The organism is Streptomyces uncialis, from assembly GCF_036250755.1.
In the GTDB taxonomy this organism is placed as follows: Bacteria; Actinomycetota; Actinomycetes; order Streptomycetales; family Streptomycetaceae; genus Streptomyces; species Streptomyces uncialis.
Genome location: NZ_CP109583.1, coordinates 4,598,963 through 4,714,305 on the forward strand (window position 1 = coordinate 4,598,963; position 115,343 = coordinate 4,714,305).

The 115,343-nt window shown below is 72.4% G+C and carries 96 protein-coding genes and 5 pseudogenes (2 of these 101 running past the window's edge); 50 read left to right on the forward strand and 51 right to left on the reverse strand.

The window, feature by feature from the left end:
- Positions 1-3,417, forward strand: the 3' portion of a protein-coding gene (cobN, locus tag OG711_RS19040; protein WP_329559856.1) for a cobaltochelatase subunit CobN. The gene continues 426 nt to the left of window position 1, outside the view; only the last 3,417 of its 3,843 coding nucleotides appear in the window; the start codon falls outside the window, past its left edge; it ends in the stop codon at positions 3,415-3,417.
- A gap of 147 nt (positions 3,418-3,564) precedes the next feature.
- On the opposite strand, the gene OG711_RS19045 is transcribed toward cobN, so the two are convergent.
- The 4 genes from OG711_RS19045 to OG711_RS19060 all read right to left on the reverse strand — a co-directional run bounded on the left by OG711_RS19045 (position 3,565) and on the right by OG711_RS19060 (position 7,539).
- A complete protein-coding gene (locus OG711_RS19045; RefSeq protein ID WP_329559857.1) occupies positions 3,565-5,034 on the reverse strand; it encodes an erythromycin esterase family protein in 1,470 nt (489 codons plus the stop codon).
- Positions 5,035-5,494: 460 nt separating this feature from the next.
- On the reverse strand, positions 5,495-5,899 hold the full coding sequence (locus tag OG711_RS19050) for a hypothetical protein (RefSeq protein WP_073782977.1): 405 nt from the start codon (positions 5,897-5,899) through the stop codon (positions 5,495-5,497).
- 117 nt (positions 5,900-6,016) lie between these two features.
- A complete protein-coding gene (locus OG711_RS19055) occupies positions 6,017-6,973 on the reverse strand; it encodes an RNA polymerase subunit sigma-70 (protein WP_329559858.1) in 957 nt (318 codons plus the stop codon).
- Between the two features lie 149 nt (positions 6,974-7,122).
- Complete coding sequence (locus OG711_RS19060; protein WP_245876577.1) at positions 7,123-7,539, reverse strand: hypothetical protein; 417 nt, start codon at positions 7,537-7,539, stop codon at positions 7,123-7,125.
- Between the two features lie 89 nt (positions 7,540-7,628).
- On the opposite strand from OG711_RS19060, the gene OG711_RS19065 reads away from it, so the two are divergent.
- Complete coding sequence (locus OG711_RS19065; protein WP_329559859.1) at positions 7,629-8,159, forward strand: DinB family protein; 531 nt, start codon at positions 7,629-7,631, stop codon at positions 8,157-8,159.
- A 67-nt stretch (positions 8,160-8,226) separates the two neighbouring features.
- Here OG711_RS19065 and OG711_RS19070 read toward each other — a convergent pair whose 3' ends face one another.
- The 3 genes from OG711_RS19070 to OG711_RS19080 all read right to left on the reverse strand — a co-directional run bounded on the left by OG711_RS19070 (position 8,227) and on the right by OG711_RS19080 (position 12,239).
- Positions 8,227-8,610 (reverse strand): hypothetical protein, encoded by a 384-nt coding sequence (locus tag OG711_RS19070; protein WP_329559860.1) that lies wholly within the window; start codon positions 8,608-8,610, stop codon positions 8,227-8,229.
- Between the two features lie 48 nt (positions 8,611-8,658).
- Positions 8,659-11,010 (reverse strand): MMPL family transporter, encoded by a 2,352-nt coding sequence (locus OG711_RS19075; protein WP_329559861.1) that lies wholly within the window; start codon positions 11,008-11,010, stop codon positions 8,659-8,661.
- Between the two features lie 482 nt (positions 11,011-11,492).
- Positions 11,493-12,239: a CAP domain-containing protein gene (locus OG711_RS19080; RefSeq protein ID WP_329559862.1), complete on the reverse strand. Its 747-nt coding sequence runs from the start codon at positions 12,237-12,239 to the stop codon at positions 11,493-11,495.
- Between the two features lie 484 nt (positions 12,240-12,723).
- On the opposite strand from OG711_RS19080, the gene OG711_RS19085 reads away from it, so the two are divergent.
- The 3 genes from OG711_RS19085 (at position 12,724) to OG711_RS19095 (ending at position 16,963) form a co-directional block, all read left to right on the forward strand.
- The gene (locus OG711_RS19085; protein ID WP_329559863.1) at positions 12,724-14,382 is read left to right on the forward strand and encodes a sigma-70 family RNA polymerase sigma factor; all 1,659 of its coding nucleotides are present in this window, start codon (positions 12,724-12,726) and stop codon (positions 14,380-14,382) included.
- A 279-nt stretch (positions 14,383-14,661) separates the two neighbouring features.
- Positions 14,662-16,335, forward strand: a complete 1,674-nt coding sequence (locus OG711_RS19090) for a DUF11 domain-containing protein (protein ID WP_329559864.1) — start codon at positions 14,662-14,664, stop codon at positions 16,333-16,335.
- A 262-nt stretch (positions 16,336-16,597) separates the two neighbouring features.
- Entirely contained in the window at positions 16,598-16,963 is a 366-nt protein-coding gene (locus OG711_RS19095; RefSeq protein WP_073782969.1) for a PH domain-containing protein, read from the forward strand.
- Positions 16,964-17,123: 160 nt separating this feature from the next.
- Here OG711_RS19095 and OG711_RS19100 read toward each other — a convergent pair whose 3' ends face one another.
- Positions 17,124-17,837, reverse strand: coding sequence for a response regulator (locus OG711_RS19100; RefSeq protein WP_266509690.1), 714 nt, complete (start codon positions 17,835-17,837; stop codon positions 17,124-17,126).
- Entirely contained in the window at positions 17,834-19,063 is a 1,230-nt protein-coding gene (locus OG711_RS19105; RefSeq protein ID WP_405674916.1) for a sensor histidine kinase, read from the reverse strand. The genes OG711_RS19100 and OG711_RS19105 overlap by 4 nt, the downstream gene beginning before the upstream one ends.
- A gap of 855 nt (positions 19,064-19,918) precedes the next feature.
- Here OG711_RS19105 and OG711_RS19110 point away from each other — a divergent pair.
- Positions 19,919-21,145: a glycosyltransferase family 4 protein gene (locus tag OG711_RS19110; RefSeq protein ID WP_329559866.1), complete on the forward strand. Its 1,227-nt coding sequence runs from the start codon at positions 19,919-19,921 to the stop codon at positions 21,143-21,145.
- Between the two features lie 165 nt (positions 21,146-21,310).
- Positions 21,311-22,267: a pirin family protein gene (locus OG711_RS19115; RefSeq protein ID WP_073782967.1), complete on the forward strand. Its 957-nt coding sequence runs from the start codon at positions 21,311-21,313 to the stop codon at positions 22,265-22,267.
- Positions 22,268-22,721: 454 nt separating this feature from the next.
- On the opposite strand, the gene OG711_RS19120 is transcribed toward OG711_RS19115, so the two are convergent.
- Positions 22,722-23,024 carry a hypothetical protein gene (locus OG711_RS19120; RefSeq protein ID WP_329559867.1) on the reverse strand — a complete coding sequence of 101 codons (303 nt, stop codon included), beginning with the start codon at positions 23,022-23,024 and terminating at the stop codon, positions 22,722-22,724.
- A 294-nt stretch (positions 23,025-23,318) separates the two neighbouring features.
- Complete coding sequence (locus OG711_RS19125) at positions 23,319-24,542, reverse strand: helix-turn-helix domain-containing protein (RefSeq protein WP_329559868.1); 1,224 nt, start codon at positions 24,540-24,542, stop codon at positions 23,319-23,321.
- 487 nt (positions 24,543-25,029) lie between these two features.
- Here OG711_RS19125 and OG711_RS19130 point away from each other — a divergent pair, with 487 nt between their 5' ends.
- From OG711_RS19130 to OG711_RS19150, 5 genes and pseudogenes are all read left to right on the forward strand, one after another.
- Positions 25,030-26,577, forward strand: a complete 1,548-nt coding sequence (locus OG711_RS19130; RefSeq protein ID WP_329559869.1) for an alpha/beta hydrolase — start codon at positions 25,030-25,032, stop codon at positions 26,575-26,577.
- 944 nt (positions 26,578-27,521) lie between these two features.
- Positions 27,522-27,611, forward strand: a pseudogene (locus tag OG711_RS19135) (ParB/RepB/Spo0J family partition protein); the annotation flags it as partial.
- A 465-nt stretch (positions 27,612-28,076) separates the two neighbouring features.
- A complete protein-coding gene (locus tag OG711_RS19140) occupies positions 28,077-28,886 on the forward strand; it encodes a toll/interleukin-1 receptor domain-containing protein (RefSeq protein ID WP_329559870.1) in 810 nt (269 codons plus the stop codon).
- Positions 28,883-30,880: a hypothetical protein gene (locus OG711_RS19145; protein WP_329559871.1), complete on the forward strand. Its 1,998-nt coding sequence runs from the start codon at positions 28,883-28,885 to the stop codon at positions 30,878-30,880. The genes OG711_RS19140 and OG711_RS19145 overlap by 4 nt, the downstream gene beginning before the upstream one ends.
- Entirely contained in the window at positions 30,877-32,172 is a 1,296-nt protein-coding gene (locus OG711_RS19150) for a hypothetical protein (protein WP_329559872.1), read from the forward strand. The genes OG711_RS19145 and OG711_RS19150 overlap by 4 nt, the downstream gene beginning before the upstream one ends.
- A 596-nt stretch (positions 32,173-32,768) precedes the next feature.
- On the opposite strand, the gene OG711_RS19155 is transcribed toward OG711_RS19150, so the two are convergent.
- The 4 genes from OG711_RS19155 to cbiE form a co-directional block, all read right to left on the reverse strand.
- Entirely contained in the window at positions 32,769-33,011 is a 243-nt protein-coding gene (locus tag OG711_RS19155) for a hypothetical protein (RefSeq protein ID WP_329559873.1), read from the reverse strand.
- 275 nt (positions 33,012-33,286) lie between these two features.
- On the reverse strand, positions 33,287-33,430 hold the full coding sequence (locus OG711_RS19160) for a hypothetical protein (protein ID WP_178390924.1): 144 nt from the start codon (positions 33,428-33,430) through the stop codon (positions 33,287-33,289).
- A 736-nt stretch (positions 33,431-34,166) separates the two neighbouring features.
- Complete coding sequence (gene cobM, locus OG711_RS19165) at positions 34,167-34,931, reverse strand: precorrin-4 C(11)-methyltransferase (RefSeq protein WP_266509696.1); 765 nt, start codon at positions 34,929-34,931, stop codon at positions 34,167-34,169.
- The gene (cbiE, locus tag OG711_RS19170; RefSeq protein ID WP_329559874.1) at positions 34,928-36,289 is read right to left on the reverse strand and encodes a precorrin-6y C5,15-methyltransferase (decarboxylating) subunit CbiE; all 1,362 of its coding nucleotides are present in this window, start codon (positions 36,287-36,289) and stop codon (positions 34,928-34,930) included. The genes cobM and cbiE overlap by 4 nt, the downstream gene beginning before the upstream one ends.
- 761 nt (positions 36,290-37,050) lie before the next feature.
- Between cbiE and OG711_RS19175 the strand changes: the two genes are divergently transcribed.
- From OG711_RS19175 to OG711_RS19185, 3 genes are all read left to right on the forward strand, one after another.
- On the forward strand, positions 37,051-37,254 hold the full coding sequence (locus OG711_RS19175) for a cold-shock protein (RefSeq protein WP_073782956.1): 204 nt from the start codon (positions 37,051-37,053) through the stop codon (positions 37,252-37,254).
- Between the two features lie 349 nt (positions 37,255-37,603).
- On the forward strand, positions 37,604-39,151 hold the full coding sequence (locus OG711_RS19180; protein ID WP_329559875.1) for a DEAD/DEAH box helicase: 1,548 nt from the start codon (positions 37,604-37,606) through the stop codon (positions 39,149-39,151).
- Positions 39,152-39,229: 78 nt separating this feature from the next.
- A complete protein-coding gene (locus OG711_RS19185; protein ID WP_073782952.1) occupies positions 39,230-39,529 on the forward strand; it encodes an SCO5918 family protein in 300 nt (99 codons plus the stop codon).
- Between the two features lie 94 nt (positions 39,530-39,623).
- Here the strand turns inward: OG711_RS19185 and OG711_RS19190 are convergent, their stop codons facing one another.
- From OG711_RS19190 to OG711_RS19210, 5 genes and pseudogenes are all read right to left on the reverse strand, one after another.
- Positions 39,624-40,460, reverse strand: coding sequence for a hypothetical protein (locus OG711_RS19190; protein WP_266509703.1), 837 nt, complete (start codon positions 40,458-40,460; stop codon positions 39,624-39,626).
- Positions 40,457-42,319: a GMC family oxidoreductase gene (locus OG711_RS19195; RefSeq protein ID WP_329559876.1), complete on the reverse strand. Its 1,863-nt coding sequence runs from the start codon at positions 42,317-42,319 to the stop codon at positions 40,457-40,459. The genes OG711_RS19190 and OG711_RS19195 overlap by 4 nt, the downstream gene beginning before the upstream one ends.
- Complete coding sequence (locus OG711_RS19200) at positions 42,316-42,747, reverse strand: hypothetical protein (protein WP_329559877.1); 432 nt, start codon at positions 42,745-42,747, stop codon at positions 42,316-42,318. The genes OG711_RS19195 and OG711_RS19200 overlap by 4 nt, the downstream gene beginning before the upstream one ends.
- Before the next feature lie 719 nt (positions 42,748-43,466).
- A complete protein-coding gene (locus tag OG711_RS19205) occupies positions 43,467-44,360 on the reverse strand; it encodes a Vgb family protein (RefSeq protein ID WP_329559878.1) in 894 nt (297 codons plus the stop codon).
- A 28-nt stretch (positions 44,361-44,388) separates the two neighbouring features.
- Positions 44,389-45,072: pseudogene (locus tag OG711_RS19210) on the reverse strand (alpha/beta fold hydrolase); the annotation flags it as partial.
- Between OG711_RS19210 and OG711_RS19215 the strand changes: the two are divergent.
- The 3 genes from OG711_RS19215 to OG711_RS19225 all read left to right on the forward strand — a co-directional run bounded on the left by OG711_RS19215 (position 44,965) and on the right by OG711_RS19225 (position 46,081).
- A complete protein-coding gene (locus OG711_RS19215) occupies positions 44,965-45,354 on the forward strand; it encodes a site-specific integrase (RefSeq protein ID WP_405673772.1) in 390 nt (129 codons plus the stop codon). The pseudogene OG711_RS19210 and the gene OG711_RS19215 overlap by 108 nt on opposite strands.
- 179 nt (positions 45,355-45,533) lie before the next feature.
- The gene (locus OG711_RS19220; RefSeq protein WP_329559880.1) at positions 45,534-45,785 is read left to right on the forward strand and encodes a hypothetical protein; all 252 of its coding nucleotides are present in this window, start codon (positions 45,534-45,536) and stop codon (positions 45,783-45,785) included.
- Complete coding sequence (locus OG711_RS19225; RefSeq protein ID WP_399545323.1) at positions 45,782-46,081, forward strand: hypothetical protein; 300 nt, start codon at positions 45,782-45,784, stop codon at positions 46,079-46,081. The genes OG711_RS19220 and OG711_RS19225 overlap by 4 nt, the downstream gene beginning before the upstream one ends.
- Before the next feature lie 140 nt (positions 46,082-46,221).
- On the opposite strand, the gene OG711_RS19230 is transcribed toward OG711_RS19225, so the two are convergent.
- The 4 genes from OG711_RS19230 to OG711_RS19245 form a co-directional block, all read right to left on the reverse strand.
- A complete protein-coding gene (locus tag OG711_RS19230) occupies positions 46,222-47,583 on the reverse strand; it encodes a DUF4407 domain-containing protein (RefSeq protein ID WP_329559882.1) in 1,362 nt (453 codons plus the stop codon).
- Positions 47,573-49,183, reverse strand: coding sequence for a hypothetical protein (locus tag OG711_RS19235; RefSeq protein ID WP_266509714.1), 1,611 nt, complete (start codon positions 49,181-49,183; stop codon positions 47,573-47,575). Before OG711_RS19235 ends, OG711_RS19230 begins: the two co-directional genes overlap by 11 nt.
- Positions 49,184-49,330: 147 nt before the next feature.
- Complete coding sequence (locus OG711_RS19240; RefSeq protein ID WP_329559883.1) at positions 49,331-51,319, reverse strand: hypothetical protein; 1,989 nt, start codon at positions 51,317-51,319, stop codon at positions 49,331-49,333.
- Between the two features lie 768 nt (positions 51,320-52,087).
- Entirely contained in the window at positions 52,088-52,939 is an 852-nt protein-coding gene (locus OG711_RS19245; protein WP_329559884.1) for a hypothetical protein, read from the reverse strand.
- A gap of 310 nt (positions 52,940-53,249) precedes the next feature.
- On the opposite strand from OG711_RS19245, the gene OG711_RS19250 reads away from it, so the two are divergent.
- Positions 53,250-54,038, forward strand: a complete 789-nt coding sequence (locus OG711_RS19250) for a hypothetical protein (protein WP_329559885.1) — start codon at positions 53,250-53,252, stop codon at positions 54,036-54,038.
- Between the two features lie 216 nt (positions 54,039-54,254).
- On the opposite strand, the gene OG711_RS19255 is transcribed toward OG711_RS19250, so the two are convergent.
- A complete protein-coding gene (locus OG711_RS19255) occupies positions 54,255-54,968 on the reverse strand; it encodes a Crp/Fnr family transcriptional regulator (protein WP_073785253.1) in 714 nt (237 codons plus the stop codon).
- Between the two features lie 420 nt (positions 54,969-55,388).
- Here OG711_RS19255 and OG711_RS19260 point away from each other — a divergent pair, with 420 nt between their 5' ends.
- Positions 55,389-55,598 carry a cold-shock protein gene (locus OG711_RS19260; protein WP_266509724.1) on the forward strand — a complete coding sequence of 70 codons (210 nt, stop codon included), beginning with the start codon at positions 55,389-55,391 and terminating at the stop codon, positions 55,596-55,598.
- Between the two features lie 201 nt (positions 55,599-55,799).
- Here OG711_RS19260 and OG711_RS19265 read toward each other — a convergent pair whose 3' ends face one another.
- Positions 55,800-56,516: a TetR/AcrR family transcriptional regulator gene (locus OG711_RS19265; RefSeq protein ID WP_266509726.1), complete on the reverse strand. Its 717-nt coding sequence runs from the start codon at positions 56,514-56,516 to the stop codon at positions 55,800-55,802.
- A 161-nt stretch (positions 56,517-56,677) separates the two neighbouring features.
- Between OG711_RS19265 and OG711_RS19270 the strand changes: the two genes are divergently transcribed.
- From OG711_RS19270 to OG711_RS19280, 3 genes are all read left to right on the forward strand, one after another.
- Positions 56,678-58,375, forward strand: a complete 1,698-nt coding sequence (locus OG711_RS19270; RefSeq protein WP_405673776.1) for a CocE/NonD family hydrolase — start codon at positions 56,678-56,680, stop codon at positions 58,373-58,375.
- A gap of 439 nt (positions 58,376-58,814) precedes the next feature.
- Positions 58,815-59,642, forward strand: coding sequence for a helix-turn-helix domain-containing protein (locus tag OG711_RS19275; RefSeq protein WP_329559886.1), 828 nt, complete (start codon positions 58,815-58,817; stop codon positions 59,640-59,642).
- A 176-nt stretch (positions 59,643-59,818) separates the two neighbouring features.
- A complete protein-coding gene (locus OG711_RS19280; RefSeq protein WP_329563912.1) occupies positions 59,819-60,976 on the forward strand; it encodes a methyltransferase in 1,158 nt (385 codons plus the stop codon).
- Between the two features lie 71 nt (positions 60,977-61,047).
- Here the strand turns inward: OG711_RS19280 and OG711_RS19285 are convergent, their stop codons facing one another.
- A complete protein-coding gene (locus OG711_RS19285; protein WP_329559887.1) occupies positions 61,048-62,298 on the reverse strand; it encodes an acyl-CoA thioesterase/bile acid-CoA:amino acid N-acyltransferase family protein in 1,251 nt (416 codons plus the stop codon).
- 432 nt (positions 62,299-62,730) lie between these two features.
- On the opposite strand from OG711_RS19285, the gene OG711_RS19290 reads away from it, so the two are divergent.
- From OG711_RS19290 to OG711_RS19300, 3 genes are all read left to right on the forward strand, one after another.
- On the forward strand, positions 62,731-63,480 hold the full coding sequence (locus OG711_RS19290; RefSeq protein WP_266509738.1) for an ATP-binding cassette domain-containing protein: 750 nt from the start codon (positions 62,731-62,733) through the stop codon (positions 63,478-63,480).
- Positions 63,477-64,712 (forward strand): DUF7224 domain-containing protein, encoded by a 1,236-nt coding sequence (locus OG711_RS19295; protein WP_329559888.1) that lies wholly within the window; start codon positions 63,477-63,479, stop codon positions 64,710-64,712. The genes OG711_RS19290 and OG711_RS19295 overlap by 4 nt, the downstream gene beginning before the upstream one ends.
- Before the next feature lie 161 nt (positions 64,713-64,873).
- Complete coding sequence (locus OG711_RS19300) at positions 64,874-65,302, forward strand: hypothetical protein (protein ID WP_329559889.1); 429 nt, start codon at positions 64,874-64,876, stop codon at positions 65,300-65,302.
- 79 nt (positions 65,303-65,381) lie between these two features.
- Here OG711_RS19300 and OG711_RS19305 read toward each other — a convergent pair whose 3' ends face one another.
- Genes OG711_RS19305 through OG711_RS19315 form a run of 3 tightly spaced genes read right to left on the reverse strand, consistent with a single transcriptional unit; the run spans position 65,382 to position 67,020 of the window.
- Positions 65,382-66,230, reverse strand: a complete 849-nt coding sequence (locus tag OG711_RS19305; RefSeq protein WP_329559890.1) for a helix-turn-helix domain-containing protein — start codon at positions 66,228-66,230, stop codon at positions 65,382-65,384.
- A 27-nt stretch (positions 66,231-66,257) separates the two neighbouring features.
- Entirely contained in the window at positions 66,258-66,788 is a 531-nt protein-coding gene (locus OG711_RS19310; RefSeq protein WP_329559891.1) for a DUF6879 family protein, read from the reverse strand.
- Positions 66,763-67,020: a hypothetical protein gene (locus OG711_RS19315; RefSeq protein ID WP_266509747.1), complete on the reverse strand. Its 258-nt coding sequence runs from the start codon at positions 67,018-67,020 to the stop codon at positions 66,763-66,765. Before OG711_RS19315 ends, OG711_RS19310 begins: the two co-directional genes overlap by 26 nt.
- A gap of 363 nt (positions 67,021-67,383) precedes the next feature.
- Between OG711_RS19315 and OG711_RS19320 the strand changes: the two genes are divergently transcribed.
- Both OG711_RS19320 and OG711_RS19325 read left to right on the forward strand, forming a co-directional pair.
- On the forward strand, positions 67,384-67,608 hold the full coding sequence (locus OG711_RS19320) for a DUF397 domain-containing protein (RefSeq protein ID WP_329559892.1): 225 nt from the start codon (positions 67,384-67,386) through the stop codon (positions 67,606-67,608).
- Between the two features lie 69 nt (positions 67,609-67,677).
- Positions 67,678-68,145 (forward strand): hypothetical protein, encoded by a 468-nt coding sequence (locus tag OG711_RS19325; RefSeq protein WP_329559893.1) that lies wholly within the window; start codon positions 67,678-67,680, stop codon positions 68,143-68,145.
- Between the two features lie 309 nt (positions 68,146-68,454).
- Here OG711_RS19325 and OG711_RS19330 read toward each other — a convergent pair whose 3' ends face one another.
- The 3 genes from OG711_RS19330 to OG711_RS19340 all read right to left on the reverse strand — a co-directional run bounded on the left by OG711_RS19330 (position 68,455) and on the right by OG711_RS19340 (position 70,244).
- Positions 68,455-69,111 carry a hypothetical protein gene (locus OG711_RS19330; RefSeq protein ID WP_329559894.1) on the reverse strand — a complete coding sequence of 219 codons (657 nt, stop codon included), beginning with the start codon at positions 69,109-69,111 and terminating at the stop codon, positions 68,455-68,457.
- Positions 69,112-69,753: 642 nt separating this feature from the next.
- Complete coding sequence (locus tag OG711_RS19335) at positions 69,754-69,882, reverse strand: hypothetical protein (protein ID WP_329559895.1); 129 nt, start codon at positions 69,880-69,882, stop codon at positions 69,754-69,756.
- A complete protein-coding gene (locus OG711_RS19340) occupies positions 69,879-70,244 on the reverse strand; it encodes a hypothetical protein (protein ID WP_329559896.1) in 366 nt (121 codons plus the stop codon). The genes OG711_RS19335 and OG711_RS19340 overlap by 4 nt, the downstream gene beginning before the upstream one ends.
- Before the next feature lie 290 nt (positions 70,245-70,534).
- On the opposite strand from OG711_RS19340, the gene OG711_RS19345 reads away from it, so the two are divergent.
- On the forward strand, positions 70,535-71,554 hold the full coding sequence (locus OG711_RS19345) for an alpha/beta hydrolase (RefSeq protein WP_329559897.1): 1,020 nt from the start codon (positions 70,535-70,537) through the stop codon (positions 71,552-71,554).
- 119 nt (positions 71,555-71,673) lie between these two features.
- Here OG711_RS19345 and OG711_RS19350 read toward each other — a convergent pair whose 3' ends face one another.
- Positions 71,674-72,141 carry an ArsI/CadI family heavy metal resistance metalloenzyme gene (locus tag OG711_RS19350; RefSeq protein ID WP_329559898.1) on the reverse strand — a complete coding sequence of 156 codons (468 nt, stop codon included), beginning with the start codon at positions 72,139-72,141 and terminating at the stop codon, positions 71,674-71,676.
- 91 nt (positions 72,142-72,232) lie between these two features.
- On the opposite strand from OG711_RS19350, the gene OG711_RS19355 reads away from it, so the two are divergent.
- The 3 genes from OG711_RS19355 to OG711_RS19365 are packed head-to-tail and all read left to right on the forward strand — an operon-like array spanning position 72,233 to position 74,155.
- On the forward strand, positions 72,233-72,631 hold the full coding sequence (locus tag OG711_RS19355; protein WP_329559899.1) for an ArsR/SmtB family transcription factor: 399 nt from the start codon (positions 72,233-72,235) through the stop codon (positions 72,629-72,631).
- Positions 72,628-73,743, forward strand: a complete 1,116-nt coding sequence (gene arsB / locus OG711_RS19360; RefSeq protein ID WP_329559900.1) for an ACR3 family arsenite efflux transporter — start codon at positions 72,628-72,630, stop codon at positions 73,741-73,743. The genes OG711_RS19355 and arsB overlap by 4 nt, the downstream gene beginning before the upstream one ends.
- On the forward strand, positions 73,736-74,155 hold the full coding sequence (locus OG711_RS19365; protein WP_329559901.1) for an arsenate reductase ArsC: 420 nt from the start codon (positions 73,736-73,738) through the stop codon (positions 74,153-74,155). The genes arsB and OG711_RS19365 overlap by 8 nt, the downstream gene beginning before the upstream one ends.
- Before the next feature lie 58 nt (positions 74,156-74,213).
- On the opposite strand, the gene OG711_RS19370 is transcribed toward OG711_RS19365, so the two are convergent.
- The gene (locus OG711_RS19370; protein ID WP_329559902.1) at positions 74,214-74,423 is read right to left on the reverse strand and encodes a DUF397 domain-containing protein; all 210 of its coding nucleotides are present in this window, start codon (positions 74,421-74,423) and stop codon (positions 74,214-74,216) included.
- A gap of 366 nt (positions 74,424-74,789) precedes the next feature.
- Here OG711_RS19370 and OG711_RS19375 point away from each other — a divergent pair, with 366 nt between their 5' ends.
- A complete protein-coding gene (locus tag OG711_RS19375; protein WP_329559903.1) occupies positions 74,790-75,629 on the forward strand; it encodes a helix-turn-helix domain-containing protein in 840 nt (279 codons plus the stop codon).
- 36 nt (positions 75,630-75,665) lie between these two features.
- On the opposite strand, the gene OG711_RS19380 is transcribed toward OG711_RS19375, so the two are convergent.
- Positions 75,666-75,872 (reverse strand): DUF397 domain-containing protein, encoded by a 207-nt coding sequence (locus tag OG711_RS19380; protein ID WP_329559904.1) that lies wholly within the window; start codon positions 75,870-75,872, stop codon positions 75,666-75,668.
- A gap of 31 nt (positions 75,873-75,903) precedes the next feature.
- Positions 75,904-76,794: pseudogene (locus OG711_RS19385) on the reverse strand (helix-turn-helix domain-containing protein); the annotation flags it as partial.
- Positions 76,795-76,835: 41 nt separating this feature from the next.
- On the opposite strand from OG711_RS19385, the gene OG711_RS19390 reads away from it, so the two are divergent.
- The 5 genes from OG711_RS19390 (at position 76,836) to OG711_RS19410 (ending at position 82,291) form a co-directional block, all read left to right on the forward strand.
- Positions 76,836-77,042 (forward strand): hypothetical protein, encoded by a 207-nt coding sequence (locus OG711_RS19390; RefSeq protein WP_329559905.1) that lies wholly within the window; start codon positions 76,836-76,838, stop codon positions 77,040-77,042.
- A gap of 49 nt (positions 77,043-77,091) precedes the next feature.
- Positions 77,092-77,886: a phosphotransferase gene (locus tag OG711_RS19395; protein WP_329559906.1), complete on the forward strand. Its 795-nt coding sequence runs from the start codon at positions 77,092-77,094 to the stop codon at positions 77,884-77,886.
- A 116-nt stretch (positions 77,887-78,002) separates the two neighbouring features.
- The gene (locus tag OG711_RS19400) at positions 78,003-78,323 is read left to right on the forward strand and encodes a hypothetical protein (protein ID WP_266509773.1); all 321 of its coding nucleotides are present in this window, start codon (positions 78,003-78,005) and stop codon (positions 78,321-78,323) included.
- 660 nt (positions 78,324-78,983) lie between these two features.
- Positions 78,984-80,639, forward strand: a complete 1,656-nt coding sequence (locus OG711_RS19405) for an IPT/TIG domain-containing protein (RefSeq protein WP_329559907.1) — start codon at positions 78,984-78,986, stop codon at positions 80,637-80,639.
- Positions 80,640-80,851: 212 nt separating this feature from the next.
- Positions 80,852-82,291 (forward strand): NF041680 family putative transposase, encoded by a 1,440-nt coding sequence (locus OG711_RS19410; protein ID WP_329559908.1) that lies wholly within the window; start codon positions 80,852-80,854, stop codon positions 82,289-82,291.
- A gap of 227 nt (positions 82,292-82,518) precedes the next feature.
- On the opposite strand, the gene OG711_RS19415 is transcribed toward OG711_RS19410, so the two are convergent.
- Both OG711_RS19415 and OG711_RS19420 read right to left on the reverse strand, forming a co-directional pair.
- Positions 82,519-82,983, reverse strand: a complete 465-nt coding sequence (locus OG711_RS19415) for a GNAT family N-acetyltransferase (RefSeq protein WP_266509775.1) — start codon at positions 82,981-82,983, stop codon at positions 82,519-82,521.
- Positions 82,984-83,028: 45 nt separating this feature from the next.
- A pseudogene (locus OG711_RS19420) lies at positions 83,029-83,519 on the reverse strand (MarR family winged helix-turn-helix transcriptional regulator).
- A 326-nt stretch (positions 83,520-83,845) separates the two neighbouring features.
- On the opposite strand from OG711_RS19420, the gene OG711_RS19425 reads away from it, so the two are divergent.
- Positions 83,846-84,817 (forward strand): tyrosine-type recombinase/integrase, encoded by a 972-nt coding sequence (locus OG711_RS19425; protein WP_329559909.1) that lies wholly within the window; start codon positions 83,846-83,848, stop codon positions 84,815-84,817.
- Between the two features lie 415 nt (positions 84,818-85,232).
- Here the strand turns inward: OG711_RS19425 and OG711_RS19430 are convergent, their stop codons facing one another.
- The 4 genes and pseudogenes from OG711_RS19430 to OG711_RS19450 all read right to left on the reverse strand — a co-directional run bounded on the left by OG711_RS19430 (position 85,233) and on the right by OG711_RS19450 (position 89,061).
- Positions 85,233-85,811 (reverse strand): PASTA domain-containing protein, encoded by a 579-nt coding sequence (locus tag OG711_RS19430; RefSeq protein WP_073782886.1) that lies wholly within the window; start codon positions 85,809-85,811, stop codon positions 85,233-85,235.
- Positions 85,808-86,329: a SigE family RNA polymerase sigma factor gene (locus OG711_RS19435; RefSeq protein WP_073785247.1), complete on the reverse strand. Its 522-nt coding sequence runs from the start codon at positions 86,327-86,329 to the stop codon at positions 85,808-85,810. Before OG711_RS19435 ends, OG711_RS19430 begins: the two co-directional genes overlap by 4 nt.
- A 376-nt stretch (positions 86,330-86,705) precedes the next feature.
- Positions 86,706-88,017, reverse strand: a pseudogene (locus tag OG711_RS39155) (DUF4158 domain-containing protein); the annotation flags it as partial.
- A gap of 450 nt (positions 88,018-88,467) precedes the next feature.
- The gene (locus OG711_RS19450) at positions 88,468-89,061 is read right to left on the reverse strand and encodes a TetR/AcrR family transcriptional regulator (RefSeq protein ID WP_266509785.1); all 594 of its coding nucleotides are present in this window, start codon (positions 89,059-89,061) and stop codon (positions 88,468-88,470) included.
- 182 nt (positions 89,062-89,243) lie between these two features.
- Between OG711_RS19450 and OG711_RS19455 the strand changes: the two genes are divergently transcribed.
- Positions 89,244-89,744 (forward strand): hypothetical protein, encoded by a 501-nt coding sequence (locus OG711_RS19455; protein WP_329559912.1) that lies wholly within the window; start codon positions 89,244-89,246, stop codon positions 89,742-89,744.
- Positions 89,745-89,847: 103 nt separating this feature from the next.
- On the opposite strand, the gene OG711_RS19460 is transcribed toward OG711_RS19455, so the two are convergent.
- Together OG711_RS19460 and OG711_RS19465 are read right to left on the reverse strand one after the other, a co-directional pair.
- Positions 89,848-92,682, reverse strand: a complete 2,835-nt coding sequence (locus tag OG711_RS19460) for a hypothetical protein (RefSeq protein WP_329559913.1) — start codon at positions 92,680-92,682, stop codon at positions 89,848-89,850.
- Between the two features lie 151 nt (positions 92,683-92,833).
- Positions 92,834-93,733, reverse strand: coding sequence for a tellurium resistance protein TerA (locus OG711_RS19465; protein ID WP_329559914.1), 900 nt, complete (start codon positions 93,731-93,733; stop codon positions 92,834-92,836).
- 195 nt (positions 93,734-93,928) lie between these two features.
- Here OG711_RS19465 and OG711_RS19470 point away from each other — a divergent pair, with 195 nt between their 5' ends.
- The 7 genes from OG711_RS19470 (at position 93,929) to OG711_RS19500 (ending at position 100,882) form a co-directional block, all read left to right on the forward strand.
- Positions 93,929-95,353, forward strand: coding sequence for a methyl-accepting chemotaxis protein (locus OG711_RS19470; RefSeq protein WP_329559915.1), 1,425 nt, complete (start codon positions 93,929-93,931; stop codon positions 95,351-95,353).
- Entirely contained in the window at positions 95,350-95,835 is a 486-nt protein-coding gene (locus OG711_RS19475) for a hypothetical protein (RefSeq protein ID WP_099281709.1), read from the forward strand. The genes OG711_RS19470 and OG711_RS19475 overlap by 4 nt, the downstream gene beginning before the upstream one ends.
- A 99-nt stretch (positions 95,836-95,934) precedes the next feature.
- On the forward strand, positions 95,935-96,600 hold the full coding sequence (locus OG711_RS19480) for a vWA domain-containing protein (RefSeq protein WP_073782874.1): 666 nt from the start codon (positions 95,935-95,937) through the stop codon (positions 96,598-96,600).
- 11 nt (positions 96,601-96,611) lie between these two features.
- Positions 96,612-98,276: a protein phosphatase 2C domain-containing protein gene (locus OG711_RS19485; RefSeq protein WP_329559916.1), complete on the forward strand. Its 1,665-nt coding sequence runs from the start codon at positions 96,612-96,614 to the stop codon at positions 98,274-98,276.
- Complete coding sequence (locus OG711_RS19490; RefSeq protein WP_073782870.1) at positions 98,273-99,220, forward strand: hypothetical protein; 948 nt, start codon at positions 98,273-98,275, stop codon at positions 99,218-99,220. Before OG711_RS19485 ends, OG711_RS19490 begins: the two co-directional genes overlap by 4 nt.
- Positions 99,221-99,359: 139 nt before the next feature.
- Positions 99,360-99,707 carry an SCO4225 family membrane protein gene (locus tag OG711_RS19495; protein WP_329559917.1) on the forward strand — a complete coding sequence of 116 codons (348 nt, stop codon included), beginning with the start codon at positions 99,360-99,362 and terminating at the stop codon, positions 99,705-99,707.
- 86 nt (positions 99,708-99,793) lie between these two features.
- A complete protein-coding gene (locus OG711_RS19500) occupies positions 99,794-100,882 on the forward strand; it encodes an AI-2E family transporter (protein ID WP_329559918.1) in 1,089 nt (362 codons plus the stop codon).
- Here OG711_RS19500 and OG711_RS19505 read toward each other — a convergent pair.
- Complete coding sequence (locus OG711_RS19505; protein WP_329559919.1) at positions 100,810-103,047, reverse strand: ATP-binding SpoIIE family protein phosphatase; 2,238 nt, start codon at positions 103,045-103,047, stop codon at positions 100,810-100,812. The two genes, OG711_RS19500 and OG711_RS19505, sit on opposite strands and share 73 nt — an antisense overlap.
- Before the next feature lie 167 nt (positions 103,048-103,214).
- Here OG711_RS19505 and aspS point away from each other — a divergent pair, with 167 nt between their 5' ends.
- Positions 103,215-104,978 (forward strand): aspartate--tRNA ligase, encoded by a 1,764-nt coding sequence (aspS, locus tag OG711_RS19510; protein WP_073782862.1) that lies wholly within the window; start codon positions 103,215-103,217, stop codon positions 104,976-104,978.
- Between the two features lie 389 nt (positions 104,979-105,367).
- Positions 105,368-105,955 (forward strand): Uma2 family endonuclease, encoded by a 588-nt coding sequence (locus OG711_RS19515; RefSeq protein ID WP_329563916.1) that lies wholly within the window; start codon positions 105,368-105,370, stop codon positions 105,953-105,955.
- A 38-nt stretch (positions 105,956-105,993) separates the two neighbouring features.
- Here the strand turns inward: OG711_RS19515 and OG711_RS19520 are convergent, their stop codons facing one another.
- The 5 genes from OG711_RS19520 to OG711_RS19540 form a co-directional block, all read right to left on the reverse strand.
- Entirely contained in the window at positions 105,994-106,632 is a 639-nt protein-coding gene (locus OG711_RS19520; protein ID WP_073782858.1) for an ABC transporter ATP-binding protein, read from the reverse strand.
- On the reverse strand, positions 106,629-108,803 hold the full coding sequence (locus OG711_RS19525) for a hypothetical protein (protein ID WP_266509808.1): 2,175 nt from the start codon (positions 108,801-108,803) through the stop codon (positions 106,629-106,631). The genes OG711_RS19520 and OG711_RS19525 overlap by 4 nt, the downstream gene beginning before the upstream one ends.
- Positions 108,804-108,923: 120 nt before the next feature.
- Positions 108,924-109,211, reverse strand: a complete 288-nt coding sequence (locus tag OG711_RS19530) for a lactococcin 972 family bacteriocin (protein WP_073782854.1) — start codon at positions 109,209-109,211, stop codon at positions 108,924-108,926.
- Between the two features lie 629 nt (positions 109,212-109,840).
- The gene (metG, locus tag OG711_RS19535) at positions 109,841-111,553 is read right to left on the reverse strand and encodes a methionine--tRNA ligase (protein ID WP_329559920.1); all 1,713 of its coding nucleotides are present in this window, start codon (positions 111,551-111,553) and stop codon (positions 109,841-109,843) included.
- 175 nt (positions 111,554-111,728) lie between these two features.
- Positions 111,729-113,690: a VWA domain-containing protein gene (locus OG711_RS19540; RefSeq protein WP_329559921.1), complete on the reverse strand. Its 1,962-nt coding sequence runs from the start codon at positions 113,688-113,690 to the stop codon at positions 111,729-111,731.
- A gap of 288 nt (positions 113,691-113,978) precedes the next feature.
- On the opposite strand from OG711_RS19540, the gene OG711_RS19545 reads away from it, so the two are divergent.
- A protein-coding gene (locus OG711_RS19545; protein WP_329559922.1) for a PhoX family protein crosses the window boundary here: on the forward strand, positions 113,979-115,343 show its 5' portion. 732 nt of this gene lie beyond the right edge of the window; only the first 1,365 of its 2,097 coding nucleotides appear in the window; it begins with the start codon at positions 113,979-113,981; its stop codon lies off the right edge, out of view.

The window sequence follows — 115,343 nt, forward strand, 5'->3', positions numbered from 1 at the left end:
GCCCCCGACGCCCAGCTGATGGCGGCCTCCACCGTCCCGGTCGGCCTCGCCGCCGAGGCGCACGCGTATCTCGCGCACGGCGGCCCCGCCAACCTCGCGCAGCTCGCCCGCTTCCTGTCCGACACAGTCCTGCTGACGGGCCACGGCTTCGACGCCCCGGCGCCCGCCCCCACCTGGGGGCCCCTGGAGCGCACCCCCGGCCGGACGGCCCCGGCGGCGGACGGCATCGTCCCGACCGTCGCCGTGCTCTACTACCGCGCCCACCACATGAGCGGCAACACGTCCTTCGTCGCCGCGCTCTGCGACGCCGTCGAGAACGCGGGCGGGCGGCCCCTGCCGCTGTACGTCGCGTCGCTGCGCGCCCCCGAGCCGGAGCTGATCGACGAGCTGCGCGCGGCCGACGTGATCGTCACGACGGTGCTCGCGGCCGGTGGCACCCGCCCGGCCGAGGCATCGGCGGGCGGCGACGACGAGTCGTGGGACGCGGGCGCGCTGACCGGCCTGGACGTCCCCGTGCTCCAGGCCCTGTGCCTGACCTCCTCGCGCGCCGACTGGGCCGCGAACGACGAGGGCGTCTCCCCGCTGGACGCGGCGAGCCAGATCGCCGTACCGGAGTTCGACGGGCGCCTCATCACCGTCCCGTTCTCGTTCAAGGAGATCGACAAGGACGGGCTCCCCGCGTACGTCGCGGACCCCGAGCGCGCGGCGCGGGTCGCCGGGACCGCCGTACGGCACGCGCGGCTGCGGTACATCCCGGCCGCGGACAAGCGCCTCGCGCTGGTGCTCTCCGCGTACCCGACCAAGCACTCCCGGATCGGCAACGCCGTCGGCCTCGACACCCCCGCGAGCGCGGTCGCGCTGCTGCGCAGGCTGCGCGCCGAGGGCTACGACTTCGGGCCCCTGGACGAGCTCCCCGGCCTGGTCTCCGGCGACGGCGACGAGCTGATCCGCGCGCTGATCGACGCGGGCGGCCACGACCAGGACTGGCTCACCGAGCAGCAGCTCGCGGCGAACCCGGTGCGCATCCCGGCGGCCGACTACCGCCGCTGGTTCGCGACACTGCCCGGGGAGCTGCGGGAGGCGGTCGAGCGGCACTGGGGGCCGCCGCCCGGCGAGATGTTCGTGGACCGTACCCACAACCCGGACGGGGACATCGTCCTCGCGGCGCTGCGCCGCGAGAACCTGCTGATCCTCATCCAGCCGCCGCGCGGCTTCGGCGAGAACCCCATCGCGATCTACCACGACCCCGATCTGCCGCCCTCGCACCACTATCTGGCCGCGTACCGCTGGATCTCCGCGTCCCGCGCGGACGGCGGTTTCGGCGCCGACGCGATGGTCCACCTCGGCAAGCACGGCAACCTGGAGTGGCTGCCCGGCAAGAACGCGGGACTGTCCGCCGCGTGCGCCCCGGACGCCGCGCTGGGTGATCTGCCCCTGGTGTACCCGTTCCTGGTGAACGACCCGGGCGAGGGCACCCAGGCCAAGCGCCGGGTGCACGCCACCCTGATCGACCACCTCGTGCCGCCGATGGCCCGCGCCGACTCGTACGGCGACATCGCCCGGCTGGAACAGCTGCTGGACGAGTACGCGCAGATCTCCTCCATGGACCCGGCGAAGCTGCCCGCGATCCGCGCGCAGATCTGGACGCTGATCCAGGCGGCCCGCCTCGACCACGACCTGGGGCTGGAGAACCGGCCCGACGACGACGGCTTCGACGACTTCCTGCTGCATGTCGACGGCTGGCTCTGCGAGGTCAAGGACGCGCAGATCCGTGACGGACTGCATGTCCTCGGCGCGCCCCCGGCGGGCGACGACCGGGTGAACCTGGTCCTCGCGATCCTGCGCGCCCGGCAGATCTGGGGCGGCACCACGGCCCTGCCCGGACTGCGGGAGGCCCTCGGCCTCGACGAGTCCGCGGCGACCCGGACCACCGCCGACGAGGCGGAGGCCACGGCCCGCGCCCTGGTCACCGCGATGGAGGCGGCCGACTGGGACCCGGCGGCGGTCGCGGGCGTGGCGGCCGGGCACGGCGACGACGTGGCCCGGGTGCTGGACTTCGCGGCGGCCGAGGTGGTGCCCCGGCTCGCGGGCACCGTCAACGAACTCGACCACGCCGTGCACGCCCTGAACGGCGGCTTCGTCCCGGCGGGCCCGTCGGGCTCGCCGCTGCGCGGACTGGTCAACGTCCTGCCGACCGGCCGCAACTTCTACTCCGTCGACCCCAAGGCCGTCCCGTCCCGCCTCGCGTGGGAGACCGGCCAGGCCCTCGCGGACTCCCTGCTCACCCGCTACCGCGAGGACAACGGCGACTGGCCCACGTCCGTCGGGCTGTCCCTGTGGGGCACCAGCGCGATGCGCACCGCGGGCGACGACGTGGCCGAGGCGATGGCCCTGCTCGGGGTGCGCCCGGTGTGGGACGACGCGTCGCGCCGGGTCACCGGTCTGGAGGCGGTCCCCGCCGACGAACTGGGCCGTCCCCGTATCGATGTGACGCTGCGTATCTCCGGCTTCTTCCGTGACGCGTTCCCGCATGTCATCGGGCTGCTGGACGACGCGGTCCGGCTGGTCGCGGGACTCGACGAGCCCGCCGGGGTCAACCACGTCCGCGCGCACGCCCAGGCCGACCTCGCGGTCCACGGCGACGAACGCCGCGCCACCACCCGTATCTTCGGCTCCCGCCCGGGCACGTACGGCGCCGGTCTGCTCCAGCTCATCGACTCCCGTGACTGGCGCACCGACGCCGATCTCGCGGAGGTCTACACGGTGTGGGGCGGCTACGCGTACGGGCGTGAGCTGGACGGCCGTCCGGCCCGGGAGGAGATGGAGACCGCGTACAAGCGGATCGCCGTCGCCGCGAAGAACACGGACACCCGTGAGCACGACATCGCGGACTCCGACGACTACTTCCAGTACCACGGAGGCATGGTCGCCACCGTCCGCGCGCTGCGGGGCACGGCCCCCGAGGCGTACATCGGGGACTCCACCCGCCCCGAGACGGTCCGCACCCGCACCCTGGTCGAGGAGACCTCCCGGGTCTTCCGGGCCCGGGTGGTCAACCCCAAGTGGATCGAGGCGATGCGCCGCCACGGTTACAAGGGCGCCTTCGAGCTGGCCGCGACGGTGGACTACCTCTTCGGCTACGACGCCACCACCGGCGTCATCGCCGACTGGATGTACGACAAGCTCACCCAGACGTACGTCCTCGACCCGGTGAACCGCGCGTTCCTCCAGGAGGCCAACCCCTGGGCCCTGCACGGCATCACGGAACGCCTCCTCGAAGCCGAGTCCCGGGGCCTGTGGGCGAAGCCGGACGCGGCGACCCTGGAGGCCCTGCGCGAGGTCTTCCTGGAGACGGAGGGCGATCTCGAAGGCGGTACGGACGGGGCGGGTGGCGGGACGGCGCCGACCGGTGGCTGACCCCGCGGTGCGTCCGTGAGCGGCGGGCCCCCGGCTGTCCGGCAGCCGGGGGCCCGCTGTCCGTTCCGGGGGCCGGTTCCGGTTCCGGGGGCCGGTTCCGGGGGCCGGTTCCGGTCCAAGGGCCCGGTCCCGGTGTCCGGTGTCCGGTCAGTCGAACGGGGTCGCCGCCTCCGCGCGGTGCAGGTGGACGATCACGTCGTACCCCTCCGCCAGGCTCTGCGGCTCGCGCATGACCGACGGGACGTAGGTCGCCGGGACGAGGAACGTGGGCCGGGGGGCGGCGAGCCAGGCGGCGGTCGCCCGGTCGCCGGTCGTCCCGCGCAGGTCGATGACGAAGTCACGGTGCCGGACCCGGTCGAGCGTGTGCTCATTGCTCCCGGGGTGCGCCGCGCCCGTGTCGAAGACCTCGCGCCGGTCGCCGCCCGTCTCGGGCCGGGCGAGGAATCCGGCGCTGTGGACGGAGGTGCCGATGGCGACGTAGTCGTCACCGACGAGGTCGCGCAGGGCCGCGCCCTGGGTCACCGGGTACTGCTGGGGCCACGCCGACCGGTAGGCGAGATGGCCGTTGTGCGCGGCGGCCAGCACCCGCTCCCCGGTGCCGCGCTGCCACCACACGGTGTTCCGCGCCATCGAGTCGTCGCGGAAGCGGTGCAGTTCGGCGCCGTCCAGGGAGTACATGGTCGCCATCTGCGAGATGACGAGGGCCTCCTGGACCACCCGGGCGGGCACCCTCCCCGGCTTCGACCCCGTTCCGGTCCCGGTCCCGGTCCCGGTGCCGCTGAGGAGCCGGTGCGCGGCCTGGGCGTCGGCCGCCAAGGACCGGCGCTGCGCGGGCGGGAGTCCGGTGAGGGCCTTCATACGGGCGTCCCGGCCCGCCGGGAGGGCGAGCAACTGCGCGTACCGCTCGCGCAGTACGGGCAGCAGGGCGGGGCGATGGCGCTCGGCCCAGCCGAGGACGCGCGCGTACTGCTCGCGGCCGATGTCCCCGATGTCGTTGCCCATCACCCGCAACTGCCGGTCATGGGTGCGGTTGTACTCCCGCATCCAGCTGAACAGACGATGGAACTCCTCGGTCCGCCAGGACGTGTAATCGCTCTGGAACTCCTCGCGCATGATCGTCCGCAGATCGCCCTCACCGGTGCGCACCCAGGTGTCCAGGCGGACACCCGTCGACCAGGGCTGCTCCAGCGCGAAGGTCGTGACGGCCGCGTCACCGGGCCGGGTGGCGAGGTACCGGAACAGCCGCTCCCGGACGTCGAACACCTCCTTCGAGCCATGGGTGACCTCGCCGAACCCGATGATCTCCGCGTCCCGGGTCATCCGGGCGAGCGCGGCCAGGTCCCCGGCCGGACGCTGGTCACCGGGGGCGGTGGCGCGCAGCGGGTGGGCGTGGCGGTCCAGCCCGGCGAGCACCGCGCGGTCCGAGCCGTACGGGTGGCTTGTGCCGCCGGTGCCCTCTGTCGCGCCTGTGCCCACTGCTGCGCCTATGCCGTCGGCGTGACCCGTGCCCGTGCCGTACGCGTGGCCGGTGTGGCCGGTGTGGGGCGGCCGGGCCTGGGCCGTGACCGTCCCCGCGCCCGCCCCCCGTTCGGCGGACACGGCCGGGGCGGCCGACACCGTCCCCAGCACCGCCGCCGCGGCCAGGGCCAGGACCAGACCGCTGCGGACCGGCCGCCGCGCGGGGGCGGCACCCGGCGCGACAGCCCCGGGCCGGACGCCGGCAGACCCGTACTCACCGGACCGGCCAGCACCGGACCCGTACTCACCGAACCGAACGGCACCGGCCCCGTCCTCACCGGACCGGTCGCCGTCGGGCCGACCGGCACCGGACCGACCTGCACCGGGCCGGCCTGCACCCGACCGGCCTGCGTTCGGCCGGTCCGGACTGCTCGTGGGGATCACTCGGGCCTCCTGGGACTGCGGCCGGGCGCCGGGAGGTCCGGTGCTGTCGCCGTGCTCCCCACTCTCCCGGCCCCGGGCCGCCCGTCCCACCCGGCCCGCTCCCCTCTCCGGGGTGTATCCCGCTACACCTCCGCCGCCGCGCACGACCGCGAACAGCACTGCTCAGGCTGGCCGTTCAGCCGTCCGCGCGCGTCATCGTGGACGCGTAGCCGCCACCCCCGGGGTACACCCACGCGCCGTCGAGGACGTTCCCCTCGGCGTCGAACGTGCCCCGGAAGTAGGCGGGGGAGCCCTTCTCGCCGCCCCAGATGGTGAGCGTGTCGCCCGCCAACTCGTAGACGTAGTCGAAGGTGTTGCCCTGGCTGTCGTAGTACCGCGAGTGGACGTCCTCGCCGGGCTCCTCGGCGCCGAACGGCTTGAGCCGGCCGATCATCTCGACACCGGTGACCGGCTGCCCGTACTGGGTCAGGGAGATGTCCTGGGCGAGGAAGTGGCGGCCCTCCAGCCAGCGGTAGGTGACGGTGCCCTCCGCGCCGCCGGTGACGTTCCAGGTGCCGATGAGACGCTCGTAGTCCTTCATGGGTGCCGCTCCTCCGTAGGGGCGGGACACCCGCTTCCCGGGGCCCGCCGATGTACCGACGCCCCTGTGACGGGGGCCGGCGCACGGAAGGAATCGGTCCGGACGGCGTGACGCCGGTCACATGGTCAGCGGCAGTTCCAGCGCGGGCAGGATCTCCGGGCCGAACGTCGTGATCTCCGCGACGAGCCCGTCCTCGATCCGCAGCACATCGATGTTCACGGCGCGGAACACGTCGTCCCGCGGGGCCCGTACGTAGTTCACGGCGCCGGGCTGGCGGTTCACCGTGATCTCCACGGAACGCCACTCGCCCCAGCGCGCGGACCCCTCCAGGACGGGCCCCCACAGGTCGAGGATCGCCGCACGGCCCTCGTAGACCAGCGACGCGGGCGGCATCGTCTGCCGCGCGTCCGCGCGCAGCAGCGCGGTCAGCGCCGACAGATCGGCGCGCTGCGAGGCACGGACGTAGGCGCGGAGCGTCTCGCGTTCCGCCGCGCTCGGTCCGGTCGCCGGTCCCCAGTCGGCGCGGCGTTCCGGCAGCCGGGTCCGCAGGGTCGCGCGGGCCCGCTGGAGACCGCTCTTCACCGCCGCGACCGACATCTCCAGGGCCGTCGCCGTCTCCTCGGCGGGGAACCCGAGCACGTCCCGCAGGATCAGCACGGCCCGCTGGCGCGGCGGCAGATGCTGGATCGCCGCGAGGTACGCCAGCTCGATCGTCTCGCGTGCGATCGCCCCGTCGAGCAGGCTGTCCGGGTACGGCTCCAGCCACCGCACCTCGGCGATCACCGAGTCGGCCGTCACGACCTCCCGGGACCGCGCGGGACCGCCGAGGAAGTCCAGACAGACCCGGGTGGCGATCCGGTACAGCCAGGCGCGCAGCCGCTCCGGGTCGGTGAGCTGCTCCCGTTTGCGCCACGCGCGGATCAGCGTCTCCTGCACGAGGTCCTCGGCGTCGCTGTACGAGCCCACCATCCGGTAGCAGTGCACCCGCAGCTCGCCCCGGTGGCGCTCCGCCCGCGCGGCGAGGTCCGGCTGCGGGGCCGCGGCGGCCTGCGGTACGTCGGTCTCTGGCGTCATCGCCGTCGAGGGTACCCAGCCGCACCGACATCCGCCCGGCCCTCACCGGACTCCGGGACGGCACACGCCCGGTGTCCCACGCACCCGCCGGGCAGGCCCCGGAACCCGGGAACGGCCCGCGCGAGTGGCCCGTCCCCGTCCCGCCCCGGTCAGGGCCAGTCGACCAGCCCGGCGAACGCGAGGACCGGGCCCGCCACCGTGAACGGCGCGAGGACCGCGAGGACGATGCGGGTGGCGGCATGACGCCGTCGCCACGGCAGGAACCAGGACGCCAGCAGCAGCGCCGCCGGTACGAGAAGCCCGTACCGGAAGACGTCGAACGCCGTCCCGAAGCTCGGGTCGAAACGGTCGAGTTCGGCCTCCGTGCACGCGCCGCAGGCCATCTGGGAGAGTCCGGCGAAGAACAGCGAGACCAGTATCAAGGGGACCGTGACCAGCGAGGAAAGCAGTGGCGCGACCCAGGCGCGCGGGTCCGGCCCGGTGGGTGCGGGGGCTGCGTCCGGGAGCGGCGCGAGCCGGGCGCGCGGGTCCCGTTCGACGGGTTCGGCGGCGGTGTTCGGCGGCATGGGTCCAGTCAAGCCCCGGGGACGGCGCCGTCGCCTGAGCCGTCGTACTCATCTTGTCGGGGTACGGCCTCCGTGCCAGTGTGACGGCCATGGCGATCACCTTGAACGGACGGACCGTACCCCCTCCGCAGGCCGGTGAACGGGAACTGATGGAGGCGTGGCTGGACTTCCACCGTGAGACCGTCGCGATCAAGTGCGCGGGGCTGGACGACGCGCAGTTGCGGGAGCCCTCGGCCCCGCCGTCGTCGATGACGCTGCTCGGTCTGGTCCAGCATCTCGCGGAGGTCGAACGCAACTGGTTCCAGCGGGTGTGGCCCGGCCAGGACGCGCCGCCGGTGTTCGAGGACGCCGGCCCGGACGGTTTCGCGCTGACCCCGGAACGCGGCATCGAGGAGGCCCTGAACGCGTGGCGGGCCGAGATCGCCCGGGGCCGCGAGGCGATCGCGGGGGCGTCACTCGACGACTGCGGGACGATGCCCGAGGCGGCGGCCCCGCTGCTGGGGGGCACCCGTCAGGTGTCGCTGCGCTGGATCCTCCTCCACATCATCGAGGAGTACGCGCGCCACAACGGCCACGCGGACCTGCTGCGCGAACGGATCGACGGAGCCACCGGCCCGTGACCGGCCGGGCCGCCGACGGGCCCGCCCAGGCGGGCCGAACACCCGCCGGGGCGCCGCCGAGCCCCCGCTAGGGCCACGCCAACACCGCGTCGAACAGCGGATATCCCCCCGCCGCGACCAGCGGCGCGGCAACCACCAGAAGAACCCGCCGGGCCCGCAGCCGCCGCAGGGGCGGCATCACCCACGCCGTCAGCACCAGCACCCACGCCACCGCCCCGACCGCCATCGCCACGATCACCGCGGCCTCAAGGCTGTCCGCGAACCGCACGGCCTCCCGCGCGTCGCACGACTCGCACGCCGTCGGCGACATCGTCACGAGCGCGAGCAGGAACAGCGTCATCGGGAACATCGCGAGGGTCCCGATCAGCGGGGCGACCCAAGCGCGGCGGTCCGGCTCGTCGGCGCGGTGGCCGGGGCCGCCCCGGACCCCGGTGGAACCGTGTGTCGGCATGCCCCCAGTGAACCGCACGGCCCCCGCCCCGCACCTGAGCCCGCGTACTCACCCACCGGAACCGGACGACGCCCCGGGCCCCGGACCGCCGGAGCCGGAACCATTACCCGTGCCGCCACTCCTACCGCCACCCGGACCGTCGCCGGAGCCGCTACCCGGGTCACTGGACGGCGGGTCCATACCCGAGTCCGCCCCCTCCGCGTGCAGCCGGGGCAGCGCGCGGTCCAGCCAGCCCGGGGTCCACCACGCCGCCCGCCCCAGCAGCGTCATCACCGCGGGAACGAGCAGCAGCCGCACCACGGTCGCGTCGATGAGCACACTCACCGCGAGGCCGAGTCCCAGCATCTTCACCACGATGTTGTCGCTGATGACGAACGCCGCGAAGACGCTCACCATGATGAGCGCGGCGCAGGTGATGACCCGCGCGGTGATCTCCAGCGCGTGCGCGACGCTCTTCCCCGGGTCGCCGGTCCGCAGCCACGCCTCATGGATACGGGACAGCAGGAAGATCTCGTAGTCCATGCTCAGCCCGAAGACGATGGCGAACATCATCATCGGCACATAGCTCTCGACGGGGACCTTCCCCGAGACCCCGAGCGCCGGACCGCCCCACCCCCACTGGAACACCGCGACGACGACCCCGTACGACGCGGCGATGGACAGCACGTTCAGCACGGCCGCCTTCACCGCGACGAGCACACCCCGGAACACCACCAGGATCACGAGGAACGCGAGCCCCACGACGGCGGCGATGATCCACGGCAGCCGCTGGGAGACGATGTCGAGGAAGTCGACCTGGGCGGCGGTCGTCCCGGTGACGTAGCCCTGGGCGTCGGTCCCGGCGACGGCCTGCGGCAGCACGTCGTCCCGGAAGCGGTTGACCAGTCCGGTGGTCCGCTCGTCCTGCGGCGCGGCGACCGGGTACGCGGTGCCGAGCAGCACGTCCCCGTCGGACGTGGGCTTCAGCGGGGTGATGTACGCGGCGTCGGGCACCCCGGTCAGTGCCTTCTGCGCCTGCGAGGCGAGCGCCGCGCGGTCCGCCTGCGGTACGGACGACTGGTCGACGACGACGGTCAGCGGACCGTTCGACCCCGGCCCGAACGCGGACGACATCAGGTCGAACGCCCGCCGGTCGGTGAACGACCTGGGATCGGCGCCGTCCCCGATGTGCCCGAGCTGGATGAAGAACAGCGGGACGGACAGCGCCGCGAGGACCACGACCCCCGCCGCCGCGTACCACCACGGCCGCCGCTGCACCCGCAGCGCGTAGCGGTGCCACGGCCCCGTCACCTCCTCGCCGGGCTCCGCGTCCGTCTCCGCGACCGGCGCGCGCACCCGCAGCCGGTCGACCTGGCGGCCGATCAGCCCGAGCAGCGCCGGTACGAGGGTGAGCGCGCCCAGCACCGCCGTGACGACGGTGACCGCGGCGGCCAGCCCGAGCTTCCCGATGAACGCGATGCCGGACACCCACAGACCCGACAGGGCGATGATCACCGTGCAGCCGGAGAGCAGCACCGCGTGACCGCTGGTCGCGGCGGCGCTTCCGGCGGCGGCGACCGGGTCCCGGCCGTCCATCAGGCCCTGCCGGTGACGGGTCACCAGGAACAGCGCGTAGTCGATCCCGACACCGAGCCCGATCATCGTCGCGAGGGTGGGGGACACGGTCGCGAACGTGGACGCGGCGGCCAGCAGTCCCAGCAGGGCGAGCCCGCAGACCACGCTGATCAGCGCGGTCACCAGGGGCAGTACGGCGGCGACGACGCTGCCGAAGCCGATGAGCAGCACGACGATCGCCACGGCGAAGCCGATGACCTCGCTGAGCCGGTCGTTGGCCTCGGGCCGCGCCAGTTCACCGAGGGTCCCGCCGTACTCGACGTCCACGCCCGCGGAACGCAACGGCTTCACCGCCGTGTCGACACCGTGCAGATAGTCCTCCCCGAGGGTGGACGGCTGCACGGCGAAACGGACCGTGATGTACGCGGTGCGCTGATCGGTGGACAGGGGGCCCACGTCCGGCTGGCCCGACGGGGTCGGGGGCGCGGTGAGGGGGTTCTGCGCGGCGAGTACGTCCGGGAGCTTCTGGAGCGCGGTCACGGTCTGGCCGACCTCGCCGCTCACGGAGGTGAGGGGGTGCTGGGGGTCGTGCAGGACGATCTGCGAGCTGTAGCCGCCGGCGGCGGGGTCATGCGCCTTCAGCACGTCGACGCCGTGCTGGGACCGGGTGTCGGGCAGGGAGAAGTCGTCCGAGTAGGTACCGCCGTAGGTGTGGTGCAGGACCTGGAGCGCGGCGAGGGCCACGAGCCAGATCGCGATCACGGGGATCGCGTGGCGTGCGCAGAACCGGCCTGCCCGGTGCAGGGTGCCGGGGCGGGTGCGGGGTGGGGTGCCGGGGGCTGCCATGTCCCGAGTCAAGCCGCGGTCGCCCCCTACGGCACCCCGGCCCACCGTGAACGGGTGACCGGGTCGCCTTCGCTCGCGCTTCCCAGGTCTGTCCGGGTGGGCGCACTTGTTCCTGGGCCGTCGCTCGTCGATTTCGCGCAGTTCCCCGCGCCCCTGGGTACTCGGTGCTGAGCGCACTTCGTTGCTGTGCCGTCGTTCGTGGGTTTTGCGCAGTTCCCCGCGCCCCTTTGGGGCGCATCCGGCGGGTTCTTCGCGTCGGGGCCGGTCGGGATTCTCCGTCCTCGCTCCAACGCGCTCGGTCGGACGTCCCCCGTGTCCTGCTGAAGAGCATCGGAGTCTGCGGGCAGAGATTCCCGCCCACCCCCTCCCGTAGCAGCGCGACTGCGAGAGGAGAGGGGTGCCCCTTCAGGGGCGCGGGGAACTGCGCACCCACGGACGACCTGTGCGGGAACAAGTACGCCCGGCTCCGACGAGGACGCGGCCTACTGGGGTGCCGCGAAGACCTGGGTCCACCGCGGCCCCCCGTCGGACGTGTCCACCCCCAACCCCATCTGCGTGTACTCGCAGTTGAGGATGTTCGCCCGGTGCCCGGGGGAGTCCAGCCACGCCTCGACCACCGCCACGGCCGTCGGCTGCCCCATCGCTATGTTCTCGCCGACCGCCGACCACTCGTACCCCGCCGCCGTGACCCGGTCCCCCACGCCCCGCCCGTCGGGCGACGTGTGGTCGAAGTAGTCCCGCTCCGCCATGTCCCGCGAGTGCCCCTCCGCCGCCCGGTTCAGCCGGGCGTCCGTGGTGATGTCCTTGCACCCGTTCGCGTTGCGCTCCGTGTTGACCAGCGCCGCCACCTCCGTGACCGCCCCGGCGGTCCGCGACGGAGTGGCACGCGGCGCGGACTCCCGCGGCGAAGCCTCCGGCGCGGGGTCCCGGGGCGCGGGCTCCGGGTCCGCGCCCCCCGTACCGCCCCCCGTCCCCGTACCGCCGGAGCCACCGGCAGCGCTGCCACCACCGGCACCACCGGCACCACCGGTACCCGTGCCGCCCGCGCCCTCCGTACCGTTCCCGTTCCCGTTCCCGCCGGACCCCGTACCGCCGGTCGGCTTCCCGGCGGTGGCGGCCGGGGGCGGCGGCTCGGGCGACGGCGCGGTGGCCGACGGCTCGCCGGGGGACGGTTTCGTGCCGGGCCGGGACGGGGTGGACGGGGCCTTCGGCGCCTTCAGGGGCTCCACCGTCGTGCCCCCGGGCACCACGCTCGCCGCGGGCCGCCCCGCCGACGCCTCGGTCGGACCGCCGAACAGCAGCGACGTCCCCAGCCCCCGGCGCCCAGCACCGCGACGGCCGCGACCACGCCCCAGACCCGGGCCCGCGCGGGCCCGCGCACCCGCCCGCGCCTGCCGTGCCCGCGCCGGTGCCCCGTACCCCGGCGGCGCGCGCCGCGCACCGCGTCGCGTCCCGTACCGCTGTGCGCGGTGCCCCGCTGTCCGTCCGGCGCGGTCGGCGTATCAGACTCGTCGTTCACTCGATGGTCCTCGTGGTGAGTGGCCCGGGTGTTCCGGTCCCGTGCTCCGGAGACCCGAACTCCCCATCCGTATAACAGAAACCGGGAGTGTGACGTGCCTCATAGCGGAGGCTTCCCGCGTTCGTGTTGTCCTGTGGGCCGCCGGGGGGTCTCCGAGCGGGGGCACGTACGTCCGACGGCCGGAGGAATCGATCATGCAGGCTCAGCACACGGACGACCGTGAGTGCGCCGGGTGGGTCGTCGCGGCCCAGCGGGGTGACCGCGCGGCCCGTGACCGGCTCGCCGCCGCGTATCTGCCCCTCGTGTACAACGTCGTCGGCCGCGCGCTCGACGGGCACGCCGATGTCGACGACGTGGTGCAGGAGACCATGCTCCGCGCCCTCGGAGGACTGTCCGGGCTGCGGGAGCCGGAGCGGTTCCGGTCCTGGCTGGTGGCCATCGCGATGAACCAGGTGCGCCGCCGCTGGACGGCCGCCGACCGCCGCCGCACGGCGTCCCTCCAGGAACTCGGCGAGCGCGGCCACCCGGTCTCCGCGGTCGCCGACTTCACCGAGCTGACGATCCTGCGGCTGCGGCTCTCGGGCCAGCGCCGCGAGGTCGCGGAGGCCACCCGCTGGCTCGACCCCGACGACCGGGACGTGCTGTCGCTGTGGTGGCTCGAAGCGGCCGGGGAGCTCACCCGCGGCGATCTGTCCGCGGCCCTCGGGCTGCCCCGGCGGCATGTCTCGGTGCGGGTGCAGCGGGTCAAGGCGCAGCTCGACATCGGCCGGGCGGTCGTCCGCGCCCTGGCCGCCGCCCGTCCGTGCCCCGGGCTGACCGGCCTCACGGCCACCTGGGACGGCCGTCCGGGCCCGCTGTGGCGCAAGCGGATCGCCCGGCACACCCGTGACTGCCCGGACTGCGCCGACCGCTCGGCCGACCTCCTGCCGGTGGAGGGGCTGCTGAGCGGGGTGGGTCTGGTGGTGCCGCTGTCCCCGGCCCTGCCCGTACTCCCGGACCCGGGGTTCCCCTCCGGCCCCACGGACCCCGCCACCGACACCACTCTCCCGGGTGACCCCGCGAACACCGTCCTCCCCGGTGACCCCGGCACGAACACCTTGCTCCCCGCCGACCCCGCCACGACCGCCGCCGTCCCCCTCGACCCGGGTGCCGTCCTCGGGGCCGCCGCTCCCGCGACGGGCTGGTCGAAGGGCGCCGCGCTGACGGTCACGGCCGCCGCGGCGGCGGCCGTGACCGTCACGCTGCTGGTGTTCCCGTGGCCCGTGCCCGAGCCCGCGCCACGGCCGGCCCCGCCGGTGGCCCCGGCGCCGCCCTCCGGACCGGTGGCCGCCCCGCCCCCGGCCTCCGTGACGGTCACCCCGGACCGGAGCCCGTCCCCGACCCCGTCACCCACCCCCGCCCGTACCCCGCCGCGCACGACGGCCCCCGCACCGGCACCCGCACCGTCCCGGACCACCGCCCGGCCCGCCGGCCTCACCCCCGAGCGGCAGCTCGTGAACGGGGCCGACGCGCTGCGCGGACGCGCCGACTGCCCGGCCCTGCGGGTCAGCGCGCGGCTGACCGCCGTGGCACGGGCGGACGCGGCGCGGATGGCCGAGCGGCGGGACATCAGCATCGTCGACGCCGAGGGCCGGGGCATTGGGGACCGGGTGACGGCGGCGGGCTACCGGTGGTCGGCGGTGGCGGAGCTGAGCACCTACGGACCGCGCAGCGCCACCGCCGCGCTGGACGACTGGGCGCGCGGCCGGGTCCGTGACGACCTCCTCAACTGCCGTTACACGGAGGTGGGCGTGGGCCTGGTGGAGGCGCACGGCGAACGCTGGTGGACCCAGGTACTGGCCGCACCCCGCTGACCCGGGCCGCCCTCCCCACCAGGCCGGACCGGGTACTGCCGGGCCGGACCGAAACCCGGTCGGGCAGAGCCGGGGTACGGCCGGGCGGGTGAATGCGGGGCGGGCAGCGGAGGGACAGTCACGGTGCGGCGCCGCCCACGCGCGGTCGTCTTGTCGTACGGATGGTCGTACAGATGAGGGAGAACCGGGACCGGGCATCCGTCCCGTGCGCGGCGGGCGGCGGTACAGGTCCGCCCTGCCTGCCGTCGCTCCCGCTCATGGCAGGAAAGGCGTACCCGCATGCGAAGTCTCCTGGCACGCGCGTGTTCCGCGCTGGCCGTCCTCACGGTGGTGACCGGCGCGACGGCTCCGGCCACCGCGTCCGCCACCCCGTCCGCCCCGGCCCCCGCGCCGGGCGCGGCACCACGTGCCCCGTTCAGCTGCGCCGGTGACATCCTGCTGTCCGCCGGGCTGGAGACGACCCAGCTCCACCGGGGCGTCGCCGTCACCGGCGGGCTCTCCTTCACCCCGATCGGTCCGCCGAGCGCCCGCTACGACGCGATCGGGCTGAACCCGGCCGACCGCTACACCTACGCGATCAGGAGCCAGGGTCCGGGCTGGAACCTGCTGCGGATCGACGACGCCGGCGCGGTCACCGACCTCGGCACCGTGGGACTCCCCACCCCGATCCTCGGCCTCGGCGCCTACACCGCCGGCGCGTTCGACACCGCGGGCAACTTCTATGTCGCCGGGGGCTCGGACAACCTCCTCCAGCGGATCGACGTCAACACCCGGACGTTCACGACCGTCACGCTGAGCCAGAACCTCGGCGGGGTGGACGACTTCACGTACCGCGGCGGATATCTGTGGGGCGTGTCGGCCACCGGCGCACTCACCCGGATCGACCCGGCGACCGGGACCGTCACCGTGTACGCGGCTGTCGTCCCCCCGTCCGTCACCGGCTACGGCGGCGCCTTCACCTACGGCAACGGCGACCTCGGGTTCCTCGACAACGCCGGGCTGCTGCGCCGGGTCTCCGTCACCGACCCGCTCACACCGGTGTTCCGGCTGCTCTCCACGCAGACCACGGTCGCGGTGTCCGGCAATGTGGACGCCACCTCGTGCTTCGTCGCGGCGACCGACCTCGGGGTGGTGAAGACCGGCCCCGCGACCGTCCGTCCCGGCGGGACCGTCACCTACCGGCTGCGGGTGACCAACCACGGCCCGGGACCCTCCTCCGGCTGGACCCTGACGGACCAGATCCCGGCCGGGCTGACCGACGCCGCGACCACGACCCCCGGCTGCTCGGTCACCGGCGGGAACCTCTCCTGCGCCGGGGGCGCCCTGGCCGTGGGCGCGCACACCGACGTCACCGTCACCGGCACCGCCGGACCGGGCACCCCCACCTTCGTCAACACCGCGAATGTGCGCGGCAACGACCCCGACCCCAACCCGGCCAACGACTCCAGCACCGCCACGACCCGGGTCGCGGACCTGACGATCACCAAGAGGCAGGAGGGTCCCGCCACCGTCGACCCCGGCGCCAAGGTCACGTACACGATCACGGTGACCAACGACGGGCCCCTCGCGTACACAGCCGGGGACCCTGCCTCGATCACCGACGACCTCAGCCGTCTGCTGGACGACGCCCGTTACAACGGTGACGCCCGGGCCACCAGCGGCACCGTCCGGTACGACAACCCCGAGCTGTTCTGGTCCGGCGCGCTGGCACCGGGCGCGAGCGCCACGGTCACCTTCAGTGTCACCGTCAACGCCCGTACCTTCGGGAACCTCAAGCTCGACAACACCGTCGTCTCGGACATCCCCGGCAGCAACTGCCCCGAGGGCAGCCGTGACGCGCGCTGCACGACCCACGGCAAGGTGAAGGCCAAGGACAAGGACAAGGCCGAGAAGCCCGTCGGGGACACCCTCAAGGACACGGCCGCGCACACGGCCAAGGGCCCGCGGGACTGACCACCGGAACCGACCGCCGGGCCGGTCATCGACCGGCCCGGCCAATCGAGTTCACAGATGTTTCGCAGAAATCAGCGGACAACTGTGTTCACAGGCTTGGTGCCGTGCTTCACTGACGAGGCGCGCATCGGCCAGAGGTGCCGCAGGGACGTCCGATGCGGTGCGGTGGCGGCGACGGGGGCAGCCGTTCTTTTCCCCACTGACCGCATGGTATCGGTGTACAGTCCATAAATCGCATGAAACGACCCAGTGGGGGGCCACCATGGCATTGTTCGGAAACGCGCACACGATCGACCCGGGCCAGGCCGCGCAGGACTACGGCAAGCTGCTGGGCCACGGCGAGCAGGTCCACGCGGCCTACCAGATCATGCGTGACGCGATCCTCTTCACCGACCGCCGGCTGATCCTCGTCGACAAGCAGGGCATCACCGGCAAGAAGGTCGAGTACCACTCGATCCCGTACCGCAGCATCACGCACTTCGCGGTCGAGACCGCGGGCACCTTCGACCTCGACGCCGAGCTGAAGCTCTGGGTCTCGGGCAACCCCGTGCCGATCCAGAAGACCTTCACCAAGGGCGTCGACATCTACGAGGTCCAGGGCATACTCACCCAGTTCGTGACGCGCTAGTCGGTCCCGTCACGCAGGGATCGAACGGCCGGCCGGGTCCCGTACCCGCCCGGCCGTCGTGCGTCCCGCCCCGGACGCGCCGTCCCGGACACACCGTCCTACGTTCCGGACCGGCCGTCGTACGTACCGGACCGGTCGCCGTACGCAGTCGCACGTGCCCTCACGCACCGGGGCCGCCCGGCCGCACCAGCCCCAACTCGTACGCGGTGATGACCGCTTGGGCCCGGTCCCGCAGACCCAGCTTCGCGAAGAGGCGGTTGATATGGGTCTTGACGGTGTGATCGGTGATCGTCAGCCGGACCGCGATCTCCGCGTTGGACAGCCCCTTGGCGATCAGGACCAGCACCTCCTCCTCCCGGGCCGTCAGCTCGTCGGTGCCCCGCGCGGGCGGCCGGGACGCCCGGCTGCTGACGAACTCCCCGATCAGCCGCTTGGTGATCTCCGGTGACAGCAGCGCCTCGCCGCGCGCCACCACCCGTACCGCGTGCAGCAGTTCCGCGAAGGTCGCGTCCTTCAGCAGGAACCCGCCCGCCCCGGCGGCCAGCGCGTCGTACACGTACTCGTCCAGCCCGAACGTCGTCAGCATCAGCACCTTGGTGGTGCCGTCGGAGGCGGCGAGGATCTCGCGGGCCGCCTCGATCCCGTTCATCCGCGGCATCCGGATGTCGAGCAGCACCAGGTCGGGCCGGGTCCCGGCGGCGACCCGCACCGCCTGCTCCCCGTCCTCCGCCTCCCCGACGACCGTGATGTCGTCCTGGGTGGACAGCAGGTTCACGAACCCGGTCCGTACGACCGCCTGGTCGTCGGCGACGACGGTACGGATCACCGTCCGGGGCGCGCCGTCCGCCTCCCCGTACTCCGTCCCGGCGCTCACCACGGCAGTTCCGCGACCACCACGAAGCCCCCGTCCGGCCCGGCGCCCGCGGTGAGGGAGCCCCCGACGAGCGCGGCACGCTCCCGCATCCCGGTGAGCCCGTGGCCTCCCGCACCCGGTCCGTCCACCGCGTATCCCGGCCCGTCGTCCGTGATCCGCAGCAGGAGCCGCCGGTCGGTGCCGTAGTCGACCTCGACGAGGGTCCGCGCCCCGGACGCGTGCTTGCGGACGTTGGTCAGGGCCTCCTGCACGATCCGGTACGCGGACAGCTCCCAGCCCGCGGGCAGCACGACCCGTTCGCCGGTCACCCGCAGCACGGCGTCCTCGCCCACCGCGCGGTGCTGGTCGAGCAGTTCGGGCAGATGGCCGAGGGTGGGCTGCGGCGCGATCTGCGGCATCTCCCCGCCCGGGGTGCGCAGCACCCCGAGCAGCCGCCGCAGTTCCGTCATCGACGCCCGGGCGGTCCCGGCGATCTGCTGGAACCCGTCCCGCGCCTCGGGACTCAGCCCGGGGGTCGTGTACGTGGCGCTCTCCGCCTGGACGGCGATCATCGAGACCGAGTGCGCGACGATGTCGTGCAGTTCGCGGGCGATGGCCGTCCGCTCCTCGGCCGCCGCCTCCCGCCGCTCCATGGCGATCACCTTGGCCTGGGACAGGACCCGCTCACGCCGGGCCTCCCGCCGGGTCCGTACCGCGTCGCCCATCGACACGGCCCCGACGATCACCACGGCCAGTACGAAGGTCTCCGCGAACAGCCCGAGCGAGCCGGGTGCCCCGATCTCCGGCACCGGAAGTCCGCTGACCTCGGGCCAGGACGCGATGTGGACGACGTTCACGGCGGCGGCGCCGAGCGTCCCCGCGAGCACCAGCACCCATGGCCGCTGCACCCGGTGCCGGGCCAGGGTGTACAGCCCGACCAGCCCGCTGACGATCGTGACGAGGTACAGGCTCCGCCCGGCGGCGAACGCGGTCATCCCCGCCGCCACGGCGAGCACCGCGAGCGGCGGGAACGACCGCCGCCACACCAGGCAGACGGCCGAGACGAGCACCCCGAGGGCGATCGTCAGGGAGTCCGGCGGGTACGCCACGAACTCCAGGAACGCGAGCGCGGTGAGCACCAGCCCGGTGACCACCGGGTAGGTGGACCCGGCCGTCCAGTCCCGCAGCCGCGCCACGAGCCCACGCGGACCTCCGGCCGACGGACCCGCACCCGTCACCCCCGGCAGCCCGGCCACCCGCCGTTTCCCCCGCCCGACGCCCCACCACGCCCCCGGGACGACGCCCCGCACGCCGCCCACCGACCGCGCGACCGGTACGCCGCCCCCGGTCGAGGTGGCCCGTAGGCCGTCCGCCGACGAGGTGACCCGTACACCGTCCCGCGCTCGGGCGGACCGTGGAGGACCTTCCGGCCGGGCGGCGGACCGTACGGCGCGACCGGGCGGGACCAGCGGCGCCGCGCACTTCGGAACGAGTTCCGTACGGCGGACCGGGCCTCCCGACACGACGGTCGTGGTCCGGTGCCCCGCCGTCGCGACCGACCGGCCTTCCGTACGGCGGGCCGGGCCGGGCTCCGGGCTCGGTGGTGCGGGAACCAAGACTCCCCTCCTGGGGTAGCTGCTGACCGGTACGCCCCCATTCTTCGTGACGCCGCCGGAGCACGCGTCACCGTACGGGTTGACCTCCCGCCCGGACGTCACACCACGGGTTGAGGTCCGGAGGCGACCCGTCGGCTGACGCCCCGCGCACCGAGGATTCCTAGCCTCGACGGAGACGAGCGGACGCCCCCGCCGCGCCCTCCCGGCCACCGGAGCGACCACCCCCGGCACCCCGCCCAACCCACGCGCCCAGCAACCCCCTTGCCTCCTCCCCACCCACGCCACGCCCCACCCGGACCGCCCTCCGCTGTTCCACGTGAAACATCGCGAACCCGCACCCGGGACACCCTCAGCAGCGCTCAGCACCGGAGACCGGAGTACCCCATGCCCCCCACGCCCCCCATACCGCCGACCAGCTCGCCGAACCGGCCACGGGACCGGTCGTCGGACGCGTCGCCGGCCAAGCCATCGGACGTGTCGCCGCACATGGCACCGGACTTGTCACCGAACTCGTCGCCGGGCACACGCCACATCCCGCCGAACCTGTCGCCGGGCACGCACCGCACCCCTCCCGACCGGACGCGGAGGCCCCGCACCCTGATCGTCACGAACGACTTCCCGCCCCGGCAGGGCGGCATCGAGACCTTCGTCGGCGCGCTGGCCGACCGCTTCCCTCCGGAGGAGGTCGTGGTCCTGACCTCGTCGCACCCCGACGCGGCGGCGTACGACGCCGCACTTCCGTATCCGGTGGTGCGGGCCCCCACCCGGACGCTGCTGCCGACCCCGGAGGCCACGGCCCGGGCCGTGGCCGTCGCGCGGGCGTACCACTGCGACAGCGTCTGGTTCGGTGCGGCGGCGCCGCTCGGGCTGATGGCCCGGCGGCTGCGCCAGGAGGCGGGCGTCCGCAGTGTCGTCGCGACCACCCACGGGCACGAGGTCTGGTGGGCCAGGACGCCCGGCGCCCGGGGCCTGCTGCGCCGGATCGGCAAGGGCGCGGACACCGTGACCACCCTGGGCAAGGCCACCGCCCGCCCGATCACCGCCGCGCTGCCGGCGGACACCGAGGTCGTACGGCTGGTCCCGGGGGTGGACGCGGACGTCTTCCGGCCCGGGGAGCACGGCGGTGCCGTCCGTGAGCGGCACGGGCTGGCCCACCGGCCGGTGATCCTGTGCGCGTCCCGGCTGATCCCGCGCAAGGGCCAGGACACCCTGATCAGGGCGATGCCCTGGGTCCGCCGGGTGGTGCCGGACGCGATGCTGCTGCTGGTCGGGGACGGTCCCCATGAGGCGGATCTGCGACGGCTGGCCGCCCGGGAGGGCATGACGCAGGCCGTGGTCTTCGCGGGCGGTCATCCGCACAGCGCGCTGCCCGCGCACTTCGCGGCGGCGGACGTCTTCGCGATGCCGTGCCGGACCCGTAAGCGGGGGCTGGAGGTGGAGGGGCTGGGGATCGTCTATCTGGAGGCGGCGGCGTCGGGCCTGCCGGTGGTGGCGGGGGATTCCGGCGGCGCGCCGGACACCGTGCGGGACGGGGAGACGGGGTACGTGGTGGACGGCGGTTCGGTCGCCGCGGTGGCCGACCGTGTGGTCCGACTGCTGCGGGACCGCGAGCTGGCCACGGAGATGGGCCGCAAGGGCCGCGCCTGGGTGCGCGAGGAGTGGAACTGGGACCGCTCGTACGAGGTGCTGCGGGAACTGCTCGCCCGGCCCTGACCGATACCTGACGGTGACCAGATAGGCACCGAATGCTACGGTCCAGCGACGCCCGGTTCGCACAACAGACCGAACGGCGGGGGAATGCCGCGCGCCCGCGGCACGTTACGGGTGGCAGAAAGTTCGACATTCAACTAAACTCAGGCTCAGAAGGAGGTACCGACCATGCCCGCTGTGACCGTTGAGAACCCGCTGACCCTGCCCCGCGTGATCGCGCCGAAGGATGCCGAGGCGCGTCCGGTGCTCGCCGTGACCACCGCTCCGAGTGGCTTCGAGGGCGAGGGCTTCCCGGTGCGCCGGGCGTTCGCCGGAATCAACTACAAGTACCTCGACCCGTTCATCATGATGGACCAGATGGGCGAGATCGATTACGCCGCGGGCGAGCCGAAAGGCACGCCGTGGCACCCGCACCGGGGCTTCGAGACCGTCACGTACCTGATCGACGGCACCTTCATCCACCAGGACTCCAACGGTGGTGGCGGCACCATCACCAACGGTGACACCCAGTGGATGACGGCCGGTTCGGGCCTCCTCCACATCGAGGCGCCGCCGGAGTCGCTGGTGCAGTCGGGCGGCCTCTTCCACGGCCTCCAGCTCTGGGTGAACCTGCCCGCCGCCGACAAGATGAAGGACCCCCGCTACCAGGACATCCGCGGCGGCGAGGTCCAGCTCCTCACGACACCCGACGGCGGCGCGCTGCTGCGTGTCATCGCCGGTGAGCTGGACGGCCACAGCGGCCCCGGCATCACCCACACCCCGATCACGATGGTCCACGCGACGATCCGCCCGGGCGCCGAGATCACCCTGCCGTGGCGCAAGGACTTCAACGGCCTGGCGTACGTCCTCGCGGGCCGCGGCACGGTCGGCACGGACCACCGCCCCGTCGAACTGGGCCAGACCGCCGTCTTCGGCAGCGGCTCCTCGCTCACCGTCCGCGCGGACGGCAGCCAGGACTCCCACACCCCCGACCTGGAGGTCGTCCTCCTCGGCGGACGCCCCCTGCGCGAGCCGATGGCCCACTACGGCCCGTTCGTCATGAACACCCGCGAAGAACTCCAGCAGGCGTTCGACGACTTCCAGAAGGGCCGCCTCGGCACGATCCCGGCGGTCCACGGAATGTAGTCCAGCACCCCCGAAGAGGCCCCGCCCGGCAAAACCCGGCCGGGGCCTTCTTCATGCCCCGCGCCCACCCATGCCGCGCGCCCCATGCCTCGCGGTTCACGGCTCGCGGTTCACGGCTAGTGCTTCACGGCTCCCGGAGAACTCCGCCCCCGGCCCGTCGGGCAAAGGCCCCGAAGAGGGCTCGCGCCGTGCGGGCCAACACCCTCGGCCGGTACGCCGGTACGGGGTCGGGCCCCTCCTTGACGCCACCCGCATCCGAGCGTTCAACGGGCACCGCCCCGGGCACACGGACATGGGCACGCGCGCCCTCGGCCGAAGGGCCGTAGCCGCAGGCGCAGTCCCGACAACCGCATCCTGGTGACCCCATGACAGCGGTGCGCGCTCCAGGGGTGTCCCATGATCCGGGCGACCACGCACGGGGCGCACGGCACCGGTGGGGACGTCTCCGACACCCTCACCCTCCCGGCGCGCCCGGAGGCCCCGCGCAGTCCCCGTTACCGGGGACCGGCCCGCCATCCGGCGAGTGGAAGGGTTCGACGGGGCGTGGCAGCCGCCCACCTCGGCTGCGCGCAACCCTCAACGTCTCGTGCAACGACTCCACGAGCCGTGCCGCCACGTACCGCAACTCCCGGGCACTCGCCTTCGGCTCCCGCACCAGCGCCTCCGCGTGCGAGAGGAGTCGGGCCGCCATGTCGAGCTGCGAGGCTTCGATGCTGTCCGCGACCCTCGACAGGTACCCGTCACCGTTGTCCGTCACGAGGTAGCACGGGTTCCCGTCCGAGGACGACCACGGCAGCAGTCGCGCCGACCCTGCACCGCTCAACCGCACAAACGCCGGGGGCACCACCCCTTCCTCACCGGTCACCGCCGGGCGTCCATGTATTCGAAGATCAGTCCGATACGCTTCACAGCGTCGTCAACTCCAGCTGGTTGATGGCCACGCCCCCGGACGGTTCGCCCCGTCGCGGGGGTCTTTCACCCGCCATCGTGCCGAGGAACAAGTGAGGGGGGTTTCACAAAGTGTGAAACCCCCCTCACCGTGAGCGAAGCCCTAAAGACCCAGCCAGCGTGCGTAGTTCGACAAGGATTCGCTCTGGGCCCGGTCCGCGCGGCGCAGCGTATGAACGGTTTCCCGTACGTGCGGGTGATACCGCGTCTGCTGCGGTGCGACCGAGCGGGCTTCGCGAAGCGACGCGAACGCGGCAGACCGGTCTCCCGTCCACAACTGGGCACGGCTCAAGTCGATGTAGTGATGGCCGACCCGATCCGGATAAGCGCCCCGGAACTCGTCGGGAAACCGCAGGTTCTCGGATGCCTTGACGGCACTCCCGTAGTTGCCGAGCTCGACCTCTATGGCGACTTGATGGATGCGCGTGTTGGTGGGGCCGAACGACATCACATAGTTCTGCACGTCCCCCTTGAGCAGCTTCGCGGTATCCCATGCCTCGTTCCACTGGGCCCGCGCGTTGTCCGCCTGCGACTTCCCGGCCGGACGGCTCCTCGCGGCCAGCATCGCCGATCGCAGTCGGAGATTGCCCTGGACGCAGAGAGCCGACCGGTTCCCACGCCGCGCATCCTGCTCCACGTCGGCGAGCGCACGGCTCATCAACCGCAGTCCCACCTCATGACGGCCGGTGTTGAAGCACGACTGGGCGCGCAAATAGGACGTGAGGAGGACCATGTACGGATCGCCGGACCGCTCCGCGCTGAAGCCCATCCGGGACAGGATGCTGCTGCCCAGATCGATGTGCCCCAGGTTGTAGGCGACATCGTGCACGCAGCGATAGGTGTATGCGAGCAGCCGATGCGCGCGCTCTTTGTGCCGCCCCTCACCCTGGTGCGACGACTCGACCAACTCGTCGATGAGTCGGGGGGCGTCGAGCGCCGTCTTGAGGTAGTTCGCGGAGCGCCGGTGATCACCGAGGAGTTCGACGTCCACGGCGATGTCTTGGAGCGGACGTGGGGGAGTCACGTCTTCGAGCGGGATATCCCAGTTCTCCAGACTGGCGCGAATGGCGGCGACAGGAGCGTCGAAACGGTCTTCGCGCTGCTCGCCCGAGAATGGCTGCCCTGCCAGGACGCTGCTTTCGATACCCAATGCGCGGGCGCAGGCCGCGACCAGGGCGGGTGAAGCGGGCCTGTGACCGCTCTCCACTTTGCTGAGCAAGCTGTGAGAAACATGAGCTGACGCAGCGAGACCGCGCTGTGTGAGGTGCGCGAGTCTGCGCTGCTCCGCGATGCGTGCGCCGATGTATGCGTCATTGCTGTCGGGCATACTGGCTCCATTCTGGACTCGACACCCGAAACGGTACCCCCGGTCGGCTCCGGGATCACGGCGAACGAATTCCCGCCCCGGGGCCGTCACCCGCTCCCGGCTTCGGCAGCCCGACGGCCTGAAGCACAGCGGCTTCACGTGCTGCCGCCTCGTCAACACGCGTTATCCATGGCCGTGGTGCCGACCGTCACCGCCGACCCTCACCGCGCCCGTACTGGAGCCAGCACCAGCCGCACCCCACCTGCCAGCCGGATTCCCCGGTACCGCACCGCTTCCTAGGGTCGCTCCCGTAACTTCTCTACCGCCGCGCGCCCTTGTACGAGTCGCGCGGGGCACCGACCCGAGGAGCCTCCCCATGCGTGTCGCGCTGACCGCCACCGCCGGTCTCGGCCTGGCCGTCCTGTTATCCGGTGCCGTATCCAGCGGCGGTGTATCCGTCCGCGCGGCACCCGCCGGGGCGGTGGCCCTCGGGCCAGGGTCCACGACTATGGGGTCCACGGCGTCCGCAGGCACGGGGCCCACCCGCACCGGGCCCGCCGAACCGACCCGCACCGTCGCCGACTTCGCCCGGCAGCGACTGGCATGGGCAGCGTGCCCGGCGGAGCAGCGGGAGCTGAACGAGGCGGGCGCGCGGTGCGCGGAGGTGACCGTTCCGCTGGACTACGCGGATCCCGGCGGCCGGACGATCCGGATCGCGGTGTCCCGGATCGAGGCCAGGTCCCCCGAGGGCCGGTCCGGCATCCTGCTGTCCAACCCGGGCGGTCCGGGCGGCACCGGACTCGCGTACACCCTCGCCCTGCGGCCCGCCCTCGGGGACGCGGCGGACCGCTACGACCTCATCGGCTTCGATCCGCGGTTCCTCGGCGGAAGCACCCCCGTCAGCTGCGCCCCGGCCGGACCACCGGTACCCCCGCCCGAGGTGACGTCCCCGCGCCAGGACTACGAGCGCTCGGTACGGTCCGCGCGGGACACCGCGCGCCGCTGCCAGGTCCACGGCGACAACGCGGAGCTGCTTCCGCACGCCTCCACCCGTAACGTCGCCCGCGACATGGACCTGATCCGGGCCGTCCTCGGTGAGCGGCGGCTGTCGTTCTACGGGGTGTCGTACGGCGCCGACCTGGGAGCCGTCTACACGCAGATGTTCCCCCGCCGCACCGGCCGTATGGTCATCGACTCCGGCACCGACCCAGCGGCCACCCAGTACGAGCTGTTCCAGCGGTCGGGCGCGCCGGCCGAATCCGGTCTCGACGAGTGGGCCGCGTGGGCCGCCCGCCACCACGGCACGTACCGGCTCGGCCGTACACCCGGCCAGGTCAGGGCAGCCGTGCAAGGTCTGCTGGACCGCGCCGAACGCCGTCCGGTCGTGGTGGCCGGACAGCGGCTGGACGCCCCGCTGCTGCGGATGCTGCTGAAGCAGCCCGTCCAGCACGAGGAGAACGACCCCGTACTCGCCGCCCTGGTCCGTGACCTGGTCGCCGCGTCGAACGGAGAACTGGCCACCCCAGGCCCAGAGTTGGAATCCGTACTGCGACTCCTGACCTCCCCCGAACTGGACGGCGCCATGACCGGTGGGGCGATCTACATGTGCGGCGACGGCGGCTGGCCCGCGGGCGGCTGGCCCAAGGATCCCGGCACGTACTGGCGCAACAGCGTCCACAGCCGCGCCACCCAGCCCGTGTTCGGCCCGTACGTCAACGGCATGATCGCCCCGTGCGCGTTCTGGGGCACCGAGCCCCGCGAACCGGGCACCGCCGTCGCCAACGACGTCCCCCTGCTGATGCTGCACGCCCGCCGCGACAACAACGTCCCGTACGAGGGCGCCCTGGCCCTCCACCGCCGACTCACCGGCTCCCGCCTGGTCACGACGGACCTCCGCACCCACGGCGTCTACGGCCGGGCCACCGACGGACACCGCCCCGTCCCCTGCGCCGACCGCACGGTGAACACCTACTTCCGCGACGGAACCCTCCCACCCACGAACACCACCTGCGCCCCACCGAACCCGCCCACACCGTCGGCACCGACGACGTCGTGAGCCGACCCGGACGCTGACCCGCCCCGGGGGCCGGGTGACGTTGCCCCTGGAACACGTCGATGCCTATGCGCGATCCGACCTCGTCGGAGGCGTTGAGTCCCGCCCAAGCCCGTCATGCTCGTTCAGGAACGGTCCCGGCTTGGTCCGGGGCGTCGTACCGGCAGGGCGTGACGGGCGGACGGCCGCTGATCCTATGCGACTGCGAACAAGAGAAGAAAGAAGTTCCTCCACACACGGGAATCACCGCGTGTCGACATGCCAGACTCGCCACCACAAGCCGCCGAACCACAAATGGGCTGTCCAAGGCTGCATTTCGGAAAGGTGAGCGCGTGGAGGTTCCTGTGCGCTTCGGAGCGAGACTGCGTGAGCTGTTTGAGATGGCGAGGACGTCATCTCAAGCAGTGGCTCGTGCAATGACATGCGGCAAAAGACCTCTGTGCAAGAACGAGAGGGGCGACAAGCCCTCAGCGGCCGTTCTGGCCCGACGATGTGTCGCACTCTTCGCTACCGACCAACAGCTCCAACGAACGCCCCGCTCAAGAGAGGGGTCGGACGAGCACGAGCTGACTGCGGCGGAGCGTGGGGTGGTCGCCACCACCTTGGCTGGAGGTGGGCAGGACCACCGCTCCGACGTTGCGGCATCGCCCCTGGATGCCTTGCTCGGCGATCGGACTTACCTGATGCGGAAGTTGGGCAAGAAGGTGGTGGCAAGGCAGCAGCTTTGGAATGGGCCGCTCAGGCAGTGGAACTGGCGCGGTCCGGGGTTGACGACTAGCCGCTGGACCACGTACTCGTCCACCGTGCGCCCGTCACCTTCTACAGCGGGCGGGCACAAGAGACGATCACTCTCGCCCAACGGTCGCAGCAAAGTACATTGCCACCCCGCATCCGCGGCCTGGCCGCCCAACGGGAAGCCCAGGGAAGCTCACTCGGCCACGACGAGCGCGCCTGCCCTGCTGTCCGTGCACCATTCGGAGGAGCAGGACCGCATGGCCCACCGGATCGTCGCGGAGGGGCTCTCGGTCCGTGCGGTCGCAGTCGGACCTTGGAGCGGGCCGGCGAACGCCTTTTCCTGGATGGGGCGTCGAGGCCTCCCACTGTCGGCACCACGAACCTGACCGGCGAGATCGAGCGCCTTCGGCATGGGTGGGGAGTTGCTGACCTTCGCGGAGATCATTCCCTCCGTCATGGTGCGTTCTGATGTGCGCCGCCTTGACCGGGAGCCGTCGAGGGCCAGGAGCCACCCCCGGTACACGAACTACGCCCAGTACTGGTGAACATCCTGAGCACCAGATGATCGCCCTTCGCTCAGCTTGCCGGACAGCCGAAAGCCCCACCCGCACCAGTTCGGCGTGGCGCTCTGTGTTCGACCGCAGGGTCACTGCGCCGCACGAGGTCGTCACGTGAGTGCCTTGTCCTGAGCCGTTCGCCCAGGACAAGGCGACGAGCCACGCGTCCATTCGCGGAATCCGCACCAACCCAAGGGACGGGATCTCGCTATGCCAATGATCTTCGTGAACTACCGGACCGATGACGCGGCAGCCACGGCCACACTTGTGGACAGGGAACTCTCGCGGGTGTTCGGTGATGAGAACGTCTTCCGCGCGAGCAAGTCCATCGAACCGGGCAGCCGGTACCCGCAGGAGCTGCTCAAAGCCGTCCGCCGCAGCAGTGTGCTCCTTGCGGTGATCGGCCCCAAGTGGCTGGCAGCCGGTGGCTCCACCGGTCGGAGCGGTTCCCAGGACCGGGAGGACTGGGTCCGCCGGGAGATCACAGAGGCGCTGGACACCGGGGCGGTCGTGATCCCTCTCCTGGTCGGCCGGACCGAACGCCTCCGGCGTGAGGATCTGCCGGAGGAGCTCTGGCCCCTCGCCGAATGCCAGGACCGCCGGATCGATCTGCGCAAGATCGATGCCGACCTGTCGGGACTGGTGGCCGACCTTGTCGCCCTGCTGCCCGAGCTCGCCGCAGCCGCCCAGAAACACGGCGACGGGAAGCCCGCAGGAGACCCAAGCGTCCGGAGCGCTCCGGGCGACGACAAGTCCGCGCCTGCCCGGATGCGGGCGGACGTGATCAAACACCGCCAACGGGGCGGCATCGGCAACCTCAACGGCGATCTCGGGACGTTCGTCAGCGAGCCCCAAGGACCGGTCCATACCGGCAGCGGGCATCTCTACCAGGCACGGGACCAACACCTCGGCCCTCGGATCTCCGGTGACGGGTCCGGCATCAACTACGTCGCCGACAACCATGGTGAAGTCGATCAGCGCTCCGACCAGCGCGGACGCCCCAGGGATGCGGAGCGTTGACCAGTATCAGCGCTACCTACGTCAGCGATCCACAAGGAGCCGTGAACAGCGGCAGCGGGCACCAGTACAACACCAACAACAACGTCACGTGGGTCATCGGTGCCAATGAACACCTGTTCAGAGCTGGCATCACCAAACGGCAGATTGTCCGCGAGCACCGGAATCGACTGGCCCGGTGCTTCGTCCATCCGCGCGGCTACCGGCAGGCCGCCGACCGGCTCGCACGGCCTGGAGCAATGGTCCTTCTGGATGGTGCCCCAGGCATCGGACGCCGTGCGGCCGCGACCATGCTGCTGGAGGAGGTGCCGGTGTCCCGCGGTCGGGTCGAGGAACTTCCCTTGACCTGGGAGGAAGGCACCTTCGACGCATCGCCCGACGACCGCTACCTGCTGGACCTGTCCAGCGTGACCGATGCGGACTATCCGGCCGCGCAGCGGACCCTCATCCGTTACAGGTCTCATATCGAGCAATCCGGCTCGCGCATGGTAGCGGTGCCTCCGGCAGGCCTGGGATGGATGCTCGACGCCGACTTGTCTCCTCTGGTCGTCTCCCTCGAACGCCCCCGCGGGCAGACTGTCTTCAGCAGGCACCTCCGTGTCCAGGGCGTGCGTTTCGAGCCCGAAGAACTGAACACCGACGAGCTCGCCCATCTGTTCGCCGTAGCTCCCCTCCGGGAGCTGGAGCACCTGGCCCAACTGGTCGCACAGGCGCGGGACAGCAACTCGCATGGCACGACCTTCGTCAGCTGGCGGGACGAGGCCGTGGCCGCCGCGACCAACTGGTCGGACGAGGTGTCCCGGCAGTTGCGGCAGCATCGCACCGTCCCGGAGCGTGCTCTGTTGCTGACCGCTGCGATGACCAGCGGCGCGACGGCGGAATCGGTCCAGAGAGCGACACACCTCCTTCTGGAGGTACTCCAATACCCGCAGGACGATATGCCCAGACTCGCGCAAGCCGATCTGGGCGAACAGCTGGAGGGACTCTCCGTCGTACGGGAGGACGACGGACGGGTGAGGTTCCCGAGGCTCGCCTACGACAACGCGGTCAGGCGCCACTTCTGGGAGAACTTCCCCGACCTGAGACCGGCCTTCCGCGACTGGGTGGGACGGTGCGTGGAACTCCCCGGTCTCAGGGCGGGCGACCGTGTTCGGCTGGTCCTGAGATTCGCCGAGGAGGCCCTGTCCGCCGGACGCCCCGACGATCTCTGCGAACTGATCGAGAAGTGGACGTGTCCCTCGGCCGTCGGTCGCTTGCGTGCCGAAGCGGCGGCGGCACTGGAACTGGGCCTCAGCCACGACCAGCACGGTTCCCGGTTCCGCTCCCGTGTCTACGGCTGGGTGACCGCGACCCGGATCGCCCCCGATCTGGCGCGCGTGGTGACAGATGTCTGTCAGCAGGTGATGGCGGTCACCCATCCGGAACAGGCGATGGTGAGACTCCGGCATCTGGCACTGCGGCAGGACAGCTCGGAGTCGACAGCCGGCGCTGCCCGCGCCGCGCTTCTGGAACTGGTCCGCAGCAACGGCCGGCTGTACAGCCGGCTGGTGCAACGCCTCGTGCAGCAGCGAAGATCCACAGGCCCCGCAGCCGATCTGCTGCTGGCCATGCTGGAACCCGGGGACCTGCGCGTCACTCCGCCCTGGCCGGAGGTCACCCTCGCGTGGCGCGCGGTCATGCTCACGAAACCGCGGACCGCCTGGACACCAGTGGTGCGGCGCTGGCTCGCGGCGATCGCCCGGCAGCGGGCCGGGGAACGAGTCCTCAGCGCGTTGCTGCTCGCGACCTCAGGTGATCGTGCCCTGTTGAACCACCTCTATGTGACCTCGTGCGACTGGGCCGATCTGTCTCCTGACGACATGTCCGCGGAGACACGTGTCGGACGAGTCGAACGGGCTCGGATCGCTGACCGATTCTGCCGAGACATCGACTTGCTGCAGGGGGTCGGCGAAGTCCCCTCCGGCTCCGGGACGCAAGGGACCAGGGAGGGTCCATGAAGTTCCACCACATGACACGTGTCCTGTCCGCCGGCCTCATCGCCGCCGTCCTGACGCTGGCTTCCGTCCTCGGTCGGCCCATGTGGGTGTGGTTTCTGCTGCCCGCTCTCGTCGCCGGCGCACTGCTGCTCGACTTCCGCGCGGTGGGTTTCGCAGACTCCACGTCCCCGGACGACGACACGAGCGCGGACGATCCGCAGCTCCCGGAAGAGAAGCCCTGGCTTCAGACCGCCCTGGTGGTGGTCCCCGTACAGAGCGTGCTCCCCGATTGCCCGTTCCTGCTCTCCGCGACGGTGTGGTGGCGGCCGGTCGACCCGCTCGACCCCCTGACGCAGGGCAATCCGGCGGGGCTCGCCACGATGTCCGTCCTGGAGCGGGCGCAGAACGTGGTGGGAGCGGAGCATCCGGGTCGTTGCACGTTCCTGGAGCACTGGCTGACCGGGGTGCTGGGCAGACCGACCCCTGATCACACCGGGTCCGTGACCGCCTTCGCCGCGGACGTGAGACTCGTTCTGCGCCCGGCGGATCAGCGGCATCTCGATGAGCTGGACGGCCTGCGGAAGAGCATGGACACCGCGGAGAGCCGCCGTCAGCACGAGCGTGACCTGCGTACCTATCTCAGGGAGGACGTACTGGAGACCCCGGGCAGCGCGCTGGTCTGGTGGATGGCACGTCATGACGACGAGATCGAGCGCGCTGTGCGGATGATCGCGCCCCTGACCTACCTGTCCGCCGCCGCGAACGATGAGGAGGTCCCCGAAGCGTTTCGCGACCTGCTCACCGTGATGCCCGAGGGCGATCCGACAGGCGGGTTCGAGCACCCGGAACCGGTCGACGAACGCGCCACGGCGGCAACGGCTGCCGGGGAGGGCCATCGGTCGGTGGGTTGGGAGACGTCACCCGGTGAACGTGTCTCCGACCTTCTGGACCAGATGGGATTCGCCCAAGGGTCCGCCGACAGAGCCGCGTTCGTCCACCGCCTCGCACGGATGTCCGACGAGGCGGGCCGGTCGGATGCCGCGGAGAGCTTCCGCGCGAACCTACGACAGGAGGAGTACGGCGAGGAACAGCTCTCCACAGAAGCGCACGAAGACGAGGCGGAGGAGACCACGTCGGCCACCGGGAACGGCCACCCATCGCCTCCGTACGCGAGTCCCGAAGCAGTGCGTACCGGGGAATGGCAGGTGACGACGGACGGTCAGGTATCACAGGTGGACCTGTCTGCTTCCTACGATCCCGCCCACCCGACACCGGGCGCGCCCGGCGCGGGACCTGCGGGGGCGGAACAATGACCACCCTGCCGTCCGGTGACATCTTCACCCGTCTCTGCGGATGGGTGGAGAACCTGCACGCCGACAAGGGTCTGTGTCTGCACACGGGCACTTGCGCCATGTCGCCTTGCGAGGAACAGATCTCCCTGGCCGACTTGCGGTCGGAGCGCACCGGGTCTTCCGACAACGGCCCCTGGTCGCACATCGCCCGCCACGTACGTGAAGAGGTTGCGAGTGGGCAGGAGGGCCGGTGGACGCTGATCGCACTCTGGCTTCTCACCCCTCGCTTAAGGGGGGCAGCCCGTGTCATCGCCCGGCGCACCGGGGCCGAACGGGCGGACATCTGCTCCGCCCTGCTGCAAGGAGTACTGGAGGGAACCCGCACCGCCGCCACAGCAGATCCCGCGCAGTTCGAGCAGGACTTGGTCGATGCGGCGTTCACTGCTGGCTGGCGGACGGGAAGACGGAGCCCGCACGAGACGCCCACGGTGGAGTGGGACAGGGCGCACGGAGTGATCTCCGACGCTGTCGGAGCGACGGCGTCGGCAGTCGGCCTGGTGCAGGGGGACGTGATGTCCCTTGCGCTCTCCCGGCGAGCACAAGGAGAGCGCCTGGGGTCATTGGCTCACCGCCTGGACCTCCTTGACCATGTGCGGCGAGTTCGCCGACTTCGGCGTGCCCGAGGCGCCATAGCCCGGAACGGGGTCGCCCACATGCCGTTCGGGCAGCAGAGCCTGTTCGAGACGGGGGAGCTCGGCGATGACACGTGGTCGTGACGAGTCGGTACCGTTCTCCGTGCTCTTCGGGCTTCCCGCCGAGGTAGGGCTGCGGACGGCTGCGAAAGCACTGAACCTGAGCATGGCCACTGCGTACAGACGTGCCCGGCAGGGTGACTTCCCGTGTCCTCTGCGGAGGGATGGACGGGGCTATGTCGTGCGGCTGTCCGATCTGATGCGTGGACTTGAGATCCAGGACGTCCGGGTGCTCTACGACGACGTCGAGGCCGGCGCGAGATTCGCCGGTGGATGGGCCGAGACGTAGGACGCCCAGAGCCGGCCGACCGGGCCTCGGTTCGCAACCCAGCCACCGCCGGACGGCCGCCGCAGCGGGCGGGACGTGCGGCGGCGGCCCGGGATCAGCGCTTCTTGGTCTTCTTCTGCTGCGGCGGGGTCCACGGACCCCGGTGCTTCTGGCAGCGGGAGTAGCCGATCATCGCCTTGTTCCGGCACCGCTTGCCCGTCTTGGTGTCGGTCGATCCGCACTTGACCTGAATACCCATTCGTCCCCCTTGATCCGGTCGGAGGTGTGCCCTGGCGAAGCCATGGTCCCGACCCCACACGGCACATCGCCCCACGTACTGCCGCAACCGGCCGATTACTGCGCCTTTGGGTCCGGATCGCATCGATTGCCTGGCTGATCCCCGGCCCGGAGAACGGTGGTGCGACCGCGAGGACAGGGCCGACCGGTGAGAGTCACGTACCCCCGGTGCCACGAACCCCTCGTCGTGACCGACGAGATCCGCTGCCGTACCGAACGCCCTACGCCCCGTACGCGTCGTTCGCGGGTTGCGCAGTTCCCCGCGCCCCTGAAGGGGCGCCCTTCGGGTGCGGGACCCCCCTCCTCGTGCAGTCGCAGGACTCACGCAAGGGGGTGGGCGGGAATCTCTGCCCGCAGACTCCGATGCTCTTCAGTAGGGCAAGGGGAACGTCCGACCGAGCGCGTCGGAGCGAGGACGGAGAATCCCGACCGGCCCCGACCCGAACAACCGACCGGACGCGCCCCAAAGGGGCGCGGGGAACCGCGCGAACCCACCGAACGACGGCACAGCAACGAAGCACGCCCCGCACCGAGTACCCAGGGGCGCGAGGAACCGCGCACCCCATGAGCGACCCGCACAGGGACAAGTTCGTCCCGCCGGACGAACCTCAGAAGCGCAAGCGAAGGCGACCCGCGGGGAACCGCGCGAAAACGACGAGCGACCGCACAGGAACGAAGCACGTCCCGCCGGACGGACCTCAGGGCGCAAGCGAAGGCGGCCCGCCGCGGTCGCGCCCCGCGCTGTACAGATAGCTGTCGGGGAACTGCTCCGCGCCCAGCGTGCGGCCCACCATGATGACCGCCGTCCGCAGGACACCCGCCTCGCGCACCCGCCCCGCGATGTCCCCCAGCGTGCCCCGCAGCACGACCTCCTCCGGACGGCTCGCGTACGCGACCACCGCGACGGGGCACTCCGCCCCGTAGTGCGGGAGCAGCTCCTCGACCACCCGGTCGACGAACCGCACCGCGAGGTGCAGCACGATCAGCGCGCCGCTGCGCCCCAGCGTCGCCAGGTCCTCCCCCGGCGGCATCGGCGTGGCCCGGTGCGCGACCCGGGTCAGTACGACGGTCTGCCCCACGGTCGGCACCGTCAGCTCCCGCTTGAGCGCCGCCGCCGCCGCGGCGAACGCGGGCACCCCGGGCACCACCTCGTACGGCACGCCCGCCGCGTCGAGGCGCCGCATCTGCTCGGCGACCGCGCTGAACACGGACGGGTCCCCCGAGTGCAGCCGGGCCACGTCGTGGCCCTCCCCGTGCGCCCGCACCAGTTCCTCGGTGATCCGGTCGAGCGTGAGATCGGCCGTGTCGACCAGCCGCGCGTCCGGCGGGCACTCCGCCAGCAGCTCACGGGGCACCAGGCTCCCCGCGTACAGACAGACCCCGCAGGAGGCGAGCAGCCGCGCGCCCCGCACGGTGATCAGATCCGCCGCCCCGGGCCCCGCGCCGATGAAGTGCACGGTCATGAGCCGTCCCCCTGTTCCCGCTGTTCCCGCTGTTCATGGGTCTTTCGCTGTGCGTGGGGCGGCTCCTCGCCGTGCCGCGCCCCGGGCGCTCCGTCGGACGGCCCCGGGGGAGCCTTCCGTACGGACCACTGGGTGACGGGCATGGCCTGGCGCCAGCCGGTGAAGCGGCCGACGGGCACCGCGTGGGCGACCGCGAGCCGGACGAGTTCCCCGCCGTACCGGTGGCGGGCGTCGGCCAGCAGGGCCTCGGACTCCAGCGTGACGGTGTTCGCGACGAGCCGGCCACCGGGCGCGAGCGCGTCCCAGCAGCGGTCGAGGAGTCCCGCCGAGGTCAGTCCGCCCCCGATGAACACCGCGTCGGGCGCGGGCAGCCCGTCGAGCACGGCGGGCGCCGCCCCGGTGACGACGCGCAGCCCCGGGACACCGAGCGCACGCGCGTTGCGGACGATCCGCGCGGCCCGCTCGGGGTCACGTTCCACGCTGAGCGCCCGGCACGACGGATGGGCCCGCAGCCACTCGACGGCGATGGAACCGGAGCCGCCGCCGATGTCCCAGAGCAGCTGTCCGGGCTCGGGCGCCAGTACGGCGAGCGTCGCCGCGCGGACATGGCGCTTGGTGAGCTGGCCGTCGTGCTCGTACGCGGTGTCCGGCAGGCCGGGCACCGTCCCGAGGGGCAGGGCGTCGGGCGCCCGGACGCACTCCACGGCGACGATGTTGAGGGGGTCGCCCGGGGGGCGGGACCAGTCGTCGGCGGTGGCGGGCGCGGTGATGTGCTCGTCCGGGCCGCCGAGCTGTTCGAGCACCCGGACCGGGCTGGGGCCGAAGCCGCGCTCGCGCAGCAGTTCGCTCACCCGCGCGGGTCCGTCCGCGTCGGCGCTGAGGACCAGGACACGGCGGCCGGGGTGGAGCAGCGCGGCGAGCCGCTCCACGGGGCGGCCGACGGCGGAGACCATGTCGGTGTCCTCGACGGGCCAGCCCAGGCGGGCGCAGGCGTACGAGACGGACGAGGGGTGCGGGTGGACCCGCAGGCCGGCCGGGCCGACGATCTCCGCGAGGGCGCGGCCGATGCCGTGGAACATGGGGTCGCCGCTGGCGAGGACCACGATCCGGCGTCCGGCGTGGGCCGCGAGGAGACCGGGGACGGCGGGTCGCAGCGGGGAGGGCCAGGGAACGCGTTCCGCCGCGCACTCGGCGGGGAGCAGCGCGAGCTGGCGCGGGGCTCCGAGGACGGCCCCGGCGGCGCGCAGGGCCGCGCGGGGGGCTTCGGCCAGGCCCTGCCAGCCGTCCGGGCCGATGCCGACGAGGGTCACGACGGCGGGGGTCACGACGGCGGGGGGACGGGGCTGCTCGGGGGTCACCGCCGCACTTTATCCGGCGGCGGTCCGCGGTCCGGCGGCGGTCGGCGGCGGTCGGCGGCGGTCGGCGGGCGGATCCCCGCGGGCGGAACGGGCCTTCCGCCACGCCCGTGCGCCGATGCCCGGGTCCGTGCGCCGATGCCCCGGTCCGGGGTCCGGGTCCGCCTCACTGTTGCCCGCCCCACCGTCCCCGGTCACCGGCGGCGAACCGGAGCGTGCCCGGCCCCCAGCCCGTACCGGACCCGGGCCCAGGCCCCCCAACGCACCCCCGACCGACCGCACTCCCGACCACTCGGCACCCCCGGCCCCCCGGGACCCGCACCGAACCGTTGCCGAACGCACGCCGAACGCACCTCGAACACACACCGGACCCGCTCCGAACACGTGTCGATCGCACGTGGTCGCGCACTTTCCCGCATCGCCGGGGCGTCCGGGCCGGGTGGGTACGTGGGTGGGATCACATATTGGCTCGGGAACGAACCGTTTCCGACGAGAAGGCGCGGAAAAACGGGCCCGCGCATGGTCCGGGGAATGCCGGCGGCGGGGCACGGGGAAATATCGACAGTGCGGAAGCCATCCTGGCGTGCTACTGTCGACGAAGTTGCAGTTGTGGTTCCCAAAAACTTCAAGTGCCCTCACTGGTGTTGACTGCCGGTGGGAGCACTTCTGTATTTCCGGTGCTTTTTTCCGGGCGGGGCAATCATCGCGGCGACACGGCGTCCGCACAGTGCGGACGCCGGGCACTGCCCCGAAGGAGATTTGACATGGCATCTGGCACCGTGAAGTGGTTCAACGCCGAAAAGGGTTTCGGTTTCATCGAGCAGGACGGCGGCGGCGCTGACGTCTTCGCCCACTACTCGAACATCGCCACCCAGGGCTTCCGTGAGCTTCAGGAAGGCCAGAAGGTGACCTTCGACATCGCGCAGGGCCAGAAGGGCCCGACGGCGGAGAACATCGTTCCCGCCTGATCATCACGCGTACAGCAGCTGGGGCCCGTACCTTGGGGTGCGGGCCCCAGCTCGTTGCGTTCCGGAACGCGGCCCAGCCGCCGGCCCGGGGCCGCCCCACTCGTGGCGCTCCTGGAATGCCCGGCCCGCCGCACCGCACCGCACGCCACTCGACAGACCAGCGCTTCCCGTGGCCCGTACCCCGGATTCCCGGCCCGGACCACGTACCGCACTTCCGATTCCGAGCCCGCTGGGATTTCCCGCCGGACGGATTCGCATTCGCTTTTCCACTGGCTCGTTCTTGCAATTCTCTGCGCTGTTCATCGCTGCGGGAATTCCTCGATACGTGCCACATCGAGGAAGGTTCCCCATGAACCGCACACGTACCAACGACCGATCCTCCCGTGCCCGTAAAGGTGCCGCGGCAGCGGGCCGTGGCACCGGCCGCTCCGGCGGCTTCGGTGGCTCCGGCGGCGCGTCCCGTGGCCGCTCCGGCGCGCCGAGCCGTTCGGGTGGTGGCGGCGGCGGTCGCCGTCCCGCCGGGCGCAAGGAGTTCGCGCTGCCGGTGACGGTGACGCCCGCGCTGCCGTCCGTCGAGGCGTTCGCCGATCTGGACATGCCCGCCCCGCTGCTGGCCGCGCTGGCCGCGGAAGGTGTGACCACCCCGTTCCCGATCCAGGCCGCGACCCTGCCGAACACCCTCGCGGGCCGCGATGTGCTGGGCCGCGGACGCACCGGGTCCGGCAAGACCCTCGCGTTCGGTCTCGCGCTGCTCGCCCGGACCGCCGGGCGGCGTGCCGAGCCCCGTCGTCCGCTGGCCCTGGTGCTGGTGCCGACGCGTGAGCTGGCGCAGCAGGTCACCGACGCGCTCACCCCGTACGCCCGCTCGGTGCGGCTGCGGCTGGCCACGGTCGTGGGCGGTATGTCCATCGGCAAGCAGGCCAGCGCGCTGCGCGGCGGTGCCGAGGTCGTCGTGGCGACCCCGGGCCGGCTGAAGGACCTCATCGACCGGGGCGACTGCCGGCTGGACATGGTCGGGATCACCGTCCTGGACGAGGCCGACCAGATGGCCGACATGGGCTTCATGCCGCAGGTCACGGCACTGCTCGACCAGGTGATGCCCGGGGGCCAGCGGATGCTGTTCTCCGCGACGCTCGACCGCAACATCGACAAGCTGGTGCGCGGCTACCTCAGCGACCCGGTCGTCCACTCCGTCGACCCGTCGGCGGGCGCGGTGACCACGATGGAGCACCACGTCCTGCACGTCCGCGGTGAGGACAAGCACCAGACGACGACCGAGATCGCGGCGCGCGAGGGCCGGGTGATCATGTTCCTGGACACCAAGCACGCGGTGGACCGGCTCACGAAGCACCTGCTGAGCGTCGGGGTGCGGGCGTCCGCGCTGCACGGTGGCAAGTCGCAGCCGCAGCGCAACCGCACCCTGGACCAGTTCAAGAACGGTCATGTGAGCGTGCTCGTGGCGACGAACGTCGCGGCGCGCGGTATCCACGTCGACGATCTGGACCTCGTCGTCAACGTCGATCCGCCCAGTGACCACAAGGATTACCTCCACCGCGGTGGCCGTACGGCCCGTGCGGGTGAGTCGGGCAGCGTCGTCACCCTGGTCACCCCGGACCAGCGCCGTGACATGACACGTCTCATGGCCGACGCGGGTATCCGTCCGAACACCGCGCAGGTCCGCCCCGGTGAGGAGGAGCTGAGCCGCATCACCGGTGCCCGAATCCCGTCGGGTGTCCCGGTCGTCATCGCCGCGCCCGCGGTGGAGCGTCCCAAGCGCGGCGCCACCACCTCGCGCGGGCGTCGGCGTCCCGGTCCGGGCGCCCGTCGCTCGTCCTCGTCCTCGTCCTCGTCCTCGTCCGGTGGCGCGCGGCGCTCGTCGTACGGGAAGACTGCCTAGTCCCTGGGCATCGATCAGGAAGCCGCCCTTCTCAGCAATCCCGCCAGGAACGTCCCTCTCATCCACCTGTGAGGCATCATGCGCTGTGTCATCGCCCGTTTCCCGTTCGACCTGACCAAGGGCGGAGTACTGGAATCGATGAAGGGCATCAAGCCCGAGCCGATCACCGGTGAGTCCGTCATCATCGGACGCCGTCAGTACCCCGCCAAGCAGGTGGGGCAGATCATCACCGGGCAGGACCGCCGTGACTTCAGCGCCGGTGAGGTCATCCGCGCGATGGCCAAGCTCGGCTTCACCTGTGTGGAGGCCGCGGCGCCCGCGCCCGCGGGTGCGGTGGACGGCAGCGTCTCCGCCGAGGGCTACGAGGGCCTGCGCTAGCTGATACCTCTGACGGACGGCCGGACCCCGGGGTCCGGCCGTCCGTCCGTTCCCGCCTCCTCCGCCCCTGCCGCCTTCCGCCGCCCGCTCCCGCTCAGGGGCGGGCGGGGAGGTAGTAGGGGCGGTGGTGTGCCGCCACCGGGGGCGACTGGCAGGTCCAGGCCCCGGCGGGCGCGGCGCCCGCGACGAGACGGGCCAGATCGCGGCCCAGTGGCGGGTCCGGGTCATGGACGGTGAGGGACACCCGGCCGGCCGCGGCGGGGTCCGTCAGGTCGTACCAGCGGTAGGGCTGGTGGACGTTCATCGGCCCGGCGAGCGTGCGGCCCCGGGCATCGGTGCCGTACCCGGTGATCGGGGCGGTGTTCACGGGCAGCGGGGTCAGCCCGGTGAGCCCGGCCGCCAGCGAGAACACCTCCGTGCCCTCCCCCGTCCCCGGCGCGGTCCGGCAGCTGATGTGCCAGTCGTCCCCGGCGGGCCCGTTGGGCGACGGCATCCGCGCCTCGAACCGGCCCGGGTGCTTGGGCTCCGCGAACAGCGCGCGCCCGGCCTCGACGGCGAACGGGTTGTCGCACAGGACGTGCAGCCGCGCGATACCGAGCAGCTTCGTCTGGTCCCAGCCCCGCGCGTACTGCGCGTAGGTGAGCGCGGGCAGCCGGTCCTCCGCCCCCGCCGGGTACGCGACGACGCTGTACTCGATCTCCTGGGTGACCCCGCCCCCGTCCGCGTACTGCGCGAAGTACAGCTGGTAGTTCAGCGACACCAGCGCCCGTCCCTCGAACTCCGCGGCGGTCAGCGCCGGATGGTGCTCGGCGAGCACCGCGCGCACCGGTTCCGGGTCGACGGGGAAGTCGGCGCCGAGCTGGTGCAGCGCCCCGTAGTGGAAGGGCAGCCGGAAGGGCTCGGGGACGGGCGGCAAGGGCAGTGGGCTCATACGGCGGCTCCGGGGTCGAGGACGGTGAGCGGGCGGTCCCGTTCGGTCAGGTCGGCCTCGATCCGGTCGGCGCTGCGCAGGGCGAGGGCCGCCATGGTGAGGGTGGGGTTGGACGTGGCGACGGACGGCATGCTGCCGCAGCCCACCGCGTACAGCCCGGGGTGGTCCCAGCAGCGCTGCCACGGGTCGACGACGGACGTGCCGGGGCTCTCGCCCATGAGGTGGGTGCCCGCGGCGTGGCCCGCGCCCCGGTAGGCGTAGGTGCGGCGGCGGTGCTCGAAGCGGCCCGGCCAGTCGCCGGGCGGCCGGTAGGAGGTGTGGTCCTCGGCGCCGAGGAGGTCGAAGATCTGCTCGGAGACCCCGCGGGCGGCGGCCATCCCGTCCCGCACATGGGTGTCGAGGTCGTAGGTGACGACCGGGCGCGGCAGTCCGAGGGTGTCCCGGAGCACCGGGTCGAGGGTGATCCGGTTGGCGGGGTCGGCGGCCTGTTCCATCTCGAACTGGAGGGTGAACTGGCGGCTCAGCCGGGTGTGGAGGGCCTCGCGCAGGGCTCCGCCGGACATCCCCCGGCCGACGAGTTCGGCGACATCGGTGTCGACGGGTCCCTTGGCCCACACCCAGCCCCAGTTGCCGATCTCGATCCGGAACGGTGCGCGGACCCGGCGGCCCGGCCCGTACCGGAACCCCTCGAAACCCGAGGTGGAGCCGGGGCCCCGGTACGGGCCGACGGGCCTCGGCAGCAGCCCCCAGGTGAGCAGGACCGGGTGGTCCATGAGGTTGCGGCCGACCTGGTCGCTGCGGTTCGCGAGACCGGACAGCAGGAGCAGCCGCGCGTTCTCGACGGCGTGCGCGGCGAGGACGACGACATCGGCGTGCGCGGTGTGTGTGACGTGGGCGGTGTGGGTGGTGGGTTTGGTGTGGGTGGTGTGGGTGGTGGCGCTTGTGGTGTTCGTGTAGGCGCGGTACTCGACGCCGGTGGCGCGGCCCGTTCCGTCGGTGAGGACCCGGCTGACCACCGCGCGGGCGGTCAGCGTCACCGAGCCCGACCACCGGGCCTGGGTCTTGAGCGGGGTGTACTTCGCGTGGGACGGGCAGTGCGGGATGCAGGTCGCGCTGCCGACGCAGCGGCTGTCCGGGTCGGGGCGGCCGTGCGCGCCCGCCGGAATGTAGCCCGCGCCCGCGTCGTACCCGGGGTGGGGTGCGCTGTTGCGGGCGTGCGGGGTGCCGGTGACCCGCAGTTCGACGCCGTCGCGGGTGACCGGGTCCGTGACCCGGCGGCCGTCGAGCCGGGCGGCCAGGGTGCGGTCGAGGTGGCTCGTCGGGATCGCCCGCATGGGGAAGACATAGCCGCCGGGGAAGGGCAGGCCGACGGCGTCGCGCTGTTCGGTCACATCGGCGGCGACCCCGATCTCCCGTTCGGCGGCGCGGTAGTGCGGTTCGAGGTCGGCGTAGCTGAGCGGCCAGCGGCGGCCGTAGCCGAAGACCTCGGTGTCGAAGTCCTCGGGCAGCATGCGCGGGGTCAGCCCGGTCCAGATGTTGCCGGTGCCGCCGTTGGTACGCAGATAGCCGCTGGCGTACGGGAGCGGGCCCCGCTGGACGAGGTGCCCGGTGGAGCCGTCGCCGTCCACGGCGGTGGGCCAGGGGGCGGCCGGGTTCGCCGGGTACGGGGAGTCGGCGGTCTTGGCGGGGGCGGCGAGATAGCGCTCCAGCGCGTCGCGGTGGCCGCGGTCCGGGTCGGCGGTGTGTTCGCCCGCCTCCAGGACGAGGACCCGGCGGCCCCGGTCCCCGAGGTGCCGGGCCACCAGGGAACCGGCGATCCCGGCGCCGACCACGATCACGTCGTACCGCGGTCCGCTCACCGGGGGATCCCGTCCGGGGGCGGGGCGCTCCAGCTGCCGAAGCCGGGGGCGGTGGTGCCGGGGGCCGGGGTTCCGGCGGCCCGCCAGACCAGTGCCCCGGCGTACGCCCTCGCGGAGACGAGGTACGGTCCCGCGCCGCCGCGCAGGCCCGGCCAGCTGCCGGTGTACCAGAGGCGGGTCATGGCGCGGACCAGTTCCGGGACGGTGTGCGGTTCGCCGCCGACGAGGCGGGCGTAGTTGTCGGGGCCCGCCTCCCGGGCCACCAGCTCCCGGTACTCGGTGACCAGGCCGGTCGCGTACAGCTCCTCGGCGGTGAATCCCGTCAGTTCGGCGGACAGGGTGACGAAGTCCTGTTCCCCGGCCCGGTCCCGGTCGTCCCGGTCGTTCTCCGGACCCTGGTCCCTGTGTCTTCTCCATGTCCACGGCACGGGGGCGATCAGTGCCCAGGTGGGGTGGGGTCATGCCTTCGGGTGCGGGCGGCCCCCCGAAGGGGTGGTGTCCTGCGGAAGCCCGGCGGCGGGGGGCTCGGGGGTGGTAAGTCGGCGGGTCGCCTTCGCTTGCGCTTCCCAGGTCCGTCCGGGTCGGCGTACTTCGTTGCTGTGCCGTCGCTCGGTGGGTTTGCGCAGTTCCCCGCGGGTCGCCTTCGCTTGCGCTTCGTAGGTCCGCCCGGCTGGACGTACTTCGTTGCTGTGCCGTCGCTCGGTGGGTGCGCAGTTCCCCGCGCCCCTGGATGCTGCCCCTCGCTGTCGGTCTTCGGGTGCGGGTCCGCCCTCGGTTTCGCGCAGTTCCCCGCGGGGCGCCTTCGCTTGCGCTTCCCAGGTCCGTCCGGCTGGGCGTACTTCGTTGCTGTGCCGTCGCTCGTCGGTTTTTGCGCAGTTCCCCGCGCCCCTGGAAGCTGCCCCCTCGCTGTCGGACTTCGGGTGCGGGTCCGCCCTCGGTTTCGCGCAGTTCCCCGCGGGGCGCCTTCGCTTGCGCTTCCCAGGTCCGTCCGGGTCGGCGTACTTCGTTGCTGTGCCGTCGCTCGGTGGGTGCGCAGTTCCCCGCGCCCCTGGAAGCTGCCCCCTCGCTGTCGGTCTTCGGGTGCGGGTCCGCCCTCGTTCCGACGTGCTCGGTACGAGGTCCGGTGTGGGGGGTTCTCCGTCCCGAGCTACGGTTCCAACCGCGCGACTCCTCCCGTCTCAAGGGCCACCCACACAGCGCCGTCGGAACCTATGGTGATGCCGTGCGGCTCGGACGACGGTGACGGCAGGCTGTACTCAGTGATCTCGCCGCTGTCGGTGATGTGGCCGATGCGGTTGGCGCCCCATTCGGTGAACCAGCAGTCCCCGGTGGACGCCGCGACGATGGCGTGGGGTTTGGCCGTGCGGTCGGGGAGCGGGAACTCCTTGATCGCGCCATCCACCGAGATCCTGCCGATCTGGCCCGCTGCGATCTCGACGAACCACAAGGCGGTGCCGTCACTGGTGATGCCCACGGGTGCGGCGCCGGGGGTGGGGAGTGGGTGTATGACGATGTCCCCGTGGACAGTGATGCGGCCGATCGCGTTCGCCTGGTTGAGGGTGAACCACAGGGCCCCATCAGGGCCTGCGGTGATCGCCGAGGGATAGGCGCCCGTACGGGGAAGGACGAACTCGGTGATCTCTCCTTCGCAGGTGATGCGGCCGATACGGTCGGTGTTCATCTCCGTGAACCACACCGCGCCGTCCGGACCGGCAGTGATACCGAAGGGTCCGCTGCCGGGCGTCGGGGTGGGGAAGGACTCCCTTTCGCCGTCGGTGGTGACGCGGCCGATCCGGTGGTCCTCGAACCGGGTGAACCACAGTGCTCCGTCGGGCCCGGGAGTGATGACCGTAGGGCGGCACTCAGACGAGTCCAGGGGGTATTCGTCGAGTTCGCCGTCGAGGGTGAGACGCGCGATGCGGCCATTGTGCGCGAAGGTGAGCCACAGCGCACCGTCCGGTCCGGCCGCGATGCCGTAAGGCCCCGCGCCCTTGTCCGCCACGGAGATCTCCCTGATGGGCGGGGCATCGGAAGGGTGCACAGCAACTCCTTGCAGGGGTGGTGGGGTGAAGGTCAATCGGACAGGTGAGGCGGTCGTACAGATCGACGGCTGGGAAGACTTCTGCGTCGGGCTCTACAGCAGTGACAGCGGCGACCTCCTCGATGGCGGGCCGCCGTACCCGCCGGTGGCCGCGGCGCATGAAGGAGCGCCGCGTGACCTCCTCGACAAGTCCGGGCCGTGCTCCGGCGTTGAGCCAGCCCCCTCCGGACTCCCGTACGCACTGCTCGACATAGGCGTGCATCTGGTCGTGGTCGGCATTCCAGCCATAGCGGAACATCGACCGTAAGCGGTCCGCCGCCTCGGTGGTCCGCATGTCAGCATGCTCGGCGATCGACGCGTTACGGTCATCGAGCACCATGCCGTCCACGATGCAGAGGGCGGCCGGTTCCACAAGTCCACAGGCAGTGGCGGCCGTCACCGCGTACCCGCCGGTGGAATGGCCGACCAGCACGGGGCGGTCCCAGGCCAGCGCGGTGACGACGCCACCGATGTCTCGCCAGTACTGCTCGGGATCGGTGGAGTCGAGCCGGGTCTGCCCATGGCCACGCAGGTCGAGGGCAATCGGATGGCACTCGCCCACCAGATGGGACGCCACATCCGTCCAGGCCGCGGCGTTGTGTCCGCTGCCGTGGACAAGCAGCACGCCCTCACCGTGACCGCCGAAGTCCACACCGGACAGGACCCCGTCCACGACGGGGAGTTCGATCTCTGTTCCGGTCACCACCGCACCCTGTCTGCGCGAAGACAGCCGGTGCAACTGCTTTTCTCGCTTCGTTGGGACCGGCTTCACGCCGCACGGCTACGCCACAGCGCCCTGACACACGACGCGGAGGGCGGCGCCTCCACCCCCATGCTGCCGGCCCGCTCCCGCCATGTCTCCGTCCGCTCCCTGGAGCGGTACGCCCGCCCTGGCGTCGACGCACTCGCCCGACACGTCGCCGAACGCGACCCCGCCGCACGTCGCCGCTCGTGACACCCACCGTTTGCGGCTGGTGACAGCGTTCCTACCGGCAGCCCGAACTGCGCACCCACGTCCGTACCCGCGCAGGGACAGGTACGTCCAGGTGGGGAACCTCGGGAGCGCGAGCGAAGGCGTACCGTGGAGGGTGGGACCGGCACCGTGTCGGGCCCTGACCAGCGTGAGGTGACCGTATGGACGCCTTCACCGTGGTCGCCGTGTTCGTGGTTGTCGTGGTTCTGGGGATGATGGTCATCCATCAGCTCCACCGCCGGCAGCATGACCGGAACATGGCCTTCCACTACAGCGAGACCATGCCCGGGGTGGGCCGTCGGCAGCGGGGGCACCACCGTCCGGTCGCGCGGCCGGAGCAGGCCCCGCGCGACGCGACCGACGGGTCCGACGGGTCCCACGGGTCCCACGGGTCCGACCTGGGCAGTCGATGAAAGCCGGCCGGGTGACCGGGACCGGCGGGGCGGCCACGTCGTCCTCGCAGGCTCCGCCCGGCGGGCGGGCCGAGGTGCGGGTCGTCGCGGGGTCGCCGGACGCCGCCCGTAAGGTCGCCGAGGTGCTGCGCCGCTGCTTCGCGGGGACGGAACAGCGCAGCTACCCCGCCGACGAGGAGGGCGGGGCGCGGCTGCACCTGACCGTGGACACCACGCGGCCTGCCGAACCGGCGCGGGGCTGGCTGGAGAGCAGTGAGCCGTCCCGGAACCGGCGCGCGCACTCCGACGAGCTGTGACCCCCGGCCCTCCCTCCGTCCCTGCTGCGGGTCGCCCGGTCCGGGCCTAGCCTGGAAGCAGGGTCGGAGCACGCTCATGTGCGAGGACCCGGAAGGGCGGCCCCGGTGTATGACACCGGGGCCGTTGAGCCGCCGAGGGGTCAGCGGGTGCGCAGCCGGGCCGCTCGGGCGTCGAGTTCCGCGCGGAAGTGGCGGGCCCGTTCGGCGGCGTGGAGCTGGTGGCGGGTCTCGACGGCCCGCATCCGGTCGGCGGCCTCCTCCTCGGCGAGATGCCGCAGTTCCTGGTGCTCGATCTCCGCGAGGGTGTGCCGGATGCGGAGCTTGTCGCCGTGCAGGCGGCGGCCCGCCCGGAGCCGGTCGGTGAGGTTCTCGTCGTACGCCGTGGGGCGGCTCATCAGCTTCGCGAGGACCGGCATCGCGTCCACCGCGAGCAGCAGCAGATGCAGCAGCACCGTGATGAAGGCGGCGAACGAGTCGCTCCAGGCGACCTTGCCGAGGGCGTGGGCGCGGGTGAGGATGCCGGTGCCGTCGAGGTCACCGGCGAAGCGCGCGGTGTCCCGCTCGATCCGGCGTTGCAGGGCGACCTGGTACGTGTCGTCCGCGGAGTCCCGCTTCACGGCGAGGGTGCGGCCCTTGGCGGTGAGGGCGGACAGTTCCTCCTCGTACTCCTTGATCTTGCTGGAGGTGCGGTACGAGGTGGAGTCGGCGCGGGCCCGTTCGCAGGTCTCGCTGACGTCCGCGACACCGTTCCACCAGATCCACTTGGCCCGGCCGCACTCCCGCTGTTCGGTGGCCATCTTGGTGCTGAGGTTCTTGTTGATCCGGTCGACCTGGGTGCGGAGTTCACCGGAGCGGGTGGTGTTCTTCGCGAGCTGGGCGCGCAGCACCGCGGGTGAGCCCGGGACCTTGAGCTGGTGCGCGGCGCACTCGGGGCGGGCGGTGGTGTCGGCGCCGCTCGGCGGGTTGCAGGACATCAGGGCGCCGCGGTGCTTGGCGGCCTTGCGGTCGTTGCCGACGCTGATCTCCTGGCGGATCTCCGGGTCGAAGACCTGGAACAGCAGCGGTTCGGCGATGAACAGGCCCAGCAGCACCGACACCGCGAGCCGCGGCAGCAGCGCCCGCAGCCGTCCCTTGGTGTGGACGCCGTGGGTGCTGGACACCAGCCAGCTGTCGAGGGCCAGCACCACCCAGAACCACACGGCCGCGACCACCAGCGCCACGGCGAGCGGCAGGTCCGGGCGGAACGTGACGAGGGCTATGGCCATCGAAGCCCCGCCGAACAGGGCCGTGTTGACGACGATCGCCCCGTACCAGGTGTAGCGGGCGCGTTCCTCCGGGCCGTGGTCGAGGATGTCCTCCCGCACCCCGATCAGCCCGCGCAGCCGGGCCGCCGGGCCACGGGCGGGCGGCGCGGGTGCTGGTGGCTGCGGGGCGGGGTGGGGTGCGGGGTTCGGGGCGTCGGACGCGTGGTCCGTCGCCGGGGTGGTGAGGTCAGTCGCCACGGCGTTCCTCCAGTCCCGCGAATCCGATGTCGGAGTCGTCGTCGGAGTCGGATTCCGGGTCGTCGGGGGCGGTCACCGGGTCGGGGGCCGGGGCTCCGGCGGCGCGCGGCTCGGCGGGGTCCGCGGGGACGGCGGCGGCCGCCGCGTAGGGGCCGTCGTCGGTGGCGCGGTCCAGGCGTTCCGCGGTGACCCGCTGGACCTCGTCGTCGCGGCCCTGGGTGAGCGCCTGCACCCCGGGCTGCGGGGTCTCGCCGACGTTGGAGATCAGCGCGCCGACGTCGACCGGCCGGTCGTCGCCGTGGCCCCGGCTGATCGCGCGGGCGGTCAGGTCGTGCTGGACCTTGAGGACCCGGTCGCGCCACTCCTGGTGCTCCTGGCGCTGTGTCCGGGCGTCCTCCCGGTTCTCCAGACGGCGCCGTTCGCGGTCCTCCCGGCGCTGGAACCAGCGGCGGGAACGCTCCTCGCGGTCGGCCGTGGCATCCGTCCGCTGGTCCTCCCGGTTCAGTTCGTGGCGGCGGTCGTCGCGTTCGAGCTGCGCGCGGGCGTCGTCCCGGTCCATGGCCTCGCGCTTGGCGAGGTACTCGCGTTGCAGGGCCGCGACCTCCTCGGCCCTGGTGTCGCGGCGTTCCTCGTCGGCGCGGCGGCGTTCGGCGATCTCGGCGGCGGTCAGTCCGCCGCTGCGCAGGGCGAGGAAGTCGGTGGCGACAGGGTCGTCGCCGACGGAGGTGATGTCCTCATGGGCCTGGTTGCGCTGGAAGCCGTTGGCGCGGGCCTGGAGCAGCAGTTCGTGTTCCTGGGTGCGGCTGCCCGCGGCCTGTTCGTAGACCGTGCGCATGTTCTCGAACTCCTGCCGGTGGCGCTCCTCCAGGGCGGCGAGCTCCGCGCGGTGCCGTTCCTCCTCGCGGGCCGCCTCGATGCGCTGCTTCTCGGCGCGCATCCGCTGCTCGTGCTCGGCCCTGGCCTGCTGGGCGGCGAGTTCGGCCTCCACCCGGGCCTTGTCGGCGGCGAGCCGGGCCCGTTTGACCTCCTCGACATGGGCCGCGAACTCCTCCGGGGTCAGCACCTCGACGCCGGACGCGACGATCCGCAGCCCGGACACCACGTCGGAGGTCATCTCCTGGTAGCCGGTGAGCCGGGCGTCGATACGGTCGCGGGTCCCGGTGGTCTCCCCGATGGGCTGGTCGGCGCCGTCCTCGACGAGGCCCGGTACGGAGCGGAGGTAGCCGAGCAGCAGTTCATGGACGTCGGTGACCCCGTCGCGGACGACGGAGGGGGCGTCGACGACCGTGCAGTCGAAGGTGATCCGCGCGGTGAAGGAGCCCTGGTCGGCGGAGGGCACGGGCAGTTCCACGACGACGGGGACCCCGACGCGGCAGTTGACGACCGTCACGGAGGACGCGGTGACGACCAGGGGGTCGTCGGCGTGCAGCCGTCCGGGGTCCGCGATGTAGTCCTCGCCGGTGCGGAACACGCGGACGTGGTGCGGGGCGAGCAGGGGCAGTTCGTCGTCGGCGCGGGTGGGCCGGCTGGTGAGGAGGCCCCGGCGCCGGCCGGGGCGGCCGTACACCCGTTGTTCCACAAGGGGGTACGTGTCGGTCATGTGAGGGTTCCTTATGGGTGCGGATTGCTGTGCGGTGGACTGGTTGTCGTGGGTGCGCGCTGTTCCGCGGGTGCGGGTCCGCTGTTCTCGCGCGGTTCCCGCGCCCTTTCGGGGGCGCCTCGTGCGGCTGTTCGTCGGGTGCGGGTGCTACCGGGCGGGTGAGAGGAGCGCCGCGCGGAAGGTGTGGGTGAGGGCGGTCGGTTCCGGGGCGAGGGAGGCGGGGGGCTCAAGGACGCGGTGGAGCAGTTCGCGTTCGTTCGGGGGGAGCGCCGCTCCCACGCTCGCGCCGAACTCCCTTGCCACGTCCAACGGGTTCTCCCCGACCTGGGGCAGCGCGCGCAGCGCGGCCCGCAGGGAACGCAGGGCGTCCCCGCGCAGCGGGCGGTTGCACAGGACGGCCGCCCACAGCTCCGCCAGCTTGGGCCGGAACCCCGGCTGTTCGGCGGTCAGTACCGCGACCACCGGGCAGCGGGTGCGCGCCACCCGGACGGTCAGCACCTCCAGCGCGGCCCGGAACGTGACTCCCTTGGTGCGGTCGGTGGCGTCCTTGCGGCGCTGGAGCCCCAGCCGGTACACCAGCAGATCGAGGACGACACCGGCGTCCTCCCCGCTCTCCACCAGCGCCACGACGAGGTTGGCGAGGGCGAGCCGGGCGTGCAGCGAGGTCTCCGCGTCCTTCCCGGTCAGAGTCCAGAGCCGCTTGACGGCGTCGGTGGGGAAGCGGACCCCGAGCGGACCGCTGAAGGCGAGCGCGGCCGATTTGCGCAGCCCCGGGTCGGCGGACTGGGCCCAGCCCCGGGCGAGGGTCAGGGCGGTGGCGTCGAGCGCGTCGTCCTGGCTCATCCACCACAGCACCAGGACCGCCACGGACTGCGCCGCCGGGCCCTCCGCGCCGCTCGCCCAGGGGTGCAGATAGCAGCCGGAGACCTCCTCGAAGGCGGGCCGGGCCAGCAGCGCGAGGCCCGAGGAGACGGACATCCACAGGGCGGCCTCGGGTATGAGCCCGACCAGTGCGGTGAGCCAGTCGCGGACCCCGTCCCAGTACGCGGTGGAGTGGTTCTCCCACAGTTCCTCCAGCACCCAGGACCGGTACTGCGGACCGGGGAAGACGAGCGCGGTGCGCACCGGTGAACCGCCCGAGAGCTCCTCCGTGGTGACGAGCGCGTTGCGGGCGAGGGAGCGGCGGCGGTCGGGGCGGCGCCGGTCGGCGCGGGTCCGGTCGGGACGGGGCCGGGCCTCCGTGGTGTCGTCGTCGCCGTCCCTGGCGGGGGGCGGCGGCGGTGGCCCGGGGAACTCCTGCTCCAGCCGGGGTTCCAGCAGCTCCTGGTACGACTCGAAGGCCCGGCGGCCGGCCCCGGTGACGAAGGCGAGGGTGGTGACCTCCGCGATCTCCTGGAGCGTGCGGTCCTCGGCGAACCAGTCGCGGACCGGCCGGGACGCGCTGTCGCCGTACTCCCGCCATACGTCGTCGGGGTCGGACCCGGCGCAGATCCGCCCCGCCGCCGCCGCGACCTCCGCGATCCGGCATCCGGCGGGCAGTCCCCGGACCGCCCGGTCGACGGTGTCGTCGCCGCATCCGGCCTTGCGCAGCCGCAGCCGCAGCGCGTCCGCCAGGTCGGGGGGCCGCCACAGCGCGTGATGGACGGCCTCCGGCGCGGTCTCCCCGGCGCCGTGCACGGTGGTGACGACGAGATGGGCGCCCTGGGCGCGGACCTGGTCGCGCACCCGCCGCCAGTCGAAGTCGGCGGTGCCCGCGCGGCCCTCGTCCATCCGGTCGAGGAGGACGTAGCCGACGCCCGCGGTGAACGTGCGGTCGGCGAGCTGGCGCAGGTCGAGGTCCGGGGACAGGACGACGTACTCGGCGGGTCCGCCGACGCCGCCCGTGCCGCTCTCGGCGACCGCGTCGAGCAGGGCGACCGCGCCGGAACGCTTGCCGGTGCCGGGCTGCGCGACGAGGACGACCACGCTGTCCTTCTCCAGCATCCGCGCGGTGTCCGGGAAGCAGCCGGGACGTACGTAGGAGGCGAGGAGGCCGTCCACCTCCTGGGCGTCGAGCCACCCGGTGGCCCGGCGGCGGCCCCCGGCGGCACCCGGGGCACTCCCGCCGATACCGAAGTGCGCGTGCGGGGCCGCCACGGAGCCGTAGAAGTACTGGCTGACGTTGCTCTGGTGGACGGCGGTCTGCGGGTCGGTGGCGGGCCGGGGCTCGGTGGCGGACCGGGGGTCGGTGGGTGCGGCGGTACTCGGGTCCCCGGACGGCGCGGTACTCGGGTCCCCGGGTGGCGGTGGATTCTCGGCGGGTGGTGGGTCGGTGGGTGGTGGGTCGGTGCTCGAGCGGGTCCTGGGCCGGGCGGGTCGGTGGGGCCGGGGCCGTCGGGGGCCGGGTCGGAGGGCGGGCGGTCGTCGTCGGGGCTCCCCGGCGCGGACCGGTCACCGGCGGGACCTCCCGGTGAGCGGCGGTCGTGGGCGCCTGGTGTGCGGCGGTCGTCCTCGGGGCTCCCCGGAGTGCGGCGGTCGCCGTCGGCGGGGTCCGGCGGGCCGGGGGCGTCGGGTGTGCGGCCGGGATCGGGAGTCCGGGCGGGGTCGGGTGTGCGGGCGGGGTCGGGTGTGCGGGCGGGGTCGGGGCGGTCCCCGAGCCGGATGACCCGGCGGACGGCGCCCGGACGGTCGGCCCCGGCGGCGTGCGGGGTCGCGGGTGGTGGGGACGCGAGTGGTGAGGTCGCGGGTGGTGAGGTCGCGGGTGGGTGCGGGGTACGCGGCTGCGGGGCGGGCGCGGCTCCCGGGAGGGGAGCGGGCCACGACTGGGGCTCGCGTCGGTTGTGGAGTGGTGGGGCGGGAAGCGGAAGCTGTCGCCGCTCACGCGGCTCGTCATCGTGCTCTGTCATTCCAGGCCGTCGCTCGATGTCACTTGGAGATCCCGAAGACGGCGCCGGAAGCGTGGACGGTTCCATGGAAATTCTGAACCACCCTTTCCCGCACCGCCGTTGATGTGTCGTCCGCAGCGGCCCCGGACGGGCCCGCAGCGTCGGACCGGTGCCCCGGAGCGGACCGGGGCAGGTCGTCGGACCGCGCGGGAGCAGCGGGTACGTCCGCGTCCCGCGTCCCTGTCACCGCGTCCGGGGCGGCCGGGGCGTCGAGCCCCAGGGTGTGCACGTCATGGCCGGGCACCCAGATCCAGGCCCGCCCGGCGTACTCCTTCTCCTCGATCCGCACCTGGAGGAAGTCGCGGGCGCGGACGGTGGTGTACGCCTCCCGCACTACGTCGTTGAAGACGGTGGCGGAGACGGCGACGGCGAGCGGGGCGTCCTCGGCCGCCGCCAGCGCGCTCCGCAGCACCCGGCTGTCGAGGAGGCGGCCGATCTCGACCGGGGCGCGGCCGACGAAGCCGTTGGCCCCCGGGGACGCCGTCCCGAAGTGCAGGGCGGCCCGCAGCTCCAGCCAGGAGTCCCGGACCCGGCCGTGGTTGAAGGCCCGCAGCCCGGCGTCCAGCCGGCGCATGAACGTGTCCACCATCGCGGGCTCGGACGCGCCCTCCGGCAGGACGGCCATGACCGAGTCACCCGCCTGCTGGACCGCCCACGCGGCCATGTCCTCACCGGCCGCGCGGGCGGCCACGCCGACGAGCTGGGGGATCGCCTCCTGGAAGCAGCTCTGGGTGAGCACGTCGGCCCGGCCGTACCCCTTCGCGTCGACGGCCAGCAGCAGTCTGCGGCCGAATGTGTCCAGGCCGCCGGGTCCGCCTGCGATCGTTGTCATGACACCCCTAGTGGTGCGCGGTGGAGGGTAGTTGTGGGAGGGAAGGATGCTCCGTCGGGCAACTCCGGTTCCGCTGGGCGGAGTTGTTACCCGCACGTAGTGACGGATCGATATACGCCGGGCCGGACCGGCGCCCGTTCCCCCGAGCTGACGGGCGCCGGCCATTCAGTCGTACACCTCCGCCCGGAACAGGACCTTGTGGAAATACGGGATGCGGAATCCATAGCGGAATCCATAGAAGTGACTGGTTGGCCCCGGGGGAATGCCGGTTACTGGACGGACATGCACCGTCACCGAGGGGGAACACGGGATGACGCTCACCACCCGTCCGGCGGACCTGCCCGCCCCGCACACCGCTGTCGTCGAGGTCCCCGGGGGGCCGGGACCCACGATGCTCGCCGCGCTCCAGAGCACCCATCAGCAGGCCGACACCAAGACCGGCATCCTCGCGGCGGCCCAGGTCGCCCTCGTCGGCACGTGCGACTTATGGACCGGGACGGCCGCCGGCGCCTGGCGGGACGGCGGGGCGGCGGGGGCCCTGGCCGGGCTGCTGCTGTTCCTGTTCGCCGCCGGGCTGCTCGGCGGGGCGGGCGCACTGGGCGCGGCGCTGCGGCCCCGGCTGCTGCGGCCCCGGGGCGTCAACCGGTACAGCTTCGCGTATCTGGCGGCGGGTGCGGGGACGGGTGCGGGGGGCTGCGGTACGGCCCGGGTCGCGCGTACGAGCCTGGCCGCGCGGATGGCCCGCGCGGCGCGTACGGCCTCCGACGCGTGTACGGCCTCCGTCGCCTCCGTCGCCTCGGGCGCCCCGGGCTCCGCCGCCGACGCCGTGGATGCCCCGGGCTCCGGCTCCGTGGCTGCCCCGGCCGGTTCGCCGGACGGCTCTGGTGACGCCGCCGGGGGCCGGGCCGGGAACGCCGCCCCGGACGCCGTCCCGGACCATGATCCGGCGGCCGACCGGCGGGAGCTGGCGCAGACCCTCGCCTTCCTGGCCCGGGTCGCGGTGGTCAAGTACCGCTGTCTGAGCGGCGCGGTGGTGTGCACGGCCGTGATGGGCGCGGCGGCGGGGCTGGGCATCGTGCTCCGCCCGCTGCTGGGCTGACCGGCGGGGCTTGGGCCGTCCGGCACCCGGTGTTCGTACGGGTGCCGGGGGTGGGGGCGGTGTCCGGGGGTGGGGGCGGCTCCGGTGTCCGGTGCTCGTACCGGTGTCCGGGACCGGGACCGGGGCCGGGTCGGGGCCGGTCCAGGGGGCGGTGCCGGTGTCCGGGGCCGTACCGGTCGCGCGCCGGAACCTGGCCGGGGTCGCCCGACGGGGGTCCTACAGGACCGGCCAGGGGTCCGGGCCCAGGTCGGCCGCGTGCCGCAGGCCCGCCGGGTCGCTGATCGTCGTGGAGCCGTAGCCGGACTCCAGCAGTCCCTCGGCGCGCAGATCGCGCAGCGCCTTGTGGATCGTGGTCTCGGCCGCGCCGGTCAGGTCCGCGAGTTCGGGCTGGGTGAGACGGCAGCCGATGACGACACCGCCCTCGCTGCGGCGCCCGTACGCGGTGGCCAGCTCCACGAGGATGCGGGCGAGCCGGACCTTGACCGGGTAGCCCCGGAATTCGAGGCGCCGCTGGTTGGCCCAGCGCAGCCGGTTCGCGACGATCACGGCGAGCGCGAGCGATATCTCGGGGCGCCGCTTGAGCAGTTCGTGCAGGGCGGCGGGCTGCACCGTACGCGCGGTCATCTCCCCGCAGGCGGTGACCGTGGCCGACCGGGGCGAGGAGCCGTCCAGCGCGGCCATCTCCCCGACCGTGTCACCGCCGACCCGCACGGCGAGCAGCGAGCGTTCGCCGTTCTCCACGGCGGCCGTGACCTTCGCGAACCCGGTGAGCAGCAGCAGGAGATGGCGGTCCGGCCCGCCCTCGCGCAGCAGTGGCGCGCCCTTCTGGAAGGTCACCCGGGAGCCCAGGGCGAGGAGTTCGGCGCGCGCGGGCGGCGCCAGCACCCCCAGCAGACTCCGCGCGGGCCACTGCCCCGTCGCCGTACCCATGACCGCCCCCTGAACCGTCCGCACCCGGACCGTGCCGCGCGGCACCCGCCGCGCCGCCCGCCACCCATCCTGCCGCCGGGTCCCGTCCGGGGTCCATCGATCCGACGGACTGCGACGGACTCGGACCGGCGCGATCCGATCCGGCCCGCCATGGTGTGCCGGGGCGTCGCGGGCACGGGCCTCGTGTCCGCGGGGGCCTCGGCGACGCCGCTCCCGGCCCGGTCCGACGGTGGCCAGCGCGGCACGCCGTTCGCCCAGCCGGGCACATCCGTGCGGAGGGTGATGCCGGGCCGCCGTACCTTGGCGTGTTTCGCGGACGGATCGCGGCCCCGGGTGCCAAGGTTCGGGTACCGGGCCGTCGACAGGTCCTGGTGGGCGCGGTGGAACAGCGCCGTGGCAAGAAGCAGAAGGAAGCGCACGATGGCAACAGGCACGGTGAAGTGGTTCAACGCGGACAAGGGCTTCGGTTTCATCCAGCAGGACGACGGCGGTGCGGACGTGTTCGTCCACTTCTCCGCGATCGACGCGGACGGGTACCGGTCGCTGGACGAGAACCAGCGGGTGGAGTACGACGTCACCCAGGGCCCGAAGGGTCCGCAGGCTGAGCGGGTCGTGCCCATCCCCGGTTAGGGCTCGGCCGCGGTCCGTGTGGCGCCGCGCTCCTGAGCCGACGGCCGGGGCGGGGCGCCACCGCCCGTCCGGGCACCGTCGCCGTACGTCAGGGCGCCTCCCCGTGCCAGGGCACCACCTCACGTCACGGCGCCACCTCACGTCACCGCGCCACCGCGCGTCCGGGCACCGAACGCCCGGGACGCGATCGACCCCCGGCCGTCACCCGGTGTCGAGGCCGTCCACCAGCCGGTCGAGGAAACGGGCGAAGGTCGCTTCCGGTGTGACGGGGCGTCCCGCCGAGGCGAGCGCCTCCGCCAGTTCCGGGTGCCGGCCGTCGGCGGCGACGGCCGCGAGGTAGCGGGCCTCGGCGGCGGCCCGATCGGGGGTGTGGGCCGCCGCCGCCCGGCCGACCTCATGGCCCACATGACCGGCGACGAAGCCGGTCAGCAGGCTGAAGACCTCCAGCTTCGCCGCGCCGTCCAGTCCGGTGGGCCGCAGCGCGGCGAGCGCGTACTCCACGAAGTCCAGGGCGCGCGGCCCCGGGGTGCGGCGCGCCGCCAGTGCGGTGGGCAGCCAGGGGTGCCGCAGCATCAGCTCGCGCTGGAGCCGGCCCACGGCCTTCAGATCCGCGCGCCAGTCCCCGGTCAGGGGCCGGGTCGTCGGGAGTTCCCCGCTGACGTGGTCGACCATCAGGTCCAGCAGGGTCGCCTTGTCGGGGGCGTAGCTGTACAGCGACATGGCGCCTGCCCCGACCCCGGCGGCGACCCGCCGGATGGTGACCGCGTCCAGCCCCTCGGCGTCCGCGAGGGCGACGGCCGCGACCGTGATCGCCGCACGGCTGAAGGCGGGTCTGCGGCCCCGGCCGGGGCGCGCCGGGCTCAGCCAGAGCTGCTGGGGGTCGACGCCGGAGGCGCCGTCGCCGTCACCACGGGGCACGTTCCTCGGTTCCTCTCCTGCCACGACCGCCGACCGGTCCGCTCCTGCCGCAGCCGTACACCGCTCGGGGACCGTCTCTGGGTCCGCCTCTGGGTCCGCCTCTGGGTCCATCCAAGCATCCGTTATTCTCGTACAACGTACGAGAATAACGGAGGAACCCCATGGCCGACACCCGCCCGCACGACGTCACCCCTCAGTCCGGTCCCCGTCCCCCGGTCCGCGGGCCGTCCCTGTCGGCCCGGCTCATGCGGGCCTCCTGGCGCGGGCTGCCGCCCAAGCGGTACGACGTGGGCCTGGAGGCCGGGCTCGCCGTGCCCGGCGCGGACGGCGGCACCCTGCGCGCGGACCACTACTTCCCCCGCGCCGACGGCGACTTCCCCACGCTCCTCATCCGCTCGCCGTACGGCAGGGGGCTGCCCTGGTCACCGATGTTCGGGATCCTCTTCGCCGAACAGGGCTTCCATGTGGTGCTCCAGAGCTGCCGGGGCACCGGCGGCTCGGACGGCCGCTTCGACCTGTGGCGCAACGAGACCGCCGACGGCCTCGCCGCCGTCTCCTGGCTGCGCGAACGCCCCTGGTTCACCGGCACCCTCGGCACGGTCGGACCCAGCTATCTGGGCTACACCCAGTGGGCGCTCGCCCTCGACCCGCCGCCGGAGCTGAAGGCGATGGTCGTGCAGGTCGGGATGCACGACCCGCACGCCTTCTACCACCGGGGCGGCGCGTTCCACCTGGAGAACGCGCTGGCCGTCGGCGCGGGCATGACCAACCAGCACCGCGGGATCATGCCGTTCCTGAAGGCCGTCCTGCGGCTGCGACGCGGGCTGGACGGGATCGTCAGCGCGCGCCCGCTGCGCAAGGCGTACGAGTCCGCGCTCGGTGAGTTGCCCTGGCTGGACGGCGTGATGGCCCACCCGGACGCCGACGACCCGTACTGGCGTGGCGCGGCGCTGGCCGGGGCGGCCGAGCAGGCGGGGATACCCACCGCCCTGATCGGCGGATGGCACGACGCCCTCGTCGACCAGACCTTCGAGCAGTACGCCCGGCTGCGGGCGGCCGGTGCCCGGACCTCCCTGCTCGTCGGCCCCTGGACCCACACCTCCGCCCTTCAGCAGGGCTGGCCCGAGGTCTTCGCCGAGAGCCTCGCCTGGCTGCGCGCGCATCTGTGCGACGACCCCTCCGGGCTGCGGCCCACCGGGGTACGGGTCCACGTCGGCGGCGCGGACACCTGGCGGGACCTGGACGACTGGCCGCAGTCCCCGGACCCCGCCCCGGCCCCTTGGTACGCGGCCCCCGACGGCTCGCTCACCTCACGGCCCCCGGCGGAACCCGCGCCCCTCACGTCCTTCCGCCATGACCCGGACGCCCCCACCCCGTCCGTCGGCGGTCTGCTGCTGTCCCGGACGGCGGGCCCCCGCGACAACACCGCGCTGGAGGCCCGGGACGACGTCCGCACCTTCACCGGCCCGCCCCTGACCGAACCCCTCGACGCCGTCGGCCCGGTCTCCGCTCGGGTCCGGCTCGCCGTGGACACGGGCCACGCCGACGCCTTCGTCCGGCTGTGCGACGTGGACGGGCAGGGGCGGTCCACCAACGTCTGCGACGGCATCACCCGGGTGGCGACCGCCCCGGGGACGCCCACCGAGGTCACCGTCGCCATGAGCCCGATCGCCCACCGCTTCGCCCCGGGCCACCGCGTCCGACTCCAGATCAGCGGCGGCGCGCACCCCCGCTACGCCAGCAACCCCGGCACCGGCGTCCCCGACACGGAGGCGACCACGGTCACCCCCGCGCACATCACCCTGTACACGGGCACGTCCCTGAACCTGCCCGGCGGCAGCCCGGCCCCCGAACGGTGACCGTCACCCGGCCCGGTGGTCCGTCGCCCGGGTGACGGGTGACCCCGGTGACAGATGATCCCGCTGAGGTGCGGTCCCTGTGCCGGGACGCCCCGGGGCCCGTCTCCCTGCCCTTCCCGGCGGTTCCGGCGGTTCCGGCGGTTCCGGCGGTTCCGGCGGTTCCGGCGGTTCCGGCGGTTCCGGCGGTTCCGGCGGCCCGTGCTCCCGGGCCGGGCTGTCCGCACCCCCGCACCCCCCGCACCGCCGCGCTGTCCGCGCCGCCCGTGGGAGAACTTCGTCCGAATCCCGCTCCCGTGGCCCGCGACGGTCCGCCCCGCCTCGCGAACACCCCCTGACCTGCGCGGTGTTACGCCAGCCGTACGGTCCCGCCGGTGGCGGTGGCGTCCGGCGCGGAACTTTCGTCCAAGACAGGGGCGCCGAAGTCGGGGACCGTGGGGACATGCGCAGCTACGAGACGGGGTCCGGCCCCGTCGACAGCGACACCGGGAAGGGCTGGGAGGTCGCCCGTCCCCTCGGCGGCACGTCCGTGGACGGTGTCCGGATGGCCGGGTTCCGCGACCGGAGCGCCGCCGGGCTGGACATGCGGGTGCTCCCGCAGCCGGTCGTGGTCGTCGTCCTCGCGCTCGGGGACGAACCGGTCACGGTGGAGGGCGCCGACGGGCCCCGGCCCCTGCGGAGCCTCGTCGCCGCGCTGTCGCCCGGCCCGGTCCGCATCCGGGGCGCGCGCGTCGAGTGCCTGGAGGCGCGGTTGTCACCCCGGGCCGCGTACGCGCTGCTGGGCACGTCACCACGCGAACTGGACGGGACCGTCACCGGGCTCGACGACCTGTGGGGGCGCCCCGCGCGGACCCTGCGCGAACGGCTCACCGACGCCCCGACCTGGCAGGAACGCCTGACATTGATGGACGGCTTCCTCGCCGGGCGGGCCGCGCGGGCACCGGTGATGGCCCCGGAGGTCGCCGCCGCCTGGGACACCATCGTGGCCCGCCGGGGCCGGGTACGGGTCACCGATCTCGCCGCGTCCTGCGGGTGGAGCCGCAAGCGGCTGTGGTCCAGATTCAGCGCCCAGATCGGCCTCACCCCCAAACGCGCGGCCATGACGGTCCGCTTCGACCGCGCCGTCCGGGCCCTGCACGCGGGACACAACCCCGCCGAGGTCGCCCTGGCCTGCGGATACGCCGACCAGCCGCATCTCCACCGCGACGTACTGGCCCTCGCCGGGTGCACACCGGGCGCCCTGACCGGCAGCGACACCTCCGCCGGCTGACCGTGCCGGCGGGGAAGGTTCCGGCCACACGCACGAGCGCGCGACGCCGTGTGACGCGCCGCGCGTCGACCCACCTCACACCACCTCACGCCACCTCACGACGAAGGGAAAGCCCTGTGGAGAACACGGACAACGTGAACAACGTGAACAAGGTCGACGACTCGGAGAACGCCGAGGTGCGGGCGGCGGACGGCGACGACCGTGAGCTGATCGTCCGGCTCGCGTTCGGGAGCATGGCCGCGCAGACGATGCGCGCGGCGGAGCGGTTGAGGGTCGTCGAGCTGATCGGTGACCGCCGGCGTCCGGCCGCCGATGTGGCCGCCGAAGCCGGGGCCGAACCCCAGCCCATGGCCCGGCTGCTCCGTGCCCTGGCCAGCCTCGGTCTGCTGAGGGAACACGCCTCCGGTTCCTACTCGGTGACCCCCGCGGGCGCGCTCCTCGACCCCAACCGCCCCGACTCGCTCACCTCGTTCGTCCGGATGTTCACCGAACCGACGATGACCCGCGCCTGGGAGCACCTGGACGACAGTGTCCGCACTGGCCGGACCTCGTTCGACACCGTCTTCGGCACCGACTTCTTCAGCCATGTCGCCCGGCACCCCGAGGTTTCCGCGGACTTCAACGCGGCGATGGGCCAGGCCTCCCGGGACACCGCCGCCGCGCTGCCGCACGCGTACGACTTCGGCCGGTTCACCCGGGTCACGGATGTCGGCGGGGGCGACGGCACCCTGCTGGCCGCCGTGCTCGCCGCGCATCCGGGCCTCACCGGAGTGGTCCTCGACACGGCGGAAGGCCTGGCGGAGGCACCGGGGACGCTGGAGCGGCAGGGACTCACCGAACGCTGTGCGCTGACCACCGGGGACTTCTTCCGCGCGGTCCCCGTGGGCTCGGACGTCTATCTGATGAAGAGCGTCCTGCACGACTGGGCGGACGACCAGGTGGTCACCATCCTGAGCCACTGCCGCGCGGTGCTGCCGCCGGGCGGTGTCGTCCTGATCGTGGACCCGGTGCTCCCCGAAAGGCCCGGCACCCCGACCGAAACCGGCAGCGGCACCGGCACCGGCACCCCCACCGGCGGCGAGGCCGACCCCGAGGTCAATCTCAGCGAGGGCGGGGTCACCTATCTGACCGACCTCAACATGCTGGTGAACGTGGGCGGACGCGAGCGCACCCGCCGGGACTTCGAGGACGTGTGCCGCCGCGCGGGCCTGACCCTCACCTCGATCACCCCGCTCACCGGCGCGGCGCCGTTCTCCCTCATCGAGGCCGTGGCCGGACCCGTACCCGCCCCCGGCCCCGTACCCGTACCCACGTCCGACACCGGGACCGGCTGACCGGCTGACCGGACACCGCGCGGGGCCGCGCCCGGCCCCGCGGCCACGGCCCAGAACCTGACCGCCCCGCGTCAGCCCCGGAGCAGCTTCAGCACCTCCGGCCAACTCGACGCACGCGCCTCCGCGTTGGAGGCCGATGTACCGCCCATCCGGTAGGACTCGCCCGTCACCGGGTGGGTGAACCTGGTGCCGGCCGCGGTGTACGGGAACGTGCCGACGCCGTGCCCCGCGTGGGGATGGATCAGCGCCCGGTGCGGGTCGCCCGAGGCGCCGCGCTGCTCGCCGATCCGCTCGGCCGAGGGCGCCGACGGCCACATCCCGTCGTCGCCGCCCGCGACGGCCAGCACCGTGCCGCGCACCCGGTGCAGCGGAATGTTTCCCTCCTTCACCGGCTTGCCGTCCTTCGTCCAGGCGGGGCCGCCGTCGGGGAAGCCGGGTACCACGCGATGGCTCGGGGCGTAGACGACGACGTCGTGGACCAGGTCCGGGTAGTGGTGGGCGAGAAGTTGGGCTGCCTCGCTGCCGCGTGAGTAGCCGATGACGGCGGGCCGCTTCGATCCGGTGGCGTACTCGCGCTTCAGCAGCCGGGCCGCGGTGACGAAGTACTCCAGCTCGATGCGTTCCAGGGTGGCGGGGCGGCCGGTACAGCCGAAGTAGCACAGGTCGAGCACGGGGTGCCCCCGGGAGGCGAGCAGCGCGGCGGCGTGCTTGTCGCCGTGGCCGCCGCTCGATCCGCCGAAGAGGAGCACCGGCGAGCGGCGCTCGGGCCCGGCGGGCGGCAGGTACAGGGCGCCCTCCACCCCGTCCTTGGCCACGGTCAGCGGCCGGTGGGTGACGCCCTTGTCCATCCAGGTGCGGGTCAGTGTGCGGGCCGCGAGCTGCTCGCCGCCCGCGTCCACCGCCAGGCGCACCTCGTAGTCGGAGCCGAGCTCCGGCCACAACGGCGCGAACCACGACTCGTCGGCCGATCCCTGGTCCGGCTTCATCGACCAGAACAGCCCCATGCCGTCGGCCTGTCGGTACGTCCCCGATCGCGGCCGGGCACGCTTCAGGTCCACCGACCCCGACGCGTCCGCGGCGAACGTGGCCCGCCCGGTCCAGGGCTGACCCCGGTGGTCCGCGGCCTTCGAGGTGACCGTCACCTCCTGGCCCGCGTCCAGACCGGTGACCCGGACGCGCAACGGCTCGTCGGCCAGGGCCACCGGCTTGTCGACCCGTATCCGCACCTCGTCATCGGCCGTGGCACCCCCGGCACACCCGAGGCCGAGCAGCAACGCCAGCACGTTCGCGCCGACAGCCGTCCGCAATCCCTTGTTCCGCATCCCCGGCCCCCGCCTCGTACGCCGTCCTGTGGTCACCTGGTCCTGTGGTCACCCGCTCCGGAAAACCCTACGAGGGCATAGGCCCGGGCCGGACCCGGCGCGGCGAGGGGGCGGCATGCCGCCAGGCTCGGGGACGGGAGGGCGGGAGGGCCGCGTGCCACCGAGCTGGACCGGGCCCTCCGGCCAGGCCAGGGGCCATGGCAGGCCAACAGATGTCCAAAACCCGTCACATGCGGGCGACTTCGGTCATGGCCCGGTTAGCCTGCGAACGACCATTCGACTGTTCACGGGCCGAACCGCTCAGGGGGACGAGCCGCACCGGCCGGTGCCCTCGCGACCCCGGCGCCGGCGGCGGTCCGGGTCGCACCCTGGGCCCGTTCCCGGCGTGGGCGCGGTACGCGGGCCGGTCCCGGGTGATGAGGATGCGCGTTCATGCCTTTGCACTACCAGTCCTGCTCCTTCCGGTACCGGCGCGGTCGCCGTACCGTCCTCGACGGGCTCGATCTGACCTTCCCGGTGGGGAACACCGTGCTGCTCGGTCCCAACGGGGCCGGTAAGAGCACCCTGATGGCGATCGGGGCGAGCGCGATGGCCCCGCAGACCGGGGAGGTCAGGTTCGGGGAGTTGCGGGCCACGCGGCGGGGCGATCTGCGCGCGTACCGGCGTGTGGTCTCGTGGCTGCCGCAGCGCGCCTCGTTCCTGCCGGGGATGACCTGCCGTGAGCACGTCGCCTATGTCGGCTGGCTCAAGGGGATGGGCGAGCGGCAGGCGTGGCGGGCGGCGCCGGCCGCGATCGAGCGCGTGGGACTCACGGAAAAGGTCACGGACAAAGTCGAGACGCTGTCCGGAGGGCAGCGACAGCGGCTGGCGATCGCCCAAGCGCTCGTCCACCGGGCGAAGTTGCTGCTCCTGGACGAGCCGACCGTGGGACTGGACCCGAGACAGCGCCGCCGCTTCCTCGATCTGCTCGTCGAACTGCGAGGAAGCGTCAGCGTGATCGTGTCCACTCATGACATCGCCGACCTGGACCAGGCGTTCGACACGGTCGTGGTGCTGGAGAACGGCAGGACGCGGTTCCAGGGCGGAGTGCCAGGCTTCGAACGCCACGCCGAGGCCGGGTGTGCGCCCGGTCGACGGTTGGAGAGCGCGTATTCCATGCTCCTGAGCGGGGCAGAATCGTGATTTACCTCGCCAACCTCCGTGCCTCTTCGGCTCCTTGGCTTCTCCTACCCGGGCTGCTCGGCCTTGTCCTGTACGTCGACGGCGACACCATCAGGGAAGCCCAGGGCAACGCCGTGGGAGCCGGTGAACTCGCCGCCCTCGGCATCGTGGCGATCGCCCCCATGGTGTCGGGGGCCGCCGCCTGGGAAGCAGGTCGGCACCGGCACCTGCGCGAACTCCATTCGGTGAGCGTGCGCGGAGCGGTCCGCAGGTCGCTCCGCGCGATCGCCCCCGTGCTCGTTCTGCATGTCCTCCTCGTCGGCGCGGCCGTCGTACTGGCCAGGTCGGTCGCGGGCGTGTGGCCAGGCGCCGAGGGGTGGTGGGGGGTACTGCACCTGCTCGTCCTCCCCGGGGAGTGGCTGATCATCGGCTGGGTGCTGGGGCTGTTGTGCCCGCGTGCGGTCGCCGCTCTGGTGGCCGCGGCCGTGCCATGGGTGTCGCTGGCCGCAACTTACGCCGTGAGCGCTCCCTTCATGCGCCACCTGGGCGGTTTCGTGCTGGGGGGGTCACCCCTGACCGAGGTGCGGGACCCGCTCGTCTACGTCGTTCCCTGGCTGGCCACCGCCGCACTCGCGGGGGCCGTGATGCTCCTCGTCGGCGCGCGTCGCAGGCCATGGCTGCCCGTCGTGAGTGTGGCGGTGGCCGTGGGAGCGCTGGTCGGCGGTCGGGCCGTGGTCGCGGACTGGGGGCACACACCGCTGCGGGAACCCCGGATGGGTCACACCGTGTGCGAGGGCGGGGCCCCCGTGATCTGTCTCCCCCGGGAGTACGCGGGGCACCTGGCCGAAGTGCGTCGCGCCGCGCTGCCCCGGCTGGACGCGCTGCGGAAGGCCGGTCTGCCGATGCCCGAGAAGGTCAGCATGGTCTCCCCGGCACTCAAGCCGGTGCCAGGCACCTGGCCGCTGTCCTGGGGGCCGGACACGCCCGCCGAGGCATTCGATGTCGTCCTCGCCCGGTCGGCCGTGGGCGGTACGGCGGCGCGCCAGGGGATACGGGACTGCGGTTGGCCTTCGTCAGCGGGGGCGTGGGCGATGCTCGTCATGGGAGTACCGGAAGCGAGGGTCCATGACGACCTCCTCGACGAGGAGCAAGCCGAGATGCGCCGGGTCCGTGCGCTGCCCGCCGACCAGCAGGTCGACTGGTTCACCTCGACCGTCCGGGAACAGAAGCACTGCGTGCCGGGATCGTCATGAGGATCTACTTCTCGGTGGTTCGCCGCTGGTGGGTCACCCCGGCGGCACTGGCTCTGACCGTGCTTGTGTGTTGGACAACTGGTAGGACCGAACTCCCCGTTCCCTCCTTCCTGGGCGCATCCGGCGGGGTACAGCTGCGATACGTTGCACCGCTGCTGGTCGTGACAGCGATGCTGTACTGCCTCGACCGGCGGCTGGGCGAAGTGGAGAGCACAGCAGTCGCCCCCGTGATCCTGAGGGATCACGCGACGGTGACGGCCGTGGTGGTCCTGGCGCACGCGGTCGGGCCCTGGGTGGGCATGGACGTTCCCCGGAACGTCATGCTGCTGCTCGCGGTGGCACTGGCCGCACGGCGCTTCACGAACACGGCGGCGGCGGGCTCCGTGTGCCTGGGGGCACTGGCCGTCACCCTGACGATGGGACGTGCACAGGGACCATCCGGGCAGGTGATGTTCCGGGAGTGGGCACTGGTGATCCACCCGTCGGACAGCGGCGCGGCGTGGGTGGCGGCGGTCATCCTCTTCGCCCTCGCCCTGGCCGTGTCGTCCGGCGCGGGCCGCTTTCCGCCGCGCGGGCGTGCGTACGGGTGACGTTGACCTCGCGGAACGCGGGAGCCTCACCGGCGCGCGTCACAGCGCGGGGACCGGAGCACATGCCTGCCGCTGGCGGTCACCCATGGAACTCAATCGCCTCGCTGATCAGCGCCCGTGCCGCCTGGCCGTGGACGGCCATCCCCGTGAGACGGGAGAACGCCTTCGCGTACACCGCGATCTCACCGGGCGCGGTGACGTTCACCCCGGCAGTCAGCAGCTCGACGCTCACCTGGCGTTCGTCGAACATGTAGAACGCCTCCAGCGGCCACACCCGCCGCTCCGCGCCGGCCGGGACGATGCCGAGGCTCACCTGGGGCAGCGCCATGACCGCCAGCAGATAGCCGAGCTGACCCGCCATGGTCGCCGGGTCGCCCACCCGGTGGCGCAGCACGGCCTCCTCGATGAGCAGCACGAACCGGTGGCGGCCGTCGTGCAGGACCTCGGAGCGTTCCACCCGGGAGGCGGCGGCGTCCGGCGCGTCGTCGGGGGTGCCCTGGAAGTCCGCGATGGCCGACAGCAGGGCGGTGGCGTACGCCTCGGTCTGGAGCATTCCGGGGACGACGTTCGAGCAGTACACGCGGAACAGCCGGGTCCGCTCGTAGAGGGGGACCACCTCGTCCTGGGCCCCGCGCATCCCGTGCCGGTGGAGCTTCTTCCAGTGGACGTACAGCCGGTCGGCCCGGCGGTTGGCCGCGACGAGATCCCTGACCTGGTCGTGCGCCCCGCAGGCCGCGCACCACGCACGGATGTCCGCGTCCGACGGCGCCGTCCTCGCCCGCTCGATCCGGGAGGACTTGGCCGGGCTCCAGCCGCATCGCACGGCCAGTTCGTGCCCGGTGATCTCCGCCTCCACCCGCAGCTCACGCAACCGCCCCGCGATCACTTCACGGGCGGCCTGGGCGTGGGACGAGGGGGAGGCGGGCATACGACGGCTCTTCCGGATCGAACGGCGTCAGACCATGTACTTCTCGTGCGGGACGCCACGGTCCCACACACTGTCGAACGCCCGTGCGGCCAGGGCCACGACCTCGGGTTCGGTACGCAGTTCCCAGCCCGGCGCGACCCAGTCGCCCGTTCCGGAGAAGTGGTTGAACAGCACGGTTTCCTGGTCGAAGATCCAGCAGTCGTTGCCGGGAAGCGCGATGTCGGACGCCTGCCGTCTCGGCAACCAGCGGACCCGCTCGCCTGCCTGGATGTTCACGACCGTACCGGCGTGCTCGTACCGGATGTAGTCCGTGACGGGTTCCGAGACGACCCGCGCCCGCCGGACGTCCACTCCCCTGGCCACCGTGCGCTGGACGAGTTCCACCCAGGGCGTCCAGTACGCGGAGGCGGGGTCCACGTCCCGATGCCCCGTGCGCTGCCAGTGCTCGAAGTCTGCGGCCTCGTCACCTACTCCGTAGGAATCACGCATCTCCAGATGCACGGCCGAGCGCTTGGCCGCTGCCAACTGCGCCTCAAAGTCCAGCACGCTCGGCGGCATCGCACGCCTCCCTGATGATCGCCACCATGCGGGCGGGTACACGGATGACGGCTTCATGCGGGGGGATACCCGGGGCGTGCCCCGGCACCGTGAACGCCGCGCACGAGGCCTCCAGCTCCTCGTCCGGCTTGAGCCCCTGGATGACGAGGTCCCTTGTCTGCTCGTGCACCCAGACGGTCGGTGAACCGTGCTGCCCGGTCTCCGGATCTATCCCGATGAACCGTAAGGCCATGACCACCTCCGGCGTTGAGAGTCTTCCACTGCCTTGCATCAGGCTGATGACAACTCCCGCTTCCGTCAAGGGAGACTACGGGCCACGGTCCGGAATGAGACATGCGAGCGTGGTCCACGACCCCCAAGTCGAGACGGCCAACGCACGCCACCAGCTACGTTGCCGTTCTCTGCTCCACTGCCCGCCGCCACCCCTGTCGCGGGTGGCCATCACCCCATCGCATCAGCTATCTGCAAGTTGATGCAAGAACATGGACCCTCGTACCGCCGCTTCCTACCGTCGTTCCACACCGCCCGTCCGCCGGAGACAGGCATACGGCCCGCCCCGGTGCCGGCCGTCAGGAACACCAGGAAGGGCCCCACGATGACCGACCTGTACTCACTCCCCACCACGGAAGCCGTCTTCCGCACCCCGTGCGGCGGCAACACCCACCCCGACGGCGAATCCTGCGTCACCCTCGCCCGCATCGGCCCCGACGCCTGGGCCCTCGGAGACACCAAACGCCCCCACGCCGAACCCCTCCGCTTCACCACCGCCGAACTCGACGCCGCCGGAATCGACCCCGCCCGCTTCACCCTCTCCGCCTGACCCACCCCGGACAACGGCCCCGCCCACCCCACGGACGGGGCCGTCACCCACCCCCGGAACGGAACCGCCATGCACCACCACGGCTACACCTGGATCGGGGAGAAGACGGCATTCGACAACGAAGCCCTGCGCCGACCACCACACCCCCACCCACCACCACCCCCGCTCCCCGCAGACCCCGCCGCCCAACGACTCACCGAGCGCTACCGCGAAGTCGTCACCGCCTTCACCACCACCGACCTCCCACCCATACAAACCGCGCACTGGCTCCTCAAACCCAGCACCCTCGTACACGGCACCTGGACACAACCCGAAGAAGCCGTGGAATGGCTCCGCCTACAACTCGCGGAACCACCCCACGGCCTCCACACCAACACCGATCCCGCGTCCTGGGAGACGGCATCGGCGGAACGGCTCTCCTGGGGCGGCGACATCTCCCTCGGCCACTACCTCGGCGGCACCCTCTTCCGCTCGCTCGCCGTAGTGACCTGCTCCCCGAACCGAGCCGCCCCCGAGCTACGGTGCCCGTTCGGGTAGCTGGTCGCCCGCAGGCCTGTTCCGGCGGGTCAGCCGCGGGGGGCGGGACATCGCGATGGCGACGAGCTGGGGAAGTCCGGTCTCCCACAGGGCGTCGACGACCGTCCCCGTCACCCAGGACGCCAGGTCCGGCGACCGCTCCCGGGCGGTGCGGTGCCGGACGGACGGACAGGGCCGGTGACCCCGGGGTCACCGGCCCTGCCGTCACCGCCGGTCCCCGCCGCCGCGACGGTACGACGCCTCAGCGGGCCGACTGCGTCAGCGGCTCAGCGGGCGGACCCGTACGGACCCGTCCCGGCCGGGCGTCGCTCAGAAGGCCCCGCAGGTCAGGGATCGTGCCGTGGTGACGGCCTTGTCCGGGGTGTCGTTGACGTCGATGATGTCGACGTCGATGACGCTGCGCCACTTCACCGTCGTCGACCCCTTGCAGACCTTGCGGGCGTTGGCACGGTGCGTGCTGGGGGCGCTCCTCAGGCTCTTGCTCGGCTTGACCGTCTTGTTGCCGGTCGCGACCGTCTTCCACTTCTTGGCCTTGGCGTCGTACGCCTGGAGCTGGACGGTGACCTTGGCCTTCTCGCCCGGCCCGCTCTTCTTGTACCACCAGCCGTGCCCCGACGCGGTGGCGGGAGGGGTGCTGGACTCGTGGACGTAGTCCCCGTTGGAGTAGAACACGCCGGCCGAGGGCTTCTTCTTCCCCGCGCGGGGCGACGGGCCCGAGTCGTCGGGCTCCTCACCGGGTCCGCCCTCCAGCGGGCCCCCTTCGACCCCGCCCTCGACCTCGCCGGGCTCCTCGTCCGGCATGGCCGGGTCGGTCGGGTCCGGCTCGGTCGGCTCGGCGGTCTCCGTGCCCGGGACGGCCGTCGCGGCGGTGGTCGCGAGCGGCTCCACGGTGTCCAGGGGGGACGCGGTGGAGGCGGCCAGGGCTATCGCGGACGACGCCGTGACGGCGACGATGAATGTGCGCATGGTGCTGAATCGTTCCCTTGAGAATCCCGGTCCGGAACGGTCAATTCCGGACCGATGGTGCGGTGGCAGACACCGGCGGGACATCACCCCGCGCGTTCCGGAGGTCAACCCGTTCCGCACGGCGACGCGTCCGGCCGGTGACGTCGTCACCGACGGTCCGGAAGGTTCCCCCTCGTCACCCGTCCACCCCCGCTGGAACCGCCCTGGGGCGGTGGCCCGGATGGTTCCGGACGCTGTTCACATGGAGGTGTCGTGTCTGCCTGCGCCACATCATGCATCATCAGAATTACGGAAGTTGACCACTTTGTGAGTGATAAATGGGACCGAATGCCGCTTTCTGATCAATGCCCGTTGTGACGCTTCACGCACCCCCCTGATGGAACCGGAGCGCGCCCGTCCGCCCGGATGGCACCATCATCTCCATACATCGACCCTCATACCCCTCACGCCTCTTTCGCCCCTTTCGCCCCTGACATGCGCTTCGGGGACGGCGACTTCCCCCGGTGAGCCGGGTCAGGGGTGGCCGATGAGCCAGACGACCGTCACCTCCACCTTGTCCTCGAAGACGCGGTACCCGATCGGCACTCCGGCGGATTCGAGGGCACGCACCCGCAGGGCATCGCGCCCGCGCCCACTCCTGACTCATCCCACGGCCAGCGGGCGTGAGGCGAGCGGGCCCGGCATCGCCTCATGAACGGCGCGGCGGCGGGCCGGGGTGAGCTGGGCCATGCCGCGCTTGGCGTCCTCCTCCAGGAACACTTTGCAGGTCACGACGGGTCTCCTCCGTCCCGGCGTTCGAAGGTGGCGGGGTCGTGGTCGGTCATGACCTCGTCGACGGTGTACGTCCTGGCCGTGCCGTCCCGCGAAGCCCGTTCGGCGCCCCGCACGGCGGGGTGGACCAGCGAGAACCAGACCACCCGGCGTTCCACCAGGACCAGGCGGATGCCGGCCAGAGGTTCCTCCCCCGCGGCGGCGAACGGGGCGGACTCCAGTTCCTCCACGAAGCTCCGCAGCGCGTCGGACCAGGGGGCGAGGGCGGATCTCACCTCCGCGATCGTCTGCGGGCCCTCGTCCCACTCGACCACGTGGGGCGAACGGGGCACGCCCGGACGGCTGTTGTCCTGCTCGCTCATACAGTCGGTCTCCTCGGCATGGGGTGCTTGGCCGTGCGGCCACGAGAAGGTAGGGCCAAGCAGGACCGCACACGGGGTGAGTGGTGTCGTGCTCACCCGGACGGGTGGCGGCCAGGGCTGCCGGGTGCGGAGCTCGGCCGACGACGCCGTTACCGGGCTCGGACCCCGGCCCTGGACCCCGGCGGGGAACCGGGGTCCGTTCAGGGGGCGGTCCGGGGTGTCCCGGACGTGGATCGGGGGCGGTTCGCGTGAGACTCGGGTGTCCGGCCGACGTACGAAAGGTGCCGCGCATGGCTGTCCCCTCGGGCCCCGCCCGACGCAACGTCGTTCTCGGGGCCCTCGCCCTGTCCCTCGCCACCGGCGGCACGGCCCGTGCCCTGACCGCCGATTCCACCGGGCACGTCCCCCGGGCCGGGGACGGCGCCGGCCGGATCGTCGATCTGGCACTGCCGTCCACCGCGCTCGGCCGCACCGCCAAGGTCCGGCTGCTGACCCCGGACGGGTGGCACGCCCGGCGCCCGGCCCGCCGCTGGCCGACGCTGTACCTGCTGCCCGGCGGCGACGGTGACCATCTGCCGTGGACCCAGGACTACGGAATCCAGCACCTTCCCGCGCTGCGGCACACACTCGTGGTGATGCCGGAGATGCCGCTGTTCGGCTTCTACTCCGACTGGTGGAACCACGGCGCGGGCGGCCCACCGGCCGTGGAGTCCTTCCACCTCCGGGAGGTGCTGCCGCTCATGGAACGCGAGTACGGCGCGGGACCGCGACGCGCGGTCGCGGGACAGTCGCAAGGAGGCTTCGGCGCGCTCTCCTACTCCGCGCGCCACCGGGGGCTGTTCCGGGCAGCCGCCTCCTTCAGCGGCTACGTCCACCCGCACCAGCACCCCAGAGCGGTACGCGCGGCGATGGACTACCTGGGCCTCGACCCGCTGGCCCTGTGGGGCGACCCCGAACGCCAGCGCCACATCTGGGAGGCCCACGACCCCGCCTACCTCACCGACCGGCTGGCGGGCATCCCCGTCCACCTGTCCTGCGGCGACGGCCGCCTCGGACCGCTCGACCCGCCGGGCACCCTCCCGGACGAGCACATCCCCGGCATGGAGGACCCCGACGACCCCTTCCCCGCCGACGTCCTCTCCCCCACCGAGGCCATCATGGAGGCGGAGAACCGGACCCTGGAACCCCTCCTCAGAGCATCCGGAGCCCGGGTCACCACGCACTACCACTCCGGCACCCACGACCCGGCCTACTGGTCCCGGGAACTCCGCCGCTCCCTCCCGATGCTCCTCGCCGCCCTGCACGGCTGAGCCGGGGGCACGTACGGGCACGCCCTTACGGTTCGCGGGGGCTTCGCACTCCGTACGCCTCCGATCGGCACCGCGGGCCGCCGCTGACTGCGGCGGTTCCGGGGGCGGCCGACCGTTCCCTAGCCCGCGACCGCCGGGGCGGACCGGTCGTCCCCGTCCGTCGTGCGCTGCCCGGTGCAGCAGGCGTCGCCGTCCAGGACAGGACTCTTGCCCATCCGATCGGCGTCGGCCTTGACGACGTAGACCTCCCACGGCTCCCTACCGGGGCCGTGGACCCAGACCTTGTCCTGGAGGGCGTAGCAGCAGGAGGTGTCGTTCTCCTCGAAGGTGGCGAGCCCGGCGTCCTTGAGGCGGGCCGTGGCGGCGGTGACCGTCTCCGTGGAATCGACTTCGACGCCCAGATGGTCGAGGCGGGTGTCCTGGCCTTCCTCCCCCTCGATCAGGACGAGCTTGAGCGGGGGTTCGGCGATGGCGAAGTTGGCGTAGCCGGGGCGGCGCTTGGCGGGCTCGACGCCGAAGAGCTGGGTGTAGAACACGACCGACGCTTCGAGGTCGGCGACGTTGAGGGCGAGCTGGACGCGGGACATGACGTACTCCTCGAACACTCTGTATCGATGTTTGTCGATGTCTTACGTTGTCGAGCTTGCCTCTTGAATCGAAGTTCGTCAACATAGAGACATGTCGAATCAAGAGCTTCCGGTGCTCGGGCAGGACGCCACGGTGGAGGGCTGCTGCCCCGGCCTGCTGTCGGCCCCGCTGGACGAGGACCAGGCCGTGGTGCTGGCGAAGGTGTTCAAGGCGCTCGGTGATCCGGTGCGGCTGCGGCTGCTGTCGATGATCGCCTCCCGCGCCGGGGGCGAGGTCTGCGTCTGCGATCTCACCCCGGCGTTCGACCTGTCCCAGCCGACGATCTCCCACCACCTCAAACTGCTGCGCGAGGCCGGGCTGATCGCCTCCGAACGGCGGGGGACGTGGGTGTACTACCGGCCGCTGCCGGAGACGACCGACCGGCTCGCCGGTCTCCTCACCCGGCCCGCGGGCGATTCCCTGCCCGAGCCCGCCGGACTCCCCGCGTGAGCGCCCCGGCCGTCGCGGCGGGGCCGGTGGCGTCCCGGCTGTCGTTCCCCGACCGCTACCTCGCCGTGTGGATTCTCGTCGCGATGGCCGCCGGCCTCGGCCTCGGCCGACTCGTCCCGGGGCTCGGGGACGCGCTGGCGAAGGTGACGGTGACGGGGGTGTCGCTGCCGATCGCGCTCGGCCTGCTGGTGATGATGTACCCGGTGCTGGCCAAGGTCCGCTACGACCGGCTCGGCACCGTCACCCGCGACCGGCCCCTGCTCGTCTGGTCACTGGTGCTGAACTGGGTGCTCGGTCCGGCGCTGATGTTCGCGCTCGCCTGGATCCTCCTGCCCGACCTGCCGGAGTACCGCACCGGGCTGATCATCGTCGGGCTCGCCCGCTGCATCGCGATGGTCATCATCTGGAACGACCTCGCGCGCGGCCACCGGGAGGCCGCCGCCGTCCTGGTCGCGGTGAACTCCGTCTTCCAGGTGATCGCCTTCGGCCTCCTGGGCTGGTTCTACCTCGACCTGCTGCCCGGCTGGCTCGGCCTGGCGACCACCGGCCTGGACATCTCCGCCTGGGAGATCGCCAGCTCCGTCCTCGTCTTCCTCGGCATCCCCCTCGTCGCCGGGTACCTCACCCGCCGTATCGGCGAGAGGACCCGGGGCCGCGACTGGTACGAGACGGAGCTGATCCCCCGGATCGGGCCGTTCGCCCTGTACGGGCTGCTGTTCACGATCGTCGTGCTCTTCGCCCTCCAGGGTGAGGCGATCACCTCGAAGCCGGTGGACGTGGCCCGGATCGCGGTACCGCTGCTGGTGTACTTCGCCGTGATGTGGGCCGGGTCCATGGCGATCGGCCGGGCGGCGGGGCTCGGCTACGCGAAGACGACGACGCTGGCGTTCACCGCGGCGGGCAACAACTTCGAACTCGCCATCGCGGTCGCCATCGCCACCTTCGGCGCCACCAGCGGACAGGCCCTCGCGGGTGTCGTCGGCCCGCTGATCGAGGTCCCGGTCCTCATCGGACTCGTCTACGTCGCCCTGAGGGCCCGCCGCTTCTTCCCCACCACCCCCGACCCCGCGGCCGGACCGGCCGCCGTCCCGGAAGGCCCCGCCCGTGTCTGAGCCCCGGCCGAAACCCTCGGTGCTGTTCGTGTGCGTCCACAACGCGGGCCGCTCGCAGATGGCCGCCGCGTTCCTCACCCACCTCGCCGGCGGCCGGGTCGAGGTCCGCTCCGCCGGGTCCGCACCCGCCGCCACCGTGAACCCCGCCGCCGTGCGCGCCATGGCGGAAGTCGGGATCGACATGTCCGCCGGGACACCGAAGGCCCTGGCCATCGAAGCCGTCCGGGCGTCCGACGTGGTCATCACCATGGGCTGCGGCGACACCTGCCCCGTCTTCCCCGGCAAGACCTACCTCGACTGGAAGCTCGACGACCCGGCCGGACAGGGCGTCGAAGCGGTGCGTCCCATCCGCGACGAGATCGAACAACGCGTCAGGGGCTTGCTCGCCGAACTCCTGCCCGAGCCCGCCTGACCTCCACCCGGCCCCGCCGACGCGACTGGCCTCACCAACGGTCCCGGCCGCCGAGTCCCTACGGTGCCGTCCCCCGCGCCAACGCCACCAGACCCGCGAACGCCTCCGGAGACACCATCAGCACAGGTCCGGCCGGGACCTTACTGTCCCGAACGGGAACCACGTCCCCTGATCGGACGAATTCGGGTGCCCACTCGAAGCACTGGCCGCCGTCCGAGCCGCTGTAGCTGGACTTGATCCAAGACGAGTCCGACACGATCTGCGCCATCGTTGCCTCCTTGGCTGTACACCACGACGAAAGGTTGGGCGCTCAAGAGCTGCCGCAGTAGCTGTCCTCTACCCATCAGTGCCGACGCGGTACGCCGGACGTTCGCAGGCGGCAAGCAGGACGCGGAACGAGTTCCCGCATCCTGCGGGGTGGCCGCCGAACGGGCCACCGGCCGGGTACCTCGCGGTCCGCGTCTCCGACCGGCACCGTGGGCTGCCCCTGGCGGCTCCGCCTGTTCCCAGGGCGCCCGACCGTGCCCCACAACGCGCCGGGGTCGTGCCCCGAACCACCCTCCGGCCACGCTTGGCAGCCCCCGTCACAGCCACGACGATAGAGGCCCGATCCCGACGTGGGAGTGAGGAAGCGATGTCCTGCTCCAGCGCCCAGGCCGCCCGCGAGTCGATCGCCGCGCGGCTCAAGGAACTGCGTCTCGACGCCGGTCTCACGATGCAGGCGCTTGCCGACCGGTGCGGATGGAGCAAGGCGAAATCCTCACGGATCGAGGCCGCGAGGACAGCCCCCAGCGACGCCGACATCCGTGCCTGGTGTGCCGCGTGCGGCAGCGGCGACCAGGCGGCGGACCTCATCGCGTCGTCCCGCACCGCCGATTCGATGTACGTCGAATGGCGACGCGTGCAGCGCACCGGGCTGCGCAGGCTCCAGCACGCGAACCTCCCGCTCTACCAGCGCACCGAACTCTTCCGCGTCTACTCCTCCCGCGTCGTGCCTGGGCTGCTCCAGACCGAGGACTACGCCCACGCGCTGCTGTCACTGATCGCGGGCTTCCGCCACCTCCCGGACGACGCCCGTGCCGCCGCGATCGCCCGCGTCGAGCGGTCGCACCTCATCCGCGACGGACACCACCGCGTCGTCCTGCTGATCGAGGAAGACGTACTGACCCACCGCATCGGCAGCGACACCGTCATGGCCGGGCAGCTCGCCCATCTGCTCACGGTCATGTCGTACCCGGCCGTCTCGCTCGGTGTCATCCCCCGGGCCGCGCGACGGGAGCTGTGGGGGCCCGAGACGTTCACGATGTTCGACGACAGGAGGGTGCACGTCGAACTCCTCACCGCCAAGGTCACCGTGACGGCCCCGACCGAGGTCCAGCTCTACCGACGCGCGTTCACGCGCCTGTCCGGTATGGCGGTCCACGGCCCCCGCGCACGCGCGCTGATCAGCGGAGCGATCCACTCCCTGAGGTGATCCGCCCGCGAGCTACGGTGCCCACACGCGTGAGCCCTACGACGCGGTGTCCCGAGCCAACGCCACCAGACCCGCGAACGCCTCCGGCGACACCATCAGCACAGGTCCGGCCGGGACCTTACTGTCCCGAACGGGAACCACGTCCGCCAGCTGGACGAATCCGGGCGCCCACTCGACGCACTGGCCGCCGTCCCCTCCGCTGTGGCTGGACTTGCGCCACAGTGGCTTCGGTATCGGGGTCATCCCTGAACTCCCTCGCTGCTTCAGCGATCCAACGTATTGAGCGCGCGGGCGAAAGCGCCTTTGCCAGTAGCTGATCGTATCGCTGGGCGGCCTCGCCGACGATCACACCATCGTCATATCGGCGTCCTCCCTTGAACCCGTCGGTGTGGAGCACTGTGGGCTCCTTCTTGAACTTCAGCACGGTGAAGGCCAGGTAGTGAGGGGGCGCACCTTCGCTGAAGGGGAGCACCTGGATGGTGATGGCTGGCAGCTTCGCCACCTCAGTCAGGTGGTCGAGCTGCTTCGCCATGACGTGGCGATCACCGACGACAGTTCGCAAGCAGTTCTCGTGCACCACCATCCATACGGCTGGCGAGGACGCGCCATTCACAATGTCCAGTCGCCGCAGTCGGGCCGCAATCATGCTCTCGATCTGCTCGTCGGGCAGACGCGGGACGTTGGCGTCGAAGACCGCGTGAGCGTACTCCTCCGTCTGGAACATGCCCATCACGAAGATGTTCGAGTAGTTCTGGATACGCGTCGCCTTTTGCTCCAGCTCGATGTACGGCAGGAAGCCCTTGGGGTGATCCCCCAGGAGAATGCGTTCGAGCTGTCGCTCCAGCATCCCTCCCGTAGCCAAGGCACGATCGGCTCCGGTGACGAACTTCAGGCTCGGAGGCTGCTTCGCGGCCTCGACCTTGCTCACGTAGCTCTCCGAGTAGCCCGTGGCCCGGCCCAGGTTCTTCATGGTCATTTTCCGCGCTCGGCGTATCTCGCGCATGTCCAACCCGAAGGACGTCAAGGGACTCAAGTTTCGCGGCGGCTCGGGAGCATTCATGCCCTCTGACCTCACATTCTGCTGCTCCAAGCACTGGAGCGCACGGTAAGGGAACTTGAAGATTCGACCCTCAAGTGATGCGAGTATACGGGTAGTTGTGTTCATCTGGTCACGCACAGAGACGAACGACGGCGGAAGGTACGGCCTTGCGTGACCACATCCCTCCCGATCCGTATGTGTTCGCCTGGCCGCCGTGCCGGTGCCCCTGGCCGGACTGCCCGGACCAGGAAGGGCCCGATCTCCAGCGGGAACGGGAGGAGGCCGCCCGTACCGCCCGGTCGCGGCTCGAAGCCCGTATCCGGCTGGAGAACGACCGGCGGCGTCGGCTCGGGACGTACTGGCGGCTGCTGTGACGGGACGACCGCCCCTCCACCCACCACCCCCACCGGAAGGAACCCGTACATGAACGACCGTGTCGGCTGGAACGAACTGCCCCTCAGCCTGCGCACGTTGATCGAGATGGCCGCCGGTCAGGTGATCCGGGCCGACTCCGTCGCTGACGGGCTCAACTGCTCGCTCGCCGCGCGGGTCGACACCGTCGGGGGCGGACGGCTGTTCCTCAAAGGGGTACGGGACGACGACCCGGCGCAAGTAGCCGCGCTCGCCTGCGAGGACTCGCTGAACGAGCATGTCACCGGAGTCAGCCCGCCCGTGCTGTACCGGTTCCGGGCGGAGGGCTGGTACTGCCTCGCGTTCGGCTTCGTGGACGGGAGGTACGCCGACCTGGGGACCGGGTCGAAGGACCTCGGCGCGGTGGCCGCAGCGCTTCGGGGGCTGCCCGCCGTGCCCGTGCCCGGACTCCCCGTACCGGACCTCGCGGATCGGTTCGCCGGTCGTCTCGACCGCACGGAGTCCGCCTCGTTGAAGGGCCGTTGCCTTCTGCACACGGACCTGAATCCGCACAACATCCTGATCGACGGCCGTACCTCTGCCGCCTGGTTCCTGGACTGGGCCATGCCCGCCGTCGGACCGCCCTGGGTGGACCCCGCGTACGTCGCCGTCCGGCTCATGGAGTGCGGGCAGCCGGCCGGGGACGCGCTCGCCTGGCTGTCCGGCTTCACGAGCTGGCGGGACGCCGACCCCCTCGCCGTCAAGGCGTTCGTGGACGGGACCTGCCGGGAGTGGACCGCCCGCATCGGTGAACCGGACGCCACGCCCAGCAACGAGCGCTACCAAGCGCTGCTCAGCGGTATCTAGCCGCACCACGAGTGCGGGCCGACCCGGCCCGTGCCCGAAGACAGATCACCCCGACGGACCGTTGCAGCGTTCCGCCGGGGCTGGCCGAACCAGCCTCCAAGGAGCTGACCCGACGTATGCGTGACTCTATCCTCCATGCCCTTTTGCGGGTGCTGGACCTTCTCCCGTGGACCCGGCGCAGGAAGCCCGGACGGCACTCCGCCGCGCACCTCGACCACGACCCCGTTCACCCCGTCCCGGACGAGGTCCCTTGCAGCGCGTGGGCCAAGCCGTGGCCGGGGATCAGCTCCCGTCAGGCCCGTGCGGTGTTCCTCGCGGACGCGGAGCTCGATCTCACCCCTGACCAGCGGGAACGCCGGTGGGCCGCCGCCTTCGCGGAGCTCGGGGTCGACTATCCGTACGCGTACCCCGGCGACCACTTCTCGGCCGTCGGATGAGCGGGCGGACCCTGTGGTTCCCGGAGAGCGCGCCGGACGTCCTCGAAGCGGATTGTTCCGGCTGCGGGCGGAGGACCATGGCGGCCGTCGCCGTCGGGTGCGGGGGCCCCTCGCGGGGTGGCGCCGGGTTGCGGTACGTGTGCCCGGAGTGCACGACTGACGCGGTGCCGCTTGCCGTACCGGAGGAGTTCCCAGCGGGTCGCCTTCGCTTGCGCTTCTGAGGTCTGTTCGGGTGGGCGTGCTTGTTCCCGTTCGGGTCGGACGGGGGTGCGCGGTTCCCCGCGCCCCTGGGTTACCTGTGCTGGGCCTACTTGTTCCAGCACAAGTACTTCGCTTGATCCTTAACCTCCCGGTCGCTGTCGGGACGTTAAGGATCAAGCTGTGAGAGCCGGGTGGGCCTGCGCGGCTTTCTGCCAGTGGGCGATGGCCGGGCTTTGTGGTGGCGGACTATTTTTCGAGCACTTGCCTGCGGCCGGTCTACGCAACGTGGCAGGATCGGCGCGGAGGGTTACCCAGTGGTGGGCCGGTGGTGTGTGGTCCGCGTCGTCGTGCCGCCAGGGCCCCACCGTGTTCGGTACGACCGCGCCGGTGTGGGATGCCCAGGGGGCCGTTCGGCTCCCGACCGCGGCGGCGCGTCCAGCCTGGAAGGGTGACGTGCGCATGTCGTCAACAGCTCCTCCCCGCCCCCGCGCCTCGCGGTTCCGCCACAGATTAACGGCCCTGACCGGTTCCTTCGCCCTCGCCGTCACCGGGCTGGTCGCCCTGGCCGCCGGTCCCGCGGCCGCCGCGCCGCCCACCGTGATCGCCACCGTGAACACCGGCTCCAGCGCCGACACGGTCGTGGTCGCACCGGACGGGAACACCGTCTACGTCGGCAACGCCGGCCAGAGCAGAATCAACACTCTGGACACCGCGACCGACACGGTCACCAGCACGTTCTCCTCCGGCGGACCCGGCCCCTTCGGCCTGGCGGTGAATCCCGCGGGCACCGTGCTGTACTCCACCGACATCGACGGCGACAGCGTGCACGTGATCGATGCCGCCAACCAGACGGTGACCGCCACCGTCCCGGTCGGCGTGGACCCGCAGGGTGTCGTGGTCACCCCGGACGGCAGCCGGGCGTACGTCGCGAACAACAGCGACTCAAGCGTCAGCGTCATCGACACCGCCACCAACACCGTCACCGCCACCGTCGCGGTGGGCACCTTCCCGTACGGGGCGGCGGTCACCTCCGACGGGAGCCGGGTCTACGTCTCCGCGCAGGACCACGTCAGTGTCATCGACACCGCGACGAACACCGTCACCGCCACCATCGCGGCGACGGGAAGCCTGCGGGGCATCGTGGTGAGCCCCGACGGCACGAAGGTCTACGCCGCCAGCTCCTTCGGCGACGGGTCCGTCGTGGTCATCAACACCGCGACGAACACCGTCAGCTCGACCATCGCGGCCTCCTCCGACACCGGAGCTCTGGCGGTCAGCCCCGACGGCACCCGCCTCTACACCGGCTCGTACGGCGCGGTCAACGTCATCGACGTGGCCACCGCCACCGTGGACTCCAGCGTCGCGACCAACTACGTCTACGCCCTGGCCGTCAACGCGGACGGCACGCGCCTGTACGCCGGCAACGGGGACAACGTCACCGTCCTGGGTGTGGCACCACCGGTGGCAGCCCCGGCGGTGACCGGCATCAGCCCCTCCAGCGGGACCACCGCCGGCGGCACCAGCGTGACGATCACCGGCACCGACCTGAACGGCGCCACCAACATCGACTTCGGCGGCACCCCCGCCACCGGCATCTCCTGCACCGCGACCTCCTGCGCCGCCACCTCACCCGCCCACGCCGCGGGCACCGTGCACGTGAGGGTCACCACCCCCGGCGGCACCAGCCCCGCCACCACGGCCGACCAGTTCACCTACAACGCCCTGGCCGCCGACATCGACGTGAACGTCGCCGGACAGCCGCACCTGGGCATCCTGGTCCCCTACCTGACCTACACCCTCACCGCCCACAACACCGGCCCCAACGCCGTCACCTCCGCCACCGTGAAGGCAACTCTGCCCCCGGGCGCCGTGGCGACGAACCTGTCCACCGGATGCACCACCAGCACAGGCACTGTGACCTGCACCTACGGCGCCATCGCCAACGGAGCCAGCACCAACAAGTCCTTCCGCGTCCCGCTCCACCTGCTCTCACTCGGCCAGGTGACCGTCACCGGAACCCGCACCGCCTCCGCACCCACCGACAACAACCCGGCCAACGACAGCGCGTCCGCGACCTGCACCGTCGTCTCCGTCATCCTCGCCACCTGCCCGTAACCCCCGCCCACGCGCCTGGTGGCCCGGCACGGATGTGCCCGGCCACCAGGCGCTCTGCGCACTGCTGCGACGGGGGAGACGCTCAGCTCGACCCCTATCGGTTTGCCTGGTTATGCGGTCACCCGTTGGGGTGATCGCAGGGTATGGGGGCGTCCCTCCTCGTGATCCTGAACTCTGCAACGAGAGCAGGTAGTTCACGAGGGAGACCTGGGATGAGCGTGCTGGAGCCAGCCTGCGTGGAAAGGGAATTCGCCGAACTGTCCCGCTTCCGGACAGCCTTCTACGGGTGTCTGTCCACGCGGGCGGACGCGTTCTTCGAGCTGACCGACGCGCTGCTGTGCGCGGACGGGCCCGTGAGGACGCCGGTGGAACTGTCGCTGACCGCTGAACATCGCCGTGGCTACGGATCGTTGTACGGCGCGCTCAACCACGGCCGCCTGGACACCGACCAACTACGGGATTTGCTGGCGTCCCTGCCCTTGCCGCGTTTCGACGGGCGCCTCGTGCTCACCGTGGACGTCTCCCCGTGGCTGCGCTCGGACGCCGCCTGTGCGCCGGAACGCCTCTTCTGCCACGTCCATGGCCGTTCCCGGCAGGCCGCGCAGATCATCCCGGGCTGGCCGTACTCCTTCGTCGCCGCGCTCACCCCGGACCGCACCTCCTGGACCCAGGTCTTGGACGTGGTGAGGCTCGGGCCCGCCGACGACGCCGCAGCTGTCACCGCCCACCAGCTCCGCAGTGTGGCCGAGCGCCTCATCACGGTCGGCCAGTGGCAGCCGGGCGACCGGGACATGCTGATCGTGATGGACGCCGGCTACGACGTCATGCGGCTGGCCTGGTTGCTGCGGGACCTGCCTGTCGAACTGGTCGGCCGACTGCGCTCGGACCGCAACCTACGGCTCCCGAAACCCCCACGCGTCCATGACCCCCGGGGCGGAGGGCCACCGCGCCACGGCAAGGAGTTCCGCCTCGCCCACCCGCAGACCTGGCCCAAGCCGTCCGTCATCACGGTCAACGACACCCCCCGCTACGGCACAGCCGAAGCCCAAGCGTGGGACCGACTTCACCCCCGCCTCCAGCAACGTTCCGCCTGGATCGACCACGACAACGAACTCCCCGTCATCGAAGGCACCCTGATCCGCCTGAACGTCGATCACCTGCCGCGCGACCGCGAAGCACCGCCGGTATGGCTGTGGTCCTCAGCCACCGGCGCCACCCCGGACGACGTCGACTTCATCTGGTCGTCCTACCTGCGCAGATTCGATCTTGAGCACACATTTCGCCTGTTCAAACAGTCCCTCGGCTGGGCCCGGCCGCGGATGCGTGACCCGCACGCAGCGGACCGCTGGACCTGGCTTGTCGTCGTCGCACACACCCAGCTCCGCCTTGCCGCACCGCTGACCATCGACCAGCGCAAGCCCTGGGAGAAGGCCACCCGGCCCGGCACCGCCCTCACTCCCACCCGCGTCCGGCGCGGGTTCCGGCACCTGCGACCCCACTTGCCGTGCCCGGCCCGGGTGCCCAAACCCAGCCGGGCAGGCCCCGGACGCCCACCCGGCTCCAAGAACCGGCACCCCGCCACCCACCAGGACGTGGGCAAAACCATCAAACGACCCAGCACCCTCTACGAACGTGACCGGGCGAGACCTTAAGGATCAAGCTTCGGGGGTGCGCGGTTCCTCGCGCCCCTGGGGTTCCCCACCTGGACGTACCTGTTCCCGTGCGGTACTTCGGGGGTGCGCGGTTCCTCGCGCCCCTGGGTTACCTGTGCTGGGCGTACCTGTTCCCGTGCGGGTACTTCGGGGGGGCGCGGTTCCTCGCGGCCCTGGGGATCCACACCTGGGCGTACCTGTTCCTGTGCGGTACTTCGGGGGGCTCGTCAGGTGACGGTGCGGCGGTAGATCTGGCGGGAACCGCCTTCCGGTCCCGGGTCGGCGGCCTCGGCAGGGGCGAAGCCCAGGCGCTCGTAGAAGACACGCGCGCCGCTGGCGACAGCACCGGGGTGATCCGCCCCGAAGGTGACCACCTCGATGCTGCCCGGCCCCCGCACCCACCTGCGCGTCGCGTCCGACATCAGCGCCCGACCGACGCCCTTACCCCGCGCCTGCTCCGAGATGACAAGCCAGTGGACGTGGTGGGTCGACGCCTCCGCACCGAACAGCAGCCCGCCGAGGAGTTCCGGCCCCGACGAAACAGCGACGAGCGCCCTGGACCGACGTATGTGCTCGCGCACAGCGTCATGGAAGCCCACCTCCTCGACCATCGGACCGAACCAGTGCTCTACCTGGGCCGCCAGGCCGAGGAAGCCCGGGAAGTCCTCATCTCCCGCAAGTCTGACGATCATCCGGGCAGTCTGGCATGACCAAGCGCAACGACGCCGGGTACGGCATCAGGAGGACTGCACACCCTCGACGTTGGCGACCATCCTGCGCAGCACCTTGAGCGCGGCCACGTACTCCTCGTCGCTGATGCCCTCGTGGACCACGCCGCGCAGCTCGGTCGCCAGCTCGCGCAACCGCGCCCTCGCGGCCTCCCCGGCGTCGGTGAGCTGGAGGCGCTGCCCGGCGTCGGTCCTGAGCCAGCCGCGGTGGATCAACTGGTCTATGACACGAGCGATCTCGTGCGGTCCGTCCGCGAGGGGCGTCAGCTGGGTGACGACCTTTCACGGCCCGGCGCGGCGGGACCACCGTTGACCCGGTTGAGCACCCAGTACTGCGGCTGCGTGACGTCGATCCTGGCCATGGCGTCCCGCAGCTTCCGGGTAACGGCCTTATGGGCGAGGCCACTCCAGTACCCGATGGGCTGCGTGGCCAGCATGTCGTCGGTGGCGGCCGGATCAGCCGGCGCCTGGTCGGTGGCGTTCTCGGTCAGCGGTCTCATGCGCGCGACGCTATATCCCCCACCAGACCACCCGTCCGACGGTCCCAACCCCGTCCCCGCGCCGTTGAACCCCCCTCCCCGTGCACTCGCCCGGCTACGGAAGGGGGTGGGCGGGAATCTGGGGGTTGAGGAACATCGGAACGAAAACCGGCGCTAAGCCTCGATCGGCCCTGGTGGGCGGCTGACGGGGCGTCGGTCGCGGGGCCGGTCTGAGGTCTTCCCCCAGATAACGCCCTATTATCTGCGGCACCGGGATGTGTCACCTGCGGCGACGTCCCCGGGCCGCTGCGCGAAGCGGCCCTGTTATCTGTGGCAAAGGGGAAGCGGTGCCCGCCGTCGTACAACTGCCCGTCGGGAAGGCGCTCACGGTCCGCGCCGCGGCCGACGTCTTCCTGGACTCGCTCGGCAACCCGAACACGGTCCGGAGCTACGGGGCCGGGGTGGGCAAGACCGCCGAGCGGATCGGCGAGGGCCGGCCGCTGGCGTCGGTCGCGGACGACGAGATCGGCGAGGCCCTGGAGGTGCTGTGGGGCCGGTCCGCGGTGAACACCTGGAACGCGCGCCGGGCATCGGTCCTGTCCTGGCTGGGCTGGTGCGGCGAGCGTGGGTACGACGGCCCGGCGGTCCCGGCCTGGGCGAAGCGGATGCCCCCGCCCGACTCGCAGACCCCGGCCCGGTCGAAGATGGTGGTCGACCGGCTGATCGCGCGCCGGGAGGTGCACCTGCGGGAGAAGACGCTGTGGCGGATGCTCTACGAGACCGCTGCCCGCGCCGAGGAGATTCTGGGCGTCAACGTCGAGGAGCTGGATCTCGCCGGGCGCCGGGCCCCGGTGAAGGCCAAGGGCTCCGCCGTCCGCCGCCGGGGCGGCCGGGGCCGCGAGGACTTCGTGCTGGAGACGGTCTACTGGGACGCCGGCACCGCGCGGCTCCTGCCCCGGCTGATCAAGGGCCGCACCCGCGGGCCGGTGTTCGTCACCCACCGCCGCCCCGGACCCGGCAAGATGCTCTCAGCCCGGGACGTCTGCCCAGACACCGGCCTAGCCCGCCTCTCCTACGGCCAGGCCCGCGCTCTGCTCGACCAGCACACCGCGCACGCGGGGCCGGGCACCGGCTGGGACCTGCACGAGTACCGCCACTCCGGCTTGACCCACCTCGGCGAGCAGGGTGCGTCGCTGCTGATGCTGATGGCCAAGTCCCGGCACAAGAAGGTCGAGAACGTCCGCCGGTACTTCAAACCCTCGGCGGCCGCCATCGCGGACGTCACCGCTCTGCTCGCGCCCGGGGACGCCCGCCGCTGACCCGCGCGCGGAGCGGTGCGCGCTGGTGTGCGCTCCAGCGCGCTCCCCGGCAGGGCTGTTCGTCCTGGTGGCGGGGCTGGTGAACTGGTTCACGGCCAGGCCCTGCGGTGCACCGCCCTTCACGCCGACACCGGCTACCCGGTGACGGGCCACGGGCTGGCCGGAGGAGCGTGAACGTCGTGCGGTTGCCCCCTGACCCCCTGGACCTGCGGGACGTGCGTCGCCGTGTCGATGCGGTGCTGCAGGAGTTCCTCGACCACCAGGCTCTCCCGGGTCGTCCAGGCCCGCGCGTCCAGGAAAAGTCCAGCAGCGGCCCGGAGGGGCGGGCGTCCAGCCGGTGCGCCGCGGTCGACGGACTGCCCGGCACCGGCCCCTGGGTCACTCGGCCGGTGCGCGGGCCGAAGGGCCCGGTCGCTCAGGTTCTGCCGGGTTTGCCCGTCGAGACCAGCAGGAGGACGGACGAGCCCGGTGCCACCGGTTCTGCGCCGCCCCGGGGGGCACTGCTGATCACCTGCCCGGCGGGAGCGTTCCAGTCCGTGTGCCGCATGATCGTGCAGCTCAGTCCGAGTCCGCGCAGCAGGCTTCCGGCCTGTTCGACCGGCATGCCGGCCAGGTCCGGCAGCGCGATGCCCGCTCCCGCGGTCCGCTCCTGCTCCTGTGTCGGAGTCGCATCGGCGCTTCCGCTCTTGGGGGTGCCGGTGGCGAGCGGGGTGCACGCCCCGTTCGCCGGTGGGGACAGGGACGGGGAGGCGCCGGGCGCGGGCGGCACGGGCTTCAGCGCGAAGAACCCCACCGTGGCGCACGCCAGCACGCAGCACGCCGCAGCGGTGCCGAGGAGCGCCCGGCGGGTGCGGCTGCGGCTGACGGATCGCTCGATCGCGGCCGCGTCGACGACCGGCGCCGCCGGCCCGTCGGCGAAGGAGGCCACCGCGGCACGCAGCTCGGCTTCGAGGCCCGGCTCGAACGGGGCCGGTCCGGACGACGTGTTCCTCACTTCGTACCTCCGAAAGCGGCCGACGGCGTGTGCGGCGCCTGGGCGCCCGATACGGAATCGCGCAGCTTGGCCAGGCCGCGGGCGAGCTGGGACCTCACCGCACTCGAAGAGATGTCCAGGACGTCGGCGACCTGCCGGGCGTCCAGATCGTGCAGGTAGTACAGGACCACCACGCTGCGCATGCCCATCGGCAGCCCGAGCAGTGCCTCGATCAGTTCCGCGCGCAGATCCACCTGCCCGAACCGGTCCCGGGGGTCGGCCGTCTCGGGCACCCCCGACAGCCCGGGGCGCTCGCCCCGGCGCGACAGCCGCCGCCAGCGGTCGTTGGCCAGGTTGACCAGCACTTTGCGCACGTACGCCTCCGGCGAGTCCGCCACCGCGACCTTCCGCCACTGTCGGCACGCCCGCTCCAGCGTCTCCTGCACCAGATCCTCGGCCACGTGCACGTCACCGGTCAGCGCATACGCGGTGCGGAACAACGCTCCCGACCGCTGTGCGACGAACTCCGTGAATCCGATGCCCGGACCGCTCCTGCGAAACCTCACCCGCCGACCTCCTCTCCTCGTCCCGTCCCGATCACTGCCCCCATGACGGCGGAACGGGGCCGGGTGCTGCACCGAGCCGCCGGCAGTGACGTGAATCACAGCCGGGACGGAAGGGTGTCCCAGGAGGCGGGTGGAGCGTCTGCCCCTGCGGCGAGGACCACGGTCAGGGCCGCCTCGACGCCGGGGTCCCCTCCGTCATGCGCGACGACGCCGACCTCGTGCGCACGTCCCGGTCGACACCGGCTACACGTACACCCTCACCCTGCCCCAGATCAGCGACTCCTTCGGCGGCACCTTCCGGGTGACCGCCGATCTGAGCGGTGCGGCCGCGACCTTCACCGACTGGTCGACGGCGCCCGAAGTACTTCGGATTCGGCCGGGCGTACACCGACTGCACCGGCACCACGAACCGCATCCCGTCCACCGACGCGACCAGCCCACCGCCCCACGCCGCGGCGAGACCGATCGCGGCCTGGGCCTCGATGAGGGTTGCGTTCGCGGCCCGGTACGTGGCGAGCCGCAGATACGTCTGGTCGACGTGGGACAACCTGCCGTACTTCAGCGCGTCCACGCCGCCGATGACGGGGGTGTAGCCGACATTGCAGCCGTGCGCGACCAGCAGTCCGGCGATCGTGACGTGCAGGTCCTTCAGCCTCGCCTCGCCGCCGGTGACGGAGGTGAACGCCTGGTCCGCGCCGGTCCAGGAGATCACCTCCAGCAGCACCTCCGGCCCGGTCCACCCTCGGGAGCATCGCGTTCACCGCGGCCCGCAGGTCGAGCAGCGAGGCCGGTTCGGGCTCCGGCTCCAGGGCGGCGAAGTGAAGCCGGCAGTCGTCGCCGAACTCGATCTGCGCGTTGTCCGGCACCCGGCCGGCGACCTCCCGGTACGTGCCGTCCAGCAGCGCGGCCCGCGCAACCAGATGCTCACCCGCCTCCGCCGGGAGCCCGAGGGACGCGATCTCCTCCGCCCGCTGAAGCGACCACTTCATCTGCGGCCCCGACACCCGCACCGGGCCCCGGCGCAGCCGGTCCAGCTCGGAGACCCGCGCCCTGGGCGGCACGGTGAGCAGCGAGTCCAGCACCGCCCGCTGACCGGTGTTCAGCAGCCCGTACAAGGTGTCCCACAACCGCTGGTTCGCCGCCTCCCGCACCGACGCGACCAGCCGGGTCAACGTCGTCACACCCGGCAGCAGCACCCGCCGCTCACGCAGCCACCCCACCGCCGCGTCGAACAGCGCCTTCGGCCCCTCCCCGGTCGTCCAGGCCCGCGCGTCCACCCACACCCTCAGCTCGGCCTCCGCCCCGGCGAATTCCTGGTACTCCAGGACCCGCCGCAACTCCCGTACATGGTCCAGCCGGGTGTTCTCCCGCTCCCCGTATGTCTTCAGGACCGACGCGTCCGCGATGTCGAGCTGCTTGGCGAGGTAGTCGACCACCTCGGCCGGCACGTCGACGGGATCGTCCTGGAACACCCCGAGGTACCGCGCGGTCGTCAGCTGGACCGCGAAGCCCAGCCGGTTGTGGGCCCGGCGCTTGCCCTCGATCAGCTCCCGGTCCGCGTCGTCCAGGAAGAAGAACCGCTCCAACTCCGTACGGGACGGCGCTCCACGAAACGCCGCATAACCAGCGGCCTGCTCATCCGTCAAAAAATCGACCGGCACCCCGGACCGAGCGCGTTGGAGCGAGGACGGAGAATCCCGACCGGCCCCGACCCGAAGAACCGACCGGATGCGCCCCAAAGGGGCGCGGGGAACTGCGCGAAAACGACGAGCGACGGCACAGCAACGAAGTGCGCCCAGCACCGAGTACCCAGGGGCGCGGGGAACTGCGCACCCCACGAGCGACCCGCACAGCAATGAAGTACGCCCCGCCGGACAGACCTGGGAAGCGCAAGCGAAGGCGACCCGCGGGGAACTGCGCAAAACCACCGAGCGACGGCACAGGAACGAAGTACGCCCAGCCGGACAGACCTGGGAAGCGCAAGCGAAGGCGACCCGCGGGGAACTGCGCAAAACCACCGAGCGACGGCACAGGAACGAAGTACGCCCAGCCGGACAGACCTGGGAAGTGCGTCCCGCCGGACAGACCTCAAAGGCGCAAGCGAAGGCGACTCAGCCGCTCCCGGGCGGAGACGGATCGTCCCCCTCCCCGGGGGACCGGTCGAGAAGCAGATCCGCGGCACGGTGGAACACCTGCTCCCGGGTGAACGCCCCGTGGTCCGCCGCCAGGAAGTGGCCCCCGATCGCCGCGCAGAAGGCGAGCAGACTGCGCGCCTCCACCTCCATCGGATCGGCGCAGAAGGAGCCGATCACCTCACGCACCAGATCCATCCGGCGGTTGTCGACCCGCCGCAACCGCTCCGCGACGGCTTCGTCCCGCCGGGCCCACGCCCGGACCGCGAGATCGATGGGCAGCAGCCGGTCACCGGAGAAGGTGAGCGTGCCCGCGCGATGGGCCTTGGACTTCGCGTCACCGCCCTCCCGTTCGACACGGTCGACGACCTCGTCGGTGCTCTCCCGCTCCCAGGTGTCGAGCATGGCCACCAGCAGCGCGTCCCGGTCGGTGAAGTATCCGTAGAAGCCGCCCTTCGTGACGCCGATCCGCTTGGCGAGCGCCTCGACGCGGACGGCGTCGGGACCGGCCTCGGCCAGCGCCCGCAGGCCCTCCTCGATCCATCTCTCCCGCGGCGTCCGTGGTGCGCGCACCGGTGTCCCCCTCTCACTCGCCCCGGCCCAGCGGACTATACGGAGGCGTATATCTGGGCTAGCGTAGTTCTATACGGTACCGTACAAATAGATGGGGGACAGCCGTGCCTCTCCTCGGCAGGAATCGGCGAACCGCGGCCCCGGAGCCCTCCGATGACGATGACGATGCGCCGACAGGCGGCGTGACGGGCGTGGTGGGAGTCCACCGCGTCCCCGGACCCATCCGCGACCTCAGCGCACTGCCGGCCCTCGACTACGCCGATCACTTCACCCTGAGAACGGACACCGCCGCCACACCGGAGCGGTGGGCCCGCGCCATGTTCGGGGATGTCGTCACCCCCGCCGGATGGTTCATCTGGCGGGCCCTGCTGGGGCTGCGGCTCGGCCGGGGACGGTCACCGGACACCGTGGCCGGCTGGCGTGTGGCCGAACGCGGGCCGGACTGGGTGCGGTTGGAGGCCACGTCCTGGTTCCTCGCCTGCGAACTGGTCGTCCGCTCGTCCCATGACCAGGTGTCGCTCGGTACTTTCCTGCGCTACCGCCGTTTCCCGGGCCGCGCGATATGGCCGCCGCTGTCCGCCGTCCACCGGCGATTGACCCCCGGGGTGCTCCGCGACGCCGAAGCCCGCGTCCGCGCACCCGGGCGTCCCGGCGAACCGACCTGGAGCGGCGCGAGCCCGTAACCCCGCACCGCGAACAGGACGGGACGGCCTTCGGAACCACCGGGGGCGCACCATCGGCCTCCGCCGGGCACCGGGAACACCCGGTGAACCCCGAGCCACCCCCTCAGTCCTGCGGATGCAGCGCGCACGGCTCACCCCGTGGCGCGGGGATCGCCGCCGCCGGGGGCCAGTCCTCCATCACCGGCAGCGCCCACGCGTGCCGCGCGAGATCCACCAGCGGGCGCACGCTGTACGACGACAGCGCCAGCTCCAGCCGGATCTCCGCGAGGAAGTGCGGATCACCGTACGTGGCGCTGCGCGCGAAGGCGCGTCCTCGGCGGTCCTCGAAGTCCTCGGGGCTGAAGACCTGGAGCAGCGTGAGCCCGTAGTACGCGTACGTGGACGCCTCGTGCAGCAACCCCTGCGTGCTCTCGGCGGCCGGTTCGTCCGGGTGGTAGGGCAGGCCGGGCTGGGAGGCGAACGCCTGGAGCGCGGTCGTCACCGCGTCCGCGCGGCACCCGCAGCGGTAGCGGAGCTGACCGGTCAGCGCACGGTAGCGGCCGAGGACCGCCGCGCTCTGCGCGGTCCACGGGTGCTTGCCGAGCAGCGTACGGAACCCCGCGAGCGTGTCGGACAGTTCCTCCAGGATCAACCTGCGGGAGATATCGGAGAGTTCGACGCTGCCGCCCCTCTGGCGTACCTCGATGATCCGGCGCCCGTAGCGGATCAGGTCCCGCGCCACGCCCCCGGACAGCGCGTGCGCGAGAAGCACGTACGGGGACACCTCGGCGGAGTCGGGCGGGGTGAGCCCGGGGGCGCGGCGGTCCATGATGGCGCGCGACTCCGCGAGGGTGCAGGGCTGCACATGGACGATGTCGTCCAGCGAACTGTCCGTCGCGTCCCGGTAGGGCAGCCCGCGCCGGACGAACGCCGCGCCCACGTCCTCCGCGACCGACAGCAGGAAGTACACATGCGGCACGCCCAGGATCGCCTTGACCTCCCCGAGGAACGCGAGCGCCTGCGCGTCGGTGCCGAGGCGGTCCAGCTCGTCGATGGAGATCACCGTGCGGTGCCCCGCGCGGTGGACCTGCGCCGCGATGTCGGCCAGCAGTTCACGGAAGTCCGAGACGAGTTCGGGGAAGTTGGGCGGCACGGTCGACAGCGACGAGGTGTGGGTGGTGAGCAGGCTCGCGACCTGCGTCGCGCCGGGCGCGACCGCGGCGGTCGTGGTCTGCACGGTGCGCAGCCGGTACAGCTGGTCCCGGCACTCGGTGACGAGCGGCGGTTCGGCGGGCCGTACCCGCCACGCCCCCAGCCGCAGGAACAGCGCGCCGAGGACGAGACAGAGCAGCCGGGTCGGGTTGTCGTCGTCGGTGAGCAGCGCGGAGGCGTTCCCGTCCCGGACCAGGCGCCATCCGAACAGGGCGCCGACCACGAGCGCCAGCGGGGTGGTGAGGTAGTGCGGCGGGAGCTTGCGGCCGAGCACCTTGAGGTCGTCCAGCGTCCAGCCGCCCGCCCAGACCGCCACCGCCCCGCAGAACAGGACGAGTTGAGTCACCACGAAGCTGTCGCGCCCCATCAGCGCATCGAAGTGGTGCCGCAGGTCCGCGTCGTAGAAGAGGGACACCGGGACGCCGAACAGCAGCACGCCCGCGACGCCGACGAGGACGTACCGCGGCAGCGTCCGCAGGAACCGCCGCCAGCCGGCCGACCCGCGTGAGCCCCACAGCACCAGCCCCACGGCGGTGACCAGCAGCCCCATGCCGAGGTTCTGCCCCCGCCACACCTCCACCGCCAGGTCACCGGCCCATTCGGCGGCGGTCTCCGTCCAGGAACCGGCCTTCTCCCGGTGCCGCCCCCACAGCGACCGGGCGGCGGCGTACAACCCGAGGACGACAAGCGCGGCGGCCGGGAGCGCGAAGAACAGGGACCGGGTGGCGCGGCGCAGCCGGGACCGCAGGCGCCGGGCCGTCCGTACGAAGCCCGAGAGCCGGGTGAACTCCGGTACGGGGTGCCCCTCCCGTTCGATGTAGCGCTCGCAGACCCGGGTGAAGACGAACAGCAGGAAGTCGTGCGGGGTGTAGGCGGCGGGGACGTGGGTGGCGACCGCGAAGTCGTCGGGCCCCGGCGCGTTCTCCAGCAGGGTCGTCTTGCCGACGCCGCGCGGACCGGACAGCGCGACCGTGCCGCCGTCCAGCATGGAGAGCTTGCGTTCGAGGACGGCGGCGGCGTTGCCGGGCACCACGTATGCGCGGTCCTGGGCGGCCCGCAACCCCTTGTAGTTGTCGGGCATCAGCACCGAGTACGGATCGTCCCCGAGCAGCGCGTCGATCACCTGGGGCAGCACGGGCCGCACCGCGTTCTGCCGCAGGTCGTCCAGCCACCGGCGGCGCAGCCGGGTGGAGCGGAAGGCGAGCCAGGGGCGGGAGGTCAGCTGCCACAGGGCGATGGCCTGGCGCTCCAGGTTGGCCGCCGACCGGGGCCGCCGGAGCACCCAGAGCATGGGAGGTGTCAGCACGACCAGGGCGACCAGCATGGAGAACGCGAACGCGGCCAGCCGCCGCAGGATCGAGAAGTCGTAGACCAGCGTGGCGACCACGACGACATGCGCCACCCACAGCGTGAAGCAGCCGAGGGCGACGACCGACCGCACATCCCACTCGACCGGCTCGTCCCGCAGCGCGCGGGCGTTGCGCACATGCCGGTCCCGTGCCGCGCGGTACTCCGTGTACGACTCCTCGCACAGCCGCCGCACCTGCGCGGTGTGCGCCTCGCCGAGCATGGCGTCCTCGACGTTCTCTGCGGTCACGGCCGGCCGGGTGCCCAGCCGCCGGGCGATCCGGGGTTCGGCCAGCCCGTCACGTACCGCCTGCTCGTACCGCGTCCGGTCGGCGGGCTCGGCCCACACGTCCGCCGTCCCCGCGGCCCCCGCGACCGGCGTCGTCGTGCCCTGCGTCATCCGTCCCCCTCGTGGTGGCCCCGGACCGTCCGGACGCCCGGGGCCGGAGCGCGGTTCCCGTGCGCCGGCCGGTCCGCCCGTCCGGCCCCGGCGATCCGTCCGACCGGCGGGCCCGCCCGGCCCCGGTGACCGGCCCCGGTGGTCCGTTCCGTCAGCCCCGGGACGGCTTCGTGGCGTAGGTCCACTCGAACCCGAAGCCGTACGCCTGGTCCAGCTGCTGATGTATCCACAGCCCGTCCACCGGCCGGAACCAGCGGGCCTCCCGGCGTACGGAGAGCCCGCCGACCGCCGGACGGACCAGGGCGACGGCGCACGCGACCGCCCCGGCCGGGGAGTCGTCCAGCGGGATGCGGCAGCCCGCCTCGCCGGGCGCGGTCACGGTGACCGTGGCGCCGAGGCGGCGGAAGTCGACGGCGCCCTCGTAGACGTACACGTAGAACAGCAGGCGCTCGAAGCGGGCGGTGTGCGCGAGATTGACCCGCAGGGTCTCGCCGTCGGCCGAGGCGCCGGTGCGGTCGTCCTGGTCGAGGGCCACGTACGGCCACTCGTCGAGCGACCCGTACGCCTCGCCGAGGGCCTGCACCGCGAGCCCGCCGCCGTCGGGGAACGCGACCAGGCAGCCGAGGTCCAGGTCGGCGTCCACGCCGGACGCCCAGTTGAGGTTGGCCTGGAGGATTCCCCGGCCGGTGATCCGGGCCTGCGGGCTGGCGGAGGAGAGGACGGGCGGGGGCGGCGGCGCGGCTTCCGGCACCCCTCGCGCACCGGGTCCGGGGGTACGGGGGCGGGTCCGGGTCGCGATCACCGGGCGGGTCACGTCGGGCCGGGACCGGACGGGGGCGGGTGTCCGTACCGACGGCGGGGCGGGAGGTGTGCGTACCGGGGGCGGGGCGGGCGGCGGGGTCGCGGTCACCGTCGGGGTCGGAGGCGGGGGCTTGGCCGGGCCCGGGGCCGGGGCGGACGGGTCCGGGGGCGGGGCGGACGGGTCCGGGGGGCGCAGCCGGATCACCCCACGGGGGCGGTCGCCCGTCCCCTGTCCGTCGTGTTCAGCCATGAGTCCCCCTCGGCTTCCCCAACTCGCCCTGGAATCCGGGATCATATGCCCTGTCCGTCGCCTTGTGCGCTAGTATCGGCGGCCCGCGCACGGGGGTGAGGGGACATCCGGCGCGGCAGGGCCGGACGGGGGCTCCTGAGCCGGAAGGGCGGGACGGCGGTCCGCCGCGCCCTGTGTTCTCTCCTAGGGGTACGCATGCCCGTTGGGGCACTGGCCGACCGTGCCGCTGTCGCGGGACAGCTCAGGAATCTCGCCGCCGAACCGGGGCTCGCGTCCCGGCGGGACGAACTCACCGCACTCGCCGACGCGCTCCAGGGCATCGGCGGCGGCGACGTGGAGCCATGGACCGAACTCGACCTGCTCGACGCGTACGCGCGCCCCGAGAGCGTCCACGCCCTGCGCACCGCGCCGCCCGACCGCGCGTTCTGGGGGTGGCTGGAAGCGGGGATCGGCGCGCTGGTCTTCCTCCCGCTGCTGCTGACGTGGTACGCGCTGAGCGAGGCGACCAGCGCGTACGAGGCGCTGATCGGCGAGGAGCCGAAGGCCGCCGCCCGGCCGTTCCTCCAGCTCTGGCAGACGGGGTTCGAGGGACGGCTCACCGGCTGGTCCACCTTCGGGGACGTCGCGGTGTACGCGAGCTGGGCGATCGTCCTGCTGTTCGCGCTGACGCTCGTCCACGGCTTCCGGCGCGCCCACGAGGACCGGCGGGAGGCCGGGGCGGACCGGTCCGCCGCCGAGCTGCTGGCCCGGCTCGTCCCCGTCCTCACCCGGGCCCAACTCCTGCTGAACGACAAGAGGTTGACGTCCCCCGCGCGGTTCACCGGGGAGCTGAGCAAGGCCGCGGTCTCGCTGGGGCAACTGGTGGTGCAGGCGTCACAGACCCAGGAGCGGCTCACCGCCGCCGCCGCGTCGGTCGGGAGCTCCGTGGAGTCCGCGGAGCGGCGGCTCGCCGGGGTGGACGCGGCGGTCCAGCCGCTGGAGAGCGCGGCGCGGCGCATCGAGACGGCCGTGACCCGGGGCGGCGGCGAGGTCGGCAAGGCGCTGGACGGGGTGACGGCGGTGAACGGCGAGGTGCGGGACGTGCTGGACCGGGCCGGGGAGCGGGTCGAGGACTCGGTGCACACCCTGGGCGCGGCGCAGCGGTCGTTCACCACGGCGACGGAGGTCGCCACGGATGTGTCGGCGCGGATCCTGGACCGGCTGACCGAGGTCACCGAGCAGACCGCGAAGGCCGTCGCCGGTTCCCAGGAGGCGGCCGTGCGGCTGTCCGAGCAGACCCGCGCGCTGCGGGAGAGCGCGGACCGGTTCGCCGATCTGGTCGACGCGCTGGCCAGGGACGGAGCGGCCTTCGGGGCCCGTACGGGCGGCGCGGACCGGCCGGCGGCCCTGGCCGCGTACGGGAACGGGCACGATCGCGGGCACGAGCCCGAGGACCGGGCACCGGACTGGTGGACCCTGGACCCGGACGGCCGGGTGCCGTCGCGGCGGCGGGCGTCGGACCACCCCGAAGGGACCGGAGGCTCCGGCGGGTCGGAACGTCCCGCAGGCCCCGGCGACAAGGGGAGTCCCGGCGACACCGGAAGCCCCGGAAGCCCCGACCGGGCGGCCGACGTCCAGTGACGCCCCGTACCCGAACGCGGCGCTTCAGCCCCCTGCATCTCGCGGGGTGGCTCTTCGCGGATCTGCTGCTCGTGCTCGCGCTGGTCGCGATGGGGGACCAGGGCGACCCGGTGAAGGCGGCCGAGGGCGGCCGTCCGGGCACCACCGGGACCAAGGAGCCGAAGCCGAAGCCCACCGGACCCCGCGCGGTGAACCGCAAGCCGGTGAAGGTGTCGATCGCGGCCGCTCCGGGTGCCCGGGACCGTATCGTGCGCCAGCTGCGGTCGGTCACCGCCCGGCACAAGGACAAGCAGGCCGCGTTCGTCCTCACCTTCGGGCACCACTCGGACCCGGGGCGCGGCGGGGCGTACGCGAGCGAGGTCAACTCACTGCTGACGAAGGCCCGTCCGGCCATGTTCAAGGGCGCGACCACCCGGGACTTCTGGAAGGGCAGGTCCTCCGGCGGCTCCGCCGACCTGGAGATCTACTTCTACACCTACTGACATCCCCGCCGTACCGACCCACCCGTACCGACCCACCCGTGCCGACCGCCTCATCCGCTGACGCACTCCCTGACGAACACCGCTCGGAGGTACGAGACCGTGCAGATCCTTCCCTTCTACCTGGTGTGCGACGAGTCGGGGTCCATGAACGGGGACCCCCTCGACAGCATCAACAGCGCGCTGCCGGAGCTGCATCGCGAGATCAGCACCAACCCGACCGTCGCGGACAAGACCCGCTTCTGTCTGATCGGTTTCTCCAGCGACGCGAAGGTGCTCCAGCCGCTCGTGGACCTGAGCGACATCGACACCCTGCCGGGCCTCGCCGCCGGCGGGCTCACCGCGTACGGGGAGGCGTTCCGCACGCTGCTCGGCTGCATCGAGAGCGATGTGGCCGCGCTCAAGGCCGAGGGCCACGACGTCTACCGGCCGGTCGTGTTCTTCCTGTCCGACGGCGGACCCACGGACGACGACTGGCAGCAGGCCCACAAGGAGCTGATCGACGCCCGGTACCGGCCCAACATCATCGCGTTCGGCATCGGGGAGGCGGACCGGGCGACGATCGGTCATGTCGCCAACTTCCGGGCGTTCATGCAGCAGGACCGGACCGTGTCGGCGGCCCAGGCCCTGCGGGAGTTCGCGGCCAGCCTCACCCGTTCCATCGTGCGCTCGGCGAGCAGCATCCCGGCGGACGGCAGCGGCGGGTTCAACCTGGCCGTGGACGAGACCGTGCCCGGGTTCACCACCGTCTCCCTCGACAAGCTCTGAGGCGGACGGACATGAAGAAGCGGTCCGAGAGGTACGAACAGCCCGTCCCCCCGCAGGGGAACACGGACGCGGACGGCGGCGACCCGGCGCCGTCCTCCCTCGACGAGACCTGGGCGAGCCTGCCGCCCGGGATCGGCCCGACGCCCGCCGAGCAGCCGGACCCGTACCCGTACCCGCAGCAACAGGACCCGCGCCGTCAGGACGCACGCGACCAGGACCCGCGTCACCAGGACCCGCACCCTCAGGACCCGCGCGGCCAGGTCCCACGCGGCCAGGTCCCCTATGAGCGCGACCCTTACGAGCGGGACTCGTACGAGCGGTACCAGCGGCCGGAGCGGGACCGGCGGCCTGAACAGGACCAGCAGCGGCCCGAGCAGGACCAGCGGCGGCCGGAGCGGGACCGGCTCCCCGAGGGGTATCAGCGGCCCGAGCCGTACCGGCTGCCGGAGTACCCGGAGCGGCAGGGCCCGTACCAGGAGCGGTACGGGGAGGGGTACCCGGAACAGGCCCCGTACCCGGGCCGGTCCCCGGAGCGGGCGCCGTACCCCGAACCCCCGGGCGTCCCGGGCGTCCCGGGGCGGCGGACCGGGCCGGAGTCCGGGTCCGGGGTGCCCGCCGGAGTCGAGTGGCCCGAGGCGCCCCAGGCCGGTACGGCGGCGCCGGAGACCGGACCCGCTCCCGGACCCGTTCCCGGCCCGGCGGGCGACCGCGACGGCGGTGCCGGACCGGACCGCACGGCCACCACCGTGCCCACCCTGGGCGCGCCGCGGCACAGCGGGCCGAAGCCGCCGCTCTACGCGCCGCACCCCGGGCGGCTGCCGTCCGTGCGGGACGACCTCGACGCGGCGGTGCTGCCGGACATCGTCGTGGACGGCGCCACGTACCCGGGGCTGACCGTACGGGCCGCGTCGGTGCGCGGGGACTCGCACCGTTACGAGAGCGGGCCCCGGCAGGACTCGTTGTGCGTGGCCCGCCTCGGGGGGCCCGGTGAGGAGAACGGGCTGCTGCTGCTCGCCGTCGCCGACGGGGTGGGTTCCGCCGCCCGGTCGCACGTCGGCTCGCAGGACGTGTGCCGCCGGATCGCGCTGTTCCTCGACCCGTACGCCGACGAGGTGATCGCGGCACTGCGCGCCGGTGACCGTCCGGCCCTGGGCGCGCTGGTGAACTCCGCGGTCGGAAGCGCCGCCGAGGGGCTGACCCAGCGGGTGACCCAGCGCGGCGGACGCCCCGCGGAGCACGCCACCACCCTGCGCGGGCTGCTGGTCCCGCTGGACCCGGAGCTGCGCGAGCGGGCGTGGTTCACGGTCGGGGACGGCGGCGCCGCGCTGCTGCGTGACGGGGTGTGGGACACCGATGTGTTCGGCGAGGAACAGGCCGGGTCGGGTGTCATCGACACGGGGACCGCCGCGCTGCCCGGCTCACGGCTCGCCCGGTCGGGCATCCACGGTCCGGCGGCCCCCGGGGACGTGTTCGTGCTGTCCACCGACGGGCTGTCCACCCCGCTCGCCGGGGACGCGGGCATGCGGGACTTCCTCGCCGCCGCCTGGGGGCAGGGCGAGGTGCCCGGCCCGGTGGACTTCCTGTGGCAGTTCCAGTACCGGGTCAAGTCGTACGACGACGACCGCACCGCCGTGTGCCTGTGGGAGGACCCCGCGGGCCGGAGGGACACCGTATGAGCGTGGACGACGGCACGGACGTGCCCCTCGGCTCGCTGGTCCCGGGGGACCGGATCGGGGACGGCGGACAGGGCGAGGTGTTCGCCCTCACCTCATGGCCCGACCTGCTGTACAAGAAGTACCGCGACCCCCGGCAGGTCGACGGGGACGCGCTGGCCGCGCTGGTCGCGGTGCGGCGGGCGCTGCCCGAAGGGCCGCGCGCGGCACTGGACGGGACGGCCGCCTGGCCGCTGTGCCGGGTCGTCGGCCAGGACGGCCGGGTGACCGGGTTCCTGATGCGCCGGGCCCCCGGCCCGATGAGCTGGCGCACGGACGCCGGGGCGACGAAGCTGACCGAGCTGGCGTTCCTGCTGCGACCGCCGAAACCCGCGTGGCAGGCGGTCGTCCAGCCCTCGCCCGCCGAGCGGTACGCCCTGGCGGTCGCCCTGGTCGACGCGCTGGAACGGCTGCACACGATGGGCCTCGTGGTGGGCGACCTGTCGGCGGCCAACATCCTGTGGACGGTACGGCCCGAGCCCGCGGTGTTCCTGCTGGACTGCGACGGGGCGCGGCTCGTCGGGCGCCCGCCGGTGCTCGCCCAGGCCGACACCATCGACTGGGCCGATCCGCTGGCCCGCGGCGGGTCGGTCAGTGTCGACAGCGACCGGTACAAGTCGGCGCTCGCGGTCTGCCGGGTCCTCGCGTGCGACGCGTACGCGGCGCCCGGCGCGCCGTTCGTCCCGGTGCCGGGGTGCCTCGACGAGCGGCGGGAGGCCGCGGTGCGCACGCTGCTGGAACGGGCGGGCGGCCCGTACGGCACCCGGCCGGACCTCGGTCAGTGGCGGGTCGCCCTCGCGGGCCGCGACGTCATCCGGCTCACCGCGGCGGCGCCCGCGCCCCGCCCGCCCGTCGACCGCGCGAAGTTCGACGACCTGCGCCGGCGCCACACCATCAGACTCCGCTAGCCGGGACGCCGTACCCCTCACCGGGCCGTTCCCTTTCTCCCTGTACGGGGATGAGTACCCGTACTCATCCCGGAACGCGCCGCGCGGGACATCGTGGAGTCAGCACCGACCGACCACGACCGACCCGAAGGGCACCGCGATGCCGAACACCTCCCGCTCGACCCGCCTGCGCGCCATCCTCGCCCCCGCCTTCGACAACTGGGCCTCCCGCGCGTACCTCGCGGCGGTCGCCGTCTCGCTGGGTGTCTTCCTGTACGCCGTGTACGTCTCGTCGGACGCGGGCTTCGCCGGGATCTGGCCGATGATGACCACGGCCCCCCTCGGCATCGTCGCCCTGCTGGTCACACCGGCGGCGGACTCGTCCCTGGGCTGGCTGAGCACCCCGCTGTTCACCGCGGGAGCGGCCCTCGCCGGTCTCGCCAACGCCACCCTCCTCGGCCTGTTCGCCCGCAAGTTCTCCCCCCGCCGGGCCCCGGACCCGGCATGACCCGCGCCGTCACCGGCGGCAGGCACCGCTCCCCCGAACGGCCCGCCCACCGCGCAGCCGGGCGGCCCACCTGATCCGCTGAACCCGTGCACACCCTCCCCGACCCGGTCCGCCGCACCGCGGCCTGGTGCGCGGCGATCCTGCTGACTGCGGGCGTCGCCGCCGTCGCCATCTGGCTGTGCGTCGTCTTCAAGACCGTGGTCACCCCGGTGCTCCTGGCCCTGCTGGGCACCGCGCTGCTCCGCCCGCTGTACCGGCGGCTCGTCAAGGCCCGGGTGAACACCTCCCTCGCCGCGGGGCTGACCTGCGTCGCCGTCCTCGCGGTCGTCGGCGGCGCGCTCTACATCGTGGTCGCCGCGCTCATCGACACCGGTGACCAGATCCTGGCATCCCTGCGGCAGGCGGGCGAGTCCCTCACCAAGCACTTCGGCGCCGCGGGCACCTCCGTCGAGGATCTCGCGGCCAACGCGAAGGACCTCCTCGGCAAGTTCGGCGGCACCGCCGCGTCCGGGGTGATCAGCGGGATCAGCGTCGTCGGCACGATGCTCGCGACCGCCGTACTGGCCCTGCTGCTGATCTTCTTCTTCCTCCGTGACTCCGGCCGCGCCCTGCGCGCCCTGCACTCCCTCGCCCCGCGCGGCACCGGCGAGACCCTGGAGGCGATGGCCCGGCGCGCGTTCCGGGCCGTCGAGGGCTTCATGCGCGGTACGACCGTGATCGCGTTCATCGACGCCGTGTGCATCACCGTCGGACTGCTGATCCTCCAGGTGCCGGGCGCGATCGGACTGGGCGCGCTGGTGCTCGTCGGCGCGTACATCCCCTACCTCGGGGCGTTCATCTCCGGCGCGGTGGCCGTGCTCGTCGCCCTCGCGGACCGGGGCTTCGTGATCGCGCTGTGGGCGCTGGGCATCGTCCTCGCCGTGCAGGTGCTGGAAGGACAGATCCTCCAGCCGGTGATCCAGAGCCGCACCGTCCAGATGCACCCGGCGATCGTGCTGCTGGCGATCACGGCGGGGGCGTCCGTCGCGGGAATCCTCGGCATGCTGCTCGCCGTCCCGCTGACGGCCGCCGCGTTCGGCGTGGTGTCGGAGATCCGCGCCCGCTACGCCGCCCCGGACGGGACCGGGTCACCGTCCCCGGGGCCGTCGCCGCCCGGGTCACCGTCACCCTCGTAGAGCTCGAACCAGATGCTCTTGCCCTCGCCCCGGAGGTCGACGCCCCACGCGTCCGCGAGGAGTTCCAGCAGCACCAGCCCGCGGCCCGAGGACGCCATCTCGCCCGGCCGCCGCTTGTGCGGCAGGTCGTCGCTGGAGTCGGTGACCTCCACCCGCAGCACGCGCCGGGTCGGCTCCCCGGTCATGACCGCCGTCATCAGGGCGTCGCCGTCCGTGTGGACGAGGACGTTGGTGACCGTCTCGGAGACCATCAGGACCGCCGAGTCGACCTGCTCCCGGTCGGCCCAGTCGTGCATCAGCTCCCGGATCTGCTGGCGGCCCACCGCGACCCGCTGCGGCTCGGCCTGGGCGACCGTGAGCAGGGTGCGCCGGGCCGGGGTCGCCGGTTCGGGGCGCTCACCGCGGCGCAGCAGCAGGACCGCGATGTCGTCCTCGCGGCGGTCGGCCAGCGGGCCGGTGGTGTGGTGGGAGGGCGGGCCGTGCACCGCCTGGACGAGGGAGTCCGCGAGCTCCTCCAGGCTGTCGCCGGTGTGCTCCTCCAGGGTGGTGCGGATACGGGCCCAGCCGGTGTCCAGGTCGTGGCCGCCGGTCTCGATGAGTCCGTCGGTGCAGATCAGCAGGGTCTCGCCCGGTTCGAGCACGGCCCGGGTGGTCGGGTAGTCGGTGTCCGGGTCGATCCCGAGCGGCAGTCCGCCGGCCGTCGCGCGCACCAGGACCGTGCCGTCCGCCATCCGTATCGCCGGGTCCGGATGGCCCGCCCGGGCGATCTCCAGCTCCCCGGTGGCCGGGTCGACCTCCATATAGAGGCAGGTCGCGAAGCGGGTCTCGGCCGCCTCCCCCGGTCCGCCCGCCTCCCCCGGTGCGCCCGGGTCCCCTCCGCCGTACGGGACGGAGTCGGTGACCCCGGCCAGGAAACGGCTCGCCCGGGACAGCACCGCGTCCGGGCGGTGGCCCTCCGCCGCGTAGGCGCGCAGCGCGATCCGCAGCTGGCCCATCAGTCCGGCGGCCCGCACGTCATGGCCCTGGACGTCACCGATGACCAGGGCGATCCGGCCGGACGGCAGCGGGATCATGTCGTACCAGTCGCCGCCGACCTGGAGCCCGCCGCCGGTGGGGACGTAGCGGGCGGCCACGCTCAGCCCCGGTATCCGCGGGCCGAGCGTGGGCAGCATGGACCGCTGGAGGCCGTCGGTCAGCGCCCGCTCGGTCTCCGCGGTGCCCGCGCGGGACAGGGCCTGCGCCAGCATCCGGGCGACGGTCGTCAGCACGGACCGCTCGTCCGGGGTGAACGTCACCCGGTAGGTGAACGCCGCCATCCACGCGCCGATCGTGCGGCCCGCGACGATCAGCGGGAGGAACGCCCACGACTGGCGTCCGAACGGCTCCGCGAGCGCCCAGGACGCCGGGTAGTGCCGCCGGTAGTCGGCCGGTGCCGACAGATACACCGCGCGGCCCGTGCGGACGACCTCCGCCGCCGGGTACCCGGTGTCCAGCGGCATCGCCGTGAAGGGGCCCTCCGCGCCGGGGGAGTGCCCGTGGTGGCCGATGACGGTGAGATGGTCGCCCTCGACGCCGAAGACGGCGAGGCCGTCCGGGCTGAAGCCCGGCATCGACAGCCGCGCCGCGACCCGCAGCACCTCCGCGGTGGAACGGGCCTCCGCGAGGGCGCGCCCCGCGTCGAGCAGGAACGCCTCCCGGGAGCGGCGCCAGTCACCGGTGACGGGGGAACGGGCGGCGGAGCCAGGGGGCTGCTCGCCGATCTCCTGGAGGGTGCCGAGCATCTCGTACGTGCCGCTGGCGCGGTCGAAGGTCGGCTTGGAGCGGCTGCGGACCGTACGGACCACCCGGCCCCGCTCGTCCATGATCCGCAGCCGGGCCTCGGCCAGGGTGTCCTCCGCGGCGGCGAGGCTCACGATGCCGTCGATCTCGTTCCAGTCGACCGGGTGGAAGCGGGCGCGGACACCGGCCTCCGTGAGCGCGGCGGGTTCCTCCGGGAGGCCGAGGAGGCGGGCGGCCTCGGCGTCGACGGTGACGAGTCCGGCGGCGGTGTCCCAGTGCCAGGTCCCGGTGCGGAGCGCGGTGAGGACGTCCCCCGGCGGGGGCAGGGGGGTGGGGGTTCCCGTGGCATCCGCCCGGGACGGCGGTCGGGGGTCTTCTGTGCGCATTGCCCCACTGTAGGAATATCGGACCGGACATGCGTTCCCAGGTCGTCCCGGCCGGTCTCCCCGAGCGGGTGCCGTCCCCCGCAAGGATTCTCGGGGCGGGGATCTTGGGGCGGGCGGTAACCTTGGTGGGCCCCGACCACCACAGCGTTAAGACTGGATGAACCACGATGCATCGGTACAGGTCCCACACCTGCGGCGAGCTCCGCGCCTCTGACGTCGGCGCCGACGTCCGGCTGAGCGGCTGGCTGCACAATCGTCGAGACCTGGGCGGCATCCTCTTCATCGATCTGCGCGACCACTACGGCATCACCCAGCTCGTCGCCCGCCCCGGCACCGCCGCGGCCGAGGCGCTGGACAAGCTGACCAAGGAGACCGTCGTCCGGATCGACGGCAAGGTCGTCTCCCGGGGCGCCGACAACGTCAACTCCGAGCTGCCGACCGGTGAGATCGAGATCGAGGCGGGAACGGTCGAGGTGCTGGGCGCGGCCCAGCAGATCCCGTTCACGATCAACGCCGAGGACGGGGTCAACGAGGAGCGGCGGCTGGAGTACCGCTTCCTGGACCTGCGCCGCGAGCGCATGCACCGCAACATCATGCTGCGCACCGCCGTGATCTCCGCGATCCGGCACAAGATGGTGGCCCTCGGCTTCAACGAGATGGCGACCCCGATCCTCACCGCGACCTCCCCCGAGGGCGCCCGTGACTTCGTGGTCCCGTCCCGGCTGCACCCGGGCCGCTTCTACGCGCTGCCCCAGGCGCCGCAGCAGTTCAAGCAGCTGCTGATGATCTCCGGCTTCGACCGCTACTTCCAGATCGCCCCGTGCTTCCGGGACGAGGACGCCCGCGCGGACCGTTCGCCGGGCGAGTTCTACCAGCTCGACGTGGAGATGTCCTTCGTCGAGCAGGAGGACGTGTTCCGTCCGATCGAGAAGCTGATGACGGAGCTGTTCGAGGAGTTCGGCGGCGGCCGTCCCGTCACCTCGCCGTTCCCGCGCATCCCGTTCCGCGAGTCGATGGCGAAGTACGGCTCCGACAAGCCCGACCTGCGGGCCAAGCTCGAACTGGTCGACCTCACGGACGTCTTCGCGGACAGCGGCTTCAAGGCGTTCGCGGGCAAGCACGTACGCGCGCTGCCGGTGCCGGACGTGTCGGGGCAGCCCCGCAAGTTCTTCGACCAGCTCGGTGAGTACGCCGTCGAGCAGGGCGCGAAGGGCCTGGCCTGGGTCCGGGTCGCCGAGGACGGTTCGCTGACCGGTCCGATCGCGAAGTTCCTCACCGAGGACGACGTCGCCGAGCTGACCAAGCGCCTGTCGCTGGCCGCCGGGCACGCCGTGTTCTTCGGCGCGGGCGAGTACGACGAGGTCTCGAAGATCATGGGCGCGGTCCGCGTCGAGGCCGCGAAGCGCGCCGGGCACTTCGAGGAGGGCGTGTTCCGGTTCTGCTGGATCGTGGACTTCCCGATGTACGAGAAGGACGAGGAGACCGGGCGGATCGACTTCTCCCACAACCCGTTCTCCATGCCGCAGGGCGGGATGAAGGACCTGGAGGAGAAGGACCCCCTCGACATCCTGGCCTGGCAGTACGACATCGTGTGCAACGGCGTGGAGCTGTCCTCCGGCGCGATCCGCAACCACGAGCCCGAGGTCATGCTGAAGGCGTTCGAGATCGCGGGCTACGACAACGAGACCGTGGAGCAGGAGTTCGCGGGCATGCTCCGCGCGTTCCGCTTCGGCGCCCCGCCGCACGGCGGGATCGCCCCGGGCGTCGACCGGATCGTCATGCTGCTCGCCGACGAGCCCAACATCCGCGAGACCATCGCCTTCCCCCTGAACGGCAACGCCCAGGACCTGATGATGGGCGCGCCGACCGAGCTGGACGAGACGCGGCTGCGCGAGCTGCACGTCACGATCCGCAAGCCCCAGCCGAAGTAGTCCGCCCCCGGCGGGCCCGTGCGCTGACTTCTACTTCTGGCGATGTCAGGTTTTTTTGACATCGCCAGAAGTAGAAGTCAGCGGGGCGAGGAACCGCCGACGACCGGAGGGCCCGTGATCCACCCGGAGTTCCCCGGGGTCGGTCACGGGCCCTCCGGCGTCCCCCGACCTCCCCACTCCCACCGGCCCCCAGAGGTTCACACCCCGTCCCCCGCGACAAGATCCCCACCCGCACTTCATCACATGGTGTGACGATTCCCTGGACGGTACGTCACACTCCGTGCCGCTTCCCTAGGCTCCCGCCCATGGCGAAGCTCGCAACGAATCCGGCCCGGGCGACTCCCAGGCCCTTACCCTGGGAATCACCACCGATCCAGGAGGAGACCATCGTGGGTGTCACCGAGGAGCGTCCGAGCGTCCTGAGCCAGGAGCAGTTCGAGGAACTCGCGCACCTGGGCAACCGCGTGGACGAATCCCTGCGCTTGGAGTTCATCAACGGGAGGATCGGGGAGAAGGCAGTGCCGGATGGTGTGCACGGGCGGATCATCGTCTGGCTGACCCAGTTCTGTGTGCAGGCTCTGCCTGGGATGTGGCTCTTCGGGGAGCAGGGGATCCGCGTCGAGACCTACCGGAAGGGCAACGCGCGCCCCGACGGGCTGCTCGCGCCCATCGACCACTTCGTCGAACAAGGCGAGTGGGCGAGCCCGGAGGGCGTCCTCATGGTCGTGGAGGTCACCTCCACCGACTCGGACACGACGAGTCGGGATCGCGTCGACAAGCCGCGCGCGTACGCCGAGAGCGGTATCCCGGTCTATCTGCTGATCGACCGGGGGACACACGAGGTGAAGGTCCACTCCCTGCCGGACGGCGTGCGCTACGAGTCAATGCTCACCGTTCCCTTCGGCAAGACGGTCCCCCTCCCCGACCCGGTCGGCTTCGATCTGGACACCGAGCCGCTGAAGTCCTGGGTCCACTGACCGCACGTCCGCCACCCGGCCCCGGAGCCGGGTCCCGTTCAGCGGGGGCCCAGGCGGAACACCGTGTCGCACGCGTCGCGTACGTGGTCGTCGTGAGTGGCGACGACGACCGCGCGGCCCTCGTCGGCCAGTTCGCGGAGGATCTTCACGACCGTCGTGGTGTTCTCCTGGTCGAGGGCTCCGGTGGGTTCGTCGGCGAGTACCAGTGACGGCCGTTTGACCATGAGCCGCGCCAGCGCCACACGCTGCTGCTCGCCCCCGCTGAGCCTGGCGACCCGCTCCCCGGCGCGCCCGGCCAGCCCCACCCGCTCCAGTGCCTCGGGGACGGCCGCCCGCGCCGCCGCCCGCGCCCGCCGGCCCGGCCCGGCGACGACCTCCAGATTGGCCGCGACGGTCGCGGTCTCGATCAGGGCGTAGTCCTGGAAGAGATAGCCGAGGACATCGCGGCGGAAGAGCCGGGCCCGGCGCGGCCCGAAGCGGGTGATGTCCTGGCCCTCGTGCCGGACCGTCCCGGACGTGGCCGTGTCGAGCAGTCCGAGACAGTTGAGCAATGTCGACTTGCCGGAGCCGCTCGGGCCGGTGAGGGCGAGCATCCGTCCGCCGTGGACGGTGAGGTCGACGCCCGACCACAGGGTGCGCGCGCCATAGGACTTGGACAGCTTCTCGATACCGATCACGTGCGGCTCCTGGCTCCTGACGGCTTGCGGAGGGGGCGGGGGAGGACCGGGACACGGGACGCCCCGATGCCCTCCCGGACGATGCGCCGGTGGAAGAGGACGAGCGCGCAGAACAGGACACCGAGCGAGGTGACGGCGAGGCCGGCCGTCGTCACCACGTCCGTCCCGGTGATCTCCGCGAGCGGACGCGGGGGCGGGATGCCCCTGGCCGTGTATCCGCTGAGCTCCTGGTTCTCCCAGGCGATCCGCGCCGGGAGCCACCCGGCGAGAAGCAGCAGGACGGCCGCCTCCACCGCCAGCAGGGTCCGGTGGGTCGCCGGGAACGGCCATCCGACGAGGTGCCGGACGAGGACCGTCCGCGCGTGGGACCTGGTGTGCACCGCGCACACCCCCACGGCGGTGATGAGCAGCACGGCCGTCCCCGCCAGCAGTTCGAACAGCTGGAGCCGGAACGTCCGGGCCGCCTCGGCCGTCGCGACGGCCGCCTTCTGCTTCACCGGGAGGAGCGCCGCGATGTACGTACGCATCGACTCGTCCTCCCGCAAGATGTCGTGGATGTCCGCCGGGTCGGGAAAGAACAGCTGGTTGCGGGTGGCGAAGGCGTAGTAGTTGACCTCGGTGAGATGGCCGGACGCGGCCGGGACGACGAGGACGACCGGATCGCGTACGAAGGAGCGGTCCTCGCCGCTCCCGTCCCGGGCCCGGTCCCCGGGGGTGTAGGTGAAGACCCGCTGCCCGTCGCGCAGGAGACGGGTCTCGATGTCGCTCCGGGGGACGCGTCCGGGGTCGGCGGGCCGCAGGATCGAGGGCGTCCGCTCCAGCAGCCGGGGCAGCGACCCGCCCAGTGCCTCGGGGACGAGCAGCCTGACCTTGCCGCCGCCCGACTCGCCGGACTTCCCGTCCGTCGCGTCCTTGTGGGTGTCCGGCTGGTGGCGGTGGCCGTCCGGGGCGTGGAGGGGCTGTTCGGCCAGGAACGCCTCGTTCACGACGAGCAGTTCACCCGGCACATCCGCGCCGGCCAGATTCCCCAGCGGGAGCCGTCCGGCCATGACGACCTTCCCCTCCCGGTCGGCCTGGTGAAGCCTGCGGCCCATCGCCCGTTCCATCCCGGGCAGGTCGTCGAAGGACACGCTCCCGGTGATCCGGACACCGGTCGCGTCCCCCGTCCGCGCGTACGCCTTCCACACCTCGCGGCGCTCCAGGAGATCCCCTCCCGCGGTGACGACCGACCCGACGAGCCCGACGACGAGCAGCAGCGCGGGAATACGCACCGCGTAGGCGGTCAGGGTGACGGCCCGGACGGGCACCTCCCCCTTGAGCGACCCCGGCAGAGCGGTCCGGAAGACCAGCGCGAGCGCGGCGGCGTGGGCCGCGAGCACGGTCAGGCCCAGTACCGCCGCGATGCCCACGGCGACCGCCGCGTAGAGACCCGTCCGGGCCCAGCCGTTGAGGAACCCGAGCGCCACCGCCACCAGTACGGTCAGCAGGCCCGCGGAGATCAGCCAGGATCGGCGCAGTTGCCGCAGGTCACGGAGGAACGCCCCGGTCAGGGACAGCCCGTGGAGCCGGAGGACTCCGTAGCTCCGCGCGCTCAGCAGCACGCCCGCGCCGGTGAGCGTGACCAGGGCGAGGGCCGTGGTCAGGAAGACATCGGTGAGCGGGCCGTCCGTGTACACGGACCACAGCTCGGACGGTGCCAGGGGGTGGGCGACGGTCACCGACAGTCCGAGGGCGCCGAACTCCGCGACTGCCGCCGCCTCGGAACCGGGTCCGATGAGGTAGTAGACACCCCGGGGATCACGGTTGCCGAGGGCGGTCATCGGGTGGACCTCGGTGTCGACCCGCTGCCCGAAGTCCGGGTAGCCGTCCCGCTGCCAGGACGCGGCGGCCGAGTCCCGGTCCCCCACCGCGAGGTACAGATGGCGGCGCCCTTCCGAGTCCTCCAGGTCGGGCAGCGACCGCGCGATCACCGTGTCGTGCCGGTCCGCGAACTCCGTCAGCGCCCGGACCACGCCCGCCCCGCTCGTGGAGCCGTCCGCCCGGTCGACGGACAGCATGGCCCGGTGGCCCAGCACCGTCCGCTCGTCGAGTTCGGAGACGACGAGAAAGGCCAGCACCGCCGCGACGGCCAGCACGGCGGCATGCACGAACTTGATTCCTCGGTGAACCATCTGACCCGTCTGTTCCCTCGTCGAAGTGGCGAATCGGGGCACAGAGGCCGGTGGAGGGCTGCCGCTCCCCACCGGCCGGAAGGATTCAGTGCCGCGGCCGGACCCGCACCGGCCAGCGGGTCAGCACTTGCGCCAGTACGCCTCGTCGACAGAGGTGAACGCCCTGGGGACGTCGGTCCACGCCCAGTTCCCGGCCGAGGTGTCGGGGCTGCGCTCCGTCCAGGCGCCGATGGAGGTCGCGCCGTGGCACGCGGTGGAGTGGTAGTAGTCCGAGTAGACGAGGGAGCCGGTCTTCCCGTGGTGCCACTCACCGCCCCCCGGGTAGGTGACGGCGGCGAGCGCGGGTGTCGCGCCGGCGATGATCGCGGCGACCGCGACCACGCCGAGCCTGGCGAACTTCTTGGTCATGGTGATCCCTCCCAGAACCCCGATGTCTTCGGAGCCCGCTCACCATAGGAACGGCCGACGACCGCCCGACACCCGCTAACGGGTCAGCCTCCGGGACGCCCACCTTCGGATGGTTTCGCCCCCTCTCCGCACCCGTTCGTACGCGGGGAGTGACGGCGGGGCTGGTACGGATCGGGGCGCGCGCCGCGCCGGTCCGGCCCTCTGAACACGGCAGCGGGAAGTTCGCATGAGAGACGAGACCGCACGGTACGCACCACACGCCGTCACCGGATACCCGCACTCAAGTTGGCGCGTTCACCACTGGCTCGACCCTTCACGAATGCGAAGAGGGGGCGATCGAGAGCCGCTCGAACCGGCCCGGGAATCCCGGCTCCCGAACGGAACCCCCTGCTTGGCGGGGGTCGGACACCCCCCGCCCTCCGACTCACACCCCCCACAAGCACGCCACCCGCACCCGCCCGTGCAAGGCGGGATCACGCCACCCAGCCCCTGACTCCGGGTGACCGCGCGGGGAAGGGACACGGCCAGGTGCGGGAATCCCCGGGCGCGGGCCGGGTCGGTCCCCTCAGACACACGGGAAGGGGCCCGGACCGCCAGGTCCGGGCCCCTTCCCACGCTCCTGTGGGCGGCTACGATCCGAACCGCACGCGGAACCCTTCCAGGTCCTCGTCCGTGATCTTCGCGAAGAGCACCGGCGGCACCGTGAACGGCACCCCGGCGGACACGGCGGTCAGCGCCGCCGCCTCCTGCGGCGAGACCCACGCGGCCGTGTCGTCCGCCAGCGTGAACGCGCTCCGCATCGCCCGCGCCGTCGCGGGGATGAACGGCTCGGACACCACCGAGTACAGATGGATCAGGTTCATCGCGGTCCGCAGCGTCAGCGCCGCCGCGTCCTTGTCCGTCTTGATCTCCAGCCAGGGGGACTTCTCCTCCAGGTAGGAGTTGCCCGCCGACCACAGCGCGCGCAGCGCCGCCGCGGCCTTGCGGAACTGGAGGGCCTCCATCTGCTCCTCGTACTCCGCGAGGAGCCGCGCGGTCTCCGCGCCGAGCCGCGTCTCGGCCTCGCCGGGCTCGCCGCCCGCCGGGACCTCGTCCCCGAACCGCTTCTTCGAGAACGACAGCACCCGGTTGACGAAGTTGCCGAGGGTGTCCGCGAGGTCCTTGTTGACCGTGGCGGCGAAGTGCTCCCAGGTGAACGACGAGTCGTCGGACTCGGGGGCGTTGGCGATCAGGAAGTAGCGCCAGTAGTCGGCGGGCAGCACATCGAGCGCCGCGTCCGTGAAGACGCCCCGCTTCTGCGACGTGGAGAACTTGCCGCCGTAGTACGTCAGCCAGTTGAACGCCTTGACGTAGTCGACCTTCTTCCACGGCTCCCGCACACCCAGCTCCGTCGCCGGGAACATCACGGTGTGGAAGGGGACGTTGTCCTTGGCCATGAACTCCGTGTACCGGACCGTGCCGTCGGCCTCGTACCACCACGACTTCCAGTCGCGGACCTCACCGGCGGGCGCGGCGTCGGCCCACTCCTTCGTCGCGGCGATGTACTCGACCGGCGCGTCGAACCAGACGTAGAAGACCTTGCCGTCGGCCGCCAGCTCCGGCCAGGTGTCGGCCGGGACGGGCACGCCCCAGTCCAGGTCACGGGTGATCGCACGGTCGTGCAGGCCCTCGGTCAGCCACTTGCGGGCGATGGACGACGCGAGCTGCGGCCACTCGCCGCCGACCTGGTCGATCCACGCCTCGACCTCGGGCTGGAGCTTCGACTGAAGCAGGAACAGATGCTTGGTCTCGCGGACCTCCAGGTCCGTGGAGCCGCTGATCGCCGAACGCGGGTTGATCAGGTCCGTGGGGTCCAGGACCCGGGTGCAGTTCTCGCACTGGTCGCCGCGCGCCTTGTCGTACCCGCAGTGCGGACACGTGCCCTCGACGTACCGGTCCGGCAGGAAACGCCCGTCGGCCGGCGAGTACACCTGGCGGATCGCCCGCTCCTCGATGAACCCGTTCTCGTTCAGCTTGCGGGCGAAGTGCTGGGTGATCTCGGCGTTCTGCGCCGAGGAGCTGCGGCCGAAGTAGTCGAAGGCCAGCTCGAAGCCGTCGTACACCGCCTTCTGCGCGTCGTGCGCCTGCGCGCAGAACTCGGCCACCGGCAGCCCGCGCTCCTTGGCGGCCAGCTCGGCCGGGGTGCCGTGCTCGTCGGTCGCGCAGATGTACAGGACGTCATGGCCGCGCTGGCGCAGGTACCGCGCGTAGACATCAGCCGGGAGCATGGACCCCACCATGTTGCCCAGGTGCTTGATCCCGTTGATGTACGGAAGGGCGCTGGTGATGAGGTGTCGAGCCATCGCGGGCTGCTCCCAGGTCGCTGCGGGTGGTGCGGATCGCGCCTGTGTGGTGCTGCCGGGCGCGGAATCCACAAATCGTATCCGACAGGCGGGGGCGCCCCGCCCGGCAATTTCCGGCGGGACGCCCCCGTAGGACCTGTGCGAACGCGGTGGTCAGCCGATGGCCGGCCCTGGGTCAGCTCTGGTCGGCGGCTCCGTCGCGCGCCGCCGCCCACCCGGGGAACGCGGCGAGGAGACCTTCGTACAGATCCTTGTCGGTCAGCTCACGCGGGACCGGGCCCGCGTGGAAGAACGCGGCGTTGCCCGCCTTCAGCTTGCGGAGGTAGTCGAAGCCCTTCGCCTCGTGCTCACCGAACGCGACGAACTGGAAGAACAGCGGCAGCCGCGCCGCCTCGGCGAGGGCCTGGGTGGCCGTGCCCTTGACGTCCGGCGGACCGTCGGTCTGGAACACGACCAGCGCGGGCTCCGTGGCACCCGACTTCTCGTGGTGCGCGACGACCGCCTCGACGGCCGCGTGGTAGCTGGTGCGGCCCATCCGCCCGGCCGCCGCGTGCAGCTCGTCGACCTTTCCCTCGTACGAGTCGAGGCCGAGTTCACCGGTCGCGTCGATCTCGGTGGAGAAGAACACCAGGGGGACGGTCGCCTCCTCGTCCACGTGTGCGGCGAGCGCGAGCACCTGCTCGCCCAAGCTCTGCGCGGAGCCGTCCTTGTAGTACCCGCGCATCGACCCGGACCGGTCCAGCACGAGGTAGACCCGCAGCCTGGCACCGGCCAGCCCGTGCTTGCGGAGCGCGGCACCCGCGGCCTTGTACCCGGCGACCAGGCCGGGAGCGCGGGACCGGACCCGGGCGAGGCTGTACGCGGGCTTCGCGTCCGCGTCCGTGTCCACGTCCGTCTCGGAACCTGCGTCCGTTTCGATGTCCGCGTCCGCGTCCGCTTCGGCTTCGGTGTCCGTTGCCGCGTCCGCTTCGGTGCGCGCGTCCGTGGTGACGGGGGCGGGGACCACGGCCGCCGGGATCGCCTCGGGCTCGGGCTCGGCCTCGGCGGGTACGGCCGCCGACTCTTCGGCGGCGGGTTCGGCCGCGACGGCGACGGGCTCGGGGTCGGGCTCCACCGCTACAGCGACCGGCTCCGGCTCAACGGCGACCGGCTCGGGCTCGGGCTCGGCTTCGACCGGTACGGCGACCGGCTCGGGAACCGTGACGGCCTCCGCTTCGGCCACGACGGCCACCGGCTCGGGGTCCGCCGTAACGGCTTCCGGCTCCGGTACCGGCACGGCGACCGTCTCAGGGGACACCGCGACCGTCCCGGGGTCGGGCTGCGGCTCCGCGACAACGGCGACCGGCTCATCCCCGACGGTGACCGGCTCGATGACCACGACCGGCTCGGGCTCCGGCTCGGTCACCTCGGCCTCGACGGCGACCGGCTCGGCGGCCACGACCGGCTCGGGCTCCGTCACGGCTTCCGGCTCGGCGGCCACCGGCTCGACAGCGGCGACAACCTCCGGCTCGGACACGGCGACCGGCTCGGGCACAGCCACCGGCTCCGGCTCAGCCACGGCCACCGGATCGGGGGTCACCTCGGCCACCGGCTCCGGGGACTTCTCGGCAACCGGGGCCGGGGTGTCCGGGGTGTCCGGGGTGTCCGGGGTGTCCACGGCCGGGGCCGGGGCGTCGGGAACGGCGGCCGAGGTATCGGCGCCCGTACCCGGCGATGTGGCCGACGCCGGGAAATCCGTACCCGTCGACTGCGCCGGCAGGTCCACCCCCGTCGGCGGCACCCGTACCGGCTCCGCCGGACGCGGCACCGTGACGTTGTCGAACGCGGCGGAGACCAACTCGTCGGCGACGGACGACTGCGCGGGGACCTTCACCGCCGGGGCGTCGCCGGTACCGGCCGCCGGAGCGGTAGCCGTGTCCCCGGCCTCGGCGGTCCCGCCGGACGCGTCCCCCTCGGACCGCTCGGATCCGGCCGCCTCCGTGGCGCCCTCGCTCCCGCCGGACCCGGAGGTCCCGGTGGACGCCGCCGCGGGCACCGGATCGGGCCCCGTGGCCTGCGCGGGGACGGGCGCGGACTCCTGCTCAGCGGCCTGTGCCGGCGCGGATGCGGCGTCCGGCTCGGCACCCTGCGCAGGCACCTCGGCCTTCCGCGACCGCCCGAACACATCCCGCAGTCGACTAAGAATGCCCATGTGCGCAACCCTTCAGATGAGTTGTTCCGCCGATCCCTGGCCAGGACGGCCACGTAAGGTTAGCCAAACGCCCGGATGATCACCGGCCGACCCACCCCCGGGGCCCGGCGGCAGCCCCTGCCCTGCGCGCCGGATTCACCCCGCGTTCACGTTTCGTCCCTTTTCCCGCGATCGGGCCCGCCTAGTTTCACGGCGAAAGCACATACACCGGACGCACACCAAGGGGAGCGAGAAGTGCGCGAACTTCTGCCGATGATCGCCACGCACGCGGGCGGTCGCTCCGCCCTGACCTGTAGATACCGCTGCGGCGACGCCTGCTTCGGCGAGGTCCCGAACACCAGCGGCAACGAGTACGCGGGCGATGTGATCGCCGGAGCCCTGAGCCGTCGCGCGGTGATGCGCACGGCGGCCGTGGTGACGGTCGCCGCCGCCGCGGGCGGGACGGTCCTCGGCACGGGCGCGTCCGAGGCGCGGGCGGCCACCGTCCCGCAAGGCGCCGCCGCCGGACGCCACAAGCCGCGCGGCAAGGCGGCGCGCGGGCTGCGCTTCACGCCCGTCGCGCCGAACCGCGCCGACCAGGTCACCGTCCCCGAGGGCTACGGGCAGAACGTGGTGATCCGCTGGGGCGACCCGATCCTGCGCGGCGCGCCCGCGTTCGACCCGGACCGGCAGTCGGCGCAGGCCCAGGCAGGTCAGTTCGGTTACAACAACGACTTCCTGAGCCTGCTGCCGCTGCCCCGCGAACGCGGCCGTCAGGTGCTCGTGGCCAACCACGAGTACACCGACGAGATGCTGATGTTCCGTGGCTACGACCCGGCGAACCCGACCCGGGAACAGGTCGAGATCGCGTGGGCGGCGCACGGCCTTTCGGTCGTCGTGGTCGAGGAGCAGCGCCGGACGGGCAAACTCACGGCGGTGCCCCGGCACCAGCTGAACCGGCGGCTCACCCTCAGCAGCGAGTTCCGGCTGACCGGCCCGGTGGCGGGTGACCGCCTGGTGCGGACGAAGGCGGACCCGCGCGGGGTGAGCGTCCTCGGCACGCTCAACAACTGCGCGGGCGGCGAGACCCCGTGGGGGACGACGCTGCACGGCGAGGAGAACTTCAACCAGTACTTCGCGCACGCCGACCGCGTCACGGACCCGGTCGCGGCGGCCCGGCTGAAGCGGTACGGGATCTCGGGCGGTGCGTCGGAACGCAAGTGGGAACGGTTCGACGACCGGTTCGACCTGGTGAAGGAGCCGAACGAGGCCAATCGTTTCGGCTGGGTCGTGGAGCTGGACCCGTACGACCCCCAGTCGACGCCCCGCAAGCGGACGGCGCTCGGCCGGTTCAAGCACGAGGCCGCGGCGCCCCGGCTCACCCGGGACGGCCGTCCGGTCGTGTACATGGGGGACGACGAGCGGTTCGACTACTTCTACAAGTTCGTCTCGTCGAAGCGGCACATGCGCGGTAACAGCCGCATCGCGCACGCGCACAACATGACGCTGCTGGACGAGGGCACGCTGTACGTCGCGAAGCTGACGGGTGACTCGCCCGTCCGGCAGATCGACGGTTCGGGCACGCTGCCCGCCGACGGCGAGTTCGACGGCGGCGGTACC

Bases quoted from the DNA above. Each gene is read 5' to 3' on its own strand.
- OG711_RS19050 (WP_073782977.1), bottom strand. From the start codon at position 5,899: ATGAAGGACTACGAGCGTCTCATCGGCACCTGGAACGTCACCGGCGGC.
- OG711_RS19055 (WP_329559858.1), bottom strand. From the start codon at position 6,973: ATGACGCCAGAGACCGACGTACCGCAGGCCGCCGCGGCCCCGCAGCCG.
- OG711_RS19060 (WP_245876577.1), bottom strand. From the start codon at position 7,539: ATGCCGCCGAACACCGCCGCCGAACCCGTCGAACGGGACCCGCGCGCC.
- OG711_RS19065 (WP_329559859.1), top strand. From the start codon at position 7,629: ATGGCGATCACCTTGAACGGACGGACCGTACCCCCTCCGCAGGCCGGT.
- OG711_RS19070 (WP_329559860.1), bottom strand. From the start codon at position 8,610: ATGCCGACACACGGTTCCACCGGGGTCCGGGGCGGCCCCGGCCACCGC.
- OG711_RS19075 (WP_329559861.1), bottom strand. From the start codon at position 11,010: ATGGCAGCCCCCGGCACCCCACCCCGCACCCGCCCCGGCACCCTGCAC.
- OG711_RS19085 (WP_329559863.1), top strand. From the start codon at position 12,724: ATGCAGGCTCAGCACACGGACGACCGTGAGTGCGCCGGGTGGGTCGTC.
- OG711_RS19090 (WP_329559864.1), top strand. From the start codon at position 14,662: ATGCGAAGTCTCCTGGCACGCGCGTGTTCCGCGCTGGCCGTCCTCACG.
- OG711_RS19095 (WP_073782969.1), top strand. From the start codon at position 16,598: ATGGCATTGTTCGGAAACGCGCACACGATCGACCCGGGCCAGGCCGCG.
- OG711_RS19110 (WP_329559866.1), top strand. From the start codon at position 19,919: ATGGCACCGGACTTGTCACCGAACTCGTCGCCGGGCACACGCCACATC.
- OG711_RS19115 (WP_073782967.1), top strand. From the start codon at position 21,311: ATGCCCGCTGTGACCGTTGAGAACCCGCTGACCCTGCCCCGCGTGATC.
- OG711_RS19125 (WP_329559868.1), bottom strand. From the start codon at position 24,542: ATGCCCGACAGCAATGACGCATACATCGGCGCACGCATCGCGGAGCAG.
- OG711_RS19130 (WP_329559869.1), top strand. From the start codon at position 25,030: ATGGGGTCCACGGCGTCCGCAGGCACGGGGCCCACCCGCACCGGGCCC.
- OG711_RS19140 (WP_329559870.1), top strand. From the start codon at position 28,077: ATGCCAATGATCTTCGTGAACTACCGGACCGATGACGCGGCAGCCACG.
- OG711_RS19150 (WP_329559872.1), top strand. From the start codon at position 30,877: ATGAAGTTCCACCACATGACACGTGTCCTGTCCGCCGGCCTCATCGCC.
- OG711_RS19155 (WP_329559873.1), bottom strand. From the start codon at position 33,011: ATGCTCAGGTTCAGTGCTTTCGCAGCCGTCCGCAGCCCTACCTCGGCG.
- OG711_RS19160 (WP_178390924.1), bottom strand. From the start codon at position 33,430: ATGGGTATTCAGGTCAAGTGCGGATCGACCGACACCAAGACGGGCAAG.
- cobM (WP_266509696.1), bottom strand. From the start codon at position 34,931: ATGACCGTGCACTTCATCGGCGCGGGGCCCGGGGCGGCGGATCTGATC.
- OG711_RS19175 (WP_073782956.1), top strand. From the start codon at position 37,051: ATGGCATCTGGCACCGTGAAGTGGTTCAACGCCGAAAAGGGTTTCGGT.
- OG711_RS19180 (WP_329559875.1), top strand. From the start codon at position 37,604: ATGAACCGCACACGTACCAACGACCGATCCTCCCGTGCCCGTAAAGGT.
- OG711_RS19185 (WP_073782952.1), top strand. From the start codon at position 39,230: ATGCGCTGTGTCATCGCCCGTTTCCCGTTCGACCTGACCAAGGGCGGA.
- OG711_RS19190 (WP_266509703.1), bottom strand. From the start codon at position 40,460: ATGAGCCCACTGCCCTTGCCGCCCGTCCCCGAGCCCTTCCGGCTGCCC.
- OG711_RS19215 (WP_405673772.1), top strand. From the start codon at position 44,965: ATGGGACGCCACATCCGTCCAGGCCGCGGCGTTGTGTCCGCTGCCGTG.
- OG711_RS19220 (WP_329559880.1), top strand. From the start codon at position 45,534: ATGGACGCCTTCACCGTGGTCGCCGTGTTCGTGGTTGTCGTGGTTCTG.
- OG711_RS19225 (WP_399545323.1), top strand. From the start codon at position 45,782: ATGAAAGCCGGCCGGGTGACCGGGACCGGCGGGGCGGCCACGTCGTCC.
- OG711_RS19235 (WP_266509714.1), bottom strand. From the start codon at position 49,183: ATGACCGACACGTACCCCCTTGTGGAACAACGGGTGTACGGCCGCCCC.
- OG711_RS19245 (WP_329559884.1), bottom strand. From the start codon at position 52,939: ATGACAACGATCGCAGGCGGACCCGGCGGCCTGGACACATTCGGCCGC.
- OG711_RS19250 (WP_329559885.1), top strand. From the start codon at position 53,250: ATGACGCTCACCACCCGTCCGGCGGACCTGCCCGCCCCGCACACCGCT.
- OG711_RS19255 (WP_073785253.1), bottom strand. From the start codon at position 54,968: ATGGGTACGGCGACGGGGCAGTGGCCCGCGCGGAGTCTGCTGGGGGTG.
- OG711_RS19260 (WP_266509724.1), top strand. From the start codon at position 55,389: ATGGCAACAGGCACGGTGAAGTGGTTCAACGCGGACAAGGGCTTCGGT.
- OG711_RS19270 (WP_405673776.1), top strand. From the start codon at position 56,678: ATGGCCGACACCCGCCCGCACGACGTCACCCCTCAGTCCGGTCCCCGT.
- OG711_RS19275 (WP_329559886.1), top strand. From the start codon at position 58,815: ATGCGCAGCTACGAGACGGGGTCCGGCCCCGTCGACAGCGACACCGGG.
- OG711_RS19285 (WP_329559887.1), bottom strand. From the start codon at position 62,298: ATGCGGAACAAGGGATTGCGGACGGCTGTCGGCGCGAACGTGCTGGCG.
- OG711_RS19290 (WP_266509738.1), top strand. From the start codon at position 62,731: ATGCCTTTGCACTACCAGTCCTGCTCCTTCCGGTACCGGCGCGGTCGC.
- OG711_RS19305 (WP_329559890.1), bottom strand. From the start codon at position 66,230: ATGCCCGCCTCCCCCTCGTCCCACGCCCAGGCCGCCCGTGAAGTGATC.
- OG711_RS19310 (WP_329559891.1), bottom strand. From the start codon at position 66,788: ATGCCGCCGAGCGTGCTGGACTTTGAGGCGCAGTTGGCAGCGGCCAAG.
- OG711_RS19315 (WP_266509747.1), bottom strand. From the start codon at position 67,020: ATGGCCTTACGGTTCATCGGGATAGATCCGGAGACCGGGCAGCACGGT.
- OG711_RS19320 (WP_329559892.1), top strand. From the start codon at position 67,384: ATGACCGACCTGTACTCACTCCCCACCACGGAAGCCGTCTTCCGCACC.
- OG711_RS19325 (WP_329559893.1), top strand. From the start codon at position 67,678: ATGCACCACCACGGCTACACCTGGATCGGGGAGAAGACGGCATTCGAC.
- OG711_RS19330 (WP_329559894.1), bottom strand. From the start codon at position 69,111: ATGCGCACATTCATCGTCGCCGTCACGGCGTCGTCCGCGATAGCCCTG.
- OG711_RS19340 (WP_329559896.1), bottom strand. From the start codon at position 70,244: ATGAGCGAGCAGGACAACAGCCGTCCGGGCGTGCCCCGTTCGCCCCAC.
- OG711_RS19345 (WP_329559897.1), top strand. From the start codon at position 70,535: ATGGCTGTCCCCTCGGGCCCCGCCCGACGCAACGTCGTTCTCGGGGCC.
- OG711_RS19350 (WP_329559898.1), bottom strand. From the start codon at position 72,141: ATGTCCCGCGTCCAGCTCGCCCTCAACGTCGCCGACCTCGAAGCGTCG.
- OG711_RS19355 (WP_329559899.1), top strand. From the start codon at position 72,233: ATGTCGAATCAAGAGCTTCCGGTGCTCGGGCAGGACGCCACGGTGGAG.
- OG711_RS19370 (WP_329559902.1), bottom strand. From the start codon at position 74,423: ATGGCGCAGATCGTGTCGGACTCGTCTTGGATCAAGTCCAGCTACAGC.
- OG711_RS19375 (WP_329559903.1), top strand. From the start codon at position 74,790: ATGTCCTGCTCCAGCGCCCAGGCCGCCCGCGAGTCGATCGCCGCGCGG.
- OG711_RS19380 (WP_329559904.1), bottom strand. From the start codon at position 75,872: ATGACCCCGATACCGAAGCCACTGTGGCGCAAGTCCAGCCACAGCGGA.
- OG711_RS19395 (WP_329559906.1), top strand. From the start codon at position 77,092: ATGAACGACCGTGTCGGCTGGAACGAACTGCCCCTCAGCCTGCGCACG.
- OG711_RS19400 (WP_266509773.1), top strand. From the start codon at position 78,003: ATGCGTGACTCTATCCTCCATGCCCTTTTGCGGGTGCTGGACCTTCTC.
- OG711_RS19405 (WP_329559907.1), top strand. From the start codon at position 78,984: ATGTCGTCAACAGCTCCTCCCCGCCCCCGCGCCTCGCGGTTCCGCCAC.
- OG711_RS19410 (WP_329559908.1), top strand. From the start codon at position 80,852: ATGAGCGTGCTGGAGCCAGCCTGCGTGGAAAGGGAATTCGCCGAACTG.
- OG711_RS19415 (WP_266509775.1), bottom strand. From the start codon at position 82,983: ATGATCGTCAGACTTGCGGGAGATGAGGACTTCCCGGGCTTCCTCGGC.
- OG711_RS19460 (WP_329559913.1), bottom strand. From the start codon at position 92,682: ATGACGCAGGGCACGACGACGCCGGTCGCGGGGGCCGCGGGGACGGCG.
- OG711_RS19465 (WP_329559914.1), bottom strand. From the start codon at position 93,733: ATGGCTGAACACGACGGACAGGGGACGGGCGACCGCCCCCGTGGGGTG.
- OG711_RS19470 (WP_329559915.1), top strand. From the start codon at position 93,929: ATGCCCGTTGGGGCACTGGCCGACCGTGCCGCTGTCGCGGGACAGCTC.
- OG711_RS19485 (WP_329559916.1), top strand. From the start codon at position 96,612: ATGAAGAAGCGGTCCGAGAGGTACGAACAGCCCGTCCCCCCGCAGGGG.
- OG711_RS19490 (WP_073782870.1), top strand. From the start codon at position 98,273: ATGAGCGTGGACGACGGCACGGACGTGCCCCTCGGCTCGCTGGTCCCG.
- OG711_RS19495 (WP_329559917.1), top strand. From the start codon at position 99,360: ATGCCGAACACCTCCCGCTCGACCCGCCTGCGCGCCATCCTCGCCCCC.
- OG711_RS19505 (WP_329559919.1), bottom strand. From the start codon at position 103,047: ATGCGCACAGAAGACCCCCGACCGCCGTCCCGGGCGGATGCCACGGGA.
- aspS (WP_073782862.1), top strand. From the start codon at position 103,215: ATGCATCGGTACAGGTCCCACACCTGCGGCGAGCTCCGCGCCTCTGAC.
- OG711_RS19525 (WP_266509808.1), bottom strand. From the start codon at position 108,803: ATGGTTCACCGAGGAATCAAGTTCGTGCATGCCGCCGTGCTGGCCGTC.
- OG711_RS19530 (WP_073782854.1), bottom strand. From the start codon at position 109,211: ATGACCAAGAAGTTCGCCAGGCTCGGCGTGGTCGCGGTCGCCGCGATC.
- metG (WP_329559920.1), bottom strand. From the start codon at position 111,553: ATGGCTCGACACCTCATCACCAGCGCCCTTCCGTACATCAACGGGATC.